This is a genomic window from Paracoccus kondratievae, from assembly GCF_009301415.1.
In the GTDB taxonomy this organism is placed as follows: domain Bacteria; phylum Pseudomonadota; class Alphaproteobacteria; order Rhodobacterales; family Rhodobacteraceae; genus Paracoccus; species Paracoccus kondratievae.
Genome location: NZ_CP045072.1, coordinates 2,028,706 through 2,141,500, shown reverse-complemented (window position 1 = coordinate 2,141,500; position 112,795 = coordinate 2,028,706). Strand labels below are relative to the sequence as shown.

Genomic DNA, 112,795 nt, shown 5'->3' with positions numbered 1-112,795 from the left:
AGCCCGGTCAGCGAATAGGTGAACTTGAAGGGCTGCGCCTCGTCCGACTTCATTGCGGGCAGCTGAACGTCGAAACTGCTGCTTTCAATGGCGTAGTTGATCGGGAAGGGCAGGTTGCTGCTGGCCAGCTCGAAGGTGTTCGCATCGGTGCCGGCCTGATAGCTGACGCCTTCCGAGGACAGCGAAAAGCTGAAATCAAGGCCCTTGCCGTCGTATTTGCCCGAACCGCTGGTGGGCTGGTCGTACTCATCGGTGCCCGAGAATTCAAAGCTGACCGCCAGCGCACCGGCTTTGGCCAGACCGTTCATGGCAAGACCGGCTTTCAGCGCGGCATTCATGTCTTTGCTGATGTCGGCGATGCCGTCGGCGGGGACGACCATGTCGCCCGAGGTTGCGACGCCTTCGATGCTGCCGTCGAATTTGACATTCACGTCATCTTCGGACGTGATGTCGCCCGTAAAGGTGACCTTGCCGGTCTTGACGTCATAGTCATACTTTGCGGGGGTGCCTGCGACAAAGTGCATGGTGCCGACCGAATCCGCCAGGCCGATCTTAACGGGCAGTTTGGTTTCTTTATCTTCCGTCGTGATCGAGCTCAGGGTGATATCGATGGTCGGATAGTTGAGCTCATGCGTCATATCCTCGATCGCACCCGAGGTAACGGCGGTGTTGCCGGGCAGGTCGATGGTAAAGGGCAGAGCGTATTCCGTGCCCTCGGGGTTAACGCCATGCACCTGGCCGGTCATCTGATCGGCATAGACGGTGCGGACCTTGCCATCGCCGATATCGCTCAGCACGATCTGGGGAATGATGAGGTCAACCCGTCCTTCCGGAGTGCCACCTTTGACGGTGATTTCGGATACGGTCAGCGTATCGCCAGCCGCCTCGCGCTTGCCTTCGGACACGCTATAGCCAACCGACTGATAATACTCGACCCAAGACTGCCAGACCTGTTCCGGGGTTACATCAGCAAAAGCCGGAGCAGTCATGGCGGCCAGTGCCAGGGCGGAGCTTGTCAGTCGCAGGTTCATTTCTTAACACCTTTCAGGGCGAGAACAGATAAATAACGCCACCCGGCTTCTGCCACAACCAGCGCCCGGGGCCAAGGAGGGAATGATGGTTATCAGTGAATTCATTGACGGAATTGGTCGCATCATCATTTCGCGCCCAGCTAAGGCCAACTCTTTGACCGGCACGATGCTGGCCGAGCTGACGGCTTCATTCGATGCGCTTGCTGCCCGGCCCGACCTGCGCGCGGTGATCCTGACCGGCGAAGGCAAGGTCTTTTCCGCCGGTGCCGATCTGGATGAGGCGCGCGCAGGCCTTGCCCTTTCCCCCGAGTGGGAGCGCCTGTCGTCCCGTGTCGCCTCGATGCCCTGTCTGACCATCGCGGCGCTGAACGGCACGGCGGCGGGCGGTTCGCTGGGCATGGTGCTGGCCTGCGATCTGCGGCTGGCGGTGCCTGAGGCAAAGTTCTTTTACCCCGTGATGCGTCTGGGCTTTTTGCCGCAGCCAAGCGATCCGCAGCGGTTGCGGGCGCTGGTCGGGCCGTCCCGGGCCAGAATGATCCTGATGGCCGGGCAAAAGATCCCCGCCCCGGAGGCCCTGGCCTGGGGGCTGGTGGATCGGCTGGTCCCGCCCGAGTCTTTGCTGGACGAGGCCGCGGCGCTTGCAGCCGATGTTCGCGCCGCCAGTGCCGAGCAGGTGGTCGCGATCAAGCGTATGCTTGATTAAGGTGCCAGGTCGGCGCCCTTTGGGTCGCGCAAGGGCGGGCGGCCCTGCCCTTGCGGTTGCCGGCTTCTGACCCGTCAGGCGGGTTCAGGCATAGACCGACTGTTTGCCGAAATGCGTGCAGAGCATGTAATAGACGACCGCACGATATTTGTTGCGGTTCGAGCTGCCGTATTTCGCGATGACCTCGTCGATGGCTGAGGAAAGCTCGGGGCCATCGGGCAAGCCCAGCTTGTTGATCAGGTAGTTGTTCCTGATCCGCTCAAGCTCGGTCTTGTCCGAAGCAGCCACGGTTTCCGCATCCGCGTTATAGATCGACGGCCCGCAGCCGATGACCACCTTGGTCAACAGATCCATGTCGGGCGTAATGCCCAGCTTGTCCTTGAGATCGGCGGCATATTTGGCGATCAGATCGTCGCGCTTGCTCATGATTGTCCCCCTGGGGTTTGGTCCGTCCCAAGAGAAAGCCTAGCGCCGGTCCGACGAATATCAACAGAAACCGCGCGTTCGCGGCGATTAGCCGCCAAAGGCTGCCGCCAGCGCATCCGAAATTGCCGCGCCCTCATCGGCGGCAAGCTGCGGAGCGATCGCAAAATCCAGCACTCCGTCGCGCAGATAGGCCTGTGATGAGACGTCGTGTTCGTGGTGCATCGGCACGACATGGGCATGTGCATGGGCGACATGGATGCCGGTATAGAACAGCGCCACGCGCCTGACCGGGTAAAGCACCTTCATATGCCTGGCAAGGCGTTGCGCGCAGGTGGTGATGCGGGTGGCAAGCGCCTCGGGCAGATCCTCGAAGAAGGGGTGATGCTCTTTCGGGATGATCAGGCAATGGCCGGGGCGGATCGGGTGCAGGTCCAGAAAGGCAAGGATCTGGTCGTCCTCATACACGCGATGGGCGGGCAGATCGCCGCGTGCGATGCGGCAGAACAGGCAAGCGTCGGACATGCGGGCGGCCCCTCCTCCTCCCCGGCATTTGCGGGGCACGGCCCCTTTCAGGGCCGTGCCGGCAGTATCAGTAGCGGTAGTGATCCGATTTGAACGGACCTTCGGGCGTCACGCCGATGTAATCGGCCTGTTCCTTGCTAAGCTTGGTCAGCTTGACGCCGATCTTGTCCAGATGCAGGCGGGCAACCTTTTCGTCCAGCGCCTTGGGCAGGATATAGACGCCCGGAGCATATTCGCCGTGCTTGGTCCACAGTTCGATCTGTGCCAGTACCTGATTGGTAAAGCTGGCCGACATCACAAAGCTGGGGTGGCCGGTGGCATTGCCGAGGTTGAGCAGCCGCCCCTCGGACAGCAGGATGATGCGATTGCCCGAGGGCATCTCGATCATGTCCACCTGATCCTTGATGTTGGTCCATTTGTGGTTGCGCAGTGCCGCGACCTGAATCTCATTGTCGAAATGGCCGATGTTGCCGACGATGGCCATGTCCTTCATCCCGCGCATGTGCTCGATGCGGATGACGTCGCGGTTGCCGGTCGTGGTAATGAAGATATCAGCGGTCGAGACGACATCCTCAAGCAACACCACCTCGAACCCGTCCATCGCGGCCTGCAGGGCGCAGATCGGATCGACCTCGGTCACCTTCACCCGCGCGCCTGCGCCACGCAGCGAGGCGGCCGAGCCTTTGCCCACGTCGCCATAGCCGCAGACCACCGCGACCTTGCCCGCCATCATCACATCGGTGGCGCGGCGGATGCCGTCGACAAGGCTTTCTTTGCAGCCGTATTTATTGTCGAATTTCGACTTGGTGACGCTGTCGTTCACATTGATGGCCGGGAAGGGCAGCAGTCCTTTCTTGTGCAGGTCATAAAGACGATGCACGCCGGTCGTGGTTTCTTCGCTGACGCCGCGAATGGCCTCGCGCTGGCTGGTGAACCAGCCGGGAGAGGCGGCCAGCCGCTTGCGGATCTGGGCAAAAAGCGCCTCTTCTTCTTCGCTGGTCGGCGTGGCGATCAGGTCAGTCTCGCCCGCCTCGACCCGTGCGCCCAGCAGCACATACATGGTCGCATCGCCGCCATCGTCGAGGATCATGTTGGCGGTGCCTTCGGCGAACTGAAAGATCTGGTCGGTATAGGACCAGTATTCCGGCAGCGTCTCGCCCTTGACGGCAAAGACCGGGACGCCAGCCTTGGCGATCGCCGCTGCAGCGTGGTCCTGGGTCGAAAAGATGTTGCACGACGCCCAGCGCACCTCGGCACCCAGCGCCACCAGCGTTTCGATCAGCACGGCGGTTTGTATGGTCATATGCAGGCTGCCCGCGATCCGGGCGCCTTTCAGCGGCTTTGCTTCGCCGTATTCGGCGCGCAGGGCCATCAGGCCCGGCATCTCGGTTTCGGCGATATCCAACTCTTTGCGACCGAAATCGGCCAGGGCGATGTCTCGGATGATGTAATCGGTCATGGTGGCCTCGCGCATCTGCTGTTGGCGCGCCATAACATTCCCGGGCTTTGCCTGCAAACCGAAGCCACGCGGCAGGGGATGAAAGCAGGTCGCCAGATAGAGGTGTGAGCGCTAGCAGCCTGGCGCGGAATAGCCTAGAAGGCCCGCAGCAGACTGCGGCTAATGTATGGGGGCAGGCATGGCGATCCTGTTGGCGGATGTGGGTGGCACCAATGCGCGTATGGCGCTGGCGCGGGATGGGGCGCTGGATACGGGCGCGATCACGCGGTTTCGCGGCGATGACCATGCGACCTTTGACGACGTAGTTGTGAAATATCTTGCCCAGCAGGGCAGTCCCCGGATCGAGGCAGTCTGCGTTGCCGTCGCCGGGCCGGTCTGGGGCGATGAGGCGCGGCTGACCAACCGCGACTGGACCTTTTCCGAGGCGCGGCTGCGGGCTTTGTCGGGCGCACCGCGTGCCCGGCTGATCAACGACCTGATCGCGCTGGGCTATGCCACTCCGGCACTGGATGGCGAGGCGGCGGGCTTTCTGCGCGCCACGCCAAAGGGTGCACTGTCGAACGGTCAGCGGCTGGTGGTGAACGCGGGCACCGGGTTCAATGTCTGCGCGGTCAAGGTACTGCCCGAAGGCGGCATCGCCTGCCTTGAATCCGAAGAGGGCCACACCCGACTGCCGCAATCGGTGGCTGAGCCGCTGATCGCCGCCTTGGGCGAGGCGGGCCGCGCCATTGATTCGGTCGAGGAGCTGTTCGCGGGCCGCGGTCTTGCCCGGCTGCACAGTATGCGCGTGGGCCAGCCTCAGGGCCGGGCCGAGGCGGTGGTTGAGGCCGCCGCCCGGGGCGATGACATGGCCGAGGCGACGCTTGCCCTTTATGCGCGGCTGTTTGGCCTGTTCTGCCGCGAACTTGCCTTGCGGTTCATGCCGATGGACGGGCTGTTTCTGGCTGGCAGCGTGGCGCGTTCCTGCACAGACAGGTTCGGGATATTCGAGTGTGCTTTCCTGTCCGATCCGCTGATGGCGCGCATTCCGCAGGCCGTGCCCGTCGGGGTAATACGTGACGACATGGCCGCATTGCATGGCTGTCTGGCCGCAATCCGCTGAAATTTACCCTGAACGGGGCTGCTGCGCTGGATTTTGCCTCCACTCCCTGCGATGCTCTGGCAAAACGCCAGAAACAGGGCAGTCAGGCAATGAAAAGCTGGATCAGGGCAGGTGCAGTTGCCGCGGTCGCATTGAGCGCCGGCGCGGGGGTGGTCTGGGCGCAGTCCTCGGCCTCATCCTCGCCGTTTTCGGGCTGGTTCGGGCGCGGCGACAGGAACGCTTCCTCTCCGGTTCAGCTGGATATCAAGGTTAGTGGCGGCGACGACGATCTGCTCGCGGCGATCAGGCAGACCTCATTGCTGGTCAGCGCCCAGGACGAAGGCCGGGTGGCCGGACAGGATATGCTGGCGGCGGCGCGGGGGGATTATGCCCGCATCCTGGGGGTGCTTTACGATCAGGGCTATTACTCGGGCGTCATCGACATCAGGCTGGACGGGGTAGAGGCGGCAAGTATTGCACCGCTCGATGCGCCCAAGGCGGTGCGGCAGGTGGTTGTCTCGGTCCAGCCGGGGCCGCGTTTCCGCTATAGCCGGGCCGAGATTGCGCCGGTAGCACCCGGGACGGATCTGCCACGCGACTATCGCCGGGGTGAGATCGCCCGCACCGGCGATATGAAGAATGCCGCGCTGGCCGGGGTCGAGGGCTGGCGCAATGTCGGCCACGCCAAGGCGGCCGTCGCCGAGACCGAGATCATCGCCGATCACGTCGCCAATCAGGTGGACAGCCGCATCCATCTGGCGCCCGGCCCGCAACTGCGCTTTGGCAAGCTGACGATCCGGGGCGAGAAACGTATGGACCCCCGCCGTCTGCGCAAGATCGCAGGCTTTCCCGAAGGTGAGCGTTTCGACCCCGAAAAGCTGGAGGATGTGCGCAAGCGCCTGCGTCGCTCGGGCGTATTCTCGGCCATCACCCTGACCGAATCGGATTACATCGGTCCCGGAAATACGCTGGATGTCGACCTGCTGGTGACCGAGCAAAAACTGCGCCGTCTGGGCGCGGGTTTTGAATATTCCAACACCGACGGCCTGTCGCTGACTGGCTACTGGATCAACCGCAACCTTTTCCGCGGCGGCGAGCGGCTGCGCGTCGATGCCAGCATATCGGATATCGGGGGGGATACCGGGCGGGATTACAGCCTTGGGCTGCGCATTGACCGGCCCGCGACCATCACCGCCGATACGACCGGCTATCTGATTGCCAGGGTCGATAGCCTTGAGGAAGAGGATTACGATCTTGAATCCGGCACCTTCGGTCTGGGCTTCACCTGGATTCCCAGCGATGAGCTGACAGCCGATATCGCCCTGCAATACCGCGCCCTTAAGGTCGATGACGACAGTGGGCGCACGAATTTCCGGCTGCTTGCGCTGCCCGCCTCGGTCACCTGGGACAAGCGGGACGATACAACCGATGCCAAGCGCGGCTACTGGCTGTCGGGCGGGATCACCCCCTTTGTCGGCCTGCGGGATGGGACCGGCTCGGGCGCGCAGGTCGTTGCCGAAGGCCGCACCTATTACAGCTTTGGCACCGATGACCGCTTTACGCTGGCAGGGCGCGTGCGGCTTGGCACCGTCGTCGGCCCCGAGATCGAAGAGACACCGCGCGACTATCTGTTCTGGTCTGGCGGCGGCGGCACGGTACGCGGCCATTCCTATGAATCGCTTGGCGTTGAGGTGATCGAGGGGCCCGAGGGCACCGTCAAGACCGGAGGCATGTCCATCGTCACCCTGACCGCCGAGACGCGTATCCAGATCCGCGAACGCATCGGTCTTGCCGTCTTTGCCGACGCTGGCCGGGTGTGGGAGGACAGTGCCTGGTCCGGTGCCAGCGGCTGGCAGGCGGGCGCGGGTGCGGGCATTCGCTATCGCACTCCGGTCGGGCCGCTGCGCTTTGACATCGCTACACCCGTCGGCGGCGGCGATGGCGATGACGGCGGGGTGCAGGTTTATATCGGTCTGGGGCAGGCGTTCTGATGCGTGATCTGGTTTATCGTCTTGCGTTCGCGCTTTGTCTGGCGCTGACCGCCCCGCTGGCTGCCTTGGCGCAGGACAGCGCCGCCGAGATCTCGCAGCAGGTCGAGGACGACAAGGGCTTTATCACCCGGTTTCTTGAGGAGAAACTGTCCGGTGCCGGGCGGCAGGTGGTGATAGACGGTTTCCGGGGTGCCCTGTCCTCGCGCGCGACCTTTGACCGCATGACCATTACCGATGACGACGGCGCGTGGATCACGCTGGAAAACGGCGCGATGCAATGGACCCGCTCGGCGCTGCTGGCTGGCCGGGTCGAGATCGACGAGCTTTCGGCCGAGCGGGTGATCCTGCCGCGCCTGCCCGGCGGCGGCGAAAGCGCGCCCCGGGCAGAGGCGCGCGAATTCTCTTTGCCCCAGCTGCCAGTGGGCGTGAATATCGACCGCATCGCCATCAGCCGGGTCGAGCTTGGTCAGCCGGTGATCGGGCAAGAGGCGGTGATCGCCATAGACGGTTCGATGAACCTGTCGGGCGGCGAGGGTGAGACGAAACTAACCATCAATCGCGTGGACGGGCCGCGCGGCGAATTCGCGTTGGATGCAGCCTTTTCCAACGAAACCCGGGTTCTGCGCCTTGACCTGAAACTGGACGAGGACCGCGACGGTCTGTTCGTCAACGCGGTTCAGCTGCACGACCGTCCCGCTGTCGCTGCCGAGATCGCGGGCGAAGGGCCGTTGGCGGATTTCAACGCCAGCATCAAGCTGGCAACTGACGGCCAGCCGCGTGTGACCGGCACTGTCTCGGTCGATTCGGTCGAGCAGAGCGGTGCGCCCGGCACCGCCTTCCGGGCCGAGCTTGGCGGCGATGTCGCTGCGCTGGTTCCGCCCCAGCACCGCGCCTTTTTCGGCAGCCAGTCCAAACTGTTGGCCGAGGGCTGGCTTGGTCAGGATGGCCGGCTGGTCATTCCTTCGCTGCAAGTGGCGACCGATGCTTTGCGCGTGGACGGAAACCTTGCCACCACCAGCCGGGGTGCACCTGAAAGCGCGCATCTGACACTGCTTTTGGGACAGGACGCAGGTGCGGCCAAGTTGCCGGTGCTGTTGCCCTGGGCCGACAAGCCGACAACGGTTCGTTCGGGCAACCTGCGGCTGGATTACGACGCAACGCAGGGCTCGGGCTGGGTGCTTAAGGGCGTGGTGGGCGATATCGCCCGTGACGATGTCTCGCTGTCCGAACTGCGCGTGGATGGTCGTGGCCGCGTCACCCTGACGGCCGAGCAGGCGCTTGAAGAGGTGCGGGGCTGGGTCGCCTTTGGCATGGACGGCCTGACCCATTCCGACCCCGGTCTGGCGCAGGCGATGGGTGATACGCTGAACGGCGGTCTGAACTTTGCCTTTACCCCCGGCAATGCGCTGCGGCTCTGGGGCATGAACATCAACGGCGCGGATTTCGGCTTCAAGGGCGAGGCGACGGTTTCGGGTCTGCGCACCGGCATTACCTTGTCGGGCGACATTACCGCACAGCACCGCAATATCGGGCGCTTTTCGACCCTGGCCGGGCGCGAGGTTGGCGGCACGGCTGACGCACATATCAAGGGAAGCTATGCCCTGCTTGGCAAAGGTTTTGATGTCGAGGCGCAGGTCCTGGGCAACAATATCAGCGTTGGACAGGAACATGCCGACCGGATGCTTTCAGGTCAGTCGCGGATCGGGCTTAGCGCGCGGCGTGACACTTCGGGCATCAACCTGCGCAAGCTGACGGTGAACGCACAGAACCTGACGGCCGAGGCGCAAGGGCGGCTGGACAGCTATTCAAGCACGCTGACCGCGACCATCGACATGCCGGATCTGTCGGTTGCCGATCCGAACTTTGCCGGCAGCGTCAGGACCGAGGCTCGTGTGACCGGAGCATCGGGCGCGCGCAAGATTACCCTGACCGGCAAGGGGCAGGATCTGGTCACCGGCATGGCCGAGCTTGACGGCGCCCTGAAGGGTGAAACCGACCTTCTGGTCGAGGCGGTTGAAAAGGGCGGGAATTTTGAGGTTCAGACCCTGCGGCTGAGCAACCCCCAGCTTGACGCGCAGGGGCGCGGCAGTTTCGCGCCGGGGACGATGGATGCGACGCTGAACTTCTCGGTTCCTGATCTTGCGGTGCTGGGCAACGGCCTGTCTGGTGGGCTGACGGCCGAGGCCACGGCGGTCGAACAGGACGGCGCCCGCCGGATCGAGCTGACCGGGCGCGGTACCGACCTGCGTCTTGGCCAGAAGGATGTCGAAGGCGCGCTGACCGGCGTGACCGATCTGCGCCTCTCGGCTGAGCAGCGCGGGGATGAGATTACTGTCCACGATTTCAACCTGACGAATGAACAGATGCTTGCTTCGGCGCGCGGGCGCATTGCGCCCAGCGGCACTGACATGACCGGGCAGGTCGATGTGAAATCCCTGGCAAGTCTTGGCCGGGGCTGGCGTGGTGCGCTGACCGCGCAGGGCAGCTTTAAGGATGACGGGACCGGCGCGCGGTTGCTGGACGTGACGGGCACCGGAACCAACCTGTCCTTTGGTCAGACGCAGGTCGATGGCGCGCTGGCGGGCGAGACAAGGCTGGTTCTGCGCGGTGTCGAGCGCGGCGGCGTTCTGGCGATCGAGACGGCGACGGTCGAGAACCCGCGCCTGCATGTCGGCGCCGAAGGCCAGCTGGGCAAGGGCGCGACCGATCTGACTGCGACCCTGCGCGCCGATGACCTGCGGTTCCTGGGCCGCGGTTTCCGTGGTGCGGTGAATGCCACAAGCCATGTTGTGGACGAGCAGGGCGGCGGGCGGCAGATCACCGCGAATGGTTCGGCCCGGGGGCTGGGCGTTGGTAATCCGCAGGCCGATGCCGTCCTTGCCGGCGAGACCCGCTTTGATCTGGCCGCCGCACAACGCCCGGATGGCAGCCTGACTGTCAGCCGGCTGCGCGCTGGCAACGGCCAGTTCAGCATCACCGGTGACGGCAACCCGACCGAGGGGCTTAATCTGGATGCCAGGCTGAACAATCTTGCGCTGCTGGTGCCCGGGTTCCCCGGCCCGCTGACTGTGGCCGGGCGTATCCAGAACACCGGTCGCGCCTATGATGTGAACCTGACGGCGACGGGACCGGGCAATACGCAGGCGCGGATAACCGGTTCGGCGGCGACGGACCTGTCCACTGCCGATATTACAGTCAATGGCAATACCAATGCTGCTGCTGCGAACCCCTTCCTGCGTACCCGCTCGGTCGAGGGGCCGTTGAATTTCGACCTCCGCCTGAACGGGCGGCCGGGACTTGAGTCCCTGTCGGGCCGGGTGGCGCTGACCAATGGCCGACTGGCCGAGCCGCGCTTTGGGCTGGCGGTGGCTGGCCTGAATGCGAATGCTGATTTCAACGGCGGCCGGATCGACGTGAATGTGCAGGGCGCGGTCGAGGCGGGCGGGACGATCACCGTGACCGGCCCAGTCAATCTGACTGGCAATCGCCAGATGAATCTGGATGTACGGCTGGCGAATGTCGTGTTGCGCGACCCGAACCTTTACGAGACACGGGTGAATGGCACGATCAACGTCGCGGGCATGCTGGGACAGGGGCCGATGGTTTCGGGCCGGATCGACGTCGGCACGACCGAGCTGCGCATCCCCTCGACCGGGCTTGGTGGGGCCAAGGCTATCCCGGATATCATCCACCGTTCGGAACGCCCGCCGCAACGTCAGACCCGCGCCAAGGCCGGGCTGCTTGAATTCCCCAGCGAAGCCTCGCGCGAGGCGGGGATGGCCGCGCCTCCGGCAACGCCCCCGGCGCATCCGGCACAGTTCGATCTGCTGATCTCGGCTCCTGATGAGGTGTTTGTCCGCGGTCGCGGCGTCGATGCAGAGCTGGGGGGCGAGATCCGCCTGACCGGCAACGCCCGCCAGCCCATCCCCATCGGCGAACTGGAGCTGATCCGTGGCCGCGTCGACCTGCTGGGTAAGCGTTTTGACATGACCGAGGGTCTGATCGAACTGCAGGGCAGCCTGATCCCGGTCATCCGGCTGGTTGCCCAGACACAGCAAGACGATATCACCACCCGCATCATCATAGATGGTGAGGCGCAGGACCCCGAGATCACCTTTGAATCCTCGCCCGAGATGCCGCAGGAAGAGGTGCTGTCGCAGCTTTTGTTCGGCCGTGGCCTCGACAACATAAGCGCCTTGCAAGCCGCGCAACTGGCAAGTGCCGTGGCAACGCTGGCCGGGCGTGGCGGTGAAGGGATCGTCGGGCGGCTGCGCGCCTCGACCGGTCTCGACGATCTGGACCTGACGACGGATGATCAGGGCAAGGTCTCGGTCAGGGCGGGCAAATACCTGTCCGAGAACCTTTATACCGATGTGCAGGTCGACGGTGACGGCAAGACCAAGCTGAACCTGAATCTTGATGTCTCCAAGACGCTGACCGCGCGTGGTTCGGTGGATAGCGAGGGCGATAGCGCCATCGGCCTGTTCTACGAACGCGACTACTGATCCCATCCCTTTCGTCATTGTGGCGAGGGGGACTTGAAACTCGCGATCTATTTAATTAGCTGGCTAATGAAATTGTTTCAGCCAGCCCTATGACGCCATGAAAGACCAATCCTCGACCTTGTTTGAGACGCTGATCGGACTGACCAGAACGATACGTTCGGCCTTTGAGCACCGCGTTGAACATTACGGGCTGACTTTTGCCCGCGCCCGGCTGCTGATCATCATCGGCCGCAACGAAGGCGCCAGCCAGGCGGAACTGGCCGAGGAAATGGGGATTGAGACCCCAACGCTGAAGCGCCTTCTGGATGCGCTGGAGTCGCTGGGTCTGGCCGTGCGCCGCCCGACTTTCGGGGACGCACGCAAACATGCTGTGTATCTGACCGACACCGCCCGGATTGAGCCTCTGCTGGGCTTTCGCGCCGAGGCAGACGCCAAGCTGGCCGAGGATATCCCGCCCGAGGATCTGGAGGTGACGCGCCGTACTCTGAAGCAGATGGCCAAAAATGCCGAGAAGCTGAGGAAAGCATGACTGCCACTGCGGCCACATCAGAAGGGGCCGCACCGACGCCCACGCCCCCACCTGCCACCCCGGCGGCGGCGTCATTTGTTACAAAACCCTGGCCGGTGGCCTTGGGTTATATTGGTGCCTCGATCATCATCGGCCTGACGCAGGGGCTGGCGCAGGGCTTTGTCAGTACCAACATCCCGCAGGTTGCTGGTGATCTGGGCATCACCACCACGCAGGCGACATGGCTGATGGCGGCCTTTATGATCCCGCGCGCCTCGATGCCGCTGTTGCTGATCAAGATCCGCACCCAATTCGGTCTGCGCCGCTTTGCCGAGGTCGCAATCTTTGTCTATCTGGCCGTTTCGCTGGCGGCCTTTGCCATTTCGGACCTGCGTTCGGCGGTACTGGTGCAGTTCTGCGCCGGGATGGCCTCGGCCCCGCTTTCGACGCTGGCCTTCATGTATATGCTCGAGCCTTTGCCGCCCCAGTGGAAGATGCGCTTCGGCCTGCCCATGGTGCTGGCCGTGGTCGCGACCGGGCCGATGCTGGCGCGGGTGATCTCGCCTGCGCTGATGGGTGATAACGGCTGGGACGGGCTGCATTACATGGCGCTGGGGATGGCAGCAGTGTCACTGGCGCTGGTCTATGCGCTGCCGCTGACCTCGCAGCCGCGCGTCAAGGTGCTTGCTGCTGCTGATCTGCTTAGCTGGCTGCTGATCGCTATCGGTTTTGGCGGGCTGACGGTCAGCTTTGTCATGGGGTCGATCCATTGGTGGACCGACACCGAATGGCTGGGCTGGACGCTGGCGCTGTCGATCGTGGCGCTGACCGTTGCCGTGGTGATCGAGCTGCATCGCAAGGCGCCGCTGCTTGATATCCGCTGGCTTGCCAGTCCGGCGATGCTGCACCTGACCGTGACGCTGTTGATCTTTCGGCTGGTGCTGTCCGAACAAAGCTCGGGCGCGCCGCGCATGTTTCAGGTGCTGGGGATCACGCAGGACCAACTGGTGGGACTGTTCGGGGTGATCTCGGTTGCTTCGATCCTGGGGGGGCTTGCGCTTGTTCCCTTCATGAAGGCTGAGCGCGTGCCGCTGTTTCACATCATCGCACTGGTGCTGATCGCCGCCGGGGCCTTTATGGACAGCCATGCCACGCAGGACACCCGTCCGGCGCAGATGATGCTTAGTCAGGCGATGATCGCCTTTGCCGGGGCGTTCTTTCTCGCGCCGGCAATGATGCGGGGGCTGCTTGCGGCGCTGGCGCGGGGACCGAATTACATCCTGTCCTTTGTCATCGTGTTTCTGTCCACGCAGTCGCTGGGCGGGGCGATGGGCTCGGGCCTGTTCTCGACGCTTATCAACCACCGTCAGGCCCTGCATCTGCAAGTCCTGCGCGAAGAGCTGACCGCCGCCGACCCGCTGACCACGGCCGAGATCGCGCAGCGCAGCGCCGCCCTTGCCCCGCAGATCGCCGATGCGGCGCTGCGGCGTGCGCAGGCGGTGGCGCAGATCGCACAGGACGCCAGCGCCCAGGCCTATGTCATGGCCTATAACGACGCTTACTTTCTTACCTTTCTGGTGGCGGTGGCAGCACTGGCCGCGCTGCTGCTGCATCTGTTCCGCGACTGGCTGGCAGAACGGATGAAGCCCCTTTTCGCTGCCGCCCGACCCCATCCCGAGTCCGATATATGACCAAGAACCATCTTATCCCGACCCTGATCGCCTTGATTGCCGGTATCGCCGGCCTGCTGATCGTGCTGTACGCTTGGCATCTGCCGCCGTTTCGTCCGGCCCATCCGCAGACCGAGAACGCCTATATCCGGGGCCAGCTCACCTCGATCTCTCCGCAGCTGTCGGGCTATGTCGCCACGGTCGAGGTGCAGGATTTTCAGGCCGTCAGAGAGGGGCAGGTCATAGCCCGGATCGACGACCGCCAATATCGCCAGAAGCTTGCGCAGGCTCAGGCCGCCTTGCAGGGGGCGCAGGCCGCGCTTGAGATTCAGCGCCAAAGCGTTCACTCGGCCCGCGCCAGCCTGCAATCGGCCGAGGCGGCTTTGCGTTCGGCCGAGGCGGCAAGGGACACGGCGAAATCGAACTGGGATCGTGCGCAGGCGCTGCAATCGCGCGGCGTGACGGCGCAAAGCTCGGCCGATCAAAGTGAGCTTGCGCTGCGTCAGGCCGAAGCTGCCGTGACCCAGGCCGAAAGCGCCATCGCGGTTGCGCGTGAAAACGTTGCCGGGGCCGAGGTCGGGCTGGCCTCGAAACGCGCCGGTATCGCCTCGGCCAGGGCCGAGGTCGAGTTGGCGCGGATCGACCTGGATAATACGGTGATCCGCGCACCCGCAGACGGGCGGCTGGGACAGGTAGGCGTGCGCGTGGGCCAATATGTGACCGCGGGGACGGTGCTTGTCAGCCATGTCGGTCCCGAAGTCTGGGTCATCGCCAACTTCAAAGAGACCGAACTGCACGGGATGCGCCTTGGCGACCGTGCCAGCTTTACCGTCGATGCCATGCGACACCGCGCCTTTACTGGCCGGATCGAAGCCTTTTCGCCCGCTACGGCGTCCGAGTTCAGCCTGCTGTCCTCGTCGAATGCCACCGGGAACTTTACCAAGGTCGCTCAGCGCCTGCCGGTACGCATCGCCATCGATCCGGGGCAAGAGATGGCGGAATACCTTGAGCCGGGCCTGTCGGTGGTCGTGACGGTGGACGAAGGCTCGGGGCAGCGTGATCGCTCGGCCAGTCTTGCGCCGCTGGTCATGGGGCATGAGGGTTAAGCCGCTTGCGCGGATGACCGGTGCCGGCTAACCCAGCGTCTGCAAGGGCAAGCCCGTTCACCGCCAGCCCGCAGGCAGACCGAGGTGCGGATGAAGACCCCCATTTCCCGACGTAACCTTCTGGCGGCTTCGCTGATCGCCATGGCTGCATCGGCCCACGCGCAAGAGCGCAGGCCGCGCGGCATGGAGCCGGCTGAGCGTATCGACGATCCCCGCGCCAGCTATTTCGACATTGGTCCGGCACAGAAACCCTGGCGCATCTTTATGGGCCTGCCTGCTGCGCCGCCCCCCGCGCAGGGTTATTCGGCCATTGTCGCGCTGGACGGCAACGCGACCTTTCCGATCCTGTGGCATCTGCGCGAAGAGATTGCGCCCAACGCGCCGGTGGCGGTGGTCGGTATCGGTTACCCGGTGAAGACCCGCTTTGATCCGCTGCGGCGCTGGTACGATCTGACCTCGCCCGGCAAAAAGCCGGTTCCGCCACAGCCTGACCTGCGCGGTCCGGGCGAACGCCCGACCGGAGGGCAGGACGCCTTTCTCGACATGATCGAAACCACGCTGTTGCCCGAACTGGCCCGGCGCGAACTGATCAATCCGCAGGATCTGACGCTGTTCGGCCACTCGCTGGGCGGGCTTTTCGTGTTACATGCGCTTTTTACCCGGCCGCGCCTTTTCGCCCGGCATGTCGCCGCTGATCCTTCGACCTGGTGGAACGCGGGCGAGCCCCTGCGTGAGGCGCGGGCGTTTCGCGGCGGCATATTGGCGGCGGGCGGGCGTCTGGATCCGCCGGCCCCGGTTCTGATCGCCAATTCCGGCAGACAGCCCGAAACACCCTCGCAGCCGCCCGCGATCCTTGCTGCATTGTCCGGTATTCCCGGGCTGAACCTGATTCACCGGCCTTATCCTGATGAAAGCCATGGGTCGCTGATCCGCCCCGCCGCGCGCGACGCGCTGCTTTTACATCTGGGTCGGCCTCAGGAGCAGGGCGAATAAAGAAAAGGCCGGGCTAAGCGGCCCGGCCCAAGTGGCATATGCGTGCGGTTTTCAGACCTCTGGCACCAGAACTTCGCGCTTGCCGACGTGGTTGGCGGGGCTGACGATGCCCTGCTCTTCCATCTGTTCGACCAGTCGCGCCGCCTTGTTATATCCGATCGCCAGTTTGCGCTGGATGTAAGAGGTCGAGCACTTGCGGTCCTTGGCGACGATGGCAACGGCCAGGTCGTAAAGCTCGGCATCGCCCCCCTCGCCCGAGGACAGGCCAAGCACCTGATCTATCGACTCGGCACGCTCTTCGTCCGGACCCTCGACGACGCCAGCCATATATGAGGGCGGGCCAAAGGATTTCAGATGGTTCACGACCTCTTCGACCTCTTCGTCGGACACAAAGGGGCCATGGACGCGGGTGATGCGCGAGCCACCGGCCATATAAAGCATATCGCCCTGACCCAGCAGCTGTTCGGCCCCCTGTTCACCAAGGATAGTGCGGCTGTCGATCTTGGAGGTCACCTGGAAGCTGATCCGCGTCGGGAAGTTTGCCTTGATCGTGCCGGTGATGACGTCGACCGAGGGGCGCTGGGTCGCCATGATCAGGTGGATGCCCGAGGCACGCGCCATCTGCGCCAGACGCTGGATACAGGCCTCGATCTCTTTGCCGGCGACCATCATCAGGTCGGCCATTTCGTCGACGATGACGACGATATAGGGAAAGGTCTCGGGCTGGAACTCTTCGGTCTCAAAGACCGGTTCGCCGGTGTCCTCGTCAAAGCCGGTCTGCACGGTGCGCTTGAACATCTCGCCCTTGTCCAGAGCTTCGCGCACGCGGCCGTTATAGCCCTCGATATTGCGCACGCCCATCTTGGACATCTTGCGATAGCGCTCTTCCATCTCGCCCACGACCCATTTCAGGGCGACGACGGCTTTCTTGGGATCGGTCACCACGGGCGAAAGCAGATGCGGAATGCCGTCATAGACCGACAGTTCCAGCATCTTGGGGTCGATCATGATCAACCGGCATTCTTCGGGCGTCAGCTTGTAGAGCAGCGACAGGATCATGGTGTTGATCGCCACCGACTTGCCCGAGCCGGTGGTCCCGGCGATCAGCAGGTGGGGCATCTTGGCAAGGTTTGCCACCACCGGCCCGCCGCCGATGTCCTTGCCCAGGGCAAGGGGCAGGGGCTGGGAGCCGTCGCCATAGGCCTTGGAGGCCAGGATTTCGCGCAGCACCACCTTTTCGCGCCGGGCATTCGGCAGCTCGATCCCGATGACCGTGCGGCCGGGCACGGTCGACACCCGCGCCGACAGCGCCGACATGCTGCGTGCGATATCATCGGCAAGCCCGATCACCCGGCTGGCCTTAAGGCCCGGGGCCGGTTCAAGCTCGTAAAGCGTGACCACCGGACCGGGGCGGACCTCGGTGATCTGGCCTTTGACGCCGTAATCGTCCAGCACCGCCTCAAGCATGCGGGCGTTTTCCATCAGCGCCTCTTGCGACAGCTGATGGCGCTCGACGGTCGAGGGGGCAGACAGAAGCGACAGCGGAGGCCGTTCGTAATTGTTTGCCGCATCGTCAAAGCGCAGCGCGGGCTGGGCCTCGGATTGCGCCTGGCGTGAGGGGGCGGGCTTTTTCGGCGGCACCACCACGCGCGGGGTTTCGGCACCAAAGGGTGCGGCGGTGACGGGTTCGGGAAAGTGATCCTCGTCGTCGTCCCCGGCCCGCAGCGGAGGCTCATTGCGTGCCGGGGCCGAACGGGCTCCGGTCAGGCGTGCGGTCACCGCCGACAAAAGCCCTTTGCCTTCCGAGCGGGTGCGGATCGCATCGGTGATCCGGGCGCTGATTGCGGCATCCGATGGCGGCTCATCATCCTCGGCGTAATGCGTTTCGGGATCGACAAGCTCAGGCTCGGGCGCGAAATCGCGATCCTCGGCCAAAGGCGCGGGGGCAGGGCGCAGGCCGGGCAGGGCACTGCGACGCGCTTGCGTGGTCTGGCCCTCTCCACGTTCGCGCCGGGTCTCGCCCCGGTTTTTTATGCGCTGTGCCATGCCCGAGGACAGGCGTGCACCACGATCCACGCCGCGCAACGCCAGCAGCCGGGCGGTTGCCAGCCCCTCGCGCAGAAAGCGGGTGATGGCCGTCAGTTCCTTGCGGTCAAAGCCCAGCACGAATGCCAGCAGCGCAACGGCGCCGATGGCGGTCAGCAGCGCAAGGATCTTGATCGCGACCGAGGCCCGCAGAGGCATCGCCGACAGCATGCCCCCCATCAGCATATCGCCCAGATGCCCGCCAAGACCAAAGCTTTGCGTCCAGTCAGCGGGCGGGGCAAGCGAGGTGGCATAGACCGACACCAGCACCATGGCGAGCGGCAGAAAGATGCCGCGCATGATGCGTTCTTCGCCCCGGTGCAGCATCAGCCGCAGGCCCCAGACGACGGCGCCGACCACCAGAACCCAGGTGCCAAAGCCGGTAATCATGAACAGCGCCGAGGCGACATAGGCACCAAAGCGGCCCAGATAGTTCTGCGCCGGCTGGTCGGTTGCGGAAAGGAAACTGGGGTCATCGGGCGAATAGCTGACCAGCATCATCGCGATCAGTACGCCCAGGATGACCAGGCCCGCACCCAGCAGCTCTTTGCCGCGCCGTTCCAGCGCAGCCTGCGTGCTTTGGTCAAACAGCGGATCGCGGTGTTTCGCCTGCCAACTCGCCATGCGTCAACCCCCTTGATACAAACAGTTTTTCAGGCGGTTCAGCGCCGCCTCGGTCTGGTCAGCCGGTGCGACCAGCGCAACGCGGATGAAATTCCGCCCCGGATTTCCGGTGGCGGTGTCGCGCGCCAGATAGGCGCCGGGCAGCACCTGAATGCCGGCCTCGGCCCATAGTTTCTTTGCCGCGGCCTCGCCGTCCCCGACGCTTTCGGGGACCGGCAGCCACAGGAAAAAGCCACCCTGCACGGGTTGATAACCCGGCACATTGCCAAGCACCCGGTCTGCGATCGCATATTTCTGCTGGTAAAGCGCGCGGCTGGTGTCGACATGGGCCTCGTCCGCCCAGGCGCGGGCGCTGACACGCTGAACCGGCAGCGGCAAAGGCGCGCCTGCATAGCTGCGCAACCGTCGCATCTGGGCGATCTGTGCCGCGCCACCCGCTGCAAAGCCCGAGCGCAGGCCCGGCAGGTTCGAGCGTTTCGACAGTGAATTGAACATCACCACCCGGTCGGCCAGCCCCATGCGCGTCGCCACGGCCAGCGCGCCGGGCGGGGGCGCATCGCGCCAGATTTCGGAATAGCATTCGTCGGAAAAGACCAGGAAATCATGCCGGTCGGCCAGCGCGATCAGCTCTTCCAGATAATCCTCGGATGCGATGCTGCCCTGCGGGTTTGCGGGTGAGCAAAGATAGGCCACGGTAGTGCGGTCCAGCACATCGGCGGGCAGATCGGCAAAGCGGGGCAGGTGACCCGTTTCAACGGTGGCCGGGACGAAGACCGCCTCGGCACCTATGGCCGAAGCCGCCACGGCATAGACCTGATAGAACGGGTTCGGCACAAGGATCGCCGGTTTCTGGCCGTTCTTTTGCTCGGGTGCGAGCGCGAGGGCGGCGTTGAACAGCCCCTCACGCGTGCCGTTCAGGGCCATGATCCGCTCGGGGCCGATCTGCAGCCCGTGGCGGCGTTCAAGCCAGTCCGAAATCGCCGCCAAAAGCTCGGCCGTCCCTTCGTTCGAGGGGTACTTGCCAAATTCCGCGATGCTTTCGGCCATGACCGGACCGACGAAATCCGGCAGCGCGTGGCGCGGTTCGCCAATGGTCAGGATCAGCGGATCGCCCCCGGGCTCGATCCCCGCGAGCAGGTTCCGCAGGCGCGGGAATGCGTAATCCGGCAGGTTCGAGAACCGCTCGGGAATTGCCATGACTGCCTCTCAGTCGGGGTCGTTGCGCCCCGTTTTGTCGCAAGATTACCGGCAATCCCCCCATGCGTCCAGAGTTTCACGGGCTGTTTGCGCACCTTGGGCCGCGTTTTTCCCTGAAAATGACTGGTTCAACGCAGGGCAGCCTCGGCCGCGGCGGCGGCGGTAAGCAGGGCGCGGTCGTCGCCTGCCCGCCCCATCAGCATGATACCGCAGGCCGGATGGCCGGTTGGCAGGCTGATTGCGGGCAGACCAAGAAGGTTTGCGATACGGGTATTACGCAGCGTCAGCAGGTTTTCGCGGGTAAAGAATGCCTCGTCATTCAAAAGCCGCTCTACCGGGGGCGGCATGATCGGCACTGTGGGCAGGATCACCGCGTCAAAGCCCGCGACAAGCTCGCGCCAGGTCTCGCGCAGGCGGTCAAGCTCGGTCCAGGCGGCGACGTAATCGGCGGCGAGCACATTCTGGCCGCCGCGGAACCGTTCAAGGATCGGGGGGTGCATCAGCTCGGGCGCGGCCTCGATCTGCGCGCGCCAGATGCCATAGGCCTCGGGCGAGAACAGCAATCCGGCAAGCGTCATCGCCTCGGCCACGCAGGGCGGTGCGGCATGGGTGATGCGGGCGCCGGCGCGGGCAAGGCGGCTGACCGCATCTTCGAAAGCGGCGACCGGTTCGGCGCGCGCCTCGTCAAAGGGCACGCCGTCCAGCACCATCAGCCGCAATCCGCGCGTGTCCATTCCCGCCAGATCGGCAGCAGGTTCGCTGCGCAGAACGGCGAAAAGTTCGGCGCAGTCCTCGACGGTACGGGCGATGGGGCCGGCGACGTCAAAACGGGGACACAGCGGCACGACGCCTTTGCCATTGATCGCGCCGGTCGTCGGCTTGAAGCCCACGACCCCGTTCCAGGCCGCAGGCACCCGCAGCGAACCGCCGGTGTCCGTGCCGATGGCTGCCGCGGCCAGTCCCGTGGCGACCGAAACCGCCGCGCCCGAACTGGACCCGCCAGGTGCGAGGTCCTGATCAATGCTGTTCGGGGGCGTAGCCGTCATCGGGTTTACGCCAAGGCCGGAAAAGGCCAGTTCGGTCATATGGGTCTTGCCAAGGCAGACGAGCCCGTGCAGCACCGCCGCGCTCAGGATCGGCGCGTCGCTTTGCGGGGTGCGGCCTTGCAGCAGGCGCGATCCGGCCTCGGTCGGGATGGCGGCGGTGTCGATATTGTCTTTCCAACTGATCGCTACCCCGTCAAGCAAGCCGCGCCGCAGCCCGGCCCGCGCACGGTCATGGGCGGCGACGGCCTCGGCCCGTGCGCGCGAAGGGGTCAGGCGGGCATAGATCCGCTCGCCATAGGGATGGCGCGTGGCGGCATCCAGATAGGCCTCGGCCTGTTCAAGCGGGCTGATCAACCCTGCCAGAATGGCACGTCCCTGTTCCGCCGCTGATGCCTTGAGCCAATCCATGCGCTTCCCCCGAGCCAATATCTTTATGGTGATGATGCGCAGGCTATCCCGGCGCGGGAAGCCCTGCAATGAGCACGGTGGCAACCATGACACATGGACATTTCGCCGCTGAAAGTCATAGTGCGCCGCATGAGGACCGATTTCGACATCCTGATCGCGGGCGGTGGGCTGAATGGTCCGGCGCTGGCTTTGGCGCTGGCTGACGCGGGCCTGTCGGTGGCCGTGGTGGATACCCGCCCGGCCGATGCCCGCGCCTCTGACGTCTTTGACGGCCGTGCCTATGCGCTGGCGCTGGCCTCGCAACGGCTGCTTGCAGCACTTGGGCTATGGGCCGAGCTGGCCCCACATGCGCAAGAGATCCGCAAGGTCGAGGCGACGCAGGGCCTGCCGGGCGAGGGCGCGGGTCCCTTTGGCCTGCATTTCGACGGTGCCGAGCTGGAAGAGGGCCGTCTGGGCTATATGCTTGAGGACAGGTTCCTTTATCGTGCGCTGCTGGCCGCGATGGGGGGGCGGGTCACGCATCTGCCGGGCCTTTCAGTCATCGGGCAAGAGCTTGAGGGCCCTGCCATCCGCGTCACCCTGTCGGACGGGTGCAGTTTCAGCGCCAGTCTGCTGATCGGTGCGGACGGGCGGCAATCGGGCGTGGCGTCGCGGGCGGGGATCCGGCGCGTCGGTCACGATTATGGCCAGATCGCGCTGGTCGCGGCGGTCGATCACGAATTGCCGCATAACGGCACGGCGCATCAGTATTTCATGCCGACCGGGCCGCTGGCGATCCTGCCGCTGCCGGGTAATCGCAGCTCGATCGTCTGGTCCGAGGCCGAGGCCGAGGCCCGCGCCATCATGGCCCTGCCGGACGCTGACTTTCTGGCGGTGTTGCGCCCCCGCTTTGGCGATTTTCTGGGCGAGATCAGCCTGACCGGGCCGCGATTCTCATACCCGCTGAATCTCACGCTGGCCGAGCGTTACGTTGCCCCCCGCGTGGCCCTGGTCGGGGACGCCGCCCATGGCGTGCATCCCGTCGCCGGGCAGGGGCTGAACCTTGGCCTGCGCGACGTGGCGGCTTTGGCAGAGGTGATCGTTGCGGCCCGCCGTCGCGGCGAAGATATCGGCACCGATCTGGTGCTGGCGCGCTATCAGGGCTGGCGCCGCCCGGATGCCACGGCACTGGCCATGGGTATGGACGGGGTCAATACGCTGTTTTCCAACAAAAACCCTTTGTTGCGTGCGGCGCGGGAAATCGGCATGGGGCTGGTTGATGCCATCCCACCCCTGCGGCGCGGGTTCATGCGGCAGGCGGCGGGCCTTAGCCTTGACCCCATGCCGCGCCTGTTGACCGGGCGCCGGCTGTAAGGAACGCTCACGGCCCTGTCAGCGTTAAGCACGCGCGCATCCAGTGAACGTGATGTGCAAGTCTTTGGAGGTCCGGTATCATTCCGCTCATGAAACTGAAAACGCTCGCCCTTGCGCCCGTCCTTTGCCTTGCCATGGCTTTTCCCGCCTTGGCAGAAAAGATCCCGCTGAATGAGATCTCGCGCTATCTCAACGGCCTCAAGACCGCCAAGGCGGATTTCACCCAGGTGAACGCCGATGGCTCGATCTCGACCGGAGTGGTCTATATCCACCGCCCGAACCGGGTCCGGTTTGAATACAAGGGTGACCGGACGCTGGTTCTGGCCTCGGCAGGACAGGTCGCGGTCTTTGATGGCAAGACGCGCGGCACTCCGCAGCAATATCCGCTGTCAAAGACCCCGCTGTCGCTGATCCTTGCGCCCAATATCAACCTTGGGCAGGCGCGCATGGTCACTGGCTATGCCGAGAAAAAGAATACCACGGTGGTCACGGCTCAGGACCCCCAGCACCCCGAATACGGCAATATCCAGATGGTTTTCAGCGCCAACCCGACGCAGTTGCGCCAATGGGTGGTGACTGATGACACCGGCAAGCGCACGACGGTGATTCTGGGTGAAATGCGGACCGGGCTTAGCTTTCCGCCCTCGACCTTTACCATCGAAAACGAGATCGCCCGCCGCAAATAGGCGGGCGAACCGGCCCCTTAGCGGCACGAGGCGAGCTGTGCCCGGTAAAGCTCGGACCGCTGCTGAACCCTGCCCGCCACATTAAGCAGCCACGGCTTGGAATTGTGCGAACCCCGGGCAAAGCCGTTGCGACCTTCGTGATAGGCAAGATACTGCGCGCCGGCATCCCATTTCGAGATACCAAGTATCCGCGCCGAATCGTTCATGTACCAGCCCATGAAGTCGGTGGCGTCGCGGATGTTGTCGCGGCGCGCGCGGCGGTTGCCGGTCTTTTTGCGGTATTCCTCCCACGTGTCGTCCAAAGCCTGGCTATAGCCATAGGCCGAGCTTTGGCGCCCCATGGGAATGATTCCCAGCGCATAGCGGTGCGGGGTGCGGGCATCGCCGATGAACTTTGATTCCTGATGGATGGTTGCCATCTGGACATGAACCGGTATGCCCCAGCGCCGTTCAGTCGTCTTCATCGCCCGCATATAGGCGGGCCTTTCCGCTGCAAGGGCGCAGGCGTTGTCCAGACTGCGCGGCGCCTTATAGTTTCCGCCGCCCCCGCAAGAGGCCACCAGCCCGACAATGGCGAGCTTGAGAAACCTGTTCATACTGCCCTCATGTCTTTTTTGCGGGGCAGAATAAGCAAATTCCCCGGCCGGGCGCAAATGACAATGGCTCGACCCGGTTTAACTGGGCAGGACCGAGACCGATTTTACGATGGCGTGACACTGGGTTCCGGGCAGCAATTCCAGCGCTTTGACCGAGCGTGGCGTGACTTGCGCAAGCATCCGCTCATTGCCAAAAGAGAGCTGGATCAGCCCGCCATCGACCCGGGCCACAGTAACCGGCAGGACGTTCAGCGCCGAAAGCCCCTGCGGTGCCTCACGGGCAAGGATGACCTCATGGGCGAGGATTCGCAGCCGCAGCGCCTGGCCCTGGGGCAGGTCCAGATCGGGCAACAGCATTGGCCCGCCAGCGGTAGCGACCCGGATCATGCCGTCGGCCTCGCGCCCTTCGACCGTGGCGCTGATCAGGGCCCCTGCCTCGCGCGCGCCAAGCTGGGGCGCAAGTTCGGGATCGGCAAGGATGCGGGTCAGCGGGCCGGAATGCAGCACCCGCCCCTGACGCATCAGAACCACCGTTGTCGCCAGTCGCAGGACCTCGGCCACGGAATGGCTGACATATAGGATCGGTAGCCGGATCTCGTCCCGCAGCCGTTCAAGCCAGGGCATAATCTCGGCCTTGCGGGCCTCATCAAGCGCCGCCAAAGGCTCGTCCATCACCAGCAGCGCCGGGTCCGACAAAAGCGCGCGGCCGATGGCAGCACGCTGACGTTCGCCCCCTGATAAAGTGTCGGGGCGGCGCTGTAGCAAAGGTTCAAGCGCCAGCATTCCGATGATGCGATCAAAGTCCCGCGCCGCGCCGCGCCGCCAGCGCGAGGGGTAACGCAGGTTGGCCTCGACCGTCATATGAGGAAACAGCCGGGCATCCTGAAAAACACAGCCGATGCGGCGCGCCTGTGGGGTAAGGTTGGTGCTGTCGGCAAACAACACCCTGCCATCCAGCGCGATCCGTCCCTGATCAGGTCGCAAAAGCCCGGCAATGGCATTGATCGCCGTGCTTTTGCCGCAGCCCGAGGGACCGAACAACGCCGTTATCCCCGAAGGTGCCTCGAATGCGACATCCAGTGCCAGCCCGGGAAAGCGGTGACGAAAGGCAACCTCAAGCATCAGCCTCGTCCCTTCATCCGCCGTGCCAGCCACTCCGAGACCAGCACCGCCCCCATGGCGATCACCACCGAAACCGCGACCAGTCGCAACGCCGCGCTTTCGCCCGACGGTGTCTGTAACAGCGCATAGATCGCCGAAGGCAGGGTCTGGGTCTGGCCGGGAATGTTCGAGACAAAGGTGATGGTTGCGCCGAACTCTCCCATCGCCTTGGCAAAGCCCAGGGTTGCCCCGGCAAGGATCGCGGGCAGGATCAGTGGCAGCGTCACGGTCAGGAATATCCATGGCCGGGGCGCGCCAAGGGTGGCTGCGGCCTGTTCCAGCCTGGGGTCGACCGCCTCGAACCCCAGCCGGATCGCGCGCACCATCAGCGGAAAGCCCATGATCCCGCAGGCGAGCGCCGCGCCTGTCCAACGGAAGGCAAAGACGATGCCCAGCGGTTTGAGCATACTTCCGACCGGCCCTTGGGTCCCAAATGTGACGAGCAGCAGATAGCCGGTGACGACCGGCGGCAGGATCAGCGGCAGGTGGACGATACCGCTGAGCAGCCCGTGCCCGGGAAAGCGCCGTCGTGCCAGCAGCCACGCCACCCCGATGGCAAAGGGCAGGCTGACAAGCGTTGCCACCCCGGCCACCCGCAGGGACAGGCGCACGGCCTGCCATTCCTGAGGGCCAAGCCAGTCGGTTGGGATCATGGCGCGACGGTAAATCCTTGTGATTCAAGGATGGACCTTGCCGGCTCTTGCGTCAGGCTGTCAAGAAAGGCGGCTGCTTGCGGCGTATCGGCGGCGCGGGTCACGGCCGCCGGATAGGTGATCGGCGCGTGACTGTCCTGAGGAAAGGTCGCGATCACGCCGACACCCGGCTCGGCCACCGCATCGCTGCCATAGACGATGCCCAAGGGGGCCTCTGCGGTCGAAACGAGCTTTAGCGCGGCGCGAACGTTGTCGGCCTGGGCGACCTGCCCCTCGACCTTTTCCCACAGGCCAAGGGTGGTCAGCGCCTCTTTGCCATATTGTCCGGCGGGTACGGAATCGACCAGCGCCATGGCCAGTTTGCCATCACCCAATAGCACGGGCAGATCAGCGATATCCGCGCTGGCCGGCTTGTCGGTCCCGACCAGCACCAGCGTGTTGCCCAAGAGGTCGCGGCGTGTGCCGGGGTCGATATCGTCCGACTTTTGCACCGCATCCATCCATGCCGTCGAGGCCGAGATGAACAGATCAGCCGGTGCCCCCTGCTGGATCTGTTTTGCCAGCTGCGAACTGCCTGCATAGGAAATCACCAGCGTATCGCCATGGGTTTTCTGCCATTCGGCAGCGATCGCATCCAGCGCGTCCTTAAGACTGGCCGCAGCGAAAATAGTGACTTCATCGGCCCGCGCGGCGGGGGCCAAGGCCAGTAAGGCGGCAGCAATCAGGGACAAGCGCATGAGAGGGTCCATTCGTTATGTCTGATTGGACATAACCAGACCGCGACAAGCCTGGCAACCGTTATTTACGTTGAAACATATCGCTGCCCTGCGCGAAGACGGGCCAGATGCTTGGCCCCCTGCTCGCGCAAAAGTGTCTCAAGCGCGCGGTAATCGGCCAGCACCTGCCGGCCCAGATCAGTCAGCTGCGCGCCGCCTCCACGTGCGCCTCCGCGGCTGCTGTCCACCAGTGGCGAGGTGAAATGCGCGTTCATCTCTTCGACCAAAGACCAGGCGCGGCGATAGCTCATCCCCATGCGTCGCCCGGCGGCCGAGATCGAGCCCTCTTCCTCGATCCCTTGCAACAGGTCGGCCTTGCCGCGCCCGAAGGTCAGGCCAGAGTCGAAATGCAGGCGCAGGCTTAGCCGTGGGTCGCTGGTCATGCAGGCATCTTGCGTGGATTCCGTAACGTTGCAAGGGGCCGGGGCTTTCCCGGTCACTGCGGCGCGGCTACGACTAATTGGATTTCAGCATGATCGGGGGGGAATCATGGCCCAGAACGATATCGTCATCCTGTCCGGGGCTCGCACAGCCATCGGCACTTTCGGAGGCAGCCTTGCGGATGTGCCGCCGATCCAGCTGGCCGCGACTGTGACCCGCGCCGCGATCGAGCGCGCAGGCATTACCCCCGAACGTATCGGGACCGTGGTTTTTGGCCATGTGCTGAACACTGAACCACGCGACATGTACCTGTCCCGCGTGGCAATGCTTGAGGCGGGCGTGCCGCATACCACCCCGGCGATGAACGTGAACCGGCTGTGCGGTTCGGGCGCGCAGGCGATCGTTTCGGCTGTGCAGGCACTGACGCTGGGGGATGCCGATTTCGCCGTCGCTGGCGGGGCCGAGACGATGAGCCGCGCGCCCTATGCCGTGCCTTCGGCGCGCTTTGGCGCCCGGATGGGCGATGTAAAGATGCTCGACATGATGGTTGGCGCACTGACCTGCCCGATGGGTACCGGTCATATGGGCGTCACGGCCGAGAACGTCGCGCGCGAGCATGATATCTCGCGCCAGGCGCAGGACGAATTCGCACTGGAAAGCCAGAAACGCGCCGCCGCCGCCATTGCCGAGGGCCGCTTTAAGGAACAGATCGTCCCGGTCGAGATCAAGACCCGCAAGGGCGTGGTCAGTTTCGATACCGACGAGCATCCGAAAGCGACAGATCTGGACAAGCTCGCCGCGTTGAAGCCGGTGTTCCAAAAGGACGGTACCGTCACTGCGGGTAATGCTTCGGGCATCAATGACGGAGCGGGGGCGCTGGTACTGGCGCGGGCCGATGCGGCGCAGGCGGCGGGGACAAAGCCGCTGTTTCGCGTCATCGGCCATGCCGTCGCCGGTGTGCGTCCCGAGGTCATGGGCATCGGTCCGGTTCCGGCGGTTCAGGCGCTGTTGCAGCGCACCGGGCTGAAGGCAGCCGATTTCGACGTGATCGAGTCGAACGAGGCCTTTGCCGCCCAGGCACTGGCGGTGAACAAAGAGCTGGGCCTTGATCCGGCGCGGGTGAATCCGAACGGCGGCGCCATCGCCCTTGGCCATCCCGTTGGCGCGACCGGTGCCATCATCACCGTCAAGACCATGTATGAGCTGATGCGCACCGGTGGCCGCAAGGGGCTGATCACCATGTGCATTGGCGGCGGTCAGGGGATCGCGCTGGCGATCGAGCGTATCTGACCCGCCCGGCGCCCCGGTTTGGCCGGGGTGCTTTCCTGCCGGGATCGCGATTTTCCAGGTGGCAAAGTTCAGGTGCCGCGTGAAATCGGGCTGCGAAGAAATAGCAGAAAAACTGAACGGGCCGCTCTGTAAAAGAACGGCCCGCGAGTTCTTCGGAGATGGTCCGGTTAGGGTTGGTGCCTACCGTCCCAGCCAGGGTTTACAACCCTTGGGGCTGCCCTTAGGCCACGGCTCCCCTGACTGTCCCGACACCTCTCTCCAACATCACTCTCGACACTGGACCACCTCCTTTCAATAAGTTGCCGTATGAATCCAGCCTGCCACAGAACCATTGACAGTCAATGAATTTGCGCGCGGCGGCGGATCAAATTTCCTACAACGATACGGAAAGGGACAAGCGCCAGCACGGCCTGCGCCAGTTTCACGCCACAATCGGCGATGGCCAGAGACACCCAAAGAGGCTGAACCGGACCGTGACCCAGCAATGCAACGGGCTCATTTGCCCAGGAAACATCGTCGCCAGGAAAGAGTGGGGCCAGCTGATCGGCAAAAGCGATGCTGAAAAAGACGGCCGTATCCAGGATCGAACCCGCGACGCTGGCCGCAAGCGGTGGGAGCCACCAGTTGTATTTTCGCAACTGGTTGAAGACCGAGATGTCCATCAGCTGCGCTGAAAGGAACGCCGCACCCGAGGCGACGGCGATGCGCAGCGTGGTCTTGTCCATGCCGGCCGCCACGACCGAACACAGCACTCCGGTCACGAAACCGGCATAGACCACCTTACGCGCAGCGGCGGGGCCATAGATCCGGTTCATGATATCGGTGACAAGAAAGGCGACGGGATAGGTCAGCGCCCCCCAGGTCAGCCAGTCGCCCAGCAGGTGCTGGACCAGAATGTTCGAGGCCACCACGACGGCGGCCATGGCGATGACGCCAGGAAGAATACGGGGCATGTCTGCTTTTCCGTTTTGGCAAGGTAGCGGAGACTCGGCCCCGACCGGGGCAAGGCCGGATACGGCCCTGCGGGGATCGTGTCAACGATGTCGCAGGAATTATAGCGCGGCAGCGGCGGCGATTTCCACTGCGAAGGCGCCGTTCATACCTTCAAGCGCGGTATTCGTCATCGCGATCACGCAGCGGCGGTTGAGAGGGTCGATGATCCAGTTGTGGCCATAGATCCCACCCCAGCTGAGGCAACCTTGCGGCAGGCCGATCCCCGCTGCCGCCGCATCGGTGATCACAGCGCCAGCCCAGGCGTGGCCCCAGCCCGGGCCGCGCAGCGGGTGGCGCTGGTGGATACGGTTGCGATGCGCCTCGGTCCGCAGATCCTGACCAAGGAACGAACCCGTGCGCAGGGTTTCAAGCAAGGTCAGTGCAGCCTCAGCCGTGCCGGCCATGCCGCCTCCGCCCGAAGGATATGCCTGTGGATCGCGGATACGCTCGGGCAGATAGGAATAGCTGTGTTCGGGTTGCAGCGGATTGGGGATGCGGGTCAGACCCTGCATCCGTACTGGTTCGGGCCGGGCAGCGGCGTAGTTTGCGGCCAGCTCAACTGCCTCGGGGGCGTGGAAAGCGGCCTCGACGCCCAGGGGTTCGGTAACCAGCCGGGCCATGGCATCGGGCAGGGGCATGTCGGCCGCCGCCTCGATCACCGCACCCAGCACATCGGTTGCGATCGAATAGCGCCAGCGCGTGCCCGGCAGCCGGTCGAGCGGGACCGAGGTGATACGGCGCAGGTTCTCGGCCATAGAGATTCCACTGTCAGAGATCCCGTCCGACACCCCGGCCTGTGCATAGGGTCCGTCCTTGGGCTGGTTAAAGCCGTAATCAAGCCCGGCCAGATGCGACATCAGGTGATCGACAGTGATCAGCGGCTGGCGCCCGTCGGGCATCGCTGGGGTAAAACCCGGCAGCCAGCGCGTCACCGGATCATCGGGCGCAAGCCGTCCCTCTTGCATCAGCCGCAGCGCCGCGACGGTGGTGAAGGGTTTCGAGATCGAGGCATAGCGCAGCCAGGTCGATTGCTGCATCGGCTGGCCCGCTTCGCGGTCGGCAAGCCCGGCAGCACGGGCATGAGCCAGCCGCCCGTCTTCGGCCACCAGCACGACACAGCCGACGATGCGACGCCCGGCCAGCGCGCTGTCGATGGCGCGATCCACGGCGGTGACGCAATCGGCAATGCTCATTCCGTGACCCGATACTCGACCAGCTCGGTTCGTTGCAGCCAGCCGAAATTATCGTCTGAGATCATGGTGATACGGATACCCTGTCCGTCATGCCAGACCGAGATACCCTCAAGGTTGTCATATTGCAGCGGCCGGGTCTCAAGCAGCACCCTTTCGTTCGAGATGGCGTTTTCGCCAAGATCAAAGCGGCGCACGCGCGAGCGAAAGCCAAGAAGACCTTTGAAGTCCCGTTCCAGCAGATAGAACCGCCCGTCGGGCCCGATATCTGCGCTGACAGCCAGCCAGTCGCCCGTGCGTGGGATCGAGAAGGGCTGGTCCCATTTCCCATTCCTCCAGCGCCAGACCGGAAACGGCCGGGTCAGCACGCCAGAGCGTTCGGGCAGGGTCAGCAGGGTTCCGTCAGGCAGGACCGCCAGCGCCTCAAGCGACGAGTTGCGCTGCATTTCCTTGAACTCGGGCGGACGGGGCAGGGGCTGGGCGGGGCTGTCGGGGGTGTCATAGCGGGCAACGCGCGTCAGCCCTTCAAAGCTGACCCAGATCGTGCCGTCAACTGAGATGGCAAGCCCCTCGCTGTCGCCCTGCCAGCCGGGTTTCAGCGGCTTGCCGCTGCTGTCACGCAGACGTGCCCGACCAGCCAGATCCAGTCCGCGAATCCGGCCCTGAGTGTCACGCTCTATGCTGCCCCAGCGGATGGTGGCGCGGTCGGACAGTGCGGTGAAGCGTTCGCCATCGGCGCTGATTTCGATGCCCGAGAAGCCGCCGAAATCCTCATCCTCCATCCGCCAGACATAGGTTGCGACGTAATCGACCTTGGGCGTTCCCGAAGGTGTCGGGTCCGCGGCGCAGGCTGCAGAGGCAGAAAGCAACAGTGCCAGCGCAAGCCCCGGCAGGCGGCGGGGCCGCCCTGCCGCGCCGCCTGCCGGACCACCGCGCCTTAGCGGGCGGTGGCGACGACCTGACATTGACGGGGCATTTCGCTAAGCCGGTAGCTGCGGGGGTGACGATAATTGGGGTCGGGCGGAACCGGCTTGACCCGGCTGGGGTCGATGCGGTCCTTGATCCACTCTGCGGCCTCGGCGCAACCGTCGCCGGGCGGGGGCGGGTCCTGCTGCTGACAGACCGAGCCTGCCGGGCAGGACAGGCGCACGTGGAAGTGGTAATCATGCCCTCCCAACGGACGGATCTTGCGCAGATAGCTGCGGTCCCCGGTTTCGGTCTGGCACATTGCAACCTTGGCGACCGGATCGACAAAGATACGTTCGACGCGCGGATCGCGGGCAGCGGCGCGGATGATCGCCATATGGCTGCCACTCCACAGTGCCGAGGGCGCGGTCCCGGCCTTGTTCACCACCGATTGGGACGAAATCTTTTCGCGCTGCGCGACGGTCAGCTTCAGGCTTTGGGGCGGCAGCATCCAGATGTCGGCGTCAAGGCCGGACTGGTGGCTGGCATGGCCCGAGGTCATTGGTCCACCACGGGCCTGTCCCATGTCGCCGATGTAAAGCCCCTGCCAGCCGGCCTGGCGGGCGGCTTGCGACAGGCCAATCAGAAAGCTGACCAGCTCGGGATGGCCCCAGTGGCGGTTGCGCGACAGGCGCATCGCCTGCCATGTCGGACCGGTTTCCGGCAGCTGCGCGGCGCCCGAAATACAGCCCTTGGAATAGAAACCAATCGAGACGGGCTTGCCCCCGGTCGGGCCGGGCGCGGCGCCAAAGACACTGCGGGCCAGCGGGTCGGCTGCCGCGGGCTGGACCAGGCCAAACCCGGTCAGCGCCAGCACGGCGGCGGTCAGGAATTTACGGATCACTGCGCGGCCTCTCCTTTTGCTTTGACCCAGATTAGCAGAACCAGCGCCAGAATGAACATCACGATGAGCGGAGAGATGCCCAGCCGTTGGTTTCCGGTCACATCGGTCACCGTGGCGATCAGCAGCGGCGCCAGGAATGCCGTCGCCTTGCCCGACAGCGCGTACAGCCCAAAGGCCTCGGTCGCACGCTCGGGCGTGGTGTGGCGCACCATCATTGTCCGGCTGGCCGATTGCAGCGCCCCGCCTGCGCCGCCGATCAGCGCACCGCAAAGGAAAAACAGCGCATCGGGCAGGTGCGAGCCCTCGGGCAGGGGCAGGCCCATGATCTGCTGGCGGCTCATGCCAGTGATGAGGATGCAGACCCCGATCAGGACCAGCGTACAGATGATGATCACCGGCTTGGGACCCCAGCGCCGGTCCGCGCGTCCTCCGATCCAGCTGATCACTGCGGCCGAGACCGCGCTGACCACGCCAAAGACACCGGCAAGAAACACCGGCCAGCCCAGCACCGTACCGGCATAGACGCCACCAAAGGCGTAAAGCGCATTCAGCGCATCGCGTGAGAACATGGACGAGGCAAGCCATGCCGCCAGCGACCTGCGCCACCGCAGGCTGGCAAGCAGGCGCCAAAGCTCGGTCATGGCGGTGCCAAGCTGCAGCTTTCGGCGCGGTCCCGGGGTCTCGGGCACCCAGAGGGCAAAGGGGATCATGAAGGCCAGGTACCACAGCGCCGTGAACGGCCCGACCGCCCGCGTGCCCTCGCGCAGCGCCGGATCAAGGCCCAGCACCGGTGCGATCCCCAGCATGGTGCGGCCGGTCTGGGCGTTCTCGGCCAGAAAAAGCAGCACCACAGCCAAAGAGATCACGCCGCCAAGATAACCGAAAGCAAAGCCTGAACCCGAGACGCGGCCGATATCGTCATGCGGGGCCAGCCCCGGCAGCAGGGCGTTGGTAAAGATGGTGGCGAACTCCATCCCGATCAGGCCGATCCCAAAGGACAGGACCGCCAGATGCAGGTGCGGCTGGTCGGGCATCAGGAACCACAGGCTCCATGAACCCGCTATATAGAATGCCGAAAAGATCCACACCCAGATCAGGCGCCGTCCGGTATTGTCGGCGATGGCGCCAAGCACTGGTGCAAGAACGGCGATGATGATGCCGCAGATGCCAAGCCCGTAACCCCAGAGCGACTGCGCCGCCGCCCCCGCCGCCTCGGGGGTCATGCCTTGTGCGGTGTAATGCTGGCGGGCGATCTCGGCGTAATAGACCGGAAAAATGAAGGTCATCAGCAGCGTTGAAAACGGCTGGCTGGCCCAGTCAAAGAACCACCAGCCCCAGATGCGTCTGCGCTCCATGCCGCCCCCCTTGCTCATGGGTGGCCTGTGCCGCGCCGCCCGGGCGCATAAGGCCCCAGCCGGTTCAGGCTGGCAAGTCCGGATTACGCGCGGCCTCGGGGATCGGAGGCAGGATCGGGGGCCATGGCCGCTGCGCATCCGCCGCAATCCAGGCGTGTACCCAATCCGGCAGTTCGGGGCTGACGGGGTCGCGGCCCGCAGCCTCCATCAGCTTTGCCGGCGACACGATGCCCTGAGGCGAGGTGATGGCGCCGCGCAAAAGCATGTGGTTGCAGCATTCGCCCTGCCGCCACATCGTCTGTTCCATATAAAGAAAGCGCGCGTCCCAGCCGATCGTGCGTGAAACCATGGTAAAGCGGTCGAATGCCCGGATACGGCGGCGATAACGGACCGAGTTTCCGGCGACGGTGATCCCCCAGCCATTGCGGCGCATCGTGTCGATTATGCCGGTACGGATCGCCATCGGAATGCGGCCCAGATCGTAAAGCGTCAGGGTGCGGCCGTTGTTCAGCTCGATCCACGGGTCCAGATCCCAGGGCCAGCAGCGATGGGTCGAGACATGCGGGTCCAGCACCCCGATACGGGGGCTGTTGCGGAACTTCAGCGCCTCTTTGGCAAAGCGGAGGATGGGATACATGGGCGTCTTTCTTGCCTTGCGACAGCCCGGGGCTAGCCGTGCCGCCCGGGGGCGTCAACCGGAACGCTGCGGCCATGCTTGCGCCTTGCGCAACGCGGATGCCTGCCTTACCTGTCCGGGGAACAGCCGGAAGGGGATGAAATGGGCACGCTCTACGAAGCCTTGATGCTGATACTCGACGTCGTCTGGTTCGTGATGATCGTCCACATCATCATGTCCTGGCTTATCAACTTTCAGGTGCTGAACCTGCGCCAGCCGCTGGTCTGGCAGATCTGGAGCGGCCTCAACCGCCTGCTTGAGCCGATCTATGGACCGGTGCGCGCGATCCTACCGAACACGGGCGGGCTGGATCTTGCGCCACTGGTGGTCTTTATCGCCATCATCATCCTGCAACGCGCTCTCGCCAACAACGCTGGCTGGTTCTACGGGTTCTAGGCCATGTCGGCTGCGCCCCTGCTGCGTCAGGTCTTCGGCTTCGATTCCTTTCGGCCGGGGCAGGAAGAGATCGTCAATGCCGTGGCCTCGGGCCGCGATGTACTGGCCATCATGCCGACCGGAGGTGGCAAGTCGCTGTGCTATCAGCTTCCGGCGCTGATGCGCGACGGGCTGACGGTGGTGATTTCACCCCTGATTGCGCTGATGCGTGACCAGGTGCGCGCGCTGACCGAGGCGGGGGTTGCTGCTGCTGCGCTGACCAGCGGCAATTCCGACGAAGAGAATTCCGAGGTTCTGCGTGCCATGGCCGCGCGTGAATTGCGGCTGCTTTACATGGCGCCCGAACGGCTGGCCTCGGGCGCGACGGTGCCGATGCTGCGCCGCGCAGGTGTACAGGCCATCGCGGTGGATGAGGCGCATTGTGTCAGCCAGTGGGGCCATGATTTCCGCCCCGATTATCTGCGCGTGGGCGAGCTGCGCCGCGTGCTTTCGGTGCCTTTGGCCGCCTTTACCGCCACTGCCGATGCAGAAACCCGGGACGAAATCGTCCAGCGCCTCTTTGACGGTGCGCAGCCCCAGACCTTTCTGCGCGGCTTTGACCGGCCAAATATTCATCTGGCCTTTCAGCCCAAGGACGGGCCGCGCCGCCAGATCCTTGATTTTGCCGCCGCGCGGCGGGGACAGTCCGGCATCATCTATTGCGGCACCCGCGCCAAGACCGAGACACTTGCTGCCGCGCTGAACCAGTCGGGGCTTGCCGCCACCGCCTATCACGGCGGGATGGAGGCCGATGCCCGCCGCGAGGTCGAGGCGCGTTTCCAGCGCGAGGACGGGCTGATCGTCGTCGCCACCGTGGCCTTTGGCATGGGCATCGACAAACCGGATATCCGCTGGGTTGCCCATGCCGATCTGCCCAAGTCGATCGAGGCCTATTATCAAGAGATCGGCCGCGGTGGCCGTGACGGCGCCCCCGCAGAAACGCTGACGCTTTACGGTCCCGACGATATCCGTCTGCGCCGCGGCCAGATCGACGAAAGTCTGGCCCCGCCCGAGCGTAAGGCGGCCGACCATGCGCGGCTGAATGCGCTTTTAGGTCTGGCCGAGGCGACGGGCTGCCGCCGCATCGCCCTTTTGCGCTATTTCGGCGAAAAGGCTGTCGCGCCTTGCGGTAATTGCGATATTTGCGACGATCCGCCCGAATGTTTCGACGCGACCGAGGCCGCGCAAAAAGTGCTGTCGGCCATTCTGCGCACCGGTCAGACCTATGGTTCGGGTCATATCATCGACGTGCTGACCGGGACCATGACCGAACGGGTGCAGGCCCGCGGCCATGACCATTTGCCGACCTTTGGTGTCGGGCGCGACCTGTCAAAGCCGCAATGGCAGGCGGTGATCCGTCAGATGCTGGGTCTTGATCTGATCCGGCCCGACTCTGAACGCCATGGCGGCCTTGCCATCACCCTTGCTGCTCATCCGGTGCTGCGCGGAGAAGAGCGTATCACGCTTCGCCGCGACACTATGGCCCGCGCCCGCCCGGCAGTCGTGGTGCGCAGCCAGGTTGACCCCGAGGATGAGCCGCTGTTTTCGGCGCTCAAGGCCAAGCGTCGGGCGCTGGCCGAGGCGGCGCGTGTCCCCGCCTATGTCATCTTTCCCGACCGCACCCTGCAAGAAATGGCGCGCCTGCGCCCCGGCACGCTGGATGAGATGGCGCGGGTGAACGGCGTTGGCGCGAAAAAGCTGGAAAGCTATGGCGAGGAATTCTTGCAGGTCATTGCCAAGGATGTGCCGCCAATGCATCCCGCGCGCCGCGCGCTGGCCGGGCGTCCCTCGGGCCAGCTTTTTGATCGGCTGGCCCAGGCGCAGGTCCGGCTGATGCGGGGTGTGGACGGAACGGAAAAGCCGCTTTCGGTCGGAAATTCTGCCTTGCGCCGCATTGCCGAAGACCGGCCGCGCGACCTGTCGCGCTATCTGGATCCGGCGCGGCTGGATCGTTTCGGCGCTGCATTTGCCGCCGAGATCGCCGGCGACCCCGAGTGCTGATCACCGGCCTTGCGACGGGGTTTTCCCTTTCAGCCCGGCCCTGCTGATCGCTTGTGCGACTTCCTGCCGCTATTTATGCGCGGCGGCTCGGGCACGATCCCCGGCACTGGGCATCGGGTCACCATTGGGCGGGCGGACGCCAAAGACCGCGCAGTAAAGCGCCGGGACAAAGATCAGCGTCACCAGCGTCCCGGCGATGATACCGCCCATCATGGCAAAGGCCATCGGCCCCCAGAACACCTGACGCGAGATCGGGATCAGCGCCAGACTGGCCGCCGCCGCTGTCAGCAGAATTGGCCGGGCCCGGCTGTCCGAGGCCTCAAAGACCGCGTCCCATTTGGCGTGTCCCTTGGCAATCAGCTCCTGGATTTCATGGACAAGGATGACCGAGTTGCGGATCAGAATGCCGATCAGTGCCAGAATGCCCAGAATCGCAACAAAGCCCATCGGCACGCCAAAGGGCAACAGGGTTGCAACCACCCCGATCAACCCCAGCGGAGCGGCGGCAAACACGATCAGCGACAGCCGGAAGCTTTGCATCTGCACCATGACCAAGGTCGCCATCACCAGCAGCATGATTGGCACCACGGCTGCGATCGGTTCCTGGCTTTCGGCCGAGGTTTCGACCGTGCCGCCGACCACGACTTTGACGCCGGGGGGCAAGCTGGCCTGAAAGTGCGCGACTTTGTCGGCCATCGCCTCGACCAATGTCGCGGGCTGGTCTTTGCTGGCGATATCGGCCTTGACCGTCACTGTCGGCAGGCCGTCACGCTGCATGACCAGTGGCTGTTCGGTGGCATATTCCAGTTTGGCCAGAGAAACGAGCGGGATCGGCGTCCCTGTCGGTGTCGCAAGCTGCAGGTTCTGGATCGACTCCAGCGACTCGCGATCCGCCAGCGCGCCACGTGCGGTGACGTTGATCAGAAAGATTCCGTCGCGCAGCTGGGTGATCGTGCGGCCGTTAAAGGTCCCCGACAGCGCCCCCGCGATATCTTCATTGGTCAGGCCAAGGCGGCGCGCCTGATCCTGATTGACCCGCAGCCGTACCACCCGCGCCGGCTCATTCCAGTCAAGGGTGATGTCGCGCAGACGCGGTTCGGTCGCCAGAACCGCCGCCAGCTCGCGCGCTGCGTCGCGGGCCTGATCGAGGTCCGGGGACGAGACACGGTATTGCACCGGCTTGCCGACCGGCGGGCCGATCTCAAGGTTTTTGACATAAACATCGGTGCCGATCAGCTCGCGGCCCGCGAATTCGACCAGCCGCGCCTTTAGCCGGTCGCGTGCCGCCAGATCCGGGGTCTGGATCACGATCTGGCCCATATAGGGACCGGGCGTCGGCACATCCATCGACAGAACGAAACGCGGTGCGCCACGACCGACATAGGTCGTCCAGAACAGGGCGTCTGACTCATCAGACAGCATCGCCTCGATTTTGGCCATGTCCTCATCGGTTTTCGCGATCGAGGCATTAGCACGTTCGGTCACGTCGACGATGATCTCAGTCCTGTCCGAGGTCGGGAAAAACTGCTGTTCGACAAAGCCCATCCCCACGACCGAGGCTGTAAAGACCCCAAAGGTGATGGCGATGGTCAGCCATTTATAGCGCATCCCCCGGATCAGCAGCGCATGAAACTGACGACGAAGCCAGCTTGGCTGTCCGGAATGATGGGCCATGGCTGCGGGTAGCATCGTTACGCCCAGCAAAGGCGCAAACAACACCGCGACGATCCAGCTGATGATCAGCGAAACGGCGATCACCACGAAAAGCGAAAAGGTGAACTCGCCCGCTGCCGAGCTATTCAGTCCGATAGGGATAAAGCCCGCCACCGTGACCAGCGTGCCGGTCAGCATCGGAAAGGCGATCGAACTCCACGCATAGCTGGCGGCGCGGCCGAGGCTGTCGCCCACCTCAAGCCGCGAGATCATCGTTTCGATGGCGATCATCGCATCATCCACCAAAAGCCCCAGTGCGATGATCAGCGCACCCAGCGAGATACGCTGCAAGGTGATGCCGTAGATGTCCAGGATGACAAAGGTGATCGCCAGCACCAGCGGTATGGTCAGCGTCACCACGAAACCCGCGCGCAGACCAAGGCTGATAAAGCTGACCAACAGGACGATTGCCACCGCCTCGGCCAGTGCCTGAACGAAATGGCCGACGGCCTCGTCCACGACATGGGGTTGGTCGGCGAACTTGGCCATCTCGATTCCGATGGGCAGGTTGCGCGCGACCTCGTTCATCAGCCCGTCGACCTGCCGCCCGAATTCAAGAATATTGCCGCCGTCGCGCATGCCGATCTGCAGGCCGATAGCCGGCTTGCCATTATAGCGGAAAAGCGCGCTCGGGGGGTCCTCGTAACCGCGCTGGACCGTGGCGACATCGCCGATGTTAAAGAAACGGTCGCCGACCCGCAGGTTCACCGCAGCGATCGATCCGGCATCGTCGAACTGCCCGTCGATGCGCACCAGCACCTGTTCCGGTCCAGCCTGCACGATACCCGAGGGCGAGATTGCGTTCTGCACCGCCAGCGTCTGGACCACCTGATTGTGGTTCAGCCCGAGGGCCGCCAGCCGTGCCGACGAAAACTCCAGATAGATCTGCTCCTTGCGCACACCCAAAAGTGCTGTCTTGCCGGCCATGGGCAGGGCCTGAACCTGTTTGCGGATATCCTCGACCCGGTCGCGCAGTTCGCGTTGGGTAAAGCCGTCTGTGGTAAAGGCGTAGATATTGCCGAAAACGTCGCCGAAATCGTCATTGAACTGGAAGCCCTGAAATTCCTTTGGAAAATCAGGCCGGATATCCGACATCATATTGCGAACACGTTTCCAGACCTCGGGGACCTCGGGGCCTCGGATCGTGGGGTCAAGCTCAAGATAGATCACCGACTGTCCGGGCATGGTGACCGAGTGGGTGAATTTCAGTTCATCAAGCTCTTCAAGCTTGGTCTCGATCCGCGTCGTGACCTGATTAAGCGTGTCCTCAATAGTCGCCCCGGGCAAAGAGGCGCTGATCACCATGACCTTGATGGTGAAATTCGGGTCCTCTTCGCGGCCAAGGCGCAGATAGCTCAGCGTTCCTGCCACCATCGAGATGATCAGCAGGAACCACACCAGCGAACGGTGATGCAGGGCCCAGTCGGAAAGGTTGAAGCGACGTTCTGTCATGGTGTCACGCTGCGGCCTACGGCCTGACCTTCGCTAAGGGATCGGATGCCGCGGATCACGACCTCTTCGCCCGGGGAAAGACCCGAGGCTACGGTGACATACCCGTTAAGCGGTGGGCCGACGGTCTTAATAGTGCGCAGCGAGACGGTGCCTTCCCCGGTATTATTCTGACGGGTGACGACCCAGACATGGCTGGCACCGTCCCGCTCCAGGATGGCCGTTTCGGGCAGGACAAGTCGCGAGGTACCCGCCCCGGCAGGACGCGCGCGGACCAAAGCGCCCAACCGCAGATCCGCATCCTCTTGCAGCTCCAGATGGATGCGCCGGGTCCGGGTTACAGCATCCGCGACCGGCTCAATCTGCTCGACCGTGGCGGTCAGGATGCGATCGGGTTCGCGTTCCGACCAGACCTCATAAGGATCGCCGGTCCGGATCCCGGAAAGAACGGCATCGGGCAGATCGATCATCGCCTCGATCCCGTCCTGCGTGGAAAGCCGCACCACAGGTTCACCCGCACTGACGACTGCGCCGGCATTGGCGAACACCTCACTGATCACCCCGTCGAAGGGCGCGCGCATCACGGTAAACCCTTCGGCATCGCGAGCCCGGATCAGCTCTGAACGTGTCTGTTGCCGGGCCGCCTGGGCCGTGGCAAGTGCACGCTCGGCCTGTTCAAGCTGCGCGGCCGTGGCGACATTGCGTTGCGCCAGCGCCCGTGTCCGCTCGGCTGTGGCCAAGGCGGTGCTCAACTCGACCTCGGCGGCTTCGGCGGCGGCTTCGGCGGCCCGGACATCCCCCTGAAGGTCGTCAGGATCAAGCGTGGCCAGCACTTGCCCCTGCTTAACAATATCGCCGATATCAACATTGCGCGCCGTCACCCGGCCAAGCGTCTGAAAGCCCAGCATCACCTCGATCCGGGCGGTGATGACCCCGGGGACCGAATGGCCGGAGCCTTCGTCATCGCTGACAAGAATGCTTGCCACCGGGCGGGGCGCAGTATCGGGCTGGAGTTGCGTTTTCTGCCAGGGCAGGGAAAAAGCGGCCACTTCTCCGGCCAGTACGGCAAATGCCAAAAGCATCGGGATCAGGGTTCTTGGCATCATTCCGACTGCTCCGTAACAGATGCATCGGCGACCTCTCGCCCGGGATAGAGGATTTGCGAGCCGGCACCGACCACGGTCTGTCCCGGCTCGACCCCGCCGCTGAGGATGATGATACCATTAGCGAAACGCTCGATTTGAACCGGGGTCAAAGAGACCCGATTATCATCGCCCACCAGCCATACTGCGGGGCTGCCATCGGCAGCGGTCAGAGCGGTCCAGGGCACGGCAATGCCGGTGCCAGCCGGATAGTGCACTGCGCCCCGAACTGCAGCGCCCAGCAGCGCGACATTGGCCGGTGCATCATCGATTTCGGCCCGCACGGTGACTGAGCCGGTGGTCGGATCGACCAGCGGAGCAATTTCGCTGACCTTTGCCGTCATGCGCAGGTCAGGAAGGTCGATGCCATACAGGGTGACAGGTGCGCCGATCGCATCGCGCAGCAAGGGGGTATCAGGTGCCTGAAATACGGCCTCTCTGCCGGTTTCGGAAGCCAGTGAGATCACCGGCTGGGCCGTTCCGGCGATCTGTCCCGGTTCGGCCTGTCGCGCGGTCACGATGGCATCGGCCGGGGCATATATCACCGTATCCTCAAGCGCGCGTTTAGCCTGACCAAGAGCGGCGCGGGCCTGCTCCAGCCCGCCGCTTGCTGCTGACAGGGCCTGACTGGCCGCATCACGTCCGGCAAGTGTGCCGACCCCGCGGCTGAGCATCGCCTCGGCCCTTTCCAGCGCCTGGCGGGCCTGCGCCTCGGTTGCCTCGGCAGAAGCTACGGCCGCCTGTGCGACGCGCAGTGCCTGTTCCTGTTGCAAGGGGTCGGTTCGCGCGAGCGCCTGTCCCTTGATGACATGGTCGCCTTCATGCACCAGCACCTCGGTCACGCGCCCGCCCAGCCTGAAGCCAATATCGACGCTGTCGCTTGCGTGGATGGTGCCAGTGAGGGCTGCGTCAAAGGTCAGTTCGGTTCGTTCAACCTGAACGAATTCGACCCGCAGTGGCGCCTGGGCCCAGCCCGGCCCGGCGAGAAGCAGCAGCGCAAAGATCGGTATGGCCCGGTTCGGCATGACTGTCCCGTCGCTAGTTTCTGAATTGGTGCCTAAAACCTGAGGTGGTGAAAAGCCCCAGAATGAAATGACCTTACGGAGAAGCAGCCATAGCGTAGTCCTGATTGGTTAGGTTGATCCGCAATTGCGCTCTCCCGACGATAATCGCTGCGTCACATAGTGGTCCTATTGATAGCTGCGCACCAACGCGGCTGCGATCATGCCCCAGCCGTTCACGACGACAAAGAACGCCAGCTTGAAGGGCAGCGCAACAACCACCGGCGGCACCATCATCATGCCCATCGACATCAGCACGGCCGAAACCACCAGATCGATAATGAGGAAAGGCAAGGCGATCAGGAAGCCAATCTCGAAGGCGCGCTGAATCTCGCTAAGCATGAAGGCGGGGATCAGGACCGACAGACGATCTGGCGCAGCTTGCGGGTCAGGCGCAACCTCTGCCAGCGTTGCAAGCATTCCGGGGTCGGTCCGATGCTCCATAAAGCCGCGAAACGGAATGATGCCGCGTTCGAACGCCTGTTCGATGTTGATCTGGCCGTCGCGTAATGGGGCGCCGGCGACCTCCCATGCTTCGGTCAGCACCGGGTTCATCACAAACCAGGTCAGGAACATCGCCAGGCTGACGATCAGCATATTCGGTGGAGATTGCTGTAGCCCCAGTGACTGGCGCAGGATTGACAGCACCGTCACGATAAACGGAAAGCAGGTCACCATGATGGCAATGCCAGGTGCCAAAGATAGGGCCGTCATCACCGCCAGCAGGGTGATCGCATGGCGTCCGACGCCACCGGTAGCCGTATTCAGTCCGGCGGCGTCGGTAAGCGGCGACAGATCTTGCGCTGCCGCTGCGACGGGCAGGACCAGGGCAGCGAAGATGCTAGTCCAGCGGATCACGATGCATTGGCCGGAGCTAGAATGCGGACGCAAAGGCGGTTGTCGGTATCCTGACCGGCCACCAACTCTCCATGAGCGATGATCTTGTCACCTACACAGATATCGACCCCGTCGGACATGTCGCGGTCCAGGGGAACGATATCGTCAGGTCGCAGACGCGACAGCTCAGCTACAGTCAGTCGCGTGCTGCCTAGTCGGATGGTGATTTCTACCTGAATCTGATCGGTCGCGATCAGCCCTGCAAGATCGTTCATGGTCAGTCCCTTGCTCCAATGTCGTTGATAATGGACTTGAGTCCCGCGATGGCGCTTGCGGGATCAAAGATGATCTGGCCCTGAGCAGCAGTCAGTTCGACTATGCTTTGTCCTGTGTCTGCGGCCTCGATCCGTGCGTCCAGGATACCTGCCCGCTCAAGGCAGTCGGCCAGATCGGGCTGCAGGTCCTCTGGACAGCGTATGGTGATGATTTGCCCCGGGGTATGTTTGATGATCTGTCCAATTTCCGCCGTCAGCGCGTGGCACAGCCGTTCTTGTTCTGATCGTGGTGCGAGCAGGTCTACGATGGCTTGCAACACTGGTGTCAGGGCGGTCTGTAGGTCACGCCGCAACTCTGACTCACGCTTATGGGCGGTTAACAGGTCCCGGTGCAGCGTGGTCAGGGCGGAGGTCAGCGCATCCAGGCTTAGCTCGCGGCCCTCGGCAAAGCCTTTTTCATAGCCGTTCTGAAATGCCTCTTCCTCGGCTATGGTGATGGCTGCCTGCGCGGCAGGGGGGGATGAGGTAAATGATTCCAGACGAAGTGCTGTCGGGTTCATGAGACATCCTCATGCTTTTCGATCCAGCCCGAGAGAATCTGAAGGCTTTCATCCTTACGCGATTTCATAAGTTCTTTCAGACGCCCGACCGGATCGGCGCTGCCCGTATCTGAGGGGGTAAAGTCGATCTCGGGGACCACCTCGGGGATAGTCTGCTGATCCGGAGTATTTGTTGCCAAGGCTGGCAGCGGCTCAGAGCGGTCCAATGCAGGCAGAGCCTGATTGGCTGCGGACTTGGCGCGCAGCAAAGGGCGCAGCAGGAAAGCGGCCAATGCCAGCGCAAAAAAGCCAATAAGGGCGACGCGGATCAGGCCGTTCAGGTCCAGCCTGGACAGCAGCCCGCCGGCTTTGGCAAGCGTGCCGACGTCGGAGAGCGAGGCGAATGGCAGCGATTTCACGGTGATCGCATCGCCCCGACCTTCGTCAAAGCCAACGGTCGAGGCGACGAGTTCGCGCAGCGCCTGCAGCTCGGTCTCGTCCCGGGGAACGAGGGTGCTTTCGCCATTGGCACTGGTCCGGGCGACCCCGTTGACCAGTACCGCAACGGTCAGGCGGCGGGTAGCCCCCGGCTGGCGCGACACCTCACGCGTGATCTTGCTGACCTCGAAATTCGACCTCTGCCGGGATTCCGAGCGTGATGAGCGATTCTCATCGCCCGAGCTATCCTGCCCCTGCGGCAGGTTCGATGCCGCTGTTACCGCACCCTGCTGCGAGTTTGAGCTTTGATCGGCGCTTTCTTCGCTTTCCTGCGAGATCAGCGCCCGTTCCTGCGGATCGAATCTCTGTTCGGTCAGAAGTTCGGATTCCTTGATGACATCCAGATTCAGTTCGACAATCGCATTGCCCGGACCGACATGCGCGGCGAGGATACGTTCGACATTGCGCTTCATCTCGGTTTCGCGTTCGTCCCCACTGAAGTCTTCGCCCGGAGAGACCACGCCGTGTTCACTGTCGATGACAGAAACTTGATCCGCAGCCAGTCCGGGAACGCCGGATGACACTAGAAACTTCAGTGCTTTAGCCTGATTTCGGGTTATGGGCGCACCATCGGTGGTCAGCGTGACTGATGCAGTTGCCTCGGCTTCGCGGCGGTAGCCGCGACCTTGAGGCACAGCCAGATGCACACGGGCCGACCGGACATTTGGCAGGGCCAGAATGGTGCGGGCCAACTCGCCCTCTTTTGCGCGCCAATAGGCGGCATCGAACATTTGCGAAGTGGTGCCGAAACCCGACATACCGTCCAGAATCTCGTATCCCGAGCCCCCGGCTGAGGGCAGCCCTTCGCCTGCCAGCGCCATGCGCAACTGATCCCGACGGCTTTCTTCGACCCAGATGGAATCGCCGCGAATCTCGTAAGACACACCGGATTTCTCGACTGCTGCCATGACGGCACCCGATTGCTGGGGGTCCAGCCCTGAATAAAGCAGCGCCATGCCCGGACGACTGGCCAGCCAGGACAGGCCGACAATTGCGGTGAAAGTGAAAAGAAAGGCTGCGGCCAGAACGGCCCGCTGCCTTGCACTTCGCTCGCGCCAGTAGTCCTGCAGCTTTTGCACAGCCACCCCTTTCGAATCGCTTTCGTTCCTGCTGCGGTTTTCATGGCATGGGGGCGCTTAAGAATTGGTTAGCCCGCCGATGGTATCCAGACCGGGAACGGATGGAGAATCACCATGGCCGATGCCGCTGACATCAATGCGGATGAAAAACCTGCCGGGGGGATCGGCCGCCTGTTGCTGCCGCTGGGATTGGCAGTTGTACTGGGTGGGGCTGGCTTTGCCTCGACCTATCTGGGCTTTTGGTCGCCGTTATCGCTGGTCGCGAGCGGTAAGAAAGAAGTGCCGATCAGCACAGCCCGGATCGAGGAATTCGTCGACATCCCCCAGATCGTGCTGACCCTTGCCGGGCCGCAAGTGCGCACACTTGTGATGACGGTCAAAATTGAGACTGATCAGTCCCACCGGACCGAGGTCGAGCATCTGATTCCGAGGCTTCTCGACAGTTTCAACAGCTTCCTCGCCGATATCGACAGTACCGCTTTTGAGAAACGCGGCATTCTGGACATCGTCCGGGACGAACTGGCGACCCGGGCCGTTTTTGTCCTCGGCAAGGAGGCGATCACCGATGTCCTCATTACGGAGTTCAGGATCCAATGACGATAGCGCAGCTTCTGCAGGTGACCCTGATCGTCTTTAGTCTTGGCCTGTCGGGGTTCTGCTTTACCCTGGCACGCAGGTTGCGGCGGCTGAATGACCTGGAAAGCGGTCTTGGTGGCGCCATAGCCGTCATGACCAGCGAAATCAGCCGGCTGGAAAAATCCATTCTGCTTGCCAAGTCCGAGGCCACCGCCGCCACCCGCGCGCTGTCCGGCGAGATCGAGCGCGCCAAGGAAGAGCGGGCCTTTTGGCTGCTGCAACAGAAGTTTGCCCAGGCTGATCCGGTTCGTCAGGCTCGGCTGCAGCGTCGCAGGCGGCGCGAAGTGGTGGTGGCAGATGTCTAGGCCGCTTCTTTCATTTCTGGGCGGTGTCATGGTGCTGGCTGCAGCTGGACAGGCGGCGATGCTGATGGATGGGGTTTCCCGCCTCACCGCCAATGCCGAGCCGGCAAAACTGATGGCCGGTTGCACAGATGTCCCCGAGGCTGTGACGCTGGCCGAAACCTTGCGTGAACGCGCGTTACGCATTGACCGCTACATGCAAGATATCGACCGACGCAAAGCTGAACTGGCAGCAGCCGAAAAGCAGCTGACCGAGAAACTGATCGAGTTGCGCAAGCTCAAACAGCAGATTGCCCAAAGCGATCAAAGCCAGAACAGGGCGCAAAGCGACGATATTTCCCGGCTGATCGCTGTCTATGACCAGATGAAGCCCGAACAGGCAGCGATGGTGCTGTCCAACCTGCCGCCGGATTTTGCGGCACAGATCCTTGTCCGTGTCCAGCCCGAGACCGGAGCACGCATCATGGCCTCGGTCGAACCGGGCCATGCTGCAATCCTGACTTCATACATGGGCGCAATCAGAGCCAGAAGGTAGTTTAGTTCATGTTCGGCATGATCGGTATTGTTGTGACCTTCGCCATGGTTTTTGGCGGATATGTGATGGCTGGTGGCAAGCTGGGTGTGATCCTGCATTCGCTGCCCTTCGAGATGATGATGATTGGCGGGGCGGCGGTCGGGTCATTCCTGCTGTCGAATGAAACGTCGGTGATCAAGCAGGTGCTTGGCGGCGTTGGCCGCTCGCTCAAGGGCTCGCGGTGGCACGAAGGCGATCTGCGGGACGTGCTGTGCCTGCTGTTCCAGCTGCTGAGGATCGCCCGCACCAGCTCGGTCGAGCTGGAAGAGCATATCGAGAACCCCGAGGCCTCACCGATATTTCAGGCTTATCCCCGCATTCTTGCGGATGAACACGCGGTCACGCTGATTGCTGATACGCTGCGCTCGGCCAGCCTGAACTATGATGACCCCTATCAGGTCGAAGAAATGCTCTCGCAACGTATCGGCCTGATGAACGAAGAAACCATGCACGCGCCGCACGCCTTGCAAAGTATGGCCGATGCCCTGCCGGCGCTGGGTATCGTTGCGGCGGTTCTGGGGGTGATCAAGACCATGAGCGCGATCGACCAGCCACCCGAGGTACTGGGCAAGATGATCGGGGGTGCATTGGTGGGCACTTTTCTGGGTGTGTTTTTGGCCTATGGCATCGTCGCACCCTTCGCGCAGCGGCTGGCGAGTGTGACCAAACAGGAACAGGCCTTCTATGATGTAATCAAGTCGGTTCTTGTCGCCGGGCTGCATCAGCATGCCACAAATCTTTGTGTCGAGGTCGGCCGCCAGACCGCTCCGGACCATGTTCGCCCTTCTTTCGGGGATGTCGAAAACGCACTTCGTGAATTGAAGAGGGCGTCGTGATCGCAGCCCTGATCCTGTCGGCAGCCTTGGCAAGCCAGGACCAGGAGGGTGCGCTGACCCGCGACAGCATGGTCAGTGACGCCAAGGATCGGCTGCTTCACGGCGAGCCGTTGCCCTCTGACCTGGATGAAAGGCTGATGCGCCTCAATCCCTCTGACAGAATCGAGGTTCTGATCTTTCTCAGACGTTCGGGCTTGCTGTCAGGACCGGCATGGCCCGCAGATCGCCTTCTGGCGCCATCAATCGCTGGGGGAGGGCGGGAATGATCTTGTCTGAAACTACCCAACGGACGGGGTGGGCAGCCCAGCCGCTGATCATCACCGGGATGCTATTGTTGATCGTGCTGTCCATGGTAATCCCGATGCCACCCGGCATGCTGGACTTTGGCATCGCACTATCCATTGCAAGCGCGACCCTGATCCTTGTCATGGCATCTCTGGTGGAAAAGCCCACGGATTTTCAGGCTTTCCCGGTTCTGTTGCTGGTATCGCTGTTGATCCGGCTATCGCTTAACATCTCATCGACGCGGCTGATCCTGACCAACGGCCAAAGCGGCACCGCAGCTGCCGGACATGTGATCGAGGCCTTTGCGGAATTTGTCGCCGGGGGTTCGCTTCTGATCGGTATCACCGTCTTTGCGGTGATTTCGGTGGTGAACTTTATGGTGATCACGAAAGGCTCCGGCCGCATGGCCGAGGTGTCCGCCCGCTTTGCGCTGGATTCGCTGCCCGGCAAACAGCTGGCCATTGACGGTGATCTTAACTCAGGTGCCATTGATCATGAAGAGGCCAAGCGTCGGCGCGCCCGCGAACAGCAAGAGATCAGCTTTTTCGGTTCGCTCGACGGGGCGTCGAAATTCGTCAAGGGCGATGCCATCGCTGGCCTCGTCATCACGCTGATCAACCTGTTCGTCGGACTTGCCGCAGGCATGCTGTTGCATGGTATGCCACTGGGCGAGGCGCTGACCACTTATTCCAAGCTGACCATCGGAGACGGGCTGGTCAGCCAGGTTCCTGCGCTGATTACTTCGATGGCGGCGGCGCTGCTTTTGTCCCGCGGCGGCGCGACCGAGACGACCGCGGATCTGTTGTCCCAGCAGTTTCTGAGCAACTGGCAAGTCCCCTTTATCGGTGCGGTCGGGATGCTGTTCATCGCCTTGGTGCCGGGTATGCCAACGGCGATATTCCTGGGTCTCGCAGCTGTCCTGACGCTGGCTGCACGTTTCATTCGTAACCGGCAGACCCGTTCCCCGGTCGAAGAGCAGGCCTTGCCCGAGCCTGCCGAAACCGCTCTTGCCCAGCCGCGTATCGGTGATGTCCTTGATACTGATGAAATCTGTATCGAGATTGGAGGCGGGTTGATCCTTGCCGCGCTTGATCCGGTGCGCGGCCTTGGACAACGCATCACCAACCTGCGGCTGCATGTGGCGCGCGGCTATGGGCTGATCCTGCCTGATGTGCGGATCACGGATGGTGCTGCCTTTCATGATGGCGAATATGTCATCCGTTTGCAGGGCGTTGTGCGTGGCAGAGGTATGCTGCGCCCACAATCCGCGCTCGCGCTTGGCGCCGATTCCATCCTTGACGAACTGGGCGGAGAGGAGGTGCGCGAGCCTGTCTATGGCAGTGCCGCGCGCTGGATCGATACAGCGCAGCAGGAGAATGCTGCAATTGCCGGCGCGACGGTTGTGTCCCCCATCGAGGTGGTATCCACCCATTTGATGGAGGTGGTCAGGGCCAACCTGTCGGCCCTTCTGACCATGTCGTCGATGCAGCGCATGATCCGCGAACTGTGCGAGGTGTCGGACGAACATCGGGCCCAGCTGAACCAGCGCTTCTTTGACAGTATGGTGCCGGACAAGGTGTCGCCTGAACTGTTGCTTGCTGTATTGCGAGGCTTGCTGGAGGAACGGATCTCGATCCGCAACCTGGTGCTGATCACCGATGCAGTGAACGAGGCGCGCAATGCCGGCACCCCCGAGGTTGTTTATGAGCAGGTGCGCAAACGTTTGCGCGGCCAGATCACCGAGCAATTCCTCGACAGCGAAGGGCACCTGAACATCCTGCAGCTGAACCCGCAATGGGAGGGAGAGATCGTCCGCGCCGAAATGGAGGGCAACAGGACCGGGGCAAGCGCCCTTCCACAGATCCAAAAGCGCCTGACCGATGCCATGCAGGCTGTGCTGCGCGAGCTGCCGCCTGAAATAGAGGTTGTCCTGACAGTACCTGACCATCGCCGCCGCCTGCTGCGGATGATGCTGGTTTCGGCGGGGATTGCTACTCCGGTGCTGGGGTTGGATGAAATTGACCCTGTTGCAAAGGTTCGCTTGCGAGGAACGGTCAGCCCATGACCGATTTCCTGGTTAATCCGGGCAATGTGTCCACCTATGGCGCTCTTTTGCTGGTCTACTGCAGAGTGCAGGCTTGTTTTCTGACCTTGCCGGTTTTTTCCGAGCGTGTGCTGCCGGCCCGGGTGCGAATAGCGCTGGCCATGGCTGTTACCCCGCTGTTAGCCGAACATACACTGATCCCTGATGGGATAAGGGGGATATTGCATCTTGCTGCGCTTGCTGGGGCAGAGGTGTTGACCGGGCTGATATTGGGTGGTCTGGTGCGGATGTTTGCGACCGCGCTGGACATTATGGCGACGGCTATGGCTGCATCTGCTTCGCTGTCGCAACTGGTGGGTGCTGCCAGTGAATACTCTCCTCATCCGATTGGAAATCTGCTGCATCTTGCCGGTCTGGCGTTGCTGATGGCGTTGGGTCTGCCGGCCCTCGCTTGTGATTTGTTGCGCGAAAGTCTGGTGGTTCGGCCTGTGGGCGAATGGCCGCAGATCACTGGCATCCTTCCCGGTGCGATCGCACTTGTTCAGCAAGGCTTTGCCTTGGCCCTGCTGCTTGCGGCACCATTTATCCTGGGCGGTTTTCTGTTTCAGGCCCTGTCAGGCATGGTCAGTAAGGCCATGCCCGCACTGCCGGTGGTCTTTATCGCTGCGCCTGGCGCAATCATGCTGGCGCTGCTGGCCCTGGCTGTCATGACGCCCTCGATCCTCTCTGTCTGGGCCGACGCTGTGCTGAATATGATGGGGACTCTGCTCTGATGAGCGCGGATAGCGGCGATAAGCAATTCGAACCTACCGAAAGCAAGCTGCGCAAGGCCCGGCAAGAAGGTGACGTGCCACGTTCGACCGAATTGCAGTCGGCATTGATGTATCTGGGCCTGTGGTTTGCCCTCGTCTTTGCTGCGACCTGGGCGGTGCCAGCCTGGATCGGCATTGCCGCGCGCGGGCTGGGGGCTGAACCCTTTCCAGATGTCAGAGGACAGGCAGCGACAGATCTGGCTCGCGCCATCGCCGGGCAGGCTGGGCTGGCCACCCTTGCAGGAATTGGGATCATGGCTGTGCCGATCCTGTTGGGGCTTGTGGTACAACGCTCGATAGTGCTGACGCCTAAGAAGCTGTTGCCAGATTTCAAACGTATCAATCCGATCAAGAACGCTGCCCAAAAATTCGGCAAGAAGGGTCTGGTCGCTTTCGTGATTGCGCTGGGTAAAGCCCTGTTGGTGGGGGTCGGTGGTTGGTTTCTTTACGCATCGCTTTTGAACGCGCTGGTAAGTGCAGGCGCGATGGCTGACCTGCAATGGGTCGAAGGGTTGGGGGTGATCCTGCGCCGGGCGGTATTGTTAGCCATAGGGATCGGCGTGGTCTTTGCGGGCATTGACCTGATCTGGAAGCGGCTGGAATACCTTAAGCGTCACCGCATGTCCCGGAAAGAGATGCAGGACGAGCATAAGGAAAACGAGGGCGATCCCCACCTGAAGGCTGCGCGTCGGCAAAAAGGGGTGGATATCGTCCTTAGCACCATGCTGGCTGATACTGAAAAGGCAGATGTGATCATCGTTAACCCGACCCATTACGCTGTCGCGCTGGAGTGGAAACGGGGTAGTGGCCGCGCGCCAGTCTGTTTAGCCAAAGGCGTGGATGAGGTTGCTGCCCGCATCCGCGAACGCGCGCGAGAGCATCAGATTCCGATATGGTCGGACCCCCCTTGCGCCCGGGCGATCCACGCAACCGTCGAAATCGGGCAAGAAATCAAGCCTGAGCATTTCGCACCCGTCGCTGCAGCCATTCGGTTTGCCGAGGCGATGCGTAAAAAGGTGCGCGAGGGTTGGGGCAGCTTGCCACGGCGGAAGGTAAGGTCATGAGGCGCCAAAAAGCTCTGCTTGCCGGATTGGAACGGATCGCTCGTCTCAAGGCTGATCTGGAAATGCAGCGCCTGGCGGTTCTGCGCACCCATGTGGGCGCGGCAGAGCGCCGCGTTGCGCAGCTTAAGGCTGAACTGGACACAATCTACCGCACAGACACCTCATTTACGCTTGCCGGCGCGCGGTTGGCAAATGCTCTGGCAGGAGAGTACTGTCGCGCCTTGCTGACTGCTGAGCAGGAACTGGCCGGGATGCTGCCAGGTTATGAGCTTGCACGGCAGGCCGCTGCGCGCGAGTTCGGCCGTGCTGAGGCGGTGCGGGCATTGCAGCAGCGGCTGGCTTCGAAGCCCCGAGCTGATCAGGGCTCAGCACAACCGTGATTCCTGCACGGCAACGAGATCAGGCATTGTCCCCCCCGACGGATTTCCGGGAAAATCCATGTGCAACGACAAATGCCGCAACCTGATCGAAATCACGTTGGGTTGGCTCAAGGCGTGGTGTTGGGGCCCGGTGCGCTTGCGGTGACTGTCATGCTTTCGATAGATGGTCGGCCCCCAGTGACCAACCGGCGGATGCTTGACCGGAGTCTTCGCTTAGGACCGGAAAAGAGCGGTTAGCTTAGGGTCACAAAGCGGCTGGAAACTGGAAAAGATACGGCGGCTTTCAGCCCCGGGCGCGGTTGTGTTGCCGCCTTACGCCCCGGGGCTGTCGCAGCCATATCCGGTCAATAGCAAGCGATCTTGGCGATCTTGCCGTCTTGGCCGATCTCAAAATTCAACCGATTTGCACGATAATCCATCGTGACCGGGTCACGCGGACCAATGACGCGGGTGCCCGCGGGCAAGGTCATTTTGTCGAGGACCGATCGCGGCTGACCTGTCAGGCCGCGAAACGAAGTAGCCTGACATTGATCGCTTTGAGAATCCGGAGCCGGTGCTGGGGCCGGAGCCTCTGCACAGGCGCCCAGGACGCAAAGCGGCGCAAACAGTAAGGCCTGTCGGATTACTCGCATAATCAGCCGCAATCGATGTTGTAGATGTTGCCCGAGGCGTCCAGCCGGAACACGATGCGCAGCGGATCATATTCTTGCGGCTCGATGCCACGATACTCGACCACGCGATATTCGCGGGAGACGCCCAGACTTGGGATGATGCTGCCCGGTTGGCCGAGGGCCGAGACATAGTTCTTGGCATGGCAGGCATCGGGTTCGCGCGATTCCAGACCACTGACGCCGGCGACCGGCGTGGGCGGCAGTGGTGCAACGTTCGCTGCGGGCTCCGGCGCGGGCGCATAGGCCGGGGCGCAGGCGGCAAGGGGGGCAAGAGCAAGAAGCGCGATCAGGGCTCGGTTCATCGGGTGGCCATCCAGTGAGAGAATTTCCGTCACCGTATCATAGGAGTGCAGCAGGGAAATGAGAAGCGGTCACTCGGACACGACCAGCGGATCTTTGCGGTGGGATACGCCTATTCGGCCGCCTCCATCAGCGAGCTCTTGCCGCTTCCATAGCAGGCAAGAAACATAGTTACGGCGCCGCGATTCACTTTGCGTACAAGTTCCCTGTCCACCGATTGCGGCCCAAGGAACAGGGCGCGGTCGTGGATCGCAGTGCCAGCCAGCTCGATGAGCTGATTGGCAGCCAGTTCAAGATCCGGGATGCGCAATTCGCCGCGTTGGACGCAGCGATCAAGGTATTTGACAAGCTGCTGGCGCAGCAGGGCCGGGCCGGATTCGTAATATTCCTGCGCAAGCAAGGGAAACCGTTCGGCCTCGGCCACGCTGACCCGAAAGACGCGCAGACCGATATCAGAAGTCACATAGGTCGAGATGATCTGGACGAGAAAGGGTAGTACCTGCTCAACCGGCAGATCCACGTCGATCAGCGCGCCGGTGTCGGTGGCCTCACGCGCCAGTTCATGGCGGAAGACCTCCATGAACATGATCCGCTTGTCCGGGAAATAACTATAGAGCGTGGCTTTGGAGACACCCGCAGTCCGGGCGATGTCGTCGACGCTTGCCCCCTCAAAACCGTCGCGCAGAAAGATCGTGCGCGCGCCTTCCAGCACTTGCAGGAATTTGCGACCACGCGTCACCGGAAGAGCCTTAGGCTCCGGACTCATAGCCAAAAGATGACGATGGCGGCGAGAGCGATGGCGGAGAAGAAGGCCTTGGGGCACCGGTCGTATCTGGTTGCGACACGTCGCCAATCCTTGAGCCGGCCGAACATGATCTCGATGCGGTTGCGGCGTTTGTAGCGGCGCTTGTCATATTTTGCCGGAGTTTTCCGCTGTTTCCGGCCGGGGATGCAGGCGCGTATGCCCTTGTCTTGCAACGCTTCCCGGAACCAATCGGCGTCGTAGCCACGGTCCCCGAGCAGCCAGTCGACATCCGGCAGGCTGCTGAGCAGTGCCCGCGCTCCGATGTAATCGCTGATCTGACCGGCAGAGACAAAGAAGTTGATCGGGCGGCCCTTGCTGTCGCAGATGGCATGTAACTTGGTATTCATGCCGCCCTTGGTGCGGCCAATCAGGCGGCCACGCCCCCTTTTTTCGCGCCCAGGCTGGACGCGGTGCGATGGGCTTTCAGATAGGTGGCGTCGATCATCACTGTCTTTTTCTCGCCGTGCTGAGCGGCCAGGCCAGCCATCATCTGCGCAAAGATGCCCTTGTCGCTCCACCGCTTCCAACGATTATAAAGCGTCTTGTGCGGACCATACTCTTTCGGCGCATCGCGCCACCGTAAGCCATTGCGATTGATGAAGATAATCCCACTCAAGACGCGCCTATCATCGACACGAGGCTTGCCGTGGGGCTTCGGGAAATAGGGCTCCAACCGCGCCATCTGCGCGTCGGTCAGCCAGAAGAGATCAGACATGTTCACCGCTCGTTTTCGAGCCGTGAATCACGCAACAGACCTGAAATCAATGGGTCCTGACCCTAGCCATCCGCAAGCACCCCTCATTACCCTGACTGTCCTGCAATGCCCGCAGAACAGCAACTCAGACACTAAAACAGCCACACATGATCGACCTGCTTTATCCATAAAAGCATTTCGGTTGGGATGCAAAGCCTGTGATCTGCGGCCGCTAATACATTTTCAATGTGTTAACAGCTTCTGGTCTGGATCTGGTGGGGCAGAAGCAGGAGCGACCGCATGTTTTTAACACGGATTCGGGATGAAAAGGGACAAAAAAACTATAATCTCCCGTAGGTTGTGTTTGATTTTTTCATCCTTATGGGTGGTAACAGCTGCTTTCTTATGGATGCGATACCACCTTGAGGGCGTTAACCATTTGCGTCGGGATTTCCGCATTCACGTGGGAGATAAGCCGCCTGGGAGGCGCAATTGAGGCCCTGATTCGCGTCGGGAGCTACAAACCAGAACAGGTAGAAACAGTCCTTCAGGCCCAGCAGCTTGATAAGCGACTGGCTCAGCTCTCAACTGTTCTGATCTGGTGTCGCGATTGCTGAGAATACGCGGCGCAGACCTGATTTTCATGCTCGGCCAGCGAGCAGATGATGGGTCTGAACCCGCTCTCCGGCAGGTCGGTAAAGTTCCTCCGGAACTTGTGTGCTGAAACATCGGTCCGAGTGGCCACAACCCCGCCTGTAATGGGGTGTCGGTATGAACAATGACGCGACGATCCGGGCAATCAGGGGCTCCGCAATTGATGACGCAGGTGTCCCGCAGTTCTGGGCTTTGCTTGCATAAAGAAAGACCGCCGGAGGGGCTGGCATTCCATCCGTCGGCGCTGTCAAAGGTGAGAACATGATTTGCCAGCGCCTGCGCGATCAGCTGGCTCATGGTGATGTCGCGCCGCAGCGCCTCGATCCGCAGGGATTTGTGCGCCTCGGCGCTGAGGCAGATCGAGGTGCGCTTCGGGCTGACGGCTGGCTTCCGCTTCGCGGCTCTTGTCGGTGCCAGCCCTGCTGCATCCGGGGGATCACATAGCGCCGGAACAGGCCGACACCGCCAGCGAACAGCATGAAGGGTGACAAAAACAGAAAGGCGATCATGCCGTCGAACCAGATCGTCGAGGAATCCGACGCTACCCAGGTGCCGAAAGCTATCCCGGCCAGGACGAAGAATGCGGCCACGCCGAGCATGAAGGTCGAGGCCTTGCGCCAGCTTTCGACCGAGCGGCCCCACCCGCCGCGGATCGCCCCGCAGGCAGGGCAGGTCGAGGCCTCGGCATGGATCTCGGTCATGCAATGCGGACATTGGTGGGCATCGGCTGGTCCTGAAAATAAACATGCAGGCACGTCCGGCACGAAGCGACCAGCGAGGGTGAAAGCTGCAAAGGAACGAGAGCAGAAGGACAACAGCTTTGAGCGAAGAATTCGCAGGCAATACATAATACGGCGATATGGCAGGATATCGGGATCCTTGACACGATGGTGTTTGGTCGCCGGATTATGAAATGCAGTGGCGTTCGCATTTTTGGAAGCGCGAACGCCACCTCGTCTACTCGGATCTTTCGCATCCCAAGAAAATACTGGTTTGCGGCTCGGGGCAGCTCCGTCTCAAATGCTGGTCACACTCTTCTCTTGAGTTATTATCGGTTAATAGCCCGCGGCTGGAGGAATGAAGATTTTGAAACACTATGCGCATACGGGTATTCGTGAGGATCGAAGCGATTGGCAATTGCTGGCCGACCATCTCGAAAATACGGCTGCTCTGGCTGCCGAGCGAGCTGAACCCCTCGGGTTGCGGGCAGCGGCGCATATGGCTGGCCTTTTCCATGACTTTGGCAAATATGATCCCGCCTTTGATCGCATCCTGTCCGGCGAAAAATTGCGTGTGGATCATTCGACCGCCGGGGCTGCCCTGCTACATGCCAGGACGCCTGCCGGTTTGCGACCAGTTTCTGAAGTGATCGGCTATGCCATCCTGGGCCATCACGCCGGGTTGCCTGATCGCCATGGCGCCGACAGCAGTATGGAGCGCCGGTTTGAGACCTTCCGCGACCCGATCGCGCCGGAAATCTCGGCCGCGGCCAGCCCAGATTTTGGCCCGGTCGCCAGGGAGCTGGCTAAGCTGATGCGCCCGGCCTCTTGCGGCTTTGACCTGTCGGTCGCGGCGCGCATGGTGTTTTCCTGTCTGGTTGACGCGGATTTCCGTGACACCGAGGCATTCTATGCCGGGCTGAACGGCACGCAGCCGGATCGCGACTGGCCGGCACTGGCCGATCTGTTGCCGGAATGGAGGAGCGCCTTCGATGCGCATATGGCGGGGTTCGACCAGGGTGGTCCGATCAATCGCCTGCGCGCGGATATCCTGGCGCATGTCCGGAAGTGCTCCGCGATGACGCCGGGTCTTTTTACGCTGACCGTGCCCACCGGCGGTGGCAAGACGCTGGCCTCGTTGGGTTTCGCGCTGGACCACGCGGTACGCCACGGGCATCGCAGGATCATATTCGCAATCCCCTATACGGGGGCGTGGATCGAAACGCGATGTTCGTGATGAACTTCTGGCGCTGCCAGAGTCGCCCCCTTCGCGGGGGCGTGGATCGAAACGCGCACCTATGCCGAACTGCCCGACGCCCTTGTCGTCGCCCCCTTCGCGGGGGCGTGGATCGAAACTGATAAATTCGACAAGGCTAATCAGGATAAACTGTCGCCCCCTTCGCGGGGGCGTGGATCGAAACTTCCACCGTCACAGGCGCGACAAATTCGCCATCCGTCGCCCCCTTCGCGGGGGCGTGGATCGAAACATGCTGATGATCCAGCAAGGGCCGCAAGTAGCGCGTCGCCCCCTTCGCGGGGGCGTGGATCGAAACCCAAAGATGGGCTGCGATCCCGCCGCCGATCTGGGTCGCCCCCTTCGCGGGGGCGTGGATCGAAACTGTATAAGCCCCCCCCTCGTGCGGACCCCGCGCGGGGTCGCCCCCTTCGCGGGGGCGTGGATCTAAACACGGCAGAGGAGGTCCCGTGACCATCGCTGGTTCGGCAGCAACGGCACTGGTATGGGGGCCGTCTGCCGCACGCCCGCTTGCGACCGCGCCTGCGCCGCACCGACAGACCTTCCTCCCGGTAAATCCGGCAGAGCTTCTTCTCGTTCATGACCATGCCCTTGTGCTCCAGCATGATGCCCACGCGCCGACAGCCGAAGCGGCGGTGCCGCTCAGCGATCTTGCGCATCTCCCCACGGAACTCCGGGTTATCGGGCGGCCGCTTGCGCCGCACCGTTTTCGGATCGACGCCGATCAGAACGCAGGCGCGGCGTTGAGAGATCGGATGATCCCTCATCGCCCGCAGCACCGCGTTGTCAGGCATGGCATCGGCCAGCGGGCGCTTGAGCTTCGCATTCCCGTCCTCAAGCTGCTTCAGCCGCTTGGCGTCAGACAGCTCCATGCCGCCATACTTCGCCTTCAGCTTGCAGAATGTCGCGAAGCTTAGCCGATGCTTCCGACAAAGCTCGGACGTGGGCAAACCAGCCTCCTGATCCTTGATCATTCCGAATAATCTTGCGCTTCGGTAAAACGGCTCTTCCTCATCTCGTCTGCTCCTGCAGATTGGGCAGACTCTACATCACGGCGAAGGAACTTCCGCGGGGGGCAGGGCACCACGGTCTGCGAGCAACGCCCCGGCCGAAGGGATCGAGGACAGCAGTGCCCGCGCGCCAATGTAGCCGGAGGTCTGGCCTGCCGACAGGAGCATCCGGATCGGACGGCCCTTTGCATCCGCCAGGACGTGCAGTTTCGGGTTCAGACCGCCTCTTGGTCTGCCCGATCAGCCGTCGGCGACCCCTTTTGAACCGCCAGGCTCGATGCGGTTCGATGGGCCCTGGCGTGGGTCGCGTCGATCATTACGATCCCGGTCTTCTGCGCTCCGGCAGCCTGCTCGGTCATGATCGTGGCGAACACGCCCATCCGGCTCCACCGCTTCCAGCCGTTGCAGAGCGTCTTCGGCGGGGCATGGCCGCAGGCGCGACCTTTCACATTAACCCATTGCGCTGGAAGAAGTTATCCCGCTCAACACCCGCAGGTCATCGGCCCTCGTCCTGCCTCGGGACTTCGGAAAGAACGGCCGCAGCTGCTTAATCTGCGCGTCTGTCAGCCGGTAAGGCTCACTCATGATCCCTCCCCAAGTCGGGAGTTTGAAGCATCCCGCCCGCCGGCATTCAAGAAAAGTTATAGGTTTCAACTCAAGACCCAGCCCTTCTAAGCCCCCGGTCATGCCTCGGCGCGGAACGGGGGTCCGCCTACCTCGCGGGGAAAGAGGTGCGGATCGCAACAACCCCCTTGACCCCATCAATCGAAAACCCTAGCAAACACGAGGCTCCGGCGGGTTGGCGGAGAGGTTACGCAGCGGATTGCAAATCCGTGAAGACCGGTTCGATTCCGGTACCCGCCTCCAAGCCTTTTCAAGAGCTTGTGCCATATCGGGTTTTCCTCGCATTCCAGCGTTTGCAGTTTCGTTCACTTCGCCCCCCTTTCACTTGGGCAAGCTTGACCAGAATGCCGTCCGATTCATCCGGCGAGACACGGGCGTAATGCTCGATTACGGCTGCCGCGTAGCGGACCGACCAGCCCATGTGCGAGGCGATATGCGCCAGTTCAAGCCCTCATTCAGCAGACGTGTAGCAGCGGTCCCACGCGTATCCTGGAGCCGCAAATCATACTCCAAGGCCTCGGGTGTCAGCCCCGCCTTGTTCCGCCAGTAGCGCAGGCTGTCCGAGGCGTGGCGCCCGGTCATGGCCCGCCCGCGATCACTGCCAGGATCGACACGCGGTCGGCGGGCGTGGTGTCGATCAGCCCGGCCATGGCGGGTGTCACCGGGATAGTAGCCGTCCGCTTGCGCTTGTTCGTCCTGATACGGATGCGGTGGCCCTGCGGCGTCCTCTCGATCTGGTTGCGATGCAGGCGCGTCGGCCGGCCGTAGCCCGGTTTCACAGCCGGCAGTAAAGATGCGCTGCACCCACTCCGGCGCGATGGCGCCAACAGCTTTACGCTGCGTCGGAGTCCACACGATTTCCGAACGATCCACCTCATAGACCGTCCGAAAGTCGCCTAGGGCATCCGGAGCTTGCCGACGTCCTTCCAGGCCCAATTGAGGATCCGCGTCACCACGGTTCCGGCATAGTCGTACTGGCGCGGCGAATGCGCCCATTGCTTGCGCCATTCATTGACCTCGCCTCGCACCTCGGGTTCCTCGAACATCGCGGCGGGGTCGTCCTTGAACGCCACAGCGAAGCGTAGCGCCCAGAGGCAATACTCCTGCCGGGTGCGCTCGCCCCTGGGTATTTCCGCGCTCGACAGCAAGTCATCGACCATTTGCACGGTCATGTAATGCGCCGGCTTGGGGCGGGCGGTTGCCTCGGCGAACGCCACGAAGAAGGCCAGCCATATGCGCCGCTGCCCGCAACCCGAGGGGTTCAGCTCGCTCGGCAGCCAGAGCAGCCGTATTTTCGAGATGGTCGGCCAGCAATTGCCAATCGCTTCGATCCTCACGAATACCCGTATGCGCATAGTGTTTCAAAATCTTCATTCCTCCAGCCGCGGGCTATTAACCGATAATAACTCAAGAGAAGAGTGTGACCAGCATTTGAGACGGAGCTGCCCCGAGCCGCAAACCAGTATTTTCTTGGGATGCGAAAGATCCGAGCAGACGAGGTGGCGTTCGCGCTTCCAAAAACGCGAACGCCACTGCATTTCATAATCCGGCGACCAAACACCATCGTGTCAAGGATCCCGATATCCTGCCATATCGCCGTATTATGTATTGCCTGCGAATTCTTCGCTCAAAGCTGTTGTCCTTCTGCTCTCGTTCCTTTGCAGCTTTCACCCTCGCTGGTCGCTTCGTGCCGGACGTGCCTGCATGTTTATTTTCAGGACCAGCCGATGCCTACCAATGTCCGCATTGCATGACCGAGATCCATGCCGAGGCCCCGACCTGCCCTGCCTGCGGGGCGATCCGCGGCGGGTGGGGCCGCTCGGTCGAAAGCTGGCGCAAGGCATCGGCCTTCATGCTCGGCGTGGCCGCATTCTTCGTCCTGGCCGGGATAGCTTTCGGCACCTGGGTAGCGTCGGATTCCTCGACGATCTGGCTCGACGGCATGATCGCCTTTCTGTTTGTGTCACCCTTCATGCTGTTCGCTGGCGGTGTCGGCCTGTTCCGGCGCTATGTGATCCCCCCCGGATGCAGCGGCACCGACAAGAGCCGCAAAGCGGAAGCCAACCTGCGCACCCCAGCCTGTGCAAGCTGTTCCTGTGTGAGCTAGCGCCTTTGCGCGGATTACCTGCACGATAGCGGCAGTCAGCCCCCCGGCATCACATAGACCCCTTGCCTGATCTTGCTGGCCAGCATCTCTGCGGTTGCTTCGACGCCTTGAGCACTTCCAGCTGGAGATGGCTCTTGCCGCACATTGTCGGCCACCTCTTTTCACCTGCACTGTTCCAGCCAGTTATCCGCCGATGCGATGTACCGGGGATCTGTACCCCATCATCCATCGCGGTAGTGCTTTGCTGCGGCAATGACGCGCTGCGCATCCACCCCGCTTTTCTCAGCAGCCTGCCACAGTTCCAATGAGTGTTTCTGTTTCCGGGGCTTGGGATGCGATTATCAAAAGATTTCGACCGCCAGGAGGCTGCCCGGACCACCTGCGTTCGCGTCAGGCGGGCTTACTGGTTCTATTAAAGGCTCTCTTACAAGATCAGTGTCGGAATTTCCGGCACGGCTTTGGGAGCAGGTCTTCAAGACGCTGACGGCCGATCGTGACAATCAGTAACTGATGATCGACTGCGCGATTGTGCGTGCTCATCAGCAGGCGGCATCTGGAAAGGGGGGCAGGGATCAGGCGCCGGGGCGTTCCCGAGGCGGGCTGACCACCAGGATCCACATGCAGGCCGATGCCCTGGGCAGACCGTCGCGGTTCATCATAAAGGCCGGCCAGGTTGGCGAGATTACGCAGGCCTCGTCTCTTCCGCAGCGACAGAGCGGTGATCTCGTGCTGGTCGATAAAGCCTGTGACAGCAAAGCCTTGCGGCAAATCATTGCCGGCATCGGAGCAGAAGCGGTCATCCCGTCAAACGGCTTGCGTAAAATCATCATTCCGCACGATGAGCGCGCCTGTGCGCATCGCAACCACATCGGACGTTGCTTCAGCCAGATGAAGTACTTCCGCCGCTTCGCCACTCGATATGACCGAAGAGCCGTTTACCTTCAGGGATTCGTTTGTCTGGTTGCCGCTATGCCCCGGATGCGGTGAATGTCCGATCCGGACTAGGACTGCCCCGCAAAGCCAAAGGCGACGTAATCGCGCAGATAGGCCTTTTTCGCCGCCGAGCGCAGTTCCTGTTCGTTCAGGAATGCAGGGATAGGCTCGGGGTCGGGGAGGTTTGCCGGCTGCTTGATCCCGGCACTGTCGGCAAGCCAGGCCAGATCGCGCGACAGATCCGCCTCGCGCAGGACCATGTCGGGCGCACCAAAACGCGAAAACCCGGCAAGAATCTCGGACTGACTGGCCCAGCCGGGATAGCTGGGCAGGCTGGTCTGGCCATTCAGGTTACGGCGCAGAAAGTCCAGAAACGCCAGGAACAGTTCGACCTTGCGGTCCTGCGCCAGCGTTGGCAGCTCTTCGTCCGCAGGCAGGGCGACGCGGTAGATCTGCCGCATCATTTCGCGCAGCTCTGCCTTGCGGGTCCCAAGCAGCGTTTCGAACGCCGTCCAGGCGCGGGGCAACGGATGACGCAGCACGGTAAAACTGCGGTGGCCCACATGCTGGCGCTTCCACTGGCGCAGGCTGTTTTGGTTGAAATCGCCCACGACATCGCCCATCGCCCGCAACCAACCTGCAATCGCCGTCGAAGGGCCGCCCTTGATCGGCATGAAGATCAGCCCCTTGCCTGCCTCGGCCCCCATGAACGAAGGGACGGCAGGCCCCTTGCGCGGTTCAAAATTCGGGATGCGGCGCAGCATGAACGGGTCAAGACGCGCAAGCTCGGCCTGCATTTCGTCAAAATTCTCGACCTTTTCGGACAGTTCACGTGGGTTCTGAGGCACCTGATCGCTGGCCGGTTCGACCCGCTCCAGATCGGTGCGGCCCAGCCAGTGCAACAGGCCGGTCATTACCCCGGCGTCGCGCAAATCCTCGTAACCCAGCCAGAAGGCGGCTTGCCCGGTGACCTGCAACCGATTCATGACACGCAGCTGGAATTCCTCGATTTCTTCGGTGACCTTGCGAAACTCGGCGCCGTCAAAGCGGATGGCGGCGGGGATCGGAGTCTCGGTCTCGTTCAGCTTCCACTGATTGGTGGCCCGCGCCAGTTCGGTCGAGACATAGCTGTCCACCGGATTGCGGGTCAGGATGATCTTGGCGCAGGAACGGTCCTCGATGATCGCATCAAAGACACGCGGGTCGTGATCGTGGAAATAGCGAAACCCCGGCAGGTGGTTCGGCCGCTCGAAAATGGCACGCAGCAACCGGTGGGGGTCTTCCTCCCGCTCGGCCCTGGTGATGCCGCACAGCTCATCCTTGTCGGGCCAGCCCATCATGTAGGGGTTGAAAGCCTCACCAAAGCAGGTGACGCGCTTGATCGCGTTCAGCGTCGCCTCAAGCAGGTTCGAGCCGGTGCGCATCTCGGCAAAGATGACATAACGGCGGAAGGGCTGGGTCATGGTCATGGTCTTTCCTGGGCAGAGGCAGCGGGCGAGCCACCGGGATTGACCGGAGAGAAATCGCCCATGAGCTGCGGACGCAGGCCGGCATTACGCAGCCTTTGCAAAAAGCGCCCCATCCCGGCAATGTCCCGCATCTTGGGCAGGTTGGCAGCTGCTTCGGGGTCACCGCCAAGCCGGCGCAGGACGCTGCCCAACACAGCCGAGGGACGGGCACAAAAATCGCTAAGATCCCAGATCTCGACCTGAGCCTTGAGCCAGACCGATTTCAGCACATCCATCTGTTTCAGTTCAATGCGCTGCAGGGTCGCAGCAACGCGGCGGATGTCGTCAAAAGGCATCCCCGAATGCAGAAGTGGCACCGCCCACGCCCCGGTCACAATGAACATTTGCGCATTGGGGTCGGTGGCAAAGAACCAGTTCATCTCTTGCCGGTCACGCGGGCTGAACTGCCACACCTGCATACGCCGCGACACCCGGATCAGATTGGCGATGAAACCGCGCTGATCCACATCGCGCAAACCGGCGCTGTCAGAAAGCGCACCGGGACCAATCGGGCGGCGTTCGGCGAACTCAACCCCATGCACCGCGAAAAGATGGCCATGCACATCCGCGTCGATCCGGCTGGCGAGCCAGGGCTCAAAATCCGGAAACAGGTCGGCAAAGCCCTGAAACATCGCGTAGGGCGCGGCGGTCTTGCCATTCTCGCGGTCCTTCAGCGGATAACGGCTTTGCATGTAAAGCCCGGGCCGGCCCAGACGGCAACGGGCCACCGCCTGACTGATCAGCCGGTCCACCCGCTCGGGTCGGGGATCGGCAATCGTCCTGCCCGTCGGCGCGGCATGGGGGAAATGGGCATAAAGCTGCTTGGCCCCTCGCCATATCTTGCGGGCGACAAAACAGCGAGACTGCTGCAAAAGCTCAAGGTGATCGTCGTAAAAGATGCAGGGTTTGCCCTGATCGTCGAACCTTGCCAGCGTCAGCGAGCGGCTTTCGATATTCATCGAATGCCGCCGCGCCAGCGTCTGGAAATAACTTTCATCCGGGATCCAGACGCGGCTGAAATAGCGGTCAAACTCGGACCGGCGCGGATCGTTCAGAATGGCGTGCAGCGTATTTCGCGTCAGACACCACCATTGCGAACCCAGATGCGGAACCAGCCCCTGAGGTATACGGCGTCGGAATTTCACCCGGCGTTGCAGGCTGACATAATGATCAAACAGCCAGCGCTGGCGACGGAACGAAAAGGGGAAACGCATCGTAAAGCGTTCCTCGTTCAGCCCGCCAACCGTCCAGCCGACATCCTCGGCGGTGACGCTTTCGATAAAGTCGCGGGTGGGATGTTGCGCAAGATAGGCGCACAGTTCGTGTACCGGTCTCAAGGGCAGACAGGAACCCGAAACGACCAGCACATGCGTGACATCTTTGAACCGGTTGAGCAGCACGGCCGCGGCGTCCTGCGTCGCCCGCACCAAGCTGAAGGTGCCCCATTCGCAGCTGTGACGCGGACTGAATACCACTTGCGGCAAATCAGCCAGCGTCGCGCCCATCGCCGCCAGATCGCGTGCCGGGACCTTGCCGTCGACATGAACGGACACCGCGGCCCCACCATCGGCCCAGACCCGGGCCATGCGCGCGGCAACCGCCAGCTCTTCATGGCAGAGCATTACGACGCCCAGCTTGATCGTGCTGTCGATCATGCCCAGTTCCCTCTGGAGATCAGGCCCAGATCCTCAAGCTGTCGCCAGCCTTGAAATTCGCGGGATTCCTCGCACCAGAAATCGGGGTCCTCACGCAGACCGGCATGATAGGCAAGGTATTCCTGACTGTTGGCATAGTGCTGGCGGCGGGTCAGCTCTTCAGCCGATTTCTCGACAAAGGTGGACAGGAACTTGGCATGCAACAGGCAGCCCGAGGCTTTTTCTCCGCCGTTCTGGTCATAGACCCGGTTCAGCGACCGCGGCAGCAGCATATGGGTCGAACTGGCATAGACCTGCCCGCGCTGCCAGCGCACCAGCGGGATCTTGTTTAACGCAGGGGCGCTGGCGGGATCGTCAGCAAAGAACATCCGCGCCCGCGGCCCGCCCTGAATCCACAGATTGTCGTAGCCGCCGTTCTTGCGAATGACGTAATTCGCCGGATCGAACCAGCGCGCCAGCTCAAACGGGTCCTGCCCGGGCTGATAAGGCTCGGCCGCGATCGAACCCTTGGGATACATGTCCAGCAGCATGGCCGAGAACGAGCGAATGTTGCTCGCATCCAGCCAGTCCGTCAGCGCCTGCAGGGGACGGGTGTCGTGGTGGGGGTAGATCAGGAATTCATCGGGATCGACAGTCAGACACCAATGCCCGGCACCGTAACGGTGCAGCAGCCAGTTGATCCAGTCCATACCAAAGCGGGAGTCTTTGTAGCTGGCACGGGTCAGCCACAGCGAAACATCTTTCTGCCGGGCCATATATTCCCGCCCGCCGTCATCCGAACCATTATCGACGACCAGAAAATGCCGGATGCCCAGCTTGCGGTAATAGTCAAGAAACCACGGCAGTCGAACCGACTCATTGCGCATGGTCATGAACAGCAGAATATCGTCGGGACGTATGCGTGAGCTGTTATCGCTGACCCTGCGCAGCCGATAGCAACGCCGAATTGCGCGCCCAAGCAGCCATTGACGGCGGGCACGGAACTTCAGATTGCGTCGAATAATCCTTAGCGTGCGCGACACTGATCCACTTGACCTTTTAAGGTTTCACATAACGGTGACAGCAGAAGCGCGCAATGCTTCGAACAACCCCTGGTAGAGAAGGGAAAAGTGCCTCTCCCAACCAGAGATTTGAAGTGGTTGTAGCCTGAAAGGTGCCGCTGCCGCCAGCCTTGCGATTTCTTTTGCCCAGTCGGCGGGGGCATCGGGCGAAAGCCAGATGGCGTAATCGCCCAGCATCTCGCGCGCGGCCGGCAAAGGGGTGGCAAGGACGGGGACGCCGCGACCTGCCGCCTCGGTCAGAGGCAGGCCAAAGCCCTCGGCCCGGCTGGGCATCAGCAACCCGTGGCTGCGCCGGATCAGCTCTGCCACCGCAGCATCATCCAGTCCGGAAAGCTCACGCACCGGCCCATTTGGCGACAGACGATCAAGGCGGGAGAAAACCTCGCGGTTTTCCCAGCCCCGACGACCGATGATGAAAAGCTGCGGCGGGTCAGGGGTGCGTTCAAGCATCTGCCATACGTCAAGCAGCAACGCATGGTTCTTGCGGGGCTCGATTGTGCCAAGTGTGACGAAAAACGGGCGAGACAGGTCCAGATCGGCAGGCAGATGCGCAGGATCGGGGGCCGCAAGCCTTGTCCCGATGGGTGTGGCGACGACCTTGGCACGGTCCGGCAGACCCAGCCTTTCGCGCCAGTGCAGCACATCGGTCCGTGTCGCCTCGGACACCGTCAGGATCACCTCGGCCTGTCCCAGCGCCGCGGAAAAACGGGCGCGGAACTTGTCCGACTGTCCCGCGCGGGTAAATTCGGGGTGATCCAGGGGGATGGTGTCGTGGATCATCACCGCACGAGGCAGAGGCCGCAGATTCGCCAGCAGATCGGCCCGCAGATTGGCATGACCGACATTCAGGTAGACCGCGCCGTCCAGATAAGCCTGCGCGGCGGGGCCAAGACCCCGCCCCATTCGCCCACTGCACCTCAGCGCCATGCGGCGCAACGCAGCCCCGGCCCGCGCGGGCAAAGTCCTGCGCCCTCGCAGCCGGTCAAAAAGGCCAGGGGCGGGCAGGTCCTCGGTACCGCCGTCAAGCCAGCGCAAAATTGCCGCCCCGGCAGGGGGCGGCAGCAGCAGCTGACCTCGTGGGACCCGGCATAGTAAAAGATGCGGCCGGCCCTGAAGATGGGCCAGCCATTCAGCTTCGACCCGGTCGATCCCCGTCGCCGGCCCGCCGCCAAGCCGCGAGATCAGCCGCGAGACATCCAGCAAAAGCGCGGGATCACGCTTCATATCCGCCGTTCTGATGCCAGCGCCAGGCGTCGCTGATCATCTGTGGCAGGGTCGAGCGTGCCGGGTTCCAGCCAAGCATCCTGACCGCCTTTTCACTGCCAGAAACCAGCTTGACCGCATCGCCGCCACGGCGCGGCCCTTCGGTCACAGGAACGGGCCGGTTGGTGACGTGGCGGGAGTGGTCGATCACCTCGCGCACTGAAAAGCCGTTGCCGGTGCCAAGGCAGAACACCTCTTGCTTGCCGTCGGCGACCTTGCCGTCCAGCATGTATTTCAGCCCCAGCACATGCGCCTCGACCAGATCCATGACATGGACATAGTCGCGGATGCAGGTGCCATCATGGGTCGGGTAATCGGTACCGTGGATGGTCAACGCCGGACGCTTGCCGTCGATGGCATCTAGGATCAACGGGATCAGATGGGTCTCGGGCTGATGGAACTCGCCCACCTCGCCATCAGGATCAGCGCCCGCCACGTTGAAATAGCGAAAGATGACCGAGCGCAGCCCGTCCGAGGCCCCGAAATCGCGCAACATATCCTCAATCGCGCGTTTCGAGGCGCCATAGGCATTCAGCGGCGTCTGAGCGGTATTTTCATCCAGCACCACGCCGTCATGATCACCATAAGTGGCACAGGTCGAGCTGAAGACAAAGTTGCGCACCCCGGCCGCCAGCGTCGCCTCGATCAGGCTAAGCGAGGCGCCGACATTGCCACGCCAGTATTTGCCCGGCTCGCGCATCGCCTCGCCGACCTGACTTAGCGCAGCAAAATGCATCACGGCAACGGGCCGGTGCCTGGCAAAGACCTCGTCAAGCCGCGCGCGATCCATAAGATCGCCTTGCTCGAACGGGCCGAATTTCACCGCCTGCTGCCAGCCGGTGCAAAGATTGTCATAGGTTACAGGCTGAAAACCTGCTGCACGCAACGCTTTACAGGCATGCGAACCGATGTAGCCCGCACCGCCTGTCACCAATACCGTATCCGTCATGAGGCCTATTCCGCCGCCTTGCGCACAGCCAGAACGTCGGACAGATATTCCGCGAACTCATCTTTCAGATCGTCGCGCGCCAGACCAAAGGCAACGGTCGCCTGCAGGAAGCCGGCCTTTGAGCCGCAGTCAAAACGCTGGCCGCGGAAACGCAGGCCAAAGACGTCGCGGCCCTCGGCGATCTCGTCGGCAATCGCGTCGGTCAACTGGATCTCGCCGCCCGAGCCTTGCTTGAGCTTGTTGAGGTTACCAAGCACGGTCGGTGCAAGGATATAGCGTCCGATCACCGCAAGGTTCGAAGGCGGGTTTTCCTTGGGCTTTTCCACCATGCCGCGGGCGCGCACGATGGCACCCATGTCCTCGGCCACGTCAAGCACGCCATAGGCCTGGGTCTTTTCAGCAGCAACCTCCATGGTGGCGACCATGCTGCCACCAGTCTCTTGATAGGCCTCGATCATCTGCTGCAGGCAGGGCGGCTCACCCATGATGACGTCATCGGTCAGGATGACGGCAAAGGGCTCATCCCCGATCAGGCGGCGGGCACACCAGACGGCATGGCCAAGCCCCAGCGCCTTATGCTGGCGGATATAGGCGATGGCGCCCGATTCCATATTGGTCGAACGCAGGGTGTCGAGCAGGTCGTTCTTGCCCGCCTTTTTCAGATTCGATTCCAGTTCATGGGCATGATCGAAATAATCCTCAAGCGCACCCTTGCCACGCGAGGTAACAAAGATGAACTCCTTAATCCCGGCCGCCCGCGCCTCATCAATGGCGTATTGGATCAGCGGCCGATCCACCAAAGTCATGATCTCCTTTGGAATGCTCTTCGTGGCGGGTAGAAAGCGGGTCCCCAGTCCAGCCACAGGAAAGATGGCTTTGGTGACTTTGCGACTCATGAATTCCGTCTCCTGATCTTTGCGCTGACGCGTTGGGGATCTTATCCCCCTTTGTCAGCACCTTCGCAACAAGCGCTTGGGGGGTGCAGTTGTTCCCAAAAATAAGCAAAGTGAATCGATTATAGTATATTTTGGCGATTTTCCGCCTGTTCATTCTCTCCGTCCAGGCAAATTCCCTCTTTCGCGCAAGATACGCGCGCGCTTTCCCAGAAAGAGAACCGGAGGATCGCCCGAACGGGACGCCCCCCACAGGCCCCCATTTTGCTCCCACCAGCCCCCTGGCACAAGGGTCAGCCGATGGGGCAGAAAGCTGGGCGTTAAAAGCAGCAGAACCACCCGACGCCCCTCGGCCGCTGCCCGTGCCGCGCGGGCACGCAAACGCCGGGCATGCCAATGCCACCCTGCAAGAAGCAGCGGCTGATCCCCTGTCGCAGGGGGCATGCTCTGGAACGGCGGCGGAGGGGGCCGGTCCCAGACAGGCGGGCTGGGCGCAAGGTCCCGCCCCTCGCTCAGACCACGATCAAGGGTCGCAAGGATTCGTCCGATCGCCAGCGGATCAAGCCGCCCGGCGACCATGTGGCGCAACAGCCGCCGGCGTTGGTTGTCGCGTAGCCAGTCTGTCTTACCCCCATGGCGCGCGGCAAAAATCGCGGCCGAGCGACCGACAGCCGTCAGATCATGGGGCACCCCGGCTTCGCCCCGTCCAGTGCCAGGGGCCACACCGTGCAGGACCTGCGCGGCGGGAACCACAGCCGTCAGCCCCAAGGGAAACCGGGCCGCCATACGCATGTTCACATCGCTTTCGTCGAGGTGATAGGCAAAGGCGGGATCAAAGCCGCCGACGGCGATCAGCGCCCTGTGACGAAAGCCACAGTTCGTGCCGATGGTGCTGACCGGACAGCCATTTTCTGGCTCAAGCAGCGTTGTGCGGGCGATATTCAGGGGCGTTGTGTTTCCCGAAGGCGTGATCCGTTCGCCCCGGACCTGCCAGCGCAACCCATCCGGCCCCCGCGTAAAGCCGGTCGCCGCGATCACGCGCGGATCGGCAAAGGGGGCGGCCAATGCCTCGGCCCAGCCGGGTTCGGCAAGAGCGTCATCATCAATGAACAGCACTACCTCGCCCGCAGCAAGCGCAAGGCCCTCATTCCGTGCAGCCGAGACATTGGCACGGTCAAAGACGACACGTTTCAGCGGCAGATCCGGGCGGATACCAACCGAGGCGGGGTCAGCAACCAGCACGACCTCAAGCCTTGGGTGGGTCTGATCGGCCAAGGTGGTCAGGCAGCGGGCCAATGCCTGCGGCCGATGCCGCGAGATGACGACGATACTGGTCGCAGGCATCCCGCTTTCGGACATCAGGCGATGCCCATACGTTGCATCATCGCCTCTAGCTTGGCCACGTCCGAGGGGTTGTTCAGTTCCCAGAACTCGCGGCCCCGGGCCTCAACCTCGACGCAGAGAATACGCCGCCCGCGTTCAAGAAAGCGCAACTGTTCAAGCCCTTCCAGCGCCTCAAGCCGGCCTTCGTCCCATGTCGGATATTCGGCCAGCGCCTCGGGGCGATAGGCATAAACACCGACATGGTGATAGACCGGGGTCGGATCGCCCGGACCGAAATCCGCCGCGGCGTAGGGTATGACCTCTTTGGAGAAATACAGCGCCCGGCGGTCATGCCCAAAGACGGCGGTGGTGCCGCCAACACGACCGGCCACGCGGTCGGCGATCAGCTCGGACCGCATCGCTCCGCTACAGCGCAGGACCGGCGTCGCCACATCAGCCCCCGGATCGGCGCGCAGCCCGGCGACCAGTTCCTCGACAAACCATGCCGGGGTCAGCGGCGCATCGCCTTGCAGGTTTACCACGATCTCGGGCGACAGCCCCAGCCGCGCCACCGCCTCGGCACAGCGCTCGGTACCGTTACGGGCAGAGGTCGAGGTCATCGCGACCTCTGCCCCGAAACCCTCGGCGTGGTCGCGGATGCGCTCGTCATCAGTGGCGACGATCACCCGGTCGGTGCCCTGGACGGCACGCGCTGCCTCCCAGCTGCGGCGAATCAGGCTTTGTCCCTCACCCGTGGCTCCGCGCAATTCGACCAGAGGCTTGCCGGGATAGCGGGTCGAGGCATGGCGGGCGGGGATGATGATGACGACGGACATGGGCGTCAGTCCTTGACCAGCAGCACGCCGGGGGCAAAGGCGATAAAGAACGGGTTCTCAAAATCCGGTTTGCCGTATTCCAGCGGTGTGTGATCGTCAAAGCGTACCACCTGACCGCCTGCACCACGCAGAACGGCGTCGCCTGCGGCGGTGTCCCACTCCATCGTGCGGCCAAGGCGGGGGTAAAGATCGGCCTCACCCGTTGCAACCAGACAGAATTTGAGCGAAGAGCCCGCCGAGGTCATGTCGCGGACCCCGTAACGGGCAATGTAGGCATCGGTCGCCGCATCACGGTGCGATTTCGAGGCCACGACCATCAGCGCCCGGTTATCAGGCATCGAATTGACGCCGATCGGCGTAACCTCGCCCGGAACATCGCTAAACGGCCCCTTTTCCTCGACCGATCCGCCTTGCGCAGCCGTGTAGAAAAGCCGCTCTTTGGCGGGGGCATAAACGACGCCAAGGCGGGGCACGCCATCTTCGACATAGGCGATATTGACGGTGAAATCGCCCCGGCGCTGAACGAATTCCTTGGTGCCGTCCAGCGGATCGACGATCAGGAAGGTCGAAAGGATTTGGCCATGGGTTGCGGCCTGTTCCTCGGTCACCAGCGGGATATCGGGAAAAGCGGCGCGCAGCCCGGCAGAGATCAGGGCATCGGCCGCTTCATCCGCCTCGGTCACCGGAGAGGCGTCGGATTTCGCCCGAACCTCAAAGTCCTCGGCTCCATAGATCTTCATGATCTCGGCCCCGGCTTGCAGGGCAAGCCGTCGCATCTCGGCGATCATCTGATCGAATTGCATGTTTTTTCCTTTCCGACCGGAAGCCTGCGGGCTGCGGCGCCGATTGAATATGACAGTCGGCTTACATATGATGCCCGGAGCGGTATAGGGCAAGCGCCCCTGCAAGCCGCAGTCGAAACCCCTGGCAGAACCGAGCCGCCCATGTTCACTCCCAGACGCAGCCGCAACATGGTCGAGGCAGCCTTCACAACGCTGGCGCTGATCTATCATGTCACTGTAAACAACCTGCGCAAGGGGCACCGCAGCGCCGTGATGGTGCTCTTGATGACGGTGATTCAGGCAATCGCCATGATCGCCGGCTTTTATCTGATCTTTGCCGTCATGGGCGTTCGCAGCGCACCGATCCGGGGCGATTACATCGTCTATATCATGTCTGGTATCTTCATGTTCATGGCCCATACCCAGACCATGGCTGCGGTCTCGGCCTCGGGCAATCCCAGCAACCCGATGCTGAAGCACGGACCGATGAACACGGCGGTGATGATCACGGCCACGGCGCTGGCCGCGCTTTACCGGCAAACATTCTCTGCCGTCGTCGTGCTGGCCGGCTATCATTACATGATCCAGCCCATCCATCTGGACGACCCGCTGGGCTGTTATGGCATGCTGCTGCTGGCCTGGTTCTCGGGCTGCTGTGTCGGGCTGATCTTTCTGGCGATCCGTCCCTGGTCGCCCCAGACCGCGCAGGTGCTGACACAGTTCTATCAGCGCCTGAACATGGTATTTTCCGGCAAGATGTTCGTCGCTAACATGATGCCCAACTTTCTGCTGCACATGTTTTCATGGAACCCGCTGTTCCATGTCATCGACCAGACCCGGGGCTTTGCCTTTATCAACTATTCACCGCGCAATTCGTCGCTGGACTACCCGATCTATGCCGCGCTGACGCTGCTGATGATCGGGCTGATGGCCGAGTTCTTTACGCGCAAGGCGGCCTCGATCAGCTGGTCGGCGGGACGTTGAGTGTCGCGTTTTACCGGTCGTTCCATCAGGTCCCGAACGGATCGGTGCCTTCGCCAGCCCTGTGGTCGAAAGAGATACAAGACGATCTATTTTCTGCGTTCAGGTCTGCTTGCAGGCCGCCAGACCCCTTCCTATATAGGCCCATGAAGCTTGAGGGGGCCCCGGATCAGGGTCTCTGAAGGCAAACATTGGGATCAGGTCTCGGGGGCCTCTTGAGGACCCAAGGCCCAGAATATCGCCGTAAGAAAGGTTATTGCATGTCCAAAGTCATCGGCATCGACCTCGGAACCACCAACAGCTGCGTTGCCATCATGGATGGCAGCCAACCAAAGGTCATCGAGAACTCGGAGGGTGCGCGTACCACGCCCTCGATCGTTGCCTTCACCGATAGTGAACGTCTGGTCGGCCAGCCCGCAAAGCGGCAGGCGGTGACCAACCCGTCGAATACGGTCTTTGCCGTCAAGCGCCTGATCGGCCGCCGCATCAACGACGCTGAAGTCGAGAAAGACAAGAACCTCGTCCCCTATGTCATCGCCGACGGTGGCAATGGCGACGCCTGGGTCGAGGTCCGGGGCGAGAAATACTCTCCCAGCCAGATTTCCGCCTTCATCCTGCAAAAGATGAAGGAAACCGCTGAATCCTACCTGGGCGAATCCGTCACCCAGGCGGTGATCACGGTTCCCGCCTATTTCAACGACGCCCAGCGTCAGGCCACCAAGGACGCCGGCAAGATTGCGGGTCTCGAAGTCCTGCGCATCATCAACGAGCCGACCGCAGCCGCGCTGGCCTATGGTCTGGACAAGAAGGATTCCAAGACCATCGCCGTCTATGACCTTGGCGGCGGGACCTTCGATATCACCATCCTTGAAATCGACGACGGTCTGTTCGAGGTCAAATCCACCAACGGGGATACCTTCCTTGGTGGTGAAGACTTTGACATGCGCATCGTCAACTACCTGGCCGAAGAGTTCAAAAAAGAACACGGCGTCGATCTGACGAAAGACAAGATGGCGCTGCAGCGGCTGAAAGAAGCCGCCGAAAAGGCCAAGATCGAACTGTCGAGTTCGAGCCAGACCGAGATCAACCAGCCGTTCATCTCGATGGACAAAGACTCGGGCACGCCGCTGCACATGGTCATGAAACTGACCCGCGCCAAGCTGGAAAGCCTGGTCGGTGACCTGATCAAGCGCACGATGAAGCCGGTTCAGGACGCGCTGAAAGATGCCGGCCTGTCCAAAGGCGACATTGATGAGATCGTTCTGGTCGGCGGTATGACCCGCATGCCGAAGGTCATCGAGGAAGTAACCGCCTTTTTCGGCAAAGAGCCGCATAAGGGTGTGAACCCCGATGAGGTCGTGGCGCTTGGTGCGGCCATTCAGGCCGGTGTGCTGCAAGGTGACGTCAAGGACGTGGTGCTGCTCGACGTGACGCCCCTTTCGCTGGGGATCGAGACGCTGGGCGGTGTGTTCACCCGCCTGATCGACCGCAACACCACCATCCCGACCAAGAAGTCGCAGATTTTCTCGACCGCCGAGGATAACCAGAACGCCGTGACCATCCGGGTCTTCCAGGGTGAGCGTGAAATGGCCGCAGACAACAAGCTGCTTGGCCAGTTCAACCTGGAAAACATCCCCCCGGCGCCGCGCGGCATGCCGCAGATCGAGGTGACCTTCGACATCGACGCCAACGGTATCGTCAGCGTCAGCGCCAAGGACAAGGGCACCGGGCGCGAGCAAAAGATCACCATCCAGGCTTCGGGTGGCCTCTCGGATGAGGATATCGAACGTATGGTCAAGGACGCCGAGGCTAACGCCGAGGCCGACCGGCAGCGCAAGGAACTGGTCGAGACCAAGAACCAGGCCGAAAGCCTGATCCACTCGACCAAGAAGTCGCTGGAAGAGCACGGCGACAAGGTGGATGGCTCGACCGTCGAGGCGATCGAACTGGCCATTGGTGCGCTGGAAGAGGCCCTCAAGTCCGAGGACGCAGGCAAAATCCGCGGCGGTATCCAGAACCTGATGGACGCCTCGATGAAGCTGGGCGAGGCGATCTATAAAGCCACCCAGTCCGACGCCGAGGGTGCCGATCACGAGGCTGGCCCGCGCGACGTGGACGATGAGATTGTCGATGCCGATTTCGAGGATCTCGGCAAAGACAAGCGCAAGTAAGCGTGATGTGAACCCATCGGCCGGCCCGCTGCAGACCCGCACAGGCCGGTCATTTCTTGAAAGACCCCGGACGCAAACGATATGGCGAAGCGTGACTATTACGAGGTGCTCGGCGTTTCTCGGGGCGCCTCGGCCGAAGAGATCAAAAAGGCCTATCGCACCAAGGCGAAACAGCTGCACCCCGACCGCAACAAAGACTGCAAAGTCTCAGAAGCGGCGTTCAAGGAACTGAACGAAGCTTACGACTGCCTCAAGGACGACCAGAAAAAGGCCGCCTATGACCGTTTCGGTCACGCAGCCTTTGAAAATGGTGGCGGCGGGTTCGGCGGATTCAGTCGCGGCAACGGCCATGCCGACTTCGGCTCGGCCTTCGCTGATGTGTTCGAAGACCTGTTCGGCGACATGATGGGCCGCCGCGCCGGAGGCGGGGGACGCTCGCGCACCAGCCGCGGCCAGGATCTGCGCTATAACCTGCGCGTCACACTGGAAGAGGCTTATAACGGCATCCAGAAAACCATCACCGTGCCGGGCTCGGTTTCTTGCACCGCCTGTAACGGCACCGGAGCCGAAGGCGCTGTCGAACCCGTCACCTGTCCGACCTGTTCAGGCATGGGCAAAGTCCGGGCAACGCAGGGTTTCTTTACCGTCGAGCGCACCTGTCCCACCTGCAACGGCCAGGGCCAGATCGTTAAGAATCCCTGTCAGGAATGCCGTGGCGCCGGCCGGGTACAAAAAGACCGCACGCTTGCGGTGAATATCCCCGCCGGGGTGGAAACCGGCACCCGTATCCGCCTTGCAGGTGAGGGTGAGGCCGGGATGCGCGGCGGACCTGCGGGCGATCTCTATATCTTCATCGAGGTGGCAGATCACCCGATCTTTATCCGTGACGGGCGCATGCTTGCCTGTCAGGTTCCGGTCAGCATGGCCACCGCAGCCTTGGGGGGCGAGATCGAGGTTCCGACCATCGACGGCGGCCGCTCTCGCGTCCGCATCCCGCCGGGCACGCAATCCGGCAAGCAGATGCGCCTGCGCGGCAAGGGGATGCCACCCCTGCGCCACGGGCCGGGCATGAACGGCGAATCGGGCGATATGCTGATCGAACTGGTGGTCGAAACGCCGGTTAACCTGACCACGCGTCAAAAAGAGCTTCTGCGCGAATTTGACGCGATCAGCGCCGATAACAGCCCTCAGACCCAAGGTTTCTTTCAGAAAATCAAAGGGTTTTGGGACGAGATGAAGGGCTGAACGGGCGTTAACCGGCTGTTCATCGTTTCTGTGCCAACCTGACGGTATGGGAACGAATCATGCCTTTCACGAAGCGCCTCTGCCGCTGTTTTCCTCGGTTTCGCGACCGGCCGAGGATGAAACCCTGGCGGCCGTCGCCCTTTCAGGGAGTGCCGGCCGTCTTCCCAGCTATATCGCCGATCATCGCGCCCGGCTGCGTGAACGCTTTATGCAGGGCGGCGCGGCGGCGATGCCCGATTATGAAATGCTGGAATTGGTGCTTTTCCGCGCCATCCCCCGTCAGGATGTAAAGCCGCTCGCGCGGCTGCTGCTGGACCGGTTTGGTGATTTCAACCGCGTCCTTTCGGCCCCGCCCGCCCGGTTGGCCGAGGTGACGGGCGTTGGCCCTGCGGTCATCCAAGAGCTAAAGATTGTCGAGGCTGCGGCGCAGCGGCTGGCACGCGCCCGCGTCATGCACAGGCCAGTTCTGACCAGCTGGGATGCGCTTTTGGACTATTGCCACACAGCCATGGCGCATGGCGAGGTCGAACAGTTCCGTGTCCTTTACCTTGACCGTAAGAACGTGCTTATCGCGGATGAGGAACAGGCAAGGGGCACCGTTGATCATGTCCCTGTCTACCCGCGCGAGATCATGCGCCGGGCGCTTGAGCTGAATGCCTCGGCCCTGATTCTCGTCCACAATCACCCCTCGGGCGATCCAACCCCGTCGCAGGCGGATATCACCGTGACCCGCCGGATCCAGGCTGCAGCCGAGGTGATGGGCCTCATCATCCATGATCACCTGATCATCGGACGATCCCGCGAGCTTAGCTTTCGCAGCCAGGGTCTGCTTTAGCGCAAACAGCTGACAAGCTGTGTCTTCCCGCGCAACCAAAAATCCACACCTGCGCCAATTTGCAGCGTCTGGGCGCACCGGGGCCGCTGGACTGACGCGGATTTGATCGCTAGAACCGCCCGGCGAGGGCTGTGCAATGACACGGCCCGTTCCGTCGTATCGCCCCGATTCCCGGGGCATAAATGGAGATCAGACCCGTGTCCCACGCAGACGAACACGCAGGCGATCACGGCGCCACCCGGAGGGATTTCCTCTACTACGCGACTGCCGGTGCCGGCACCGTCGCGGCCGGGGCCGCTGCCTGGACCCTTGTCAACCAGATGAACCCGTCGGCCGACGTTCAGGCGCTTGCCTCGATTCAGGTCGATGTCAGCGGCGTCGAGACCGGCACCCAGCTGACGGTGAAATGGCTCGGCAAGCCTGTGTTCATCCGCCGCCGGACCGAGGAAGAGATCGAGGCCGGTCGGGCGGTCAAGCTCAACGAGCTGATCGACCAGAGCGCCGAGAACCCCAACAAACCCGGTGAGCCCGCCACCGATGAAAACCGTACGCTCGACGAAGCGGGCGAATGGCTGGTGATGATCGGCGTCTGCACCCATCTGGGCTGCGTGCCGATCGGTAACGGCACCGGTGACTTCGGCGGCTGGTTCTGCCCCTGCCACGGTTCGCACTACGACACGGCGGGCCGTATCCGCAAAGGGCCCGCACCGCAGAACCTGCACATTCCCGTTGCCGAATTCGTCAACGAAACCACCATCAAGCTGGGCTGAGGAGGCGCACATGGCCGGTATTCCCCATGACCATTACGAGCCCAAGACGGGTATCGAACGCTGGCTGCATCGCCGCCTGCCCATCGTCAGCCTGATCTATGACACCATGATGATCCCCACCCCCAAGAACCTTAACTGGTGGTGGATCTGGGGTATCGTGCTGGCCTTCTGTCTGGCGCTGCAGATCGTCACCGGCATCGTGCTGGTGATGCATTACACCCCGCATGTCGATCTGGCCTTCGCCTCGGTCGAGCATATCATGCGCGACGTGAACGGCGGCTACATGCTGCGCTATCTGCATGCAAACGGTGCTTCGCTGTTCTTCTTTGCCGTTTACATCCACATCTTCCGCGGCCTCTACTACGGCTCTTACAAGGCCCCGCGCGAGGTGATCTGGATCGTCGGCATGCTGATCTATCTGGCCATGATGGCAACCGCCTTCATGGGCTATGTGCTGCCCTGGGGGCAGATGTCCTTCTGGGGCGCGACCGTGATCACCGGCCTGTTCGGTGCAATCCCGGGTATCGGCGAATCGATTCAGGCCTGGCTGCTTGGTGGTCCGGCGGTCGACAACCCGACACTGAACCGCTTCTTCTCGCTGCATTACCTGCTGCCCTTTGTCATTGCCGCGCTGGTGATCGTCCACATCTGGGCCTTCCACACCACCGGCAACAACAACCCGACCGGTATCGAGGTGCGCCGCACCTCTAAAGAAGAGGCGGAAAAGGACACTCTGCCCTTCTGGCCCTATTTCGTGATCAAGGACGTATTCGCGCTTGCCGTGGTGCTGGTCGTCTTCTTTGCGGTTGTGGGCTTCATGCCGAACTACCTCGGCCACCCCGACAACTATATTGAGGCGAACCCGCTGGCGACCCCGGCCCATATCGTGCCTGAATGGTACTTCCTGCCGTTCTATGCGATCCTGCGCGCCTTCACAGCCGATGTCTGGGTTGTTCAGCTGGTGAACTTCCTGTCCTTCCGCTTCATCGACGCCAAGTTCTTTGGTGTTCTGGCGATGTTCGGCGCGATCCTGGTCATGGCTCTGGTGCCGTGGCTTGACACCTCGCGCGTGCGCTCGGGTCAGTACCGTCCGCTGTTCAAGTGGTGGTTCTGGCTGCTCGCGGTGGACTTCGTGATCCTGATGTGGGTGGGCGCCATGCCGGCTGAGGGGATCTATCCCTACATCGCTCTGGCTGGGGCGGCCTATTGGTTCGCCTATTTCCTCATCATCCTGCCGCTGCTGGGCATCGTCGAAAAGCCCCTGCCCATGCCGCAGACCATCGAGGAAGACTTCAACGCCCATTACGGGCCCGAAACCCATCCTGCCGAGTAAGGAGAGGCATCAATGACCCTGAGAAACGCATCGCTCACGGCCGTTGCGGCCCTGACCGTTGCCCTGGCAGGCGGCGCGGTGGCCCAAGACGCAAGCACCGCTGCGGGCACCACCGCCCCCGCGGGTTCGAGCTATCAAAGCACTGAATCGGCCGCCCCGGCGGCCGAGGCAGCGACGACCGACGCCGCCCCCGAAGCCGCTGCCGAACCGGCAGCCCCTGAAGCAGAGGCCGAGGCCACTGAGGCCCCGGCTGCCGAAGAACCGGCTGCGGCTGAACCTGTCGCAGAAGAAGCCCCTGCCGAAGCGACCGGGGCCGCTGACGATCAGACCCCGGCTGCGGATACCCCCGCCGCCGAGGACGCTGCCGCAGAAGCACCTGCTGCCGAAGAGGCTCCGGCTGCCACCGAGCCTGCCGAGGCCCCTGCAGCCGAGGAACCGACCGCTGCCGAGCCTGCGGCTGAAGGGCCGGTTGCGGAAGAACCCGCCGCTGCTCCGGCCGGGGAAGCCGCTGCTGAGGGCGAACAGCCCGCCGCGGAAGAGCCCGAGGCTGCCCCTGCAGAAGAGGCTGCGGACCAGGCCCCCGCTGCTGAGGAACAGCCCGCACAGGGTGAACCCGCGGCCGCGACTGCCGAGGATGCCGCTGCCGAAGAGCCGGCAGAAGCAACCGCCGAGAAGGCCGAAGCACATATCGAGGATATCTCGTTCAGCTTCGAAGGTCCGTTCGGCAAGTTCGACCAGCATCAGCTGCAGCGCGGCCTGCAGGTCTATACCGAGGTCTGCTCGGCCTGCCACGGGTTGCGCTATGTTGCCCTGCGCACGCTGGGTGATGAGGGCGGTCCGCAACTGCCCGAGGATCAGGTCCGCGCCTATGCCGCCAACCTGACCATCGTCGACCCGGAAACCGAGGAAGAGCGTCCGCGCACCCCGACCGATCACTTCCCGACGGTCAGCGGTGAGGGCATGGGGCCTGACCTGTCGCTGATGGCCAAGGGCCGCGCCGGCTTCCATGGTCCTTATGGCACTGGTATCTCGCAGCTGTTCCGTGGCATCGGCGGTCCGGAGTACATCCACGCCGTCTTGACCGGCTATAACGGCGAAGAAAAGGAAGAGGCGGGCGCTGTTCTCTACCACAACTCTGCCTTTGCCGGGAACTGGATCCAGATGCCCGCGCCGCTGTCGGATGGCCAGGTCACCTATGAAGACGGGACCGAAGCCACCGTCGATCAGATGGCGCAGGACGTGGCAGCCTTCCTGATGTGGACGGCCGAGCCCAAGATGATGGACCGCAAGCAGGTCGGCCTTGTTTCGGTCCTGTTCCTGATCGTGCTGGCTGCACTGCTGTATCTGACCAACAAGAAACTGTGGTGGTCGGTCAAGCATCCGCGCAAGCCCGAGTGATCTTTTGCACCTGATCCTGAAACGCGCCCTTCGGGGCGCGTTTTTCATTGCGGCAGCAGCGTATTCAGCCCCGGCGATATGGACAAGCTGCCTGCGCCCCGGTCAGATGGGTGCCGGCGCTTTTGGCCTAAGAAACGGGTCTGAATATGACGATCTTTAACCTCGGTTCGATCAACATCGACCATGTCTACCGCCTGTCCGCCATGCCCCGTCCGGGTGAGACTTTGCACGCGCAGTCCTATTCCCAGGGGCTGGGTGGCAAAGGTGCGAACCAGTCGGTGGCCGCTGCCCTCGCCGGGGCACAAGTTGTGCATCTGGGGGCTATGGGCATGGGCGACGACTGGGTGCTGGAACGACTGGCTGCTCTGGGGGTCGAAACCGGTGCCATCGCCCGACTTGCCGATACCGTCACAGGCCATGCGGTGATCCTTGTCGATGAGCGGGGCGAAAATTCGATCGTCCTGCATGGCGGGGCGAACCTTGCGCTACCAGCGGATCTGACAGACCGTGCGACTTTTGGTCCGGGCGATCTTTTGCTGATGCAGAATGAAACCAACCGCCAGGCCGAAATCGCCGCATTAGCTCGCAAGGCCGGGGCGCGGGTGATCTACTCTGCTGCACCTTTCAGCATCCCGGCACTGCGCGAGGTGCTGCCCCATGTCTCGATTCTGGCGATGAATGCGGTCGAGGCGCAGGACACTTTCGCCGCATTTGGCGAGAATCTGCCGGTCGAGGGGATGCTGATCACCCGCGGTGCCGACGGTGCCGAGTTCCGTGACCTGCGCCCGGGGCAGGTCTGGCACCAGCCCGCCTTTGCTGTAAAGGCCATCGACACGACCGGAGCGGGGGATTGCTTTACCGGCTGGTTCGCGGCGGGCCTTTCGCGGGGCGAGGACCCGGCAACCGCCCTGCGCCACGCCGCCGCTGCAGCCGCGCTGCAAGTGACCCGCAAAGGTGCGGGCGATGCGATGCCAAACCGGGCAGAAGTGGCCGAGTTTCTAAACTCTCATGGCTGAGCGCTTGTCCGCGGGCCCGCATCTGCCTATCTGGAAACTATGAAAATTCCATTCGTGAACCGTCCGGCCACCGTCGCCGTCCTGCGCCTGCAAGGAACCATAGGAACCACCGGTCGCGGCGGTTCCGGCCTGTCCGATGCCGCGCTGGCCCCACTGCTGGAGCGCGCCTTTAAGCGCCGCAAGCCAGTCGCCGTCGCGCTGCTGGTGAATTCGCCCGGAGGCTCTCCGGTCCAGTCCAGCCTGATCGGCGCCCGCATTCGCCGCCTTGCCGAAGAGCGAGAGATCCCGGTCCACGCCTTTGTCGAGGATGTCGCTGCGTCGGGTGGGTATTGGCTGGCCACGGCGGCCGATTTCATTTGGGCCGACGAAAGCTCGGTTCTGGGTTCGATCGGGGTGATCTCATCAGGGTTCGGCTTTGCCGAATTGATCGAGCGTCACGGGATTGAGCGGCGCGTCCATACCGCTGGCCGCTCGAAATCCATGCTCGACCCGTTCCGCCCCGAAACGCCCGAGGATATTGCCCGGCTGAACCGGCTGCTGGGCCCCATTCACGAGGCGTTCAAGGATCAGGTCCGCACCCGTCGCGGCAACCGCCTTGCGGCTGACCACGACCTTTTCACTGGCGAGATCTGGACCGGCCGCGAGGCTGTCGCGCTGGGGCTTGCCGATGGTATCGCACATCTGGTCCCGAAAATGCGCGAGCTTTACGGTAAGAAGATCCGCTTCCTGACCTATGGCCAGCGCGTTTCGTGGTTCCGCCGCTTTGGCCTTTCCGCCGATGATTTTCTGGAAAGTATTGAGGAGCGCGCCGCCTTTGCACGCTTCGGGGCAGGGCGCGGATGATTAAAACCGTCCTTCTTTGTCTTCTCATCATCGTTGCGATGGCACTGGCAGCCGGACCGGGCGTGCGCCGGATCGTGGCCAGACTTTTGGGGATTCGGCTGAAATGACCGCCCTGGTGACCGGAGGGGCCCGCCGTCTGGGCCGGGCCATGGTGCTGTATCTGGCGCGACGCGGGATGGACGTGGCAATCCATTATCAGCACTCGGCCGATGAGGCGCAGGCGACGGCGGCCGAGGCACGTGCCCTTGGCGTCCGGGCCGAGGTATTTCACGCTGATCTGCTGGACCTTGATCAAAGCGAGGCGCTGATCGACCGGGCACATCAGGCGCTGGGGCCTCTGTCGGTGCTGGTCAATAACGCCTCGATCTTTGAATATGACAATATCGCCAGTGCGACGCGTGAAAGCTGGGATCGTCACATCGGTTCGAACCTGCGGGCGCCTTTCGTGCTGACGCAGGCCTTTGCCCGGCAAGCGCCCAAGGCGGACCGCAGCGCAGACGAGCCGCTGGCGCGCAGCCTTATCGTCAACATGGTCGATCAGCGCGTCCTGAAACCGACGCCTGAATTCATGACCTATTCCTTGGCCAAGGCGGGGCTGTGGTGGCTGACGCGCACCCTGGCCCAGGCGTTGGCGCCCGACATCCGCGTAAACGCCATTGGCCCCGGCCCCACCATGCAAGGCGTGCGCCAATCCGACAGCCACTTCATGGGCCAGCGTGCCGCAACCATCCTGCAACGCGGCGCAGGCCCCGATGATGTCTGCGCCGCGCTTGGCTATCTGATGGATGCGCCATCGGTCACAGGACAGCTGATCTGCGTGGACGGGGGCCAGCATCTGGGTTGGCGCACCCCCGATGTGCAGGGAGTCGAATAGGACAAAAAACTGTCCCGATGCGACAAGTTGTCCACGCTACGTAATGGCTTCACACAAGCTTCACGATTCTGGCAAGAAATTCAGGGCATTGCAGAGCAGAGAAAAAATATCTCTTTAAAACAGTGCGTTGCAAACCTGCCTAGAATTTGTGCAAAGTAAGGGAATCCCAAGAAACGCTAATTGAACGTGTGTTACTCCCAAGCTGATTCACAGAGTTATCCACAGATTCCGTGGAAAGGTTTCAGCTTGAAATTCTGGCCGCGAACTTGCAGCCGCACGAAAGAATCATTTGGTTGGTGCCATGACCGATTCCGCCCCAGAAAAGCGCCCCGGAAAGACTGGCCATGCGCTGATCCAGGACTATCTGAAGACGCTCGACAGTTCGCCCGGCGTCTATCGGATGCTGGATGCGCAAGGGGCGGTGCTTTACGTCGGCAAGGCGCGGAGCCTGCGGGCCCGGGTTTCGAACTATGCGCGCGGTACGGGGCATTCGGCGCGCATCGCGCGGATGATCCGCGAAACCGCTTCGATGATGTTCCTGACCACGCGCACCGAAACCGAGGCGCTGTTGCTGGAACAGAACCTCATCAAGCAGCTCAAGCCGCGCTACAACGTACTGCTGCGCGACGACAAAAGCTTTCCAAACATTCTGGTTGCCAAGTCCCACCCCTTTGCCCAGATCAAGAAGCATCGCGGTGCCAAGGCGGAAAAGGGCGATTATTACGGCCCCTTTGCCAGCGCCGGGGCGGTAAACCGGACGCTGAACCAGTTGCAGCGGGTATTCTTGCTGCGCAGCTGCACCGATGCGACTTTTTCCAGCCGGACGCGGCCCTGCCTGCTGTATCAGATCAAGCGCTGCAGCGCGCCATGCGTCGGCCGGATCGGGCTTGAGGAATACAACGCCCTTGTGGCCGACGCCGAACGCTTTCTTCAGGGTAAATCCACCGCGATTCAGGCCCAGCTTGCCCGCGAGATGGCCGATGCGAGCGAGGCGATGGAATATGAACGCGCCGCCGCGTTGCGCGACCGCATCAAGGCGCTGACCGCCGTGCAATCCGTCCAGGCAATCAACCCGCGCGGCGTGCCCGAAGCGGATGTGATCGCCCTGCATATGGAGGGCGGTCAGGCCTGCATGCAGGTGTTTTTCATCCGCGGCAATCAAAGCTGGGGCAACCGCGATTTCTATCCCCGGCTGAACGGGGTCGAATCGGCAGATGAGGTCATGCAGGCGTTTCTGGTCCAATTCTATGACGGCAAGGTCCCGCCTCGGCTGATCCTTTTGTCCCATGGGATCGAGGACCCCGACCTGATGACCGAGGCGCTGTCGGAAAAAGCCGGGCGCAAGGTTACCCTTGGTGTACCCCAGCGCGGTGAAAAGGCCGAACTGGTCGAAAACGCTCTGCGCAACGCCCGCGAAAGCCTTGCCCGCCGCATGTCGGAAAGCGCCGCCCAGCAGCGGCTGCTTGAAGGGCTGGCCGAGGCTTTTGACCTGCCCGCCGTGCCCCAACGCATCGAGGTCTATGACAACAGCCACATTCAGGGCACAAATGCTGTAGGTGGCATGATCGTCGCCGGTCCCGAGGGCTGGATCAAAAGCCAGTATCGCAAGTTCAATATCAAGGGCACCGAGATCACTCCGGGCGACGATTTCGGCATGATGAAAGAGGTGTTGACCCGCCGCTTTTCACGTCTGCTGAAAGAGGACCCGGACCGCCAGACCGACGCCTGGCCCGACCTGCTGCTGATCGACGGCGGCGCAGGGCAGGTCTCGGCCGTGCATGAGATCATGGTCGAGATGGGGGTCGAGGACATTCCCATGATCGGCGTCGCCAAGGGCGAGGACCGTGACCATGGCAAAGAAGAGTTTCACCGCCCCGGCAAGCCGGCCTTTGCACTGCGGATGAACGACCCGGTTCTGTATTTCATCCAGCGCCTGCGGGACGAGGCGCACCGCTGGGCCATCGGCACCCATCGCGCCAGGCGCAGCAAAGCCGCGTTGGCCAACCCTCTGGATGAGATCCCCGGCATCGGCGCGGCACGCAAACGCGCGCTGCTGCAACATTTCGGCAGCGCCAAGGCAGTCAGCCGGGCCGGTTTGGCCGATCTGGTTGCGGTCGAGGGGATCAGCGAATCGATGGCCCAGAAGATCGTCGATCACTTTCACAACGGCTGAAACCTGCCTGTAGCGCCCTCAGCGACAACGGGCAGGGTTCACGCCGACTGCGCGCATCCCCCAATCGGTCATCTGCGTCACCAACTGCTGACCCGCCGCATCAAAGGCGGGGATCAGATCCGAAGTTTTTGTCGTCCCGGCCTGAGCGGTCGCGGTAAAGCGCCCGCGCGAGACGACGGTTGCATCCATTTCGCGCACCATCTGGGCATCGACCGACAGTTTGACGACCGCGCCCTTGCCCGAGACCTCGGCGTTGAAATCGTTGATCTCGCTGATCAGGGCGTAATCGCCTGCCGTACCCAGCGGCGCGCGCCCGACATGGGAAAATGCGTCATAGACGCCAAAGCCACGCACCAGCAGGGTTTGCAGGGTCGCCGGAACAGTATCGCCCCAGCGCGCATCGGGCAGATACTGGGTCTGCAACTCATTCGGGCGGATCATGATGCGCTCTGTGTCCAGCGTGGCGCGGGCCTTGGGCGCCTCGATCACCAGCTCGGCTATCCGGCCCCGGCCGCAGACGCGCGGCGCATCCGACGGCGGACGCAGCTCGAACACATCGCGGTCGGGCTCTCCCTCAAGCGCGCGCAGGGCGGCGCAGCCCGGCAAGGTCAGGGTCATCACAAGAAGGGCGGCAACGATACGCATCATGGACTCCTTCAACGGCGGAACTCGGGCGTGCGCGGCCCTGAAAGGATTTGCGACGGGTTACGCCGCAGCGTCGATACCAGCGCGTTCACATTGCCGACCAGATCGCGCAATTCGCTGGCCATGCGGGTGAACTGCGGCAGCCCCTCGCGAGTGAAAGCCTGCACCGGCCCACGGGCGCTGTCCAGCATCCCGCGCAGGCTGGCAAAGGCCGCATCGGCGCTGTCGGCGGCGTCGCGCAGCCGGCCAGTGATCTCGGGCAGGTCGGCGATCACATGATCTATCGCTTCGTTCGCCTTGCCCAAGGTCACGCGCAGATCCGCAACCACTGGTTCGACATTGCTGTTCATCACCCGGTCGGCGCTGTCAAAGGCCCGCTCGGCCGATGCAAGCGTGCGCTGCCCGACCTCAAGCGCCACATCAAGACTGTCGAGGCTTTCACTCGCCCGCGCGCCAAGCCGGGACAGATCGGCCTGCAAGGTGGCGGCGGTTTCGTCCAGCCGCTGGGTCAGATTTCGCAGATCCCCCGCGACATAACCGCGGATCTCATCAAGTGCGGCGGTGCCCGAATCCAGCGCCTGATCGGCCTTGGCCGCACTTTCGCCGAACTGGGCCAGCGCTGTGTCGGCATTGCCAAGCGTCGTCTCGGCCGCCATGCTCAGCCCATCCAGCCGCTCACCAAAGGCCGAGATATCCGCCGCAGCCGAGGCGATGGAATCGGTGGCCTTGGTCACATCCGCCAGCGCCTTGTCCAGATTGGCGCTGGAGCGTTCGACATTGTCGAGGATATTGCGCACCCGGGTCTGATTCTCATCCCCCAGCAATTGGGTCAGCTGTTCGGCCACGGTGTTCAGCCGCGACAGCATCTCGGGACCCTGTTCAGACAAGGTCTGCAAGGCCGAGCGGTTGGCAGCGATGACCGGGATCGAATCGGGCTGGATATCGCGCAGCAGCGGCGCATCGGGGCGGCCCGGAGTGATCGCGACATTTGCGACCCCGGTAACGCCCTGAATTTCGACCATAGCCCGGGAATCAGTACGGATCGGCGTGTCCTCGGCCACCTCGATGCGGACGCGCACAGCACCGTTGACGTTCTGCGCCAGTTGCATATCCACGACCCGGCCCGCCGACAGCCCGGCGAAAAGCACCGCAGACGAGGCGCTCAGCCCCGAAACCTCGGGGAAATAGATGTCGTAATAAGCAAACTGCCGGTCCAGCTGCAGCTTGGCAAACCACATCAGAAACAGCAGCAGGCCAAGAAAACCCGCGATGGTAAATGCGCCGATCAGGGCGTAATTTGCCTTGGTCTCCATAGGCTTACTCCTTTGCGCGGCCAGTGGTCATGGCGGCGCGTGCCCGCGGACCGTGGAAATATTCATGTACCCAAGGATGATCGACCTGCAGCATCTCGGCCATGGTGCCGCTGACCAGCACCTTTTTTTCAGCCAGAACCGCGATGCGGTCGCAACAGGCGTGCAGCGTATCTAGATCATGGGTCACCAGAAAAACCGACAGATTCAGCGCATCGCGCAGCTCAACGATCAGCCGGTCAAAGGCATCGGCCCCGATCGGGTCCAGTCCGGCGGTAGGTTCGTCCAGAAACAGGATCTCGGGGTCAAGCGCCAGGGCACGGGCAAGACCTGCGCGCTTTTTCATGCCGCCAGAAAGGTCCGAGGGGTATTTGTCATTGGCGTTCCACGGCAGCCCGGCCATCGAGACCTTGAGTTCGGCCAACCCCTGCCGCACCTCGGGCGCAAGGTCCGGGACGGCGTTCAGCGGCACCTCGACATTTTCGCGCACGGTCAGTGAAGAAAACAGCGCGCCGCCCTGAAACATCACGCCCCAGCGCCGTTCAAGCGCCTCGCGCGCGGGGCCCGCCAGTGCGCCAACGTCCTGACCAAAGACCCGCACTGTTCCGGCACGCGGCTGGTTCAGCCCGACAATGGTACGCAATAGCACTGATTTCCCGGTACCCGAGCCGCCGACCACGCCCAGAATCTCGCCCCGGCGCAGGTTGAGGTCCAGCCCGTCATGCACGACATGGCGGCCAAACTGGGTACGCAAGCCCCTGACCTCGATGATATTTTCACTCACAACCCCACCTCAGCAAAGAAGATCGAGAACAGCGCATCCGCCACGATCACCGCAAAAATCGCGTTGACCACAGCGCGGGAGGTCTCGGCCCCAAGGGATTCAGCATCTTTGCCGACCCTCATCCCGGCATGGCAGCCGATGACCCCGATGATCAGCGCAAAGATCGGGGCCTTGCTGATCCCGACGATGACGTGATCGACACTCGTTTCGGCAAGCAGCCGATAGCGGAAGGTAGACGGAGAGATGCCAAGTTCGATCCACGACATCAGCGCCCCGCCAATCAGGCCCGAGATGTTAGAGATCAGCCCCAGAATCGGCAGGGTGATGACCAGCGCCAGCACTCTTGGCAGGATCAATACCATGTCGGGGTTAAGCCCCAGCGTGCGCATGGCGTCGATTTCCTCGTTCATCTTCATCGAGCCGATCGAGGCCGTCAAAGCCGAGGCCGTCCGCCCCGCGACGATAATCGCGGTAAGCAGAATCCCCAGTTCGCGCAGGATTGAAATGGCGATCAGGTCGATGACAAAGATCTCGGCTCCGAGCTGCCTGAGCTGTACCGCCCCCTGAAAAGCCAGAACCACCCCGATCAGAAAGGACATCAGCGCCACGATGGGCACCGCGCGCAGTCCCGTTTCCTGACAGTGCCAGACAAGCGAGGTCAGCCTGAAATCGCCCGGATGGCGAATGCCGCGCGCCAGGGCTGCCAGAAACCGGCCAAGATATTCTGCAATCTCGCGCATATAGACCATAAAGGCGGCAACGCGCCTGCCCGTCCGTTCAAGCAACTGGTGCCAGCCGGACGGGCGCGCGGGTTCCGTCTCGGGCTGGGGCCACGCCTGCTGAACGGTTTCCAGCAGGCGGGCCTGGGCCTCTGTCAGGCCGTCAAGCTGTACGCCCTCACGCTTGCGCCCTGTCAGATACCACGCGGCGGCAGTGTCGATACGGCTTAGCCCCGAAAGATCCAGCCGCTGCGCCTTTTCCACCTCGGGTGGAAGCTGGCCAAGGGTCCAGACCGTCAGCTCACCCTCCAGACGGAGCGCGTCATCAGCAACGGTAGCGACAAGCCTGGGATCGGGTGGATGGCTGGCCATGAAGGTCCTGATCACAAGGGGCAAAAGGGATTCATCCAAAGATTGCGGGGATTTGTCAAATACGTCACCCGATTTCCCACGCCAGCGTGGCCATTAGGTCAGCCCCGTAAAAGCGCAAGCGGCCGAAAGCCCGCATTTGCTTGATCAAGCCGCGTTCCGCAGCAGCGTTCCTCAGATTGGTTGTATTTTACACTTGTTCATATTGACCATAATGCACGCTATGGTTTAATACACGCGTGCCAGTTGAATGGCAGCCTGCGGGATCAGGCCTTTTCTGACCCCGGCAGAGAGTATCTCGGGACTCGGTTTTGACGAGTTTTTTTGTAGCGATGGTCCCGAGATTCTCATATCGGCGGGGCGGGCCTAGGCCCGCCGCGTCCGTTTTTCTGCCGCGTCTACTCATCCATCTTCGGCAGGACCACGCGGTCCCATTGGAACGGGGCAGGTGGTGTATCGGGGCAGGCGGCCCCGGATCAGCCTTGCGCCAGCGCCCGCATCATCCTGACCGGTTCGGTCCGGGCCAGACGCAGGACATGGACCATATAGGGCTGTTGCAGATCCTCGCTGCGCAGCGCGGCGAAAAGGCGGCGGAACATTCCCTGCGGCCCCAGCGGCAACAGCGCCAGTTCGGGATTTCCGGCCTGCGCGCGCAAAACCCAGTCGGGCATCACAGCAACCCCCCGCCCCGATGCGATCAGCATCAGCGCAATCGCCGTCTGCTCAACCTGCCGGACCCGCGCCGGCTCAACCCCTGCCGGGTCAAGAAATTGCGAGAACACATCAAGACGCGGCCGATCCATCGGATAGGTGATCAGCGTCTCGCCAGCCAGATCGGCAGGTTCAGCATAACCTTTGGCGACCAGAGGATGCGCTGCCGGCACCACCATGGTCGGCGCATAGTCAAAAAGCGGCTGAAAGGTGATTCCCGCGATTTCTTCGGGGTCAGACGAAATCACCATGTCGACCTGACCGCGCTCAAGCGCCGGCAGCGCCTTGAGCGCGAGGCTTGAACGGATGTCCAGATCGACCTCGGGCCAACTGCGGCGGAACTGGTCCAGCACTGGCAGCAGCCAGTCAAAGCAATGGTGACACTCCATCGCCACATGCAGCCGCCCGGCGCGGCCCATCTCTACGGCGCGGAATTCGGCCTCGGCGGCCTCGATCAGCGGCAGCACCTGTTCAGCCGTGCGCAAAAGCCGCATCCCCGCCGCCGATAACCGCAAGGGTTTGGTACGGCGTAGAAAAAGCTCAATTCCCGCCTGCTCTTCCAACGCCTTGATCTGGTGCGACAGGGCCGATTGCGTCAGGTTCAGCACCTCGGCCGCACGGGCAAGCCCGCCCTGTTCGTGAATGGCGCGCAGGCTGCGCAGATGGCGAAGCTCAAGGTGCATCTTGATCAAAACTCATGACGATCTTGAAGATTATGAATTTGTCTCACGTCCCGGCGCATGTCACAAGCCCCTCGACAAGAGGAACATTGCCATGACCACTCCGGCCGTCAGCTTCGAATTCTACCCACCGCGGAACCTCGACCAGTCCTTCCGCCTGTGGGAGACCGCGCGCGCTTTGGCGCCGCTGGGCCCGGATTTCGTCTCGGTCACCTATGGTGCGGGCGGCACCACCCGACAGCTGACCCATGAAGCGGTGACGGCGCTGGCCAGCCATTACAAGCTGAACGTCGCCGCGCATCTGACCTGCGTCGATGCCACGCGCGAGGAAACGATGCAGATCGTTCAGGATTACGCGGTGGCAGGCGTGCATGAGATCGTCGCCCTGCGTGGGGATGCACCGCAAGGGCAGGCCCGTTTCATCCCCCACGCCGAGGGGTTTGCCAATTCGGTCGAACTGATCTCAGCCATCGCCGAACGCGGTGACATGACCATCCGCTGCGGCGCCTATCCCGAGCCGCATCCGGAAAGCCCCGACACCGCCGCCGATGTCGCCTGGCTGAAACGCAAGGTTGAGGCAGGCGCCTCAAGCGCCATGACGCAGTTCTTTTTTGAGGCAGACACCTTCTTCCGCTTTCGCGATGCCTGCGTTTCAGCGGGAATCGAGGCTCCGATCATCCCGGGCATCCTGCCGATCCAAAGCTGGTCGGGCACCCGCCGCTTTGCCGAGCGTTGCGGCACTTCGGTCCCGCAATGGGCCGAGGAGGCCTTTGCCGCCTCCGGGAAAGAGGGTGAGGCCGCGCTGGCACTGGATCTTTGCGTCAAGCTGTGTGAGCGACTGGTCGAAGGCGGCGTCGATCGGCTGCATTTCTACACGCTGAACAAGCCTGAACTGGTGCTGAAGGTCTGTGCCGCGCTGGGGATCAAACCCAAGGACGAGGTCCCGCAGGTCGCCTGAACCGCACTTCAGGACCTCCGCCTGAACCGGCTGCCCTTTCCGCGACGGCTCGCGCCCTGTCCCGCCCCCTCATAGGCCGGGGCCAGCCCGTCCTCCTTGGGTTTTACGACCGTTGCGCGGCGCCCGACGGGCTGATCCTCTGCCATTTCATCGACGGCGGAGCGCTTGGGTGCCGGGGGTCCCTGGCGCAACCGGCGGCGCGGGCGCGGCGGCGCAGCATCCGCCAGATCACCCGTCAGAAGTGCCGGGCCCGTATAGGGGCGCGGCACCGAATCGTGCAGCATCTCAGAAGGATCGGCCCCGGCCAAACGCGGCGCACGGGCAAGAAAAGCCTTGCCCCAGCTGCGCCACGACCCGACCGAGGGCGCGGTCGGGTCGCAGGGGAAATGCGCGCGCCAGCCCTGCGGCAGCGGCAGGCCCAGCTCTTCGGCCCGCGTCATCATCCAGACCAGCGGGATATTCGCCAGCGGCCGGGCGTATTCCAGCCCCGAAAGCTGGCCGCCGACATCGGGGTGACAGCCGCGGAACCACATCTGCTCAACCCGGCCCGGCGCTGAGCTGCTGTCCCACAGCAGCGGCTGAAAGGTCGCCCGCGTCTCGTCCAGCGCCAGCGCCTGCAGACCATGTTCGACCTCAGCCCCCAGATGTGCGTCGTGAAAGCGAAAGCGCGGATCGGTCAGCATCCACAGGATGGGCAGCCGGATCCCCAGCGCCGTCACCGTGTCAAAGACCCCGATCATGCGGATCGGCACCGAAGGATGGCACAGTGCGGGATCCAATCGCTCAACCACACCATCCCGTCCGTTGCGATAAAGCTCCCACGCTTTCTGGATATTGGGACGTGTAGCCCGGTCATGGGTCAGCAGCCCGACGCGCCCGATCATCCCGGCCAATGAGCGGACTGCAAAAGCGCCGCGTGAATAGCCAAAAAAGAACAGCGGATTCCCCGGACGCCACCGGCGCGCAAGCCAGCCGTAGGCGTCGCAGATCTGGCGTTCCAGCGTCGAACCCATGGCGAGCTTTGGCAGGGTACGCCACGCCTCCCACTGCTGGCCGGGGGCATAATGGATCTGGACCGGCGCGGGCAGTCTGCCGCGTTCCCCAGACAGCATGGCATAGATCCGCGCGATCGACGACCTTTGCCCCTGGGTCAGAGAGGCAAAGGTGCCGTCGATCATGACGACCTGGCATTTCGGCGGAGGCAGTGATTCCATGCGGTTACGCTAGCACGGAAAAACAAAGCGTCGATTAATCCCTACTCAAGAGCGTTCACGGTCAGGTGTGCCATCAGCCCAAAGCCGTTGAAACGGGTGTTGGTCACCGTCGAATAAGCGCCCGCACCGTGAAAGATGATGTAATCGCCTTCCTGAATATTGGCAGGCAAGGTCAGTTCGCCTGGCAGCCGGTCGACCGAATCGCAGGTCGGGCCAAAGATGACGCGCGGCAGCGGCTCGCCCTCGCGCGGGGTGCCCTCGGGGGTCAGCATCTGCAAACGGTCAAGGTTTCCGACGATAGGCAGCTCGAAAAGCCCACCGTAAACGCCGTCGTTCAGGAAAATGCTCTGGCCGTCGCGGACCGCTTTGACCCGGGTGATCAGCGAAAAGGCGTCGGCGCACAGCCCTCGCCCCGGCTCACAGACCAGTTGCGGGGCCTCGGCGCCAAAGGCCTCTTTGGTGATGCGGCTGATCAGCTGGAAGATGGACGAGAGGTCAGGCTCAACCCCTGTGACGCGATGCGAGGGGAAACCGCCGCCGACATTCAGCCTCCGCGCCTTGACGCCGGCCATATCGCAGATCTCGGCCGCGGTGGTGATGTAGCTTTCCCAGGCATGCGGATCGACACATTGCGTACCCGGATGGAAGGTCAGCGAGGGGATATAGCCCCGATCCGCCACCGCGCGCAAAAGCTCGGCCGCCAGCTCGGGCGAGGCACCGAATTTCGAGCCAAAGTCATAGGCCGCGCCCAGCACGGGCAGTTTGAACCGGGCCGAGATCTCACAATTATCAGCCGGGACACGGGCAAACAGCTTGTCCAGTTCCGAGCGGCTGTCCACCGACCAGGAGGTAATCCCGGCGTCAACCGCATGGGCAATCTCGGCCTGCGAGCGGACGGGGTTGTGATAGTGCCGCGCCGCATCGGGGGCGAGCCGGCCGATCAGGTCGATCTCATACGGAGAGGCGACGTCAAAGCCTTTCACGCCGGCGGCCGAAAGGGTGCGGATCACCGCCTCATCCGGGTTCGACTTCACCGCATAGGTGACCAGACCCGGAAAACCCTGCAGGAACCGTTGCGCCGTCGCGCGCAAGACCGACGGTGCAAAGACCATCACCGGATTTTCCGGCGCCAGCCTGCGGATAATCTCGGCGGGATTGTTCCAGACAGTCTTGGGGCCACGGCCCTCGGTCAGTCCCATCGGCATGTCCTTCCTGTGCGCGTGTGGGTGGAAACAAGTCTGCGCCCTATGAGTTCCGATTGAAGCAATGAAAAGGGTGGAAAAGGGCTACTGCTTCGTTACTATGACGAAAGGTTTGGCAGATCGACAGGTGAACGATGGACGAACTGGATCGCGGCATTCTGGCCCATCTCGCGCAGGACGCGCGGATGTCCGTGGCGGTTCTTGCACGGCGGCTCAAAGTGGCACGCTCGACCGTGCAGGCACGGCTGGAACGACTGGAAACATCGGGTGCCATTGCAGGTTACACCTTGCGGCTGGGCGATACTGCCCGCGAACACCGCATTCGCGCGACCTGCCTTCTGACGATCGAACCACGCGCGCAGGCGGCGATTCTTGCCCGGCTGCGTAGCCTGCCCGAGGTGGAACGCATCCATACCACCAGCGGCCGCGTCGATCTTTTGCTGCAATTGGCTGCCGTATCGACCAGCCAGCTTGACGATGTGCTGGATCAGATCGGCGGTTTGACTGGTGTTCGCTCCAGCGAGAGCCTGATTCACTTGTCCACCAAGCTGGATCGGGCCACCTGATCGTGCCCATTACGCAACAATGTGACAATTGTGTCGCCATATTTGCGCTGGTCGATCTGCTCAAGCCCGGCCACGGGGGCAGGGGGACGCGCTTCTTCCCACACCACCATGGCACCGGGGGCGAGCCAGCCCCCCTCAATCGCAGATTGTAGGGCACGTTCGCCAAGGCCCATGCCATAGGGCGGGTCGAGGAACACCAGATCATAAGGCGCCGCGCGATTCTGCCCCAGCCGGGTCGCGTCGCGCCGCCAGACATCTGTGACACCCATTGCGCGGGCCTTTTCGATATTGGCACGTAACAGCGCCCGTGCCGCCACGCCGTCATCGACAAAGGCGACGCGTGCCGCGCCCCGCGACAGCGCCTCAAGCCCCAGAGCCCCGGTTCCGGCAAACAGGTCCAGCGCCCGCGCACCGGGAATCGGATTCCCATGGGTGCCGTTGATCAGCAGGTTAAAGATAGATTCGCGCACGCGGTCGGTCGTCGGGCGCAGATGTGCAGCAGGGTCGCCGGCCCCGACCTCGGCCAGCTTCAACCCGCGCAAAGAGCCGCCAACGATCCTCATGCCATCAGGGCCTTCAGATCGCCCGCCTCGGCCACTGCCTCGGGTGTGGGAGAGCGGCCGGCCTCGATCAGCCGCTTGCCGATCATATAGGCGCGTGCATCGTTCAGCGCATCCACCGCGATCAGCCGCCCGTCCCGGAAATACCAGACCGAGCCACCCGGTTCGGCCGTGCGCGTCACCACCCGGTCATAACCAAGATTCAGCCCAGCGATCTGCAGCTTGGCGTCAAACTGATCCGACCAGAACCACGGCTTTGGCACGTAGTCCGCACCTGCCCCCAGCATGTTTGCGGCCACTGCCTCGGCCATGTCGATGGCATTGCCGACGCTTTCCAACCGCAGCTGGCCACCGCCCGGGCAGGTATCGGGTGCAGGAAAGCTGGCACAATCGCCCGCCGCCCAGATTGCCGGGTCCGAGGTACGCCCCTGCCCATCAGTGGCAATGCCATTATTGAGGGTCAGTCCCGCCGCCCCGGCCAAAGCGGTCTCAGGCCAGATGCCAATACCGCAGATCACCAGATCAGCAGGCAAATGGCGGCCATCGGCCAGTTCGACCCCATCGGCGGCGGTCTGGCCGGTGATGCGGGTAATGCCAGTACCTTCCAGCACCTGAACCCCATGGGCTGTGTGCAGGTCCCGGATCATCGCCGCCGTTTCGGGCGCGGCGACGCGGCCAAGGATGCGCGGCGCGGCCTCGACCAAAGTGACCTCAAGCCCCAGCTTGCGGGCGACAGCCGCCGCCTCAAGGCCGATATAGCCGCCGCCAATCACCACAAGGCGACGCCCGGCAACCAGCTCCGGCTTCAGCCCGGCGATATCAGCCAGGCTGCGCACCACATGAACACCGGGCAGCGCGCCGCCCATCGCCTCGGGCAGGCGGCGGGGCGTTGCGCCCAGCGTCAGGGCAAGCTGGTCATAGGGGTGTTCGCCCCGATCAGTCACCACGACGCGGCGGTCACGGTCGATGCGCAGCGCCTTTTCCCCCAGATGCAGGGTGATGCGCTGTTCCTCCCACCATTCGGGGGCGCGCAGCGTCAGGCGATCCAGCCCCATATCACCCAACAGATAGGCCTTGGACAGGGGCGGGCGCTGATAAGGCGGCGCTGGCTCGTCGCCGATAATGGCAATGCCGCCCTGATGCCCCAGCGCACGCAGTTTCGCCGCCAGAGAGGCCGCCGCCTGTCCCGCGCCAAGGATCACGATGTTCATTCTTCGCCCTCGCTGGTTTGCCTGCGGCGCAGAGCCTATAGTCGCCCTCGGATCGATGCAATTGACGGAGGAACCGCGCATGTCCATCGCAAAAGGCGACAAGCTGCCCGAAGGCAAACTGCTGAAACTGGGCGCCAATGGCCCCGAGGAAGTGGCGGTTGCCGATCTGGCCAGGGGCCATGTGGCCATCTTTGCCGTGCCGGGCGCCTATACCCCGACCTGCACCAACGCCCATATGCCAAGCTTTGTGAAAAACGCCGACAAGTTTCGCGAGAAAGGCGTCTCGCGCATGATCTGCATCACGGTGAACGATCCCTTTGTCGCCGGGAAATGGGCGGCTGACACCGGTGCAACCGATGCCGGTATCGAGGTTCTGGCCGATGGCGACGGCAGCTTTACCAAGGCGCTTGGCATGAACATCGAGGCGCCGGGCTGGGTCAATGGCCGCTCCAAACGCTATGCCATGCTGGTCAACGACGGCTCGGTCGAAGAGCTTCAGGTCGAAGAGGCCCCCAGCGCCTGCACGATCTCGTCGGGCGATTCGCTGCTGTCGCTGATCTGAGGCTTCAGGCTGAAAAGCGACGTGAACCCCTGCGCGGCGGCGTGATCGCCGCGCAACCCCACCAGACCTGCGGCGGCCAGCGCCATCGGCCCCGGCCCATATATCGCCGCGGCCAGTGCATTGCCCGACCCCTCCATGACGAAATCGGCCACCGGCTCACGCATGGCGCGGACCTGCGGTATGCCGGCCGCGGACAGCGTGACCTCAAATCCCTCTTTGCCTGAAACAAACCCCGCACGCAGAGGTAATCCGGCAGCACGCGCCCGATCCACCGTGGCCGAGATCGAAATCATCAGCGCCGAGATGCTGATGAACTTGGCCGGGTCATGCCCCGGCATCCGCAACGCCCAGCGGCAAAGCTCGCGCAGCACCGGATGCAGTGCCCGACCTGCATCGGTCAGCGCATAAACCCCCAGCACATCATCATGCGCCACCACCCCCGCCTGCACCAACTGGGTCAGGCGCTGGGTCAGCACGCTTGCCGTCACACCCGGCAGCCCGGCGCGCAGCATCTGAAAGCGCTTGGGCTGAAACATCAGCTCACGCACCACCAAAAGCGCCCAGCGGTCGCCGATGAAATTCAGCGCATGGGCGCCAAGGCACCCTTCTTCATAGCGTAAACGCAGAGTTTTGCCAGTTTCAGTCATGTTTTAATATTAACAGTTGCTTTTTAATACTTCAAGTGCCAACCTGCGACTCATTGGCGCATTCAGCGCCCGGTGAGGAGGAAAAGAGATGACCTATTACTCTGGCTTCCTGCTGGCGGTTCCGACGGCCAACAAGCAGAAATACATCGACATGGCTCAGGCAGCCTGGCCCATGTTCAAACGCTACGGCGCCTTGCGCATGGTCGAATGCTGGGGCGTCGACGTCCCCCGCGGCAAGGTCAATGATTTCTACATGTCCACCCAGGCAAAGGATGACGAAACCGTCGTGTTTTCCTGGATCGAATGGCCCGACAAGGCAACTGCCGATGCGAGCTATGAAAAGATGATGTCCGACCCCGAGATGCAAAAACCGCCAGAAATGCCTTTTGACGGCATGCGGATGATGTGGGGCGGGTTCGAACCCATCGTCGATGTGAAAGCCTGAAGGGAACCGCCATGTATCACGGAAAACCCTGCTGGTTCGAGCTTTCGACCGCGAAAGGCGCGCTTGCCGAGGCCGGGGCCTTTTATGGCAAGATCCTTGGCTGGACCACTGCCGACGCCGGGATGGAGGGCTTTACCTATCACCTTGCCAGCCATGGCGGCGACATGGTTGCCGGACTGATGGAGACGCCGGAGGATTGCGCCGACGTCCCTCTGTCCTGGATGATCTATTTCGACGTCGATGACGCCGATGCAGCCGTCGCCAAGATCAGGAACCTTGGCGGCTCGGCCCTTCGCGAACCCGAAGATATTCCCCACACGGGGCGCTTTGCGGTCGTCGCGGATCCTCAGGGCGCGGTCTTTGGTATCCTGCAGCCACTGCCGATGGACCCCCAGCCCCCGGTCGAGGACGGGGCATGGAACCAGCGTAAAGAGGCCCATGGCAACTGGGTCGAGCTGATGTCTACCGATCCCGTGGCCGGATTCGGCTTCTATTCCGAGCTGTTTGGCTGGACGAAATCCACCGCCATGGACATGGGAGAGATGGGGACCTACCAACTGTTTTCGTGGCAGGGGGCCGAGATCGGCGGCATGATGGGTCTGGGAAATTCGCCCGTGCCCTGCTGGCTGCCCTATTTCGGCGTGAACGGCGTCGCAGCCGCTCTGGATCGCATCCGCGACGGCGGCGGCGAGGTGGTGCATGGTCCGATCGAGGTGCCCGGCCCGGCCTTCATCGCCGTCGCCCGCGACCCGCAAGGTGTGTATTTCGCGCTGGTCGGTCCCAAGGAGGTTGCATCATGATCCGTGCCTCTTTGATCGCAATCGCTCTCTGGGCGGGGCCTGCCGCCGCCCAGGAGGTGACACCCGACAGCATCCCGCGCGGCCAGCAGGACTATCACGCCGCCAGCGCCGGGACCTACCGGCTGGACCCGGCGCATACCGCCGTCCAGACCCGCGTGCCGCATATGGGCTTTTCAGTAAGCGTTTTCCGCTTTGGCTCGGTCTCGGGTCAGCTGGAGTGGAATCCCGACGATCCGGCGCAAAACCGGCTTGAAGCCGAGGTCGAGATCGCCTCACTTTCAACCCCGGTCGAGGGGTTTGCCGAAATCCTGACCGGCCCCGACTATCTCGACAGCGCAAAGAACCCGACAGCACGCTTTGCGGCCGACGGTTTCACTGCCGACAGCCTGACAGCGGGCAAGGTCCAGGGACAGCTGACATTGCTGGGCAAGACCCTGCCCGCTACCTTTGACGTGACCCTGATCGGTGCGGGCAAAGGCTTTACCGGGGATGAGGCTGGCAACCCGATCATCCGCGACCTGATCGGAGTTCATGCCGAAACGCAGATCGACCCGCAGGCCTATGGCATGAGTCAGTTCTTTACCGATCCGATCACCATTGAGGTCGATGCCGAGTTCGCCCGGCAGGAATGACGCCCGGAAAGCAGGCCAAACCATGCTGACGCTGTATTATCACCCGCTGGCTTCTTATTGCTGGAAACCGCTCATCGCGCTTTACGAGGCGGGGACCGCGTTTACGCCGCGCCTTGTGGATCTCGCGCAGCCGGACGATGCGGCATTGCTGGAACGGCTGTGGCCAATGCGGCTGTTTCCGGTTCTTGAGGATGGCGATACGGTGCTGCCGGAAAGCTCGATCATCATCGAATATCTGGACCTGCATCACCCGGGGCCCCATCGCCTGATCCCCGCCGACCCCAAGGCCGCACTTCAGGTGCGGCTATGGGACCGCTTTTTTGACATGCACATGGAATCGCCTGTGCAGGAAATCGTCCGCGACGCCCTGCGACCCGAGTCGCGCCGCGACCCGCAGACGGTGGCCGAGCAAAAAGAAAAGCTGGATCGCGCCTATATCGCAGCCGAGCGGCATCTGGCCGCCTGCGACAACGACAGCTGGATCGCAGGCGCGTTCTCTTTGGCAGATTGCGCGGCCATGCCTGCACTGTTCTATGCCGGGGCGATTCACCCCTTTTATGCCCATCCGGCACTGTCGGAGTATTTCACGCGGCTGACCCGGCGCCCTTCGGCCGGGCGTGTGATCGAGGGCGCGCGGCCCTGGTTTCAATATTTTCCCTTCCGGCAGGGGATTGCAGCGCAGTTCCTGGCCTAGCGCCTCTTGGCCTTTTGCCCGCGCTTCGCTATCCCCAACGCGATTCAAGGGGTGAAACACCATGGCCATGGACAAGAACTTCGACGCGCAAACCGCCGAGGCCCGGATTGCGCGGGAATGGGCGGCAAGAAACGCCTTTGCCGCAGGCGCCAATGCAAAACCGGGGGCGGACAGCTTCTCGGTGGTAATCCCACCCCCGAACGTAACCGGCAGCCTGCATATCGGCCACGCCCTGAACAATACGCTGCAAGACATTCTGGTGCGCTGGCACCGGATGCGGGGCTTTGACACGCTGTGGCAGCCCGGTCAGGACCATGCCGGCATCGCCACCCAGATGGTCGTCGAACGCCAGATGGCCGAACGGCAGGAGCCAAACCGCCGCGACATCGGGCGCGAGGCCTTTTTGCAAAAGGTCTGGGCCTGGAAACAGGAATCAGGCGACACGATCATCGAACAGCTCAAGCGGCTTGGCGCCTCGTGCGACTGGTCGCGCAACGCCTTTACCATGTCCGGCGCCCCCGGCGCGCCAGCGGGCGAACAAGGCAACTTCCACGATGCCGTCATCAAGGTCTTTGTCGAGATGTATGACAAGGGGCTGATCTACCGCGGCAAGCGGCTGGTCAACTGGGACCCCCATTTTGAGACCGCGATCAGCGATCTTGAGGTCGAGAACCGCGAGATTCCCGGCCATATGTGGCATTTTAAATACCCGCTCGCCGGCGGCGAGACCTATGAATATGTCGAGCGTGACCAGGACGGGAACGTCACCCTGCGCGAGACGCGCGACTATATCAGCATCGCCACCACCCGCCCCGAAACCATGCTGGGCGACGGCGCAGTCGCGGTTCATCCCGATGATCCCCGCTATGCCCCGATCGTCGGCAAGCTGTGCGAAATCCCGGTCGGACCCAAGGAATACCGCCGTCTGATCCCGATCATCACCGACGAATATCCCGACCCCGATTTCGGGTCAGGCGCGGTCAAGATCACCGGCGCGCATGACTTTAACGACTATGGCGTCGCCCTGCGCAACAACATCCCGCTTTATGTGCTGCTGGACGGCAAGGGGCGGATGCGCGCGGACGGGCTGAGCTATGCGGAAAGCGCCGGGATCGCCACCCGCGCGGCCCGGGGCGAGGATGTGGGCGATGTCTCAAACGTCAATCTGGTGCCCGAAGAGCTGCGCGGCCTTGACCGCTATGAGGCGCGGGCGCGCGTGGTCGAGGCAATCACCAGCGAAGGGCTGGCCGTCACCTATCTACATAAGGAAATCGACAAGGAAACTGGCGCTGAACATCTTGAGCGTCGTCCCCTGGTCGAATCCAAGCCGATCATGCAGCCCTTTGGCGACCGCTCGGGCGTGGTGATCGAGCCGATGCTGACCGACCAGTGGTTCGTGGATACGGCCAAGATCGTCGGCCCGGCCATCGAGGCAGTCCGCTCGGGTCAGACCCGGATCCTGCCCGAACAGCACGAAAAGGTCTATTTCCACTGGCTTGAAAACATCGAGCCATGGACCATTTCCCGCCAGCTGTGGTGGGGTCACCAGATCCCGGTCTGGTACGGCCTCGACCTGCGGCTTGAAGGTCAGGTCGATGACGATCATGACGGCGCGCTTGACGAGGTCGAGATCTTTGCCCTGCTGGAAGAAGGCCTTGTCCACCGCGACGAGGTCCACCATGCCGCATCGAATTTCGCCGAGGTGGCCGAGAAGTTCCGCGATTCCATCGCCGCGCTGCCGGTTCCGCTGGAAACCGCCCGGGTGATCGAGGTTGCCGACCGCGCGGCCGCCATCGACGCCTTTGCCCAGGGGCTTGCCGATTACAACCTGTCGCAGGACCCGACCAGACTGGTTTATCCGGTCTGGCGCGACCCCGATGTGCTCGACACCTGGTTCTCGTCCGGGCTATGGCCGATCGGGACACTTGGCTGGCCCGAGGACACGGCCGAGCTGCGCAGGTATTTCCCGACAGACGTTCTGGTGACGGGTTTCGACATCATCTTCTTCTGGGTGGCCCGGATGATGATGATGCAGCTGGCCGTGGTCGGTCAGGTGCCCTTCCACACTGTCTATGTTCACGGACTGGTGCGCGACGAAAAAGGCGCCAAGATGTCGAAGTCGAAAGGCAACGTCATCGACCCTCTGGTGCTGATCGACGAATATGGTGCGGACGCGCTGCGCTTTACCCTGACCAGCATGGCCGCGATGGGCCGCGACCCTAAGCTTGGGCCGAAACATGTCGAGGTAAACCGCAACTTTGTCACCAAGCTGTGGAACGCGACCCGCTTTGCCGAAATGAACGGCGTGCGCGGGGGTGTTGCCCTGCCGCAACCGCGCCATGTCGTGAACCGCTGGATCATCGGCGAGGTCGCACGCATCCGTCAGGCGACCGACGAGGCGCTGGCGAGTTTCCGCTTTAACGATGCCGCGACCGGGCTTTACGCCTTTGTCTGGGGCAAGGTCTGCGACTGGTATGTCGAATTCTCGAAGCCGCTGTTCGATGGCGAGTTCGGCGATGAAACCCGCGCCACCATGGGCTGGGTTCTGGATCAGTGCTATACGCTTTTGCATCCGATCATGCCCTTTGTCACCGAAGAGCTTTGGTCGCTGACCGGCGACCGGGCAGGCATGCTCATCCATGGTGACTGGCCGGAATATGGTGCCGAGCTGATCGACGCCGAGGCTGACCGTCAGATGAACTGGGTGATCCAGCTGATCGAAAACATCCGCTCGGCCCGTGCCCAGATCGGCGTGCCGGCAGGTGCCCGTCCCGAGCTGATCGTGACCGAGGCCGATGACGCCGCCCGCGCCGCCCTTGCCGCCAACGGCCCGCTGATCGAGCGTCTGGCCCGGGTCGGCGCACCGAAAGAGGGTGCAGTCGGCCCCGGCATGATCTCGGTCGCGGCACTGGGGGCAAGCTTTGCCTTGCCGGTGGGCGAGATGATCGACGTCAAGACCGAGACCGCGCGGCTGGAAAAGGCCGCCGCCAAGACGGAAAAGGATGCGCAGGGCCTGCGTGGTCGGCTGGCGAACCCCAAATTCGTCGAACATGCCGAACCCGAGGTCATCGAAGAGACGCGCGAAAAACTCGCCGCGCTCGAAGACGACCTGACCCGCATCCGCGGGGCGCTGGCGCAGCTCGCCTCGATGTAATCCCTGCGCTCCCCGCGGGACACCGCACCGCAATACACTTATCTCAGGGCCGTTCGGACAAGGCGGCCCTGATGCTATTTGCGATCATCCTGGGCACTTCGGGCGCCAGCCCGACGGGCGGCAGGGTCAGGCCGCGAAACCCGGCCCCGGCCAGCGCCGTGGGCAAGTCGTCAGTGACGTGATCGGCCCCGGTGGCAAAAAGCGGCAGGCAGATCGACTGCGCCGGCAAACCGCGCGCGGCATCGGCAAGGCGCGGCTCCTCTTCGATAAAACCGCACGAGACAGCGGCAACATGGGGGGCAAGCGTCTTGGCCATCTGCTGCGCGGCCTCGGCAGGGGCACGCGAACGCCCCGAGCCATGTGCAGCGATCAAAAGATGCGTCTGCGCCATAGACCACCTCTGCCCTGCCGCCGCCTCGGAGATCAGGGCAAGGCACAGGCCCGGCAATCCCGGATCGCTGCCAAAGGGTGGCAGGACGCGTGCCCGCGCCGCACCGGAAAGCGTCAGGCGGCGGGGCAGCTCGCTGCGGGTAAACCATCCCGTGGCCATGAACAGCGGATAGATCAGCGTCTTATCATCAGCGATATCCAGCGCGCCGGGCATGGCAAGCGTCGCGCCCCGCACCTGCGCCTGAGGCAAAAGCGCGGCGACACGGGCCGCCAGCGCCTCGACCGCATTTTGCTGCGGGACCGGATCGCCCGGCTGACCATGGGCGACGATCAGCGCCTTACGCACGAAAGGCGGCGGCGAAAGGCTCGGGGATCGCGAACTCCCCAAGCGCCCGGGCGCGGGCCATGGTGGACATCTTGCGTGCGGTCTTTTCAACGATGCGCTGCAATTCCTCAGGGTCGCGCCCCTCGGCAAAGGGGCCCATATACCAGCGGATAAAGGTAAAGCAGGCCACATCCTCAAGCGCCTGCACCTCGGGGTCGCGCTTGATGCCCTGTTTGGTCAGCATCCGTTCGGCTGCTGCGATGTCATCCCCGTCATAGCCAGCCTCGCGCATGATCCCGGCGATACGGGCGGCATGGCGGCGACCCTGCTCGGTCCGCCATGCCAGATAGCCCGCCCGGTCCATGGGATAGGCATCGCGCGGCAAAAGGAACCGCTCGACATGCTGGCCGCGACAGGCGATGCGCACGGGCTCAGAGGCATCAGGGTACAGCGTCTCTTGCTCGGCCGTCATGCGCTGGCCGTAAAGAAGCGCCTCGGGCCGCCCTTCGGCGTCCAGATGCGGGTCGGCGGAATTAGCCTTGTCGATGGCGTCAAAAGCGGTCTGAAGGCGTGTCATGGGGTCCCCTTTTTCGCGTCATCATGCCGCAGCAGGGCGCGGCGTCAACGCGGATTGCCGTCACAGGGGCGCAAGGCTAGGCTGGCGGCATGGAATGGGGCGAATTTGCATTGGCGCTGGCGGCTTTTCTGGGCTCGCATGTGATCCCGGCCCGATTCCGCGAGCCGCTGATCCGTACGCTGGGGCGGCGGGGCTATGTCATCGGTTACAGCCTGTTGTCGCTTGCGCTGCTGTACTGGCTGATCCTTGCCGCCGCCCGCGCCCCCTTTGTCGAGATCTGGCCGCAAGAGCCGTGGATGCGCTGGCTTGCCAATATCGCCATGCCCATAGCGGTGCTGGCAGCGCTGACCGGCGGCATGGCGGGGTTGATGGCGGGCTTTACCCTGTGGGGCGCAGCGCATTTGATCGCCAACGGCGATCTGGCGCATGTGATCCTGTTCGGGCTGCTGCTTGCCTATGCCCTGTTCGGGCTGGCGATCAGCCTGCGACGCGGATGGGCCCTGCGGCTGACCTGGCCGCGCCTTGCGCTGGCCGTTCTGATCTGGGCAGGGCTGTTCCACCTGCACCCCATGGTAATCGGGGTCAGCCCGGCACCCTGAAGCCCTCGGGGATGCGATCACGCCCCTCAAGGATCAGATCAGCCAGCATTCCTGCGCAGGCCGGGGCCATGGCAAGGCCGATTTTGAAACCACCGTTGGCGACGTAATGGCCCGGCCGCCCCGGCCATGGCCCGACGATGGGCGCGCGGGAGCGCGCGCGCGGGCGGATGCCGGCCCAGCGATCAACGACCGGTGCATCCCCCAGTGCCGGACACAGGGCGCGGGCCTTGTCTATCAGCACCTCAAGCTGGGCGTCGGTGCCGGTGTCCATGACATCGCGTTCCGAGGTCGAGCCAATGGCCACGGTCCCGTCCGCATGGGGCACGATATGGACCCCATCGGCAAAGACCTGCGGGGCATCGGCCATATCCAGCGCCAGAAGCGCCGACTGGCCCTTGACCCCGCCGCCGCCAAAGGGCGCAAGACCGGCCACTCCGGTCGCCCAGATCGCGGGGGCGTCGGGCGCGGCCTGCCCCTCGATGAGCTCTCCGCCCCGGGCGATGATCGCGGCGGCAAGCGCGGCACCTGCACGGCGTGGACTGACCCGCGCGGTCAGTCGGTCCACCAACCACAGGCCCGAAGGCGACAGGGGCACCAACGGCGCCTGTGGCGCCTCAGTCATCTCCATTCCCGCCCATTCTGGCCAGTTGGCGCGGGCTGCCTCGATCCGTTCGGCCATCCGCGCCTCGGACCCCTCGGGCACGGGCTGGATACGACCGGTGCGGGCGTAACCAGGATCGACCCCGCCCGCCGCGGCAACCTCGGTCCACCACCCTTCGGCAGCTATCAGAGCCTCCAGCTGGACCTGCTTTTTGGCGTTCCAGTTCTCGGGCGCGTGGGGGGCAAGCGCGCCGACATGCCCGCCCGAGGCACCTGCCCCGATCCGCGCCGCCTCAAAGACGCGCACCCGTATGCCACGCCGCAGCAGCTCCCATGCGCAGGCAAGGCCAAAGACACCTGCGCCCGCCACTGTGATTTCGCTTGCCATTCCGCCGCCCCTTGCCGCATCTGCCTGCAAAAAGGAGTTAGCGCGGATGGCCAAGCGCGACCAGAGCAGCGCCGATCTGGATTGGCGTGACGGGGCGATTCCTGTCTCGCGCCGCTTTGACGACCCCTACTTCAGCCTCAGCGGCGGGCTGGACGAGACGCGCCACGTCTTTCTGGCCGGAAACGATCTGCCCGCCCGGTTGCGGCCCGGCTTTCACGTCGCCGAACTGGGCTTTGGCACTGGGCTGAACCTTCTGGCACTGGCGCAGATCGCAACTGTGCCGATCCGCTTTACCAGCTTTGAGGCCTTTCCGATGAGCGCCGATGAACTGGCCCGCGCCCATGCCGCCTTTCCCGAGCTTGCCCCGCTTGCAGCCCAGTTACGCGAGGGCTGGCCGCAACAGCATCTGACCGTCGGGCTGGTTCAGGCCGAAATCATCCAGGCCGATGCGCGCGAGGCCCTGCCCGTATGGGATGGACAGGCGGATGCGTGGTTTCTGGACGGGTTTTCGCCAGCCAAAAACCCCGAGCTTTGGGGCGAGGCACTAATGACCGAGGTCGCACGCCACACCGCCGCGGGCGGGACCTTTGCGACCTACACAGCGGCAGGCCATGTACGACGGGCACTGGCGGCGGCAGGTTTTACCGTCAGTCGCGCGCCGGGCTTTGCCGGCAAGCGCCACATGAGCCGCGGCCGGCTTTAGCGCCGACGCACCGGCGGGATGCGTGAGGGGGCATAGGCCGGGGCATGAGGCGGGCGACCATGGGTGCGCTGCCAGAAACCCGACCCGCCCCGACGCAGAAACAGCGGCACGGCAAATACGATCCCCGCCAGGAACCCCGCTGCATGGGCCACATAGGCAACGCCGTCATCGACCATGCTGGCGCTTGAGACCAGCTGGATGCCGAACCATGCCAGCAACAGCACCCATGCCGGAATGGTAAAGCGGCGAATAATAATGATGATAATGGCGATGACATCGACGCGGGCGCGCGGGAACATCAGCAGATAGCCGCCCATTACCCCGGCAATTGCACCCGAAGCGCCGATCATGGGGACATCGCTCATCGGGTCGGCCGCGATCTGGCCCGCCGCCGCCGCCAACCCGCAGGCAAGGTAAAAGACCAGAAAGCCGAAACGCCCCATCTGATCTTCCAGATTGTCGCCAAAAACCCACAGGAACAGCATGTTACCGGCGATATGCATGATCCCGGCATGCAGGAACATATGCGTTACCAGCCCCCACAGCCAGTCGCCATGGCTGACCGCCACCGGGTATAGCGCAAGGCGGTTCCACAGACCGACCTCTCCGCCCGCCCATGGCATGGTGATGAGAAACATCGCCACGTTCAGAAAGATCAGCGCATAGGTCACATAGGGCGTGCGCTCGGATGGGTTATGGTCGCGGATCGGAAACATGACTTCAGCCTGAAGCATCACCGGGTGCTGTGCAAGCGGCCCTGTTCGGATCGCCGGGCCGCGTATAGCATCGACCCCGAATCGCATCGAGTAAGGGGCGCCCAGTATGACCAGCCTGACCGAACGCAAGAATGCCGCCATCTCGCGCGGGGTGGGGATGACGACCCAGATCTATGCCGAACGCGCCGAGAATTCCGAGATCTGGGACAAAGAGGGCAAGCGCTATATCGACTTTGCCGCCGGGATCGCCGTGGTCAACACCGGCCACCGTCACCCAAAGGTGATCGGGGCGGTGCGTGCTCAGCTCGACCGTTTTACCCATACCTGCCATCAGGTCGTGCCCTATGAAAACTACGTTGCCCTGGCCGAGCGGCTGAACCAGCTTGTCCCCGGCGACGGGCCGAAAAAGACCGCCTTTTACACCACCGGGGCAGAGGCAGTGGAAAACGCGGTCAAGATCGCCCGCCATTACACCGGTCGCGCCGGGATCATCGCATTTGCAGGGGGCTTTCACGGCCGCACCTTCCTTGGCATGTCGCTGACCGGCAAGGTCCAGCCCTATAAGGCAGGCTTTGGGCCGATGATGAACGACGTCTGGCACCTGCCATTCCCCAACCCCTTGCATGGCGTGACTGCCGACGAGGCGCTGGCGGCGCTTGACCGGCTGTTCCGCGCCGATATCGACCCCTCGCGCGTTGCAGCCATCATCATCGAGCCGGTGCAGGGCGAGGGCGGCTTTTATGAGGCGCCGACCGGCTTTATCCAGCGCCTGCGCGAGATCTGCGACCAGTATTCGATCCTGCTGATCGCCGACGAGGTTCAGACCGGCTTTGCCCGCACCGGCAAGCTGTTCGCGATGGAACATCACGGGGTTGCCGCCGATCTGACCACCATGGCCAAGGGGCTGGGCGGCGGCCTGCCGATCAGCGCCGTCACCGGACGGGCCGAAGTGATGGACAGCCCCGCCCCCGGCGGGCTTGGCGGCACCTATGCGGGCAACCCTCTGGCCGTCGCCGCCGCCCATGCGGTGCTGGACGTGATCGCAGAAGAGGACCTTTGCGAACGTGCCACCCGGCTTGGCCAGCGGCTGAAACAGCGCCTGGCCGGCATCGCCGATTCGGTGCCCGAGATTGTCGATATTCGCGGTCCGGGTTTTATGAACGCGGTCGAGTTCAACCTTGCCGGCACCGACAAGCCGAACCCCGATTTTGCCAACCGCGTCCGCGAAGAGGCGCTGAAACGCGGCCTGATCCTGTTGACCTGCGGCGTGCACGGCAATGTCATCCGTTTCCTCGCGCCGTTAACCATTCAGGATCAGGTCTTTGACGAGGCGCTGGATATCCTGGAAGCCGCGCTTAGGGCTGCGCGGGAATAAATCAGCGCCAAGACCGCGAAAGATCAAATGGAAAGGTCCGCCCCGACAGGACGGACCTTTGATTTCCCCGGGGCTTTTCGGCCTCAGCTCAGCGCCTTGGACCCCATGTTCAGGAATTTCTGCCGCCGCTCGTTGATCAGTTCCGCGGGTTTCTTGCCCTGAAGCTCACCCAACATTGCGGCGATAGCCTCGCCCACAGCAGCGACTGCTTCTTCGGGGGCGCGCTGCGCGCCGCCCATCGGTTCAGAGATGATGCGGTCAATAACATCAAGCTTTTTCAGATCCTGCGCCGTCAGTTTCAGCGCATGGGCGGCCTCGCGCATCTTTTCGGCGTCTTTCCACAGAATCGAGGCGCATCCTTCGGGCGAGATCACCGAATAGATCGAGTGTTCCAGCATGGCGATACGGTTCGCCGTGGCAAAGGCCACAGCCCCGCCGGAACCGCCTTCGCCGATGATGACCGAAATCAGCGGCACGCCGATCTGCAAGCATTTCTCGGTCGCCCGGGCAATAGCCTCAGACTGGCCGCGCTCTTCCGCACCTTTGCCTGGATAGGCGCCGGGCGTGTCGACAAGCGTGATCACCGGCAGGCGGAAACGATCGGCCATATCCATCAGGCGGATCGCCTTGCGATACCCTTCGGGCCGGGCCATGCCGAAATTGTGAAAGATGCGCGATTTGGTATCATTGCCCTTTTCATGGCCGATGACCACGCAGGGCTGATCCTTAAAACGCGCAAGACCGCCCATGACGGCATGATCCTCGCCAAAGGCGCGGTCGCCGGCCAGGGGTGTGTATTCGCTGAACAACACGTCGATATAGTCGCGGCAATGGGGCCGCTCGGGGTGGCGGGCGACCTGCGTCTTGCGCCACGGATCAAGCTGTTTGTAGAGATCGCGCAGCATTTCCTCGGCCTTACGGTCAAGGGCGGCCGCCTCTTTCTCCAGATCAACACCTTCACCCTTTCGGGCCAATGCACGCAGTTCCTCGGCCTTGCCCTCAAGATCGGCAAGGGGCTTTTCGAACTCCAGGTAAGTCATGCAGGGCTCCGCGCTGTCATCCGGTCGGGTCTGTCTGGTCCGCGCCCTATATGATCGCCGCGCGCCGGGAATGCAACTTTTGCCTCACCACCGTGACAAGGCGTCCTCATCCTCGGCCTTTGCTTCGACCCAATCACCGGGACCGTCAGGACCGATTTCGCGTTTCCAGAAGGGGGCGCGGGATTTCAGCCAGTCCATCAGGTATTCCGCCGCCTCAAATGCCGCCTTGCGGTGCCGGGCGGCTGTGGCGACCATCATGATCTGTTCACCGACTTCAAGACGGCCGAAGCGGTGGATGATCCGCCAGCCGGTCAGGCCAAAACGTTGTGCTGCCTGCTCGCCATAGGCTTGCAGCGCCTTTTCGGTCATGCCGGGATAATGTTCGATCTCAAGTGCGACCAGACGACCATCTTCGTCGCGCACCAGGCCCGAAAAGCTTACGACCGCGCCTGCGCCTGCGCCAAAGCCTGCCAGCTCGGCACCAAGGTCAAAGGGCACGCTTTGGACCCGGGCCGTCATCCTAGCCTCCGGTCATCGGCGGGAAAAAGGCGACTTCGCGCACCCCTTCCAACGATGCGTCCAGATCAGCCAGTTCCTGATCCACAGCGATGCGCACCGCTGTCAGGTCGGCCAGTGCCGCCGCGTGCCATTCGTCCATTGCAGCAAGTTCGGCCACCAGTTCACGGACGGTACGGGCCTGTGTCTCGACCCGCTCGCGCGGCTGGCCGATGCGTTCGCGCAGCCAGGCGAAATACAGAACGTCAAGCGCCATGGTCATCCCTCAGGAATGGCCGGGCCTTGGCGAAGTAGTCCCAGCCAGTGATTGCGGTCAGAACCGCCGCGATCCAGATCAGCACCAGCCCAACCTGCGTCGCCAGATCCGACCAGTTGTCGGACCAGGGCAGACTGGTTTCACCCACAAGCGGCGGATGGCCGGTTTCATAGTAATTCAGCCCGGTGCCCAGAAACAGCACGGCAATGGCGACCATCTGTGCCGTTGTCTTCCACTTGGCCAGTTTCGTGACCTTGAGCAGCCGTGCCTTGTCCCCCAGGAATTCGCGCAGGCCCGAAACAAAGACCTCGCGAAACAGGATCACGGTGGCGGGCAGGATCAGCCAGGGGTTCATGCCCGAATAGCCGGTGATGACCACCACGGCGATGATGACCATGGCCTTGTCCGCAATCGGGTCCATGGCGGCGCCAAAGCGGCTTTCCTGCGCCCAGGCGCGGGCCAGATAGCCGTCGAACCAATCGGTTACGGCGGCGATCAGGAACAGCGCCAGCGCCGCGAAATCAGCAAAGGGCCGGCTGAGAAAGAAGAACATCAGCGGCACCAACGGTGCCGCCAGAAGTCGCAGAACAGTCAGTAGATTTGGCAGGGTCCAGCGCATGGTCGCACTCTAGGACGTCGTCGCGGCGGGGGGAAGGGGTCACCCACGGGATCAGGCCGCGCTAGGCGGGTCCGGCCCCCTTGGGCACGCTATGGTCATCATGCGCGCATAGAGCGTGATTGCCCAGAACCTCGATCACCCGGCATTCGGCGATTGTGTGGCTGGCACAATGATCCAGCATGCGCCGCAATTCATCGCGCAGCGCCGCCAGCCGGGCGATTCTTGCCTCGACCTCGGCAAGCTGGCGGATCGCGATCTCATCTGCGGTGTGGCACGATTCGCCGGGCTGGTCCGAAAGGCTCAACAGCTCGCGGATCGCCTCTAGCGGAAAGCCAAGGTCGCGGGCATGGCGGATAAAAGCCAGCCTTTCTTGCATCTTGCGGGTGTAAAGGCGCTGGTTGCCCCCGGTCCGCTCGGGCTCGGGCAAAAGGCCGATCTGCTCATAATAGCGGATGGTGGGTACCTTGACCCCTGTCGCCGCGCTGAGCCTGCCGATCGAGAACATCGAAATACCTCTTGAAGCTCTGGTCGCTAGAGCATCTAGGGTCCCGAATGGCGTTGTTGCACTTATCAGTGAGGCGGATTCACGTGGTGAATCCTGAGTGTTAGCTTCGTGTCATGGCGAAGCCTTCTTCTCTCCGCTACCGCACGACGAACTGGCCCGACTATAACGCCGCACTGCGCCGCCGCGGCTCGCTCTCGATCTGGTTCGACCCGACGATGGCCTGGCATGCAGCGCAGACCGGGAAGCGCGGTCATCCGGAGACGTTCTCGGAGAGCGCGATCCAGACTTGCCTGACGTTGAAGGTGCTGTTCTGCCTGCCGCTGCGGCAAACGGTTGGGCTAGTTGCCAGCCTGATCGAGATGGCGGGGCTGGACTGGCCGGCCCCGGATTATTCCACGCTCTGCC

Annotated in this window: 107 protein-coding genes, 1 tRNA gene, 3 pseudogenes and 1 CRISPR repeat array (2 of these 112 running past the window's edge); of the genes and pseudogenes, 49 read left to right on the top strand and 62 right to left on the bottom strand. The window is 62.9% G+C overall.

Going from position 1 to position 112,795, the window contains the following annotated elements:
* A protein-coding gene (locus tag F8A10_RS10690; RefSeq protein WP_152367269.1) for a DUF2125 domain-containing protein crosses the window boundary here: on the bottom strand, window positions 1-1,031 show its 5' portion. It extends 508 nt beyond the left edge of the window; only the first 1,031 of its 1,539 coding nucleotides appear in the window; its start codon is at window positions 1,029-1,031; its stop codon lies beyond the left edge, outside the window.
* 82 nt (window positions 1,032-1,113) lie between these two features.
* Between F8A10_RS10690 and F8A10_RS10685 the strand changes: the two genes are divergently transcribed.
* Window positions 1,114-1,734, top strand: a complete 621-nt coding sequence (locus F8A10_RS10685) for an enoyl-CoA hydratase/isomerase family protein (RefSeq protein WP_152367268.1) — start codon at window positions 1,114-1,116, stop codon at window positions 1,732-1,734.
* An 84-nt stretch (window positions 1,735-1,818) separates the two neighbouring features.
* Here F8A10_RS10685 and F8A10_RS10680 read toward each other — a convergent pair whose 3' ends face one another.
* The 3 genes from F8A10_RS10680 to ahcY form a co-directional block, all read right to left on the bottom strand.
* Complete coding sequence (locus F8A10_RS10680) at window positions 1,819-2,160, bottom strand: DUF2853 family protein (RefSeq protein ID WP_010391836.1); 342 nt, start codon at window positions 2,158-2,160, stop codon at window positions 1,819-1,821.
* An 87-nt stretch (window positions 2,161-2,247) separates the two neighbouring features.
* Window positions 2,248-2,682, bottom strand: a complete 435-nt coding sequence (locus F8A10_RS10675; RefSeq protein ID WP_152367267.1) for an HIT family protein — start codon at window positions 2,680-2,682, stop codon at window positions 2,248-2,250.
* A 67-nt stretch (window positions 2,683-2,749) separates the two neighbouring features.
* Entirely contained in the window at window positions 2,750-4,141 is a 1,392-nt protein-coding gene (gene ahcY / locus F8A10_RS10670; protein ID WP_010391833.1) for an adenosylhomocysteinase, read from the bottom strand.
* A 178-nt stretch (window positions 4,142-4,319) separates the two neighbouring features.
* Here ahcY and F8A10_RS10665 point away from each other — a divergent pair, with 178 nt between their 5' ends.
* The 7 genes from F8A10_RS10665 (at window position 4,320) to F8A10_RS10635 (ending at window position 15,995) form a co-directional block, all read left to right on the top strand.
* The gene (locus tag F8A10_RS10665) at window positions 4,320-5,243 is read left to right on the top strand and encodes a glucokinase (protein ID WP_152367266.1); all 924 of its coding nucleotides are present in this window, start codon (window positions 4,320-4,322) and stop codon (window positions 5,241-5,243) included.
* Window positions 5,244-5,332: 89 nt separating this feature from the next.
* Entirely contained in the window at window positions 5,333-7,213 is a 1,881-nt protein-coding gene (locus tag F8A10_RS10660; protein WP_085502028.1) for an autotransporter assembly complex protein TamA, read from the top strand.
* Window positions 7,213-11,718, top strand: coding sequence for a translocation/assembly module TamB domain-containing protein (locus tag F8A10_RS10655; RefSeq protein WP_152367265.1), 4,506 nt, complete (start codon window positions 7,213-7,215; stop codon window positions 11,716-11,718). The genes F8A10_RS10660 and F8A10_RS10655 overlap by 1 nt, the downstream gene beginning before the upstream one ends.
* 97 nt (window positions 11,719-11,815) lie before the next feature.
* On the top strand, window positions 11,816-12,247 hold the full coding sequence (locus F8A10_RS10650) for a MarR family winged helix-turn-helix transcriptional regulator (protein ID WP_010391826.1): 432 nt from the start codon (window positions 11,816-11,818) through the stop codon (window positions 12,245-12,247).
* Complete coding sequence (locus F8A10_RS10645) at window positions 12,244-13,917, top strand: MFS transporter (RefSeq protein WP_010391824.1); 1,674 nt, start codon at window positions 12,244-12,246, stop codon at window positions 13,915-13,917. The genes F8A10_RS10650 and F8A10_RS10645 overlap by 4 nt, the downstream gene beginning before the upstream one ends.
* Entirely contained in the window at window positions 13,914-15,002 is a 1,089-nt protein-coding gene (locus F8A10_RS10640; protein WP_085502030.1) for an HlyD family secretion protein, read from the top strand. Before F8A10_RS10645 ends, F8A10_RS10640 begins: the two co-directional genes overlap by 4 nt.
* Before the next feature lie 90 nt (window positions 15,003-15,092).
* The gene (locus F8A10_RS10635; RefSeq protein WP_152367264.1) at window positions 15,093-15,995 is read left to right on the top strand and encodes an alpha/beta hydrolase; all 903 of its coding nucleotides are present in this window, start codon (window positions 15,093-15,095) and stop codon (window positions 15,993-15,995) included.
* 51 nt (window positions 15,996-16,046) lie between these two features.
* On the opposite strand, the gene F8A10_RS10630 is transcribed toward F8A10_RS10635, so the two are convergent.
* From F8A10_RS10630 to F8A10_RS10620, 3 genes are all read right to left on the bottom strand, one after another.
* The gene (locus tag F8A10_RS10630) at window positions 16,047-18,704 is read right to left on the bottom strand and encodes a DNA translocase FtsK (protein ID WP_010391817.1); all 2,658 of its coding nucleotides are present in this window, start codon (window positions 18,702-18,704) and stop codon (window positions 16,047-16,049) included.
* Between the two features lie 3 nt (window positions 18,705-18,707).
* Window positions 18,708-19,901, bottom strand: a complete 1,194-nt coding sequence (locus F8A10_RS10625) for an aminotransferase class I/II-fold pyridoxal phosphate-dependent enzyme (RefSeq protein WP_085502032.1) — start codon at window positions 19,899-19,901, stop codon at window positions 18,708-18,710.
* Between the two features lie 128 nt (window positions 19,902-20,029).
* Entirely contained in the window at window positions 20,030-21,355 is a 1,326-nt protein-coding gene (locus F8A10_RS10620; RefSeq protein ID WP_152367263.1) for an amidase, read from the bottom strand.
* Between the two features lie 93 nt (window positions 21,356-21,448).
* Between F8A10_RS10620 and F8A10_RS10615 the strand changes: the two genes are divergently transcribed.
* Both F8A10_RS10615 and F8A10_RS10610 read left to right on the top strand, forming a co-directional pair.
* Window positions 21,449-22,708, top strand: coding sequence for a UbiH/UbiF/VisC/COQ6 family ubiquinone biosynthesis hydroxylase (locus tag F8A10_RS10615; RefSeq protein ID WP_152367262.1), 1,260 nt, complete (start codon window positions 21,449-21,451; stop codon window positions 22,706-22,708).
* Window positions 22,709-22,797: 89 nt separating this feature from the next.
* Window positions 22,798-23,394, top strand: coding sequence for a LolA family protein (locus tag F8A10_RS10610; RefSeq protein WP_085502034.1), 597 nt, complete (start codon window positions 22,798-22,800; stop codon window positions 23,392-23,394).
* 17 nt (window positions 23,395-23,411) lie between these two features.
* On the opposite strand, the gene F8A10_RS10605 is transcribed toward F8A10_RS10610, so the two are convergent.
* The 5 genes from F8A10_RS10605 to F8A10_RS10585 form a co-directional block, all read right to left on the bottom strand.
* Window positions 23,412-23,990 (bottom strand): transglycosylase SLT domain-containing protein, encoded by a 579-nt coding sequence (locus tag F8A10_RS10605; RefSeq protein WP_010391807.1) that lies wholly within the window; start codon window positions 23,988-23,990, stop codon window positions 23,412-23,414.
* Window positions 23,991-24,068: 78 nt separating this feature from the next.
* A complete protein-coding gene (modC, locus tag F8A10_RS10600; RefSeq protein ID WP_152367261.1) occupies window positions 24,069-25,112 on the bottom strand; it encodes a molybdenum ABC transporter ATP-binding protein in 1,044 nt (347 codons plus the stop codon).
* Complete coding sequence (gene modB / locus F8A10_RS10595) at window positions 25,112-25,804, bottom strand: molybdate ABC transporter permease subunit (RefSeq protein ID WP_010391805.1); 693 nt, start codon at window positions 25,802-25,804, stop codon at window positions 25,112-25,114. The genes modC and modB overlap by 1 nt, the downstream gene beginning before the upstream one ends.
* Window positions 25,801-26,541 carry a molybdate ABC transporter substrate-binding protein gene (modA, locus tag F8A10_RS10590; protein ID WP_152367260.1) on the bottom strand — a complete coding sequence of 247 codons (741 nt, stop codon included), beginning with the start codon at window positions 26,539-26,541 and terminating at the stop codon, window positions 25,801-25,803. The genes modB and modA overlap by 4 nt, the downstream gene beginning before the upstream one ends.
* A 65-nt stretch (window positions 26,542-26,606) precedes the next feature.
* Window positions 26,607-26,963, bottom strand: coding sequence for a winged helix-turn-helix domain-containing protein (locus F8A10_RS10585; RefSeq protein WP_152367259.1), 357 nt, complete (start codon window positions 26,961-26,963; stop codon window positions 26,607-26,609).
* Between the two features lie 106 nt (window positions 26,964-27,069).
* Here F8A10_RS10585 and F8A10_RS10580 point away from each other — a divergent pair, with 106 nt between their 5' ends.
* On the top strand, window positions 27,070-28,251 hold the full coding sequence (locus tag F8A10_RS10580) for an acetyl-CoA C-acyltransferase family protein (RefSeq protein WP_152367258.1): 1,182 nt from the start codon (window positions 27,070-27,072) through the stop codon (window positions 28,249-28,251).
* A 338-nt stretch (window positions 28,252-28,589) separates the two neighbouring features.
* On the opposite strand, the gene F8A10_RS10575 is transcribed toward F8A10_RS10580, so the two are convergent.
* From F8A10_RS10575 to F8A10_RS10550, 6 genes are all read right to left on the bottom strand, one after another.
* On the bottom strand, window positions 28,590-29,204 hold the full coding sequence (locus F8A10_RS10575) for a VUT family protein (RefSeq protein WP_085502036.1): 615 nt from the start codon (window positions 29,202-29,204) through the stop codon (window positions 28,590-28,592).
* Between the two features lie 99 nt (window positions 29,205-29,303).
* Window positions 29,304-30,437: a serine hydrolase domain-containing protein gene (locus F8A10_RS10570; protein WP_085502037.1), complete on the bottom strand. Its 1,134-nt coding sequence runs from the start codon at window positions 30,435-30,437 to the stop codon at window positions 29,304-29,306.
* Entirely contained in the window at window positions 30,434-31,399 is a 966-nt protein-coding gene (locus F8A10_RS10565) for an esterase-like activity of phytase family protein (protein WP_152367257.1), read from the bottom strand. Before F8A10_RS10565 ends, F8A10_RS10570 begins: the two co-directional genes overlap by 4 nt.
* Window positions 31,372-32,244, bottom strand: coding sequence for a penicillin-insensitive murein endopeptidase (mepA, locus tag F8A10_RS10560; RefSeq protein ID WP_010391793.1), 873 nt, complete (start codon window positions 32,242-32,244; stop codon window positions 31,372-31,374). Before mepA ends, F8A10_RS10565 begins: the two co-directional genes overlap by 28 nt.
* Window positions 32,241-33,599: an MFS transporter gene (locus tag F8A10_RS10555; protein ID WP_264675549.1), complete on the bottom strand. Its 1,359-nt coding sequence runs from the start codon at window positions 33,597-33,599 to the stop codon at window positions 32,241-32,243. Before F8A10_RS10555 ends, mepA begins: the two co-directional genes overlap by 4 nt.
* Window positions 33,600-33,663: 64 nt before the next feature.
* The gene (locus F8A10_RS10550) at window positions 33,664-34,236 is read right to left on the bottom strand and encodes an acyl-CoA thioesterase (RefSeq protein WP_010391790.1); all 573 of its coding nucleotides are present in this window, start codon (window positions 34,234-34,236) and stop codon (window positions 33,664-33,666) included.
* A 141-nt stretch (window positions 34,237-34,377) separates the two neighbouring features.
* Between F8A10_RS10550 and F8A10_RS10545 the strand changes: the two genes are divergently transcribed.
* Window positions 34,378-34,671: a YggT family protein gene (locus F8A10_RS10545; RefSeq protein ID WP_010391789.1), complete on the top strand. Its 294-nt coding sequence runs from the start codon at window positions 34,378-34,380 to the stop codon at window positions 34,669-34,671.
* A 3-nt stretch (window positions 34,672-34,674) separates the two neighbouring features.
* Window positions 34,675-36,711 carry a DNA helicase RecQ gene (gene recQ / locus F8A10_RS10540; RefSeq protein WP_152367255.1) on the top strand — a complete coding sequence of 679 codons (2,037 nt, stop codon included), beginning with the start codon at window positions 34,675-34,677 and terminating at the stop codon, window positions 36,709-36,711.
* A 69-nt stretch (window positions 36,712-36,780) separates the two neighbouring features.
* Here the strand turns inward: recQ and F8A10_RS10535 are convergent, their stop codons facing one another.
* The 7 genes from F8A10_RS10535 to fliF form a co-directional block, all read right to left on the bottom strand.
* On the bottom strand, window positions 36,781-39,876 hold the full coding sequence (locus F8A10_RS10535) for an efflux RND transporter permease subunit (RefSeq protein ID WP_152367254.1): 3,096 nt from the start codon (window positions 39,874-39,876) through the stop codon (window positions 36,781-36,783).
* The gene (locus tag F8A10_RS10530) at window positions 39,873-40,979 is read right to left on the bottom strand and encodes an efflux RND transporter periplasmic adaptor subunit (protein ID WP_152367253.1); all 1,107 of its coding nucleotides are present in this window, start codon (window positions 40,977-40,979) and stop codon (window positions 39,873-39,875) included. The genes F8A10_RS10535 and F8A10_RS10530 overlap by 4 nt, the downstream gene beginning before the upstream one ends.
* Window positions 40,976-42,040, bottom strand: coding sequence for an efflux RND transporter periplasmic adaptor subunit (locus F8A10_RS10525; RefSeq protein ID WP_152367252.1), 1,065 nt, complete (start codon window positions 42,038-42,040; stop codon window positions 40,976-40,978). The genes F8A10_RS10530 and F8A10_RS10525 overlap by 4 nt, the downstream gene beginning before the upstream one ends.
* A gap of 165 nt (window positions 42,041-42,205) precedes the next feature.
* Window positions 42,206-42,931 carry a flagellar type III secretion system pore protein FliP gene (gene fliP / locus F8A10_RS10520; RefSeq protein WP_406611663.1) on the bottom strand — a complete coding sequence of 242 codons (726 nt, stop codon included), beginning with the start codon at window positions 42,929-42,931 and terminating at the stop codon, window positions 42,206-42,208.
* Window positions 42,931-43,188: a FliM/FliN family flagellar motor switch protein gene (locus F8A10_RS10515; protein ID WP_152367251.1), complete on the bottom strand. Its 258-nt coding sequence runs from the start codon at window positions 43,186-43,188 to the stop codon at window positions 42,931-42,933. Before F8A10_RS10515 ends, fliP begins: the two co-directional genes overlap by 1 nt.
* A 2-nt stretch (window positions 43,189-43,190) precedes the next feature.
* Window positions 43,191-43,748: a hypothetical protein gene (locus tag F8A10_RS10510; protein WP_227493386.1), complete on the bottom strand. Its 558-nt coding sequence runs from the start codon at window positions 43,746-43,748 to the stop codon at window positions 43,191-43,193.
* Window positions 43,745-45,304, bottom strand: coding sequence for a flagellar basal-body MS-ring/collar protein FliF (gene fliF, locus F8A10_RS10505; protein ID WP_152367250.1), 1,560 nt, complete (start codon window positions 45,302-45,304; stop codon window positions 43,745-43,747). Before fliF ends, F8A10_RS10510 begins: the two co-directional genes overlap by 4 nt.
* A 114-nt stretch (window positions 45,305-45,418) precedes the next feature.
* On the opposite strand from fliF, the gene F8A10_RS10500 reads away from it, so the two are divergent.
* From F8A10_RS10500 to F8A10_RS10460, 9 genes are read left to right on the top strand one after another with little or no spacing between them, the layout of a single operon-like run.
* On the top strand, window positions 45,419-45,901 hold the full coding sequence (locus F8A10_RS10500) for a flagellar basal body-associated FliL family protein (protein WP_152367249.1): 483 nt from the start codon (window positions 45,419-45,421) through the stop codon (window positions 45,899-45,901).
* Window positions 45,898-46,245 carry a hypothetical protein gene (locus tag F8A10_RS10495; protein ID WP_085502049.1) on the top strand — a complete coding sequence of 116 codons (348 nt, stop codon included), beginning with the start codon at window positions 45,898-45,900 and terminating at the stop codon, window positions 46,243-46,245. The genes F8A10_RS10500 and F8A10_RS10495 overlap by 4 nt, the downstream gene beginning before the upstream one ends.
* Window positions 46,238-46,777 carry a MotE family protein gene (locus tag F8A10_RS10490; RefSeq protein ID WP_085502050.1) on the top strand — a complete coding sequence of 180 codons (540 nt, stop codon included), beginning with the start codon at window positions 46,238-46,240 and terminating at the stop codon, window positions 46,775-46,777. The genes F8A10_RS10495 and F8A10_RS10490 overlap by 8 nt, the downstream gene beginning before the upstream one ends.
* Window positions 46,778-46,785: 8 nt before the next feature.
* Window positions 46,786-47,652 carry a flagellar motor stator protein MotA gene (motA, locus tag F8A10_RS10485; RefSeq protein ID WP_085502051.1) on the top strand — a complete coding sequence of 289 codons (867 nt, stop codon included), beginning with the start codon at window positions 46,786-46,788 and terminating at the stop codon, window positions 47,650-47,652.
* Complete coding sequence (locus tag F8A10_RS10480; protein WP_085502052.1) at window positions 47,649-47,918, top strand: hypothetical protein; 270 nt, start codon at window positions 47,649-47,651, stop codon at window positions 47,916-47,918. Before motA ends, F8A10_RS10480 begins: the two co-directional genes overlap by 4 nt.
* On the top strand, window positions 47,915-50,002 hold the full coding sequence (locus tag F8A10_RS10475) for a flagellar biosynthesis protein FlhA (protein ID WP_085502053.1): 2,088 nt from the start codon (window positions 47,915-47,917) through the stop codon (window positions 50,000-50,002). The genes F8A10_RS10480 and F8A10_RS10475 overlap by 4 nt, the downstream gene beginning before the upstream one ends.
* Window positions 49,999-50,754, top strand: a complete 756-nt coding sequence (locus F8A10_RS10470) for a flagellar biosynthetic protein FliR (protein WP_152367248.1) — start codon at window positions 49,999-50,001, stop codon at window positions 50,752-50,754. Before F8A10_RS10475 ends, F8A10_RS10470 begins: the two co-directional genes overlap by 4 nt.
* Window positions 50,754-51,857 carry a flagellar type III secretion system protein FlhB gene (gene flhB, locus F8A10_RS10465; RefSeq protein WP_152367247.1) on the top strand — a complete coding sequence of 368 codons (1,104 nt, stop codon included), beginning with the start codon at window positions 50,754-50,756 and terminating at the stop codon, window positions 51,855-51,857. Before F8A10_RS10470 ends, flhB begins: the two co-directional genes overlap by 1 nt.
* Window positions 51,854-52,237, top strand: coding sequence for a hypothetical protein (locus F8A10_RS10460; RefSeq protein ID WP_152367246.1), 384 nt, complete (start codon window positions 51,854-51,856; stop codon window positions 52,235-52,237). Before flhB ends, F8A10_RS10460 begins: the two co-directional genes overlap by 4 nt.
* Before the next feature lie 344 nt (window positions 52,238-52,581).
* On the opposite strand, the gene F8A10_RS21700 is transcribed toward F8A10_RS10460, so the two are convergent.
* The 5 genes from F8A10_RS21700 to F8A10_RS10435 all read right to left on the bottom strand — a co-directional run bounded on the left by F8A10_RS21700 (window position 52,582) and on the right by F8A10_RS10435 (window position 56,062).
* Entirely contained in the window at window positions 52,582-52,707 is a 126-nt protein-coding gene (locus F8A10_RS21700) for an I78 family peptidase inhibitor (RefSeq protein WP_010400810.1), read from the bottom strand.
* A 164-nt stretch (window positions 52,708-52,871) separates the two neighbouring features.
* The gene (locus tag F8A10_RS10450) at window positions 52,872-53,210 is read right to left on the bottom strand and encodes a hypothetical protein (RefSeq protein WP_085502057.1); all 339 of its coding nucleotides are present in this window, start codon (window positions 53,208-53,210) and stop codon (window positions 52,872-52,874) included.
* Between the two features lie 110 nt (window positions 53,211-53,320).
* Window positions 53,321-53,974 carry a TetR/AcrR family transcriptional regulator gene (locus tag F8A10_RS10445; RefSeq protein WP_152367245.1) on the bottom strand — a complete coding sequence of 218 codons (654 nt, stop codon included), beginning with the start codon at window positions 53,972-53,974 and terminating at the stop codon, window positions 53,321-53,323.
* A protein-coding gene (locus tag F8A10_RS10440) for an IS5 family transposase (RefSeq protein ID WP_152366692.1) occupies window positions 53,971-54,728 on the bottom strand; the annotation gives its coding sequence in 2 pieces (ribosomal slippage) (window positions 53,971-54,392 and window positions 54,392-54,728; 759 coding nt in all). The genes F8A10_RS10445 and F8A10_RS10440 overlap by 4 nt, the downstream gene beginning before the upstream one ends.
* Before the next feature lie 926 nt (window positions 54,729-55,654).
* Complete coding sequence (locus tag F8A10_RS10435; protein WP_227493385.1) at window positions 55,655-56,062, bottom strand: zinc ribbon domain-containing protein; 408 nt, start codon at window positions 56,060-56,062, stop codon at window positions 55,655-55,657.
* Between the two features lie 376 nt (window positions 56,063-56,438).
* On the opposite strand from F8A10_RS10435, the gene F8A10_RS21905 reads away from it, so the two are divergent.
* The gene (locus F8A10_RS21905) at window positions 56,439-57,317 is read left to right on the top strand and encodes a CRISPR-associated endonuclease Cas3'' (protein ID WP_406611522.1); all 879 of its coding nucleotides are present in this window, start codon (window positions 56,439-56,441) and stop codon (window positions 57,315-57,317) included.
* 21 nt (window positions 57,318-57,338) lie between these two features.
* Window positions 57,339-57,767: direct repeats of the CRISPR family, unit length 32 nt; unit sequence GTCGCCCCCTTCGCGGGGGCGTGGATCGAAAC.
* Window positions 57,768-57,913: 146 nt separating this feature from the next.
* Here F8A10_RS21905 and F8A10_RS21900 read toward each other — a convergent pair.
* A pseudogene (locus tag F8A10_RS21900) lies at window positions 57,914-58,309 on the bottom strand (transposase); the annotation flags it as partial.
* 108 nt (window positions 58,310-58,417) lie between these two features.
* Window positions 58,418-58,930: pseudogene (locus F8A10_RS21425) on the bottom strand (IS5/IS1182 family transposase); the annotation flags it as partial.
* A 208-nt stretch (window positions 58,931-59,138) separates the two neighbouring features.
* Here F8A10_RS21425 and F8A10_RS10420 point away from each other — a divergent pair.
* Window positions 59,139-59,212, top strand: a tRNA-Cys gene (locus F8A10_RS10420).
* 335 nt (window positions 59,213-59,547) lie between these two features.
* On the opposite strand, the gene F8A10_RS21420 is transcribed toward F8A10_RS10420, so the two are convergent.
* Window positions 59,548-59,748 (bottom strand): hypothetical protein, encoded by a 201-nt coding sequence (locus F8A10_RS21420; protein ID WP_227493384.1) that lies wholly within the window; start codon window positions 59,746-59,748, stop codon window positions 59,548-59,550.
* A gap of 117 nt (window positions 59,749-59,865) precedes the next feature.
* Window positions 59,866-60,306, bottom strand: a complete 441-nt coding sequence (locus tag F8A10_RS21415; RefSeq protein ID WP_227493383.1) for a hypothetical protein — start codon at window positions 60,304-60,306, stop codon at window positions 59,866-59,868.
* A 413-nt stretch (window positions 60,307-60,719) separates the two neighbouring features.
* Between F8A10_RS21415 and F8A10_RS10410 the strand changes: the two genes are divergently transcribed.
* Together F8A10_RS10410 and F8A10_RS10405 are read left to right on the top strand one after the other, a co-directional pair.
* Entirely contained in the window at window positions 60,720-61,076 is a 357-nt protein-coding gene (locus F8A10_RS10410) for a zinc ribbon domain-containing protein (protein ID WP_227493382.1), read from the top strand.
* Between the two features lie 510 nt (window positions 61,077-61,586).
* The gene (locus F8A10_RS10405) at window positions 61,587-62,063 is read left to right on the top strand and encodes an IS5 family transposase (protein ID WP_152367244.1); all 477 of its coding nucleotides are present in this window, start codon (window positions 61,587-61,589) and stop codon (window positions 62,061-62,063) included.
* Between the two features lie 14 nt (window positions 62,064-62,077).
* On the opposite strand, the gene F8A10_RS10400 is transcribed toward F8A10_RS10405, so the two are convergent.
* The 9 genes from F8A10_RS10400 to cysQ form a co-directional block, all read right to left on the bottom strand.
* A complete protein-coding gene (locus tag F8A10_RS10400) occupies window positions 62,078-63,478 on the bottom strand; it encodes a sulfotransferase (protein ID WP_227493381.1) in 1,401 nt (466 codons plus the stop codon).
* Window positions 63,475-65,172: a DUF5927 domain-containing protein gene (locus F8A10_RS10395; protein ID WP_010397268.1), complete on the bottom strand. Its 1,698-nt coding sequence runs from the start codon at window positions 65,170-65,172 to the stop codon at window positions 63,475-63,477. Before F8A10_RS10395 ends, F8A10_RS10400 begins: the two co-directional genes overlap by 4 nt.
* Window positions 65,169-66,194 (bottom strand): glycosyltransferase family 2 protein, encoded by a 1,026-nt coding sequence (locus F8A10_RS10390; protein WP_010397267.1) that lies wholly within the window; start codon window positions 66,192-66,194, stop codon window positions 65,169-65,171. The genes F8A10_RS10395 and F8A10_RS10390 overlap by 4 nt, the downstream gene beginning before the upstream one ends.
* Window positions 66,195-66,218: 24 nt before the next feature.
* Window positions 66,219-67,457: a glycosyltransferase family 4 protein gene (locus F8A10_RS10385; RefSeq protein WP_152367243.1), complete on the bottom strand. Its 1,239-nt coding sequence runs from the start codon at window positions 67,455-67,457 to the stop codon at window positions 66,219-66,221.
* Entirely contained in the window at window positions 67,447-68,445 is a 999-nt protein-coding gene (galE, locus tag F8A10_RS10380) for a UDP-glucose 4-epimerase GalE (protein ID WP_010397262.1), read from the bottom strand. The genes F8A10_RS10385 and galE overlap by 11 nt, the downstream gene beginning before the upstream one ends.
* Before the next feature lie 5 nt (window positions 68,446-68,450).
* A complete protein-coding gene (locus F8A10_RS10375; RefSeq protein WP_010397259.1) occupies window positions 68,451-69,341 on the bottom strand; it encodes a UTP--glucose-1-phosphate uridylyltransferase in 891 nt (296 codons plus the stop codon).
* 150 nt (window positions 69,342-69,491) lie between these two features.
* A complete protein-coding gene (locus F8A10_RS10370) occupies window positions 69,492-70,697 on the bottom strand; it encodes a glycosyltransferase family 2 protein (RefSeq protein WP_085502607.1) in 1,206 nt (401 codons plus the stop codon).
* Window positions 70,697-71,497 (bottom strand): 3-deoxy-manno-octulosonate cytidylyltransferase, encoded by an 801-nt coding sequence (locus F8A10_RS10365; RefSeq protein WP_010397255.1) that lies wholly within the window; start codon window positions 71,495-71,497, stop codon window positions 70,697-70,699. The genes F8A10_RS10370 and F8A10_RS10365 overlap by 1 nt, the downstream gene beginning before the upstream one ends.
* A gap of 5 nt (window positions 71,498-71,502) precedes the next feature.
* Window positions 71,503-72,300: a 3'(2'),5'-bisphosphate nucleotidase CysQ gene (gene cysQ, locus F8A10_RS10360; protein WP_152367242.1), complete on the bottom strand. Its 798-nt coding sequence runs from the start codon at window positions 72,298-72,300 to the stop codon at window positions 71,503-71,505.
* A 141-nt stretch (window positions 72,301-72,441) separates the two neighbouring features.
* Between cysQ and F8A10_RS10355 the strand changes: the two genes are divergently transcribed.
* The 11 genes from F8A10_RS10355 (at window position 72,442) to uvrC (ending at window position 85,918) form a co-directional block, all read left to right on the top strand.
* Complete coding sequence (locus F8A10_RS10355; protein ID WP_193668123.1) at window positions 72,442-73,263, top strand: ABC transporter permease; 822 nt, start codon at window positions 72,442-72,444, stop codon at window positions 73,261-73,263.
* 257 nt (window positions 73,264-73,520) lie between these two features.
* Window positions 73,521-75,431, top strand: coding sequence for a molecular chaperone DnaK (gene dnaK / locus F8A10_RS10350; protein WP_010397250.1), 1,911 nt, complete (start codon window positions 73,521-73,523; stop codon window positions 75,429-75,431).
* 81 nt (window positions 75,432-75,512) lie between these two features.
* Window positions 75,513-76,676 carry a molecular chaperone DnaJ gene (dnaJ, locus tag F8A10_RS10345; RefSeq protein WP_010397248.1) on the top strand — a complete coding sequence of 388 codons (1,164 nt, stop codon included), beginning with the start codon at window positions 75,513-75,515 and terminating at the stop codon, window positions 76,674-76,676.
* 46 nt (window positions 76,677-76,722) lie between these two features.
* Entirely contained in the window at window positions 76,723-77,511 is a 789-nt protein-coding gene (radC, locus tag F8A10_RS10340) for a RadC family protein (protein ID WP_152367240.1), read from the top strand.
* A gap of 182 nt (window positions 77,512-77,693) precedes the next feature.
* Window positions 77,694-78,281 carry a ubiquinol-cytochrome c reductase iron-sulfur subunit gene (gene petA / locus F8A10_RS10335; RefSeq protein WP_010397244.1) on the top strand — a complete coding sequence of 196 codons (588 nt, stop codon included), beginning with the start codon at window positions 77,694-77,696 and terminating at the stop codon, window positions 78,279-78,281.
* 10 nt (window positions 78,282-78,291) lie between these two features.
* Complete coding sequence (gene petB / locus F8A10_RS10330; RefSeq protein ID WP_010397240.1) at window positions 78,292-79,614, top strand: cytochrome b; 1,323 nt, start codon at window positions 78,292-78,294, stop codon at window positions 79,612-79,614.
* A 12-nt stretch (window positions 79,615-79,626) separates the two neighbouring features.
* A complete protein-coding gene (locus F8A10_RS21830) occupies window positions 79,627-81,012 on the top strand; it encodes a cytochrome c1 (RefSeq protein ID WP_152367239.1) in 1,386 nt (461 codons plus the stop codon).
* Window positions 81,013-81,158: 146 nt separating this feature from the next.
* Window positions 81,159-82,028, top strand: a complete 870-nt coding sequence (locus tag F8A10_RS10320; RefSeq protein WP_152367238.1) for a ribokinase — start codon at window positions 81,159-81,161, stop codon at window positions 82,026-82,028.
* A 39-nt stretch (window positions 82,029-82,067) separates the two neighbouring features.
* Complete coding sequence (locus tag F8A10_RS10315) at window positions 82,068-82,871, top strand: S49 family peptidase (RefSeq protein ID WP_010397234.1); 804 nt, start codon at window positions 82,068-82,070, stop codon at window positions 82,869-82,871.
* Window positions 82,872-82,974: 103 nt separating this feature from the next.
* Window positions 82,975-83,745 carry an SDR family oxidoreductase gene (locus F8A10_RS10310; RefSeq protein WP_085502613.1) on the top strand — a complete coding sequence of 257 codons (771 nt, stop codon included), beginning with the start codon at window positions 82,975-82,977 and terminating at the stop codon, window positions 83,743-83,745.
* Between the two features lie 301 nt (window positions 83,746-84,046).
* On the top strand, window positions 84,047-85,918 hold the full coding sequence (gene uvrC / locus F8A10_RS10305; protein ID WP_152367237.1) for an excinuclease ABC subunit UvrC: 1,872 nt from the start codon (window positions 84,047-84,049) through the stop codon (window positions 85,916-85,918).
* Between the two features lie 18 nt (window positions 85,919-85,936).
* Here the strand turns inward: uvrC and F8A10_RS10300 are convergent, their stop codons facing one another.
* The 5 genes from F8A10_RS10300 to F8A10_RS10280 all read right to left on the bottom strand — a co-directional run bounded on the left by F8A10_RS10300 (window position 85,937) and on the right by F8A10_RS10280 (window position 91,139).
* Window positions 85,937-86,566 carry an ABC-type transport auxiliary lipoprotein family protein gene (locus tag F8A10_RS10300; protein ID WP_010397224.1) on the bottom strand — a complete coding sequence of 210 codons (630 nt, stop codon included), beginning with the start codon at window positions 86,564-86,566 and terminating at the stop codon, window positions 85,937-85,939.
* An 8-nt stretch (window positions 86,567-86,574) separates the two neighbouring features.
* Window positions 86,575-87,876 (bottom strand): MlaD family protein, encoded by a 1,302-nt coding sequence (locus tag F8A10_RS10295; protein WP_085502614.1) that lies wholly within the window; start codon window positions 87,874-87,876, stop codon window positions 86,575-86,577.
* Between the two features lie 4 nt (window positions 87,877-87,880).
* On the bottom strand, window positions 87,881-88,657 hold the full coding sequence (locus F8A10_RS10290) for an ABC transporter ATP-binding protein (RefSeq protein WP_152367236.1): 777 nt from the start codon (window positions 88,655-88,657) through the stop codon (window positions 87,881-87,883).
* The gene (locus tag F8A10_RS10285; protein ID WP_029372206.1) at window positions 88,654-89,748 is read right to left on the bottom strand and encodes an ABC transporter permease; all 1,095 of its coding nucleotides are present in this window, start codon (window positions 89,746-89,748) and stop codon (window positions 88,654-88,656) included. Before F8A10_RS10285 ends, F8A10_RS10290 begins: the two co-directional genes overlap by 4 nt.
* 473 nt (window positions 89,749-90,221) lie before the next feature.
* Entirely contained in the window at window positions 90,222-91,139 is a 918-nt protein-coding gene (locus F8A10_RS10280) for a LysR family transcriptional regulator (protein ID WP_010397213.1), read from the bottom strand.
* A gap of 91 nt (window positions 91,140-91,230) precedes the next feature.
* On the opposite strand from F8A10_RS10280, the gene metF reads away from it, so the two are divergent.
* Window positions 91,231-92,094 (top strand): methylenetetrahydrofolate reductase [NAD(P)H], encoded by an 864-nt coding sequence (metF, locus tag F8A10_RS10275; RefSeq protein ID WP_010397211.1) that lies wholly within the window; start codon window positions 91,231-91,233, stop codon window positions 92,092-92,094.
* Between the two features lie 8 nt (window positions 92,095-92,102).
* Here metF and F8A10_RS10270 read toward each other — a convergent pair whose 3' ends face one another.
* Both F8A10_RS10270 and F8A10_RS10265 read right to left on the bottom strand, forming a co-directional pair.
* Window positions 92,103-93,308: a DUF2235 domain-containing protein gene (locus F8A10_RS10270; protein WP_085502617.1), complete on the bottom strand. Its 1,206-nt coding sequence runs from the start codon at window positions 93,306-93,308 to the stop codon at window positions 92,103-92,105.
* Between the two features lie 41 nt (window positions 93,309-93,349).
* Window positions 93,350-94,507 (bottom strand): type III PLP-dependent enzyme, encoded by a 1,158-nt coding sequence (locus F8A10_RS10265; RefSeq protein ID WP_152367235.1) that lies wholly within the window; start codon window positions 94,505-94,507, stop codon window positions 93,350-93,352.
* Window positions 94,508-94,644: 137 nt separating this feature from the next.
* Between F8A10_RS10265 and F8A10_RS10260 the strand changes: the two genes are divergently transcribed.
* Window positions 94,645-95,076 (top strand): Lrp/AsnC family transcriptional regulator, encoded by a 432-nt coding sequence (locus tag F8A10_RS10260; protein ID WP_010397203.1) that lies wholly within the window; start codon window positions 94,645-94,647, stop codon window positions 95,074-95,076.
* Here the strand turns inward: F8A10_RS10260 and rsmD are convergent.
* Both rsmD and F8A10_RS10250 read right to left on the bottom strand, forming a co-directional pair.
* The gene (gene rsmD / locus F8A10_RS10255; RefSeq protein WP_010397202.1) at window positions 95,043-95,639 is read right to left on the bottom strand and encodes a 16S rRNA (guanine(966)-N(2))-methyltransferase RsmD; all 597 of its coding nucleotides are present in this window, start codon (window positions 95,637-95,639) and stop codon (window positions 95,043-95,045) included. The two genes, F8A10_RS10260 and rsmD, sit on opposite strands and share 34 nt — an antisense overlap.
* Window positions 95,636-96,847, bottom strand: coding sequence for an NAD(P)/FAD-dependent oxidoreductase (locus F8A10_RS10250; RefSeq protein ID WP_152367234.1), 1,212 nt, complete (start codon window positions 96,845-96,847; stop codon window positions 95,636-95,638). Before F8A10_RS10250 ends, rsmD begins: the two co-directional genes overlap by 4 nt.
* A 79-nt stretch (window positions 96,848-96,926) precedes the next feature.
* Between F8A10_RS10250 and F8A10_RS10245 the strand changes: the two genes are divergently transcribed.
* The gene (locus F8A10_RS10245; RefSeq protein ID WP_152367233.1) at window positions 96,927-97,409 is read left to right on the top strand and encodes a peroxiredoxin; all 483 of its coding nucleotides are present in this window, start codon (window positions 96,927-96,929) and stop codon (window positions 97,407-97,409) included.
* Here F8A10_RS10245 and F8A10_RS10240 read toward each other — a convergent pair.
* Complete coding sequence (locus tag F8A10_RS10240; RefSeq protein ID WP_085502622.1) at window positions 97,343-98,056, bottom strand: winged helix-turn-helix transcriptional regulator; 714 nt, start codon at window positions 98,054-98,056, stop codon at window positions 97,343-97,345. The genes F8A10_RS10245 and F8A10_RS10240 overlap by 67 nt on opposite strands.
* Window positions 98,057-98,144: 88 nt before the next feature.
* Here F8A10_RS10240 and F8A10_RS10235 point away from each other — a divergent pair, with 88 nt between their 5' ends.
* From F8A10_RS10235 to F8A10_RS10215, 5 genes are all read left to right on the top strand, one after another.
* Window positions 98,145-98,501, top strand: a complete 357-nt coding sequence (locus F8A10_RS10235) for a DUF1428 domain-containing protein (protein WP_010397195.1) — start codon at window positions 98,145-98,147, stop codon at window positions 98,499-98,501.
* 11 nt (window positions 98,502-98,512) lie between these two features.
* Window positions 98,513-99,301, top strand: a complete 789-nt coding sequence (locus F8A10_RS10230) for a VOC family protein (RefSeq protein ID WP_010397193.1) — start codon at window positions 98,513-98,515, stop codon at window positions 99,299-99,301.
* Window positions 99,298-99,933 carry a YceI family protein gene (locus F8A10_RS10225; protein WP_152367232.1) on the top strand — a complete coding sequence of 212 codons (636 nt, stop codon included), beginning with the start codon at window positions 99,298-99,300 and terminating at the stop codon, window positions 99,931-99,933. Before F8A10_RS10230 ends, F8A10_RS10225 begins: the two co-directional genes overlap by 4 nt.
* Window positions 99,934-99,955: 22 nt before the next feature.
* On the top strand, window positions 99,956-100,627 hold the full coding sequence (locus tag F8A10_RS10220) for a glutathione S-transferase family protein (protein WP_152367231.1): 672 nt from the start codon (window positions 99,956-99,958) through the stop codon (window positions 100,625-100,627).
* Between the two features lie 61 nt (window positions 100,628-100,688).
* Window positions 100,689-103,781, top strand: a complete 3,093-nt coding sequence (locus F8A10_RS10215; protein WP_152367230.1) for a valine--tRNA ligase — start codon at window positions 100,689-100,691, stop codon at window positions 103,779-103,781.
* Window positions 103,782-103,824: 43 nt separating this feature from the next.
* On the opposite strand, the gene F8A10_RS10210 is transcribed toward F8A10_RS10215, so the two are convergent.
* Both F8A10_RS10210 and F8A10_RS10205 read right to left on the bottom strand, forming a co-directional pair.
* The gene (locus tag F8A10_RS10210; protein WP_152367229.1) at window positions 103,825-104,517 is read right to left on the bottom strand and encodes a sirohydrochlorin chelatase; all 693 of its coding nucleotides are present in this window, start codon (window positions 104,515-104,517) and stop codon (window positions 103,825-103,827) included.
* A complete protein-coding gene (locus F8A10_RS10205; RefSeq protein ID WP_152367228.1) occupies window positions 104,510-105,073 on the bottom strand; it encodes a DUF4202 domain-containing protein in 564 nt (187 codons plus the stop codon). The genes F8A10_RS10210 and F8A10_RS10205 overlap by 8 nt, the downstream gene beginning before the upstream one ends.
* Before the next feature lie 89 nt (window positions 105,074-105,162).
* Here F8A10_RS10205 and F8A10_RS10200 point away from each other — a divergent pair, with 89 nt between their 5' ends.
* Window positions 105,163-105,672 carry an NnrU family protein gene (locus tag F8A10_RS10200; RefSeq protein ID WP_152367227.1) on the top strand — a complete coding sequence of 170 codons (510 nt, stop codon included), beginning with the start codon at window positions 105,163-105,165 and terminating at the stop codon, window positions 105,670-105,672.
* Here the strand turns inward: F8A10_RS10200 and F8A10_RS10195 are convergent.
* Window positions 105,656-106,660, bottom strand: a complete 1,005-nt coding sequence (locus F8A10_RS10195) for an NAD(P)/FAD-dependent oxidoreductase (RefSeq protein WP_010397177.1) — start codon at window positions 106,658-106,660, stop codon at window positions 105,656-105,658. The genes F8A10_RS10200 and F8A10_RS10195 overlap by 17 nt on opposite strands.
* 46 nt (window positions 106,661-106,706) lie before the next feature.
* Here F8A10_RS10195 and mnmD point away from each other — a divergent pair, with 46 nt between their 5' ends.
* Complete coding sequence (gene mnmD / locus F8A10_RS10190) at window positions 106,707-107,363, top strand: tRNA (5-methylaminomethyl-2-thiouridine)(34)-methyltransferase MnmD (RefSeq protein WP_085502629.1); 657 nt, start codon at window positions 106,707-106,709, stop codon at window positions 107,361-107,363.
* On the opposite strand, the gene F8A10_RS10185 is transcribed toward mnmD, so the two are convergent.
* On the bottom strand, window positions 107,360-108,079 hold the full coding sequence (locus tag F8A10_RS10185) for a rhomboid family intramembrane serine protease (protein ID WP_085502632.1): 720 nt from the start codon (window positions 108,077-108,079) through the stop codon (window positions 107,360-107,362). The genes mnmD and F8A10_RS10185 overlap by 4 nt on opposite strands.
* 106 nt (window positions 108,080-108,185) lie before the next feature.
* Between F8A10_RS10185 and F8A10_RS10180 the strand changes: the two genes are divergently transcribed.
* A complete protein-coding gene (locus tag F8A10_RS10180) occupies window positions 108,186-109,454 on the top strand; it encodes a 4-aminobutyrate--2-oxoglutarate transaminase (protein WP_152367226.1) in 1,269 nt (422 codons plus the stop codon).
* Window positions 109,455-109,537: 83 nt separating this feature from the next.
* Here the strand turns inward: F8A10_RS10180 and F8A10_RS10175 are convergent, their stop codons facing one another.
* The 5 genes from F8A10_RS10175 to F8A10_RS10155 form a co-directional block, all read right to left on the bottom strand.
* Window positions 109,538-110,494 carry an acetyl-CoA carboxylase carboxyltransferase subunit alpha gene (locus F8A10_RS10175; RefSeq protein WP_010397168.1) on the bottom strand — a complete coding sequence of 319 codons (957 nt, stop codon included), beginning with the start codon at window positions 110,492-110,494 and terminating at the stop codon, window positions 109,538-109,540.
* An 84-nt stretch (window positions 110,495-110,578) separates the two neighbouring features.
* Complete coding sequence (locus F8A10_RS10170) at window positions 110,579-111,013, bottom strand: molybdenum cofactor biosynthesis protein MoaE (RefSeq protein WP_010397166.1); 435 nt, start codon at window positions 111,011-111,013, stop codon at window positions 110,579-110,581.
* Window position 111,014: 1 nt separating this feature from the next.
* Entirely contained in the window at window positions 111,015-111,266 is a 252-nt protein-coding gene (gene moaD / locus F8A10_RS10165) for a molybdopterin converting factor subunit 1 (protein WP_010397163.1), read from the bottom strand.
* Window positions 111,256-111,885, bottom strand: a complete 630-nt coding sequence (pgsA, locus tag F8A10_RS10160) for a CDP-diacylglycerol--glycerol-3-phosphate 3-phosphatidyltransferase (protein ID WP_010397161.1) — start codon at window positions 111,883-111,885, stop codon at window positions 111,256-111,258. The genes moaD and pgsA overlap by 11 nt, the downstream gene beginning before the upstream one ends.
* 61 nt (window positions 111,886-111,946) lie before the next feature.
* The gene (locus F8A10_RS10155) at window positions 111,947-112,390 is read right to left on the bottom strand and encodes a MerR family transcriptional regulator (RefSeq protein ID WP_010397158.1); all 444 of its coding nucleotides are present in this window, start codon (window positions 112,388-112,390) and stop codon (window positions 111,947-111,949) included.
* 197 nt (window positions 112,391-112,587) lie between these two features.
* On the opposite strand from F8A10_RS10155, the pseudogene F8A10_RS10150 reads away from it, so the two are divergent.
* Window positions 112,588-112,795, top strand: a pseudogene (locus tag F8A10_RS10150) (IS5 family transposase); it runs 640 nt beyond the window's last position.

Coding starts and splice junctions, on each gene's coding strand:
- F8A10_RS10175 (WP_010397168.1), bottom strand. CDS start 110,494: ATGACTTACCTGGAGTTCGAAAAGCCCCTTGCCGATCTTGAGGGCAAG.
- F8A10_RS10495 (WP_085502049.1), top strand. CDS start 45,898: ATGACGATAGCGCAGCTTCTGCAGGTGACCCTGATCGTCTTTAGTCTT.
- F8A10_RS10680 (WP_010391836.1), bottom strand. CDS start 2,160: ATGAGCAAGCGCGACGATCTGATCGCCAAATATGCCGCCGATCTCAAG.
- petA (WP_010397244.1), top strand. CDS start 77,694: ATGGAGATCAGACCCGTGTCCCACGCAGACGAACACGCAGGCGATCAC.
- petB (WP_010397240.1), top strand. CDS start 78,292: ATGGCCGGTATTCCCCATGACCATTACGAGCCCAAGACGGGTATCGAA.
- F8A10_RS10550 (WP_010391790.1), bottom strand. CDS start 34,236: ATGTATCCCATCCTCCGCTTTGCCAAAGAGGCGCTGAAGTTCCGCAAC.
- F8A10_RS10410 (WP_227493382.1), top strand. CDS start 60,720: ATGACCGAGATCCATGCCGAGGCCCCGACCTGCCCTGCCTGCGGGGCG.
- F8A10_RS10450 (WP_085502057.1), bottom strand. CDS start 53,210: ATGAACCGAGCCCTGATCGCGCTTCTTGCTCTTGCCCCCCTTGCCGCC.
- flhB (WP_152367247.1), top strand. CDS start 50,754: ATGAGCGCGGATAGCGGCGATAAGCAATTCGAACCTACCGAAAGCAAG.
- F8A10_RS10300 (WP_010397224.1), bottom strand. CDS start 86,566: ATGATGCGTATCGTTGCCGCCCTTCTTGTGATGACCCTGACCTTGCCG.
- F8A10_RS10200 (WP_152367227.1), top strand. CDS start 105,163: ATGGAATGGGGCGAATTTGCATTGGCGCTGGCGGCTTTTCTGGGCTCG.
- F8A10_RS10245 (WP_152367233.1), top strand. CDS start 96,927: ATGTCCATCGCAAAAGGCGACAAGCTGCCCGAAGGCAAACTGCTGAAA.
- F8A10_RS10435 (WP_227493385.1), bottom strand. CDS start 56,062: ATGACCGAGATCCATGCCGAGGCCTCGACCTGCCCTGCCTGCGGGGCG.
- F8A10_RS10235 (WP_010397195.1), top strand. CDS start 98,145: ATGACCTATTACTCTGGCTTCCTGCTGGCGGTTCCGACGGCCAACAAG.
- F8A10_RS10270 (WP_085502617.1), bottom strand. CDS start 93,308: ATGGAATCACTGCCTCCGCCGAAATGCCAGGTCGTCATGATCGACGGC.
- F8A10_RS10645 (WP_010391824.1), top strand. CDS start 12,244: ATGACTGCCACTGCGGCCACATCAGAAGGGGCCGCACCGACGCCCACG.
- metF (WP_010397211.1), top strand. CDS start 91,231: ATGACCACTCCGGCCGTCAGCTTCGAATTCTACCCACCGCGGAACCTC.
- F8A10_RS10460 (WP_152367246.1), top strand. CDS start 51,854: ATGAGGCGCCAAAAAGCTCTGCTTGCCGGATTGGAACGGATCGCTCGT.
- F8A10_RS10205 (WP_152367228.1), bottom strand. CDS start 105,073: ATGACACGCCTTCAGACCGCTTTTGACGCCATCGACAAGGCTAATTCC.
- mnmD (WP_085502629.1), top strand. CDS start 106,707: ATGGCCAAGCGCGACCAGAGCAGCGCCGATCTGGATTGGCGTGACGGG.
- F8A10_RS10655 (WP_152367265.1), top strand. CDS start 7,213: ATGCGTGATCTGGTTTATCGTCTTGCGTTCGCGCTTTGTCTGGCGCTG.
- F8A10_RS21905 (WP_406611522.1), top strand. CDS start 56,439: ATGAAGATTTTGAAACACTATGCGCATACGGGTATTCGTGAGGATCGA.
- F8A10_RS10225 (WP_152367232.1), top strand. CDS start 99,298: ATGATCCGTGCCTCTTTGATCGCAATCGCTCTCTGGGCGGGGCCTGCC.
- F8A10_RS10230 (WP_010397193.1), top strand. CDS start 98,513: ATGTATCACGGAAAACCCTGCTGGTTCGAGCTTTCGACCGCGAAAGGC.
- F8A10_RS10545 (WP_010391789.1), top strand. CDS start 34,378: ATGGGCACGCTCTACGAAGCCTTGATGCTGATACTCGACGTCGTCTGG.
- moaD (WP_010397163.1), bottom strand. CDS start 111,266: ATGGCGCTTGACGTTCTGTATTTCGCCTGGCTGCGCGAACGCATCGGC.
- F8A10_RS10585 (WP_152367259.1), bottom strand. CDS start 26,963: ATGACCAGCGACCCACGGCTAAGCCTGCGCCTGCATTTCGACTCTGGC.
- F8A10_RS10500 (WP_152367249.1), top strand. CDS start 45,419: ATGGCCGATGCCGCTGACATCAATGCGGATGAAAAACCTGCCGGGGGG.
- F8A10_RS10640 (WP_085502030.1), top strand. CDS start 13,914: ATGACCAAGAACCATCTTATCCCGACCCTGATCGCCTTGATTGCCGGT.
- F8A10_RS10475 (WP_085502053.1), top strand. CDS start 47,915: ATGATCTTGTCTGAAACTACCCAACGGACGGGGTGGGCAGCCCAGCCG.
- F8A10_RS10170 (WP_010397166.1), bottom strand. CDS start 111,013: ATGACGGCCCGGGTCCAAAGCGTGCCCTTTGACCTTGGTGCCGAGCTG.
- F8A10_RS10665 (WP_152367266.1), top strand. CDS start 4,320: ATGGCGATCCTGTTGGCGGATGTGGGTGGCACCAATGCGCGTATGGCG.
- F8A10_RS10185 (WP_085502632.1), bottom strand. CDS start 108,079: ATGTTTCCGATCCGCGACCATAACCCATCCGAGCGCACGCCCTATGTG.
- F8A10_RS10635 (WP_152367264.1), top strand. CDS start 15,093: ATGAAGACCCCCATTTCCCGACGTAACCTTCTGGCGGCTTCGCTGATC.
- F8A10_RS10265 (WP_152367235.1), bottom strand. CDS start 94,507: ATGGGACTGACCGAGGGCCGTGGCCCCAAGACTGTCTGGAACAATCCC.
- F8A10_RS10490 (WP_085502050.1), top strand. CDS start 46,238: ATGTCTAGGCCGCTTCTTTCATTTCTGGGCGGTGTCATGGTGCTGGCT.
- F8A10_RS10565 (WP_152367257.1), bottom strand. CDS start 31,399: ATGTCAGGTCGTCGCCACCGCCCGCTAAGGCGCGGTGGTCCGGCAGGC.
- F8A10_RS10285 (WP_029372206.1), bottom strand. CDS start 89,748: ATGGCCAGCCATCCACCCGATCCCAGGCTTGTCGCTACCGTTGCTGAT.
- F8A10_RS10375 (WP_010397259.1), bottom strand. CDS start 69,341: ATGAGTCGCAAAGTCACCAAAGCCATCTTTCCTGTGGCTGGACTGGGG.
- F8A10_RS10630 (WP_010391817.1), bottom strand. CDS start 18,704: ATGGCGAGTTGGCAGGCGAAACACCGCGATCCGCTGTTTGACCAAAGC.
- F8A10_RS10400 (WP_227493381.1), bottom strand. CDS start 63,478: ATGACCATGACCCAGCCCTTCCGCCGTTATGTCATCTTTGCCGAGATG.
- F8A10_RS10580 (WP_152367258.1), top strand. CDS start 27,070: ATGGCCCAGAACGATATCGTCATCCTGTCCGGGGCTCGCACAGCCATC.
- F8A10_RS10660 (WP_085502028.1), top strand. CDS start 5,333: ATGAAAAGCTGGATCAGGGCAGGTGCAGTTGCCGCGGTCGCATTGAGC.
- F8A10_RS10535 (WP_152367254.1), bottom strand. CDS start 39,876: ATGACAGAACGTCGCTTCAACCTTTCCGACTGGGCCCTGCATCACCGT.
- F8A10_RS10395 (WP_010397268.1), bottom strand. CDS start 65,172: ATGATCGACAGCACGATCAAGCTGGGCGTCGTAATGCTCTGCCATGAA.
- F8A10_RS10315 (WP_010397234.1), top strand. CDS start 82,068: ATGAAAATTCCATTCGTGAACCGTCCGGCCACCGTCGCCGTCCTGCGC.
- F8A10_RS10355 (WP_193668123.1), top strand. CDS start 72,442: ATGTTCACTCCCAGACGCAGCCGCAACATGGTCGAGGCAGCCTTCACA.
- F8A10_RS21830 (WP_152367239.1), top strand. CDS start 79,627: ATGACCCTGAGAAACGCATCGCTCACGGCCGTTGCGGCCCTGACCGTT.
- F8A10_RS10260 (WP_010397203.1), top strand. CDS start 94,645: ATGGACGAACTGGATCGCGGCATTCTGGCCCATCTCGCGCAGGACGCG.
- F8A10_RS10510 (WP_227493386.1), bottom strand. CDS start 43,748: ATGAACCCGACAGCACTTCGTCTGGAATCATTTACCTCATCCCCCCCT.
- pgsA (WP_010397161.1), bottom strand. CDS start 111,885: ATGCGCTGGACCCTGCCAAATCTACTGACTGTTCTGCGACTTCTGGCG.
- uvrC (WP_152367237.1), top strand. CDS start 84,047: ATGACCGATTCCGCCCCAGAAAAGCGCCCCGGAAAGACTGGCCATGCG.
- F8A10_RS10250 (WP_152367234.1), bottom strand. CDS start 96,847: ATGAACATCGTGATCCTTGGCGCGGGACAGGCGGCGGCCTCTCTGGCG.
- modC (WP_152367261.1), bottom strand. CDS start 25,112: ATGCTTGAGGTTGCCTTTCGTCACCGCTTTCCCGGGCTGGCACTGGAT.
- F8A10_RS10385 (WP_152367243.1), bottom strand. CDS start 67,457: ATGAAGCGTGATCCCGCGCTTTTGCTGGATGTCTCGCGGCTGATCTCG.
- F8A10_RS10310 (WP_085502613.1), top strand. CDS start 82,975: ATGACCGCCCTGGTGACCGGAGGGGCCCGCCGTCTGGGCCGGGCCATG.
- F8A10_RS10650 (WP_010391826.1), top strand. CDS start 11,816: ATGAAAGACCAATCCTCGACCTTGTTTGAGACGCTGATCGGACTGACC.
- F8A10_RS10370 (WP_085502607.1), bottom strand. CDS start 70,697: ATGTCCGAAAGCGGGATGCCTGCGACCAGTATCGTCGTCATCTCGCGG.
- F8A10_RS10470 (WP_152367248.1), top strand. CDS start 49,999: ATGACCGATTTCCTGGTTAATCCGGGCAATGTGTCCACCTATGGCGCT.
- F8A10_RS10570 (WP_085502037.1), bottom strand. CDS start 30,437: ATGAGCATTGCCGATTGCGTCACCGCCGTGGATCGCGCCATCGACAGC.
- F8A10_RS10675 (WP_152367267.1), bottom strand. CDS start 2,682: ATGTCCGACGCTTGCCTGTTCTGCCGCATCGCACGCGGCGATCTGCCC.
- F8A10_RS10605 (WP_010391807.1), bottom strand. CDS start 23,990: ATGAACAGGTTTCTCAAGCTCGCCATTGTCGGGCTGGTGGCCTCTTGC.
- modA (WP_152367260.1), bottom strand. CDS start 26,541: ATGCGCTTGTCCCTGATTGCTGCCGCCTTACTGGCCTTGGCCCCCGCC.
- recQ (WP_152367255.1), top strand. CDS start 34,675: ATGTCGGCTGCGCCCCTGCTGCGTCAGGTCTTCGGCTTCGATTCCTTT.
- F8A10_RS10445 (WP_152367245.1), bottom strand. CDS start 53,974: ATGAGTCCGGAGCCTAAGGCTCTTCCGGTGACGCGTGGTCGCAAATTC.
- F8A10_RS10625 (WP_085502032.1), bottom strand. CDS start 19,901: ATGGCAATTCCCGAGCGGTTCTCGAACCTGCCGGATTACGCATTCCCG.
- F8A10_RS10615 (WP_152367262.1), top strand. CDS start 21,449: ATGGACATTTCGCCGCTGAAAGTCATAGTGCGCCGCATGAGGACCGAT.
- ahcY (WP_010391833.1), bottom strand. CDS start 4,141: ATGACCGATTACATCATCCGAGACATCGCCCTGGCCGATTTCGGTCGC.
- rsmD (WP_010397202.1), bottom strand. CDS start 95,639: ATGAGGATCGTTGGCGGCTCTTTGCGCGGGTTGAAGCTGGCCGAGGTC.
- F8A10_RS10365 (WP_010397255.1), bottom strand. CDS start 71,497: ATGTCCGTCGTCATCATCATCCCCGCCCGCCATGCCTCGACCCGCTAT.
- F8A10_RS21700 (WP_010400810.1), bottom strand. CDS start 52,707: ATGACCTTGCCCGCGGGCACCCGCGTCATTGGTCCGCGTGACCCGGTC.
- F8A10_RS10320 (WP_152367238.1), top strand. CDS start 81,159: ATGACGATCTTTAACCTCGGTTCGATCAACATCGACCATGTCTACCGC.
- F8A10_RS10195 (WP_010397177.1), bottom strand. CDS start 106,660: ATGGCAAGCGAAATCACAGTGGCGGGCGCAGGTGTCTTTGGCCTTGCC.
- motA (WP_085502051.1), top strand. CDS start 46,786: ATGTTCGGCATGATCGGTATTGTTGTGACCTTCGCCATGGTTTTTGGC.
- F8A10_RS10530 (WP_152367253.1), bottom strand. CDS start 40,979: ATGATGCCAAGAACCCTGATCCCGATGCTTTTGGCATTTGCCGTACTG.
- dnaJ (WP_010397248.1), top strand. CDS start 75,513: ATGGCGAAGCGTGACTATTACGAGGTGCTCGGCGTTTCTCGGGGCGCC.
- cysQ (WP_152367242.1), bottom strand. CDS start 72,300: ATGCAATTCGATCAGATGATCGCCGAGATGCGACGGCTTGCCCTGCAA.
- F8A10_RS10280 (WP_010397213.1), bottom strand. CDS start 91,139: ATGCACCTTGAGCTTCGCCATCTGCGCAGCCTGCGCGCCATTCACGAA.
- F8A10_RS10155 (WP_010397158.1), bottom strand. CDS start 112,390: ATGTTCTCGATCGGCAGGCTCAGCGCGGCGACAGGGGTCAAGGTACCC.
- F8A10_RS10295 (WP_085502614.1), bottom strand. CDS start 87,876: ATGGAGACCAAGGCAAATTACGCCCTGATCGGCGCATTTACCATCGCG.
- F8A10_RS10610 (WP_085502034.1), top strand. CDS start 22,798: ATGAAACTGAAAACGCTCGCCCTTGCGCCCGTCCTTTGCCTTGCCATG.
- galE (WP_010397262.1), bottom strand. CDS start 68,445: ATGACGGATACGGTATTGGTGACAGGCGGTGCGGGCTACATCGGTTCG.
- radC (WP_152367240.1), top strand. CDS start 76,723: ATGGGAACGAATCATGCCTTTCACGAAGCGCCTCTGCCGCTGTTTTCC.
- F8A10_RS10180 (WP_152367226.1), top strand. CDS start 108,186: ATGACCAGCCTGACCGAACGCAAGAATGCCGCCATCTCGCGCGGGGTG.
- F8A10_RS10575 (WP_085502036.1), bottom strand. CDS start 29,204: ATGCCCCGTATTCTTCCTGGCGTCATCGCCATGGCCGCCGTCGTGGTG.
- dnaK (WP_010397250.1), top strand. CDS start 73,521: ATGTCCAAAGTCATCGGCATCGACCTCGGAACCACCAACAGCTGCGTT.
- F8A10_RS10620 (WP_152367263.1), bottom strand. CDS start 21,355: ATGGATTGGCTCAAGGCATCAGCGGCGGAACAGGGACGTGCCATTCTG.
- F8A10_RS10685 (WP_152367268.1), top strand. CDS start 1,114: ATGATGGTTATCAGTGAATTCATTGACGGAATTGGTCGCATCATCATT.
- F8A10_RS10240 (WP_085502622.1), bottom strand. CDS start 98,056: ATGACTGAAACTGGCAAAACTCTGCGTTTACGCTATGAAGAAGGGTGC.
- F8A10_RS10220 (WP_152367231.1), top strand. CDS start 99,956: ATGCTGACGCTGTATTATCACCCGCTGGCTTCTTATTGCTGGAAACCG.
- F8A10_RS10555 (WP_264675549.1), bottom strand. CDS start 33,599: ATGGAGCGCAGACGCATCTGGGGCTGGTGGTTCTTTGACTGGGCCAGC.
- modB (WP_010391805.1), bottom strand. CDS start 25,804: ATGATCCCAACCGACTGGCTTGGCCCTCAGGAATGGCAGGCCGTGCGC.
- F8A10_RS10405 (WP_152367244.1), top strand. CDS start 61,587: ATGATCGACTGCGCGATTGTGCGTGCTCATCAGCAGGCGGCATCTGGA.
- F8A10_RS10525 (WP_152367252.1), bottom strand. CDS start 42,040: ATGCCGAACCGGGCCATACCGATCTTTGCGCTGCTGCTTCTCGCCGGG.
- F8A10_RS10215 (WP_152367230.1), top strand. CDS start 100,689: ATGGCCATGGACAAGAACTTCGACGCGCAAACCGCCGAGGCCCGGATT.
- F8A10_RS10515 (WP_152367251.1), bottom strand. CDS start 43,188: ATGAACGATCTTGCAGGGCTGATCGCGACCGATCAGATTCAGGTAGAA.